98 protein-coding genes, 5 tRNA genes and 3 pseudogenes (1 of these 106 only partly in view) are annotated in these 113,625 nt (G+C 72.5%); 59 read left to right on the top strand and 47 right to left on the bottom strand.

Going from position 1 to position 113,625, the window contains the following annotated elements; genetic code table 11:
• The 3 genes from QNO07_RS16615 to QNO07_RS16605 form a co-directional block, all read left to right on the top strand.
• Positions 1-193 carry the 3' portion of a cupin domain-containing protein gene (locus QNO07_RS16615; RefSeq protein ID WP_283992805.1) on the top strand. 125 nt of this gene lie to the left of the window's left edge, so 193 of the gene's 318 nt are visible here — the last part of the coding sequence; the start codon falls outside the window, past its left edge; the stop codon is at positions 191-193.
• Between the two features lie 165 nt (positions 194-358).
• Positions 359-574 carry a DUF5326 family protein gene (locus tag QNO07_RS16610; protein ID WP_283992804.1) on the top strand — a complete coding sequence of 72 codons (216 nt, stop codon included), beginning with the start codon at positions 359-361 and terminating at the stop codon, positions 572-574.
• A gap of 173 nt (positions 575-747) precedes the next feature.
• On the top strand, positions 748-1,185 hold the full coding sequence (locus QNO07_RS16605; RefSeq protein WP_283992803.1) for an SsgA family sporulation/cell division regulator: 438 nt from the start codon (positions 748-750) through the stop codon (positions 1,183-1,185).
• A gap of 72 nt (positions 1,186-1,257) precedes the next feature.
• On the opposite strand, the gene QNO07_RS16600 is transcribed toward QNO07_RS16605, so the two are convergent.
• Positions 1,258-2,568: a YibE/F family protein gene (locus QNO07_RS16600; protein ID WP_283992802.1), complete on the bottom strand. Its 1,311-nt coding sequence runs from the start codon at positions 2,566-2,568 to the stop codon at positions 1,258-1,260.
• Between the two features lie 189 nt (positions 2,569-2,757).
• Here QNO07_RS16600 and thiC point away from each other — a divergent pair, with 189 nt between their 5' ends.
• The 3 genes from thiC to QNO07_RS16585 all read left to right on the top strand — a co-directional run bounded on the left by thiC (position 2,758) and on the right by QNO07_RS16585 (position 5,245).
• On the top strand, positions 2,758-4,527 hold the full coding sequence (gene thiC / locus QNO07_RS16595) for a phosphomethylpyrimidine synthase ThiC (protein ID WP_283992800.1): 1,770 nt from the start codon (positions 2,758-2,760) through the stop codon (positions 4,525-4,527).
• Positions 4,528-4,814: 287 nt separating this feature from the next.
• A complete protein-coding gene (locus QNO07_RS16590; RefSeq protein ID WP_283992798.1) occupies positions 4,815-4,940 on the top strand; it encodes a hypothetical protein in 126 nt (41 codons plus the stop codon).
• A 35-nt stretch (positions 4,941-4,975) separates the two neighbouring features.
• On the top strand, positions 4,976-5,245 hold the full coding sequence (locus tag QNO07_RS16585) for a hypothetical protein (RefSeq protein WP_283992797.1): 270 nt from the start codon (positions 4,976-4,978) through the stop codon (positions 5,243-5,245).
• Positions 5,246-5,579: 334 nt separating this feature from the next.
• Here the strand turns inward: QNO07_RS16585 and QNO07_RS16580 are convergent, their stop codons facing one another.
• From QNO07_RS16580 to QNO07_RS16560, 5 genes are all read right to left on the bottom strand, one after another.
• A complete protein-coding gene (locus QNO07_RS16580) occupies positions 5,580-5,990 on the bottom strand; it encodes a VOC family protein (RefSeq protein ID WP_283992796.1) in 411 nt (136 codons plus the stop codon).
• A 274-nt stretch (positions 5,991-6,264) separates the two neighbouring features.
• Complete coding sequence (locus tag QNO07_RS16575; RefSeq protein ID WP_283992795.1) at positions 6,265-6,429, bottom strand: hypothetical protein; 165 nt, start codon at positions 6,427-6,429, stop codon at positions 6,265-6,267.
• A gap of 73 nt (positions 6,430-6,502) precedes the next feature.
• Positions 6,503-7,402, bottom strand: a complete 900-nt coding sequence (locus QNO07_RS16570; RefSeq protein ID WP_283992794.1) for a hypothetical protein — start codon at positions 7,400-7,402, stop codon at positions 6,503-6,505.
• Positions 7,403-7,707: 305 nt separating this feature from the next.
• Complete coding sequence (locus QNO07_RS16565) at positions 7,708-8,709, bottom strand: metallophosphoesterase (protein ID WP_283992793.1); 1,002 nt, start codon at positions 8,707-8,709, stop codon at positions 7,708-7,710.
• Positions 8,710-8,947: 238 nt separating this feature from the next.
• Entirely contained in the window at positions 8,948-10,057 is a 1,110-nt protein-coding gene (locus QNO07_RS16560) for a LacI family DNA-binding transcriptional regulator (RefSeq protein WP_283992792.1), read from the bottom strand.
• 475 nt (positions 10,058-10,532) lie between these two features.
• On the opposite strand from QNO07_RS16560, the gene hisC reads away from it, so the two are divergent.
• The 4 genes from hisC to cydD all read left to right on the top strand — a co-directional run bounded on the left by hisC (position 10,533) and on the right by cydD (position 18,695).
• Entirely contained in the window at positions 10,533-11,612 is a 1,080-nt protein-coding gene (gene hisC, locus QNO07_RS16555) for a histidinol-phosphate transaminase (RefSeq protein ID WP_283992791.1), read from the top strand.
• 306 nt (positions 11,613-11,918) lie between these two features.
• The gene (locus tag QNO07_RS16550; RefSeq protein ID WP_283992790.1) at positions 11,919-13,448 is read left to right on the top strand and encodes a cytochrome ubiquinol oxidase subunit I; all 1,530 of its coding nucleotides are present in this window, start codon (positions 11,919-11,921) and stop codon (positions 13,446-13,448) included.
• A gap of 181 nt (positions 13,449-13,629) precedes the next feature.
• Positions 13,630-14,637, top strand: a complete 1,008-nt coding sequence (cydB, locus tag QNO07_RS16545; protein ID WP_283992789.1) for a cytochrome d ubiquinol oxidase subunit II — start codon at positions 13,630-13,632, stop codon at positions 14,635-14,637.
• Between the two features lie 116 nt (positions 14,638-14,753).
• A complete protein-coding gene (gene cydD / locus QNO07_RS16540) occupies positions 14,754-18,695 on the top strand; it encodes a thiol reductant ABC exporter subunit CydD (RefSeq protein ID WP_283992788.1) in 3,942 nt (1,313 codons plus the stop codon).
• Positions 18,696-18,861: 166 nt separating this feature from the next.
• On the opposite strand, the gene secD is transcribed toward cydD, so the two are convergent.
• From secD to QNO07_RS16525, 3 genes are all read right to left on the bottom strand, one after another.
• Positions 18,862-21,204 carry a protein translocase subunit SecD gene (gene secD, locus QNO07_RS16535; RefSeq protein WP_283992787.1) on the bottom strand — a complete coding sequence of 781 codons (2,343 nt, stop codon included), beginning with the start codon at positions 21,202-21,204 and terminating at the stop codon, positions 18,862-18,864.
• 128 nt (positions 21,205-21,332) lie between these two features.
• Positions 21,333-21,839, bottom strand: coding sequence for a flagellar biosynthesis protein FlhF (locus QNO07_RS16530; protein ID WP_283992786.1), 507 nt, complete (start codon positions 21,837-21,839; stop codon positions 21,333-21,335).
• Positions 21,840-22,042: 203 nt separating this feature from the next.
• Positions 22,043-22,915: an HAD hydrolase family protein gene (locus QNO07_RS16525; RefSeq protein WP_502961865.1), complete on the bottom strand. Its 873-nt coding sequence runs from the start codon at positions 22,913-22,915 to the stop codon at positions 22,043-22,045.
• Positions 22,916-23,242: 327 nt separating this feature from the next.
• Between QNO07_RS16525 and QNO07_RS16520 the strand changes: the two genes are divergently transcribed.
• From QNO07_RS16520 to htpX, 3 genes are all read left to right on the top strand, one after another.
• A complete protein-coding gene (locus QNO07_RS16520; protein WP_283992784.1) occupies positions 23,243-24,154 on the top strand; it encodes an LLM class flavin-dependent oxidoreductase in 912 nt (303 codons plus the stop codon).
• A gap of 2 nt (positions 24,155-24,156) precedes the next feature.
• A complete protein-coding gene (gene pspAB / locus QNO07_RS16515; RefSeq protein ID WP_283992783.1) occupies positions 24,157-24,717 on the top strand; it encodes a PspA-associated protein PspAB in 561 nt (186 codons plus the stop codon).
• A gap of 161 nt (positions 24,718-24,878) precedes the next feature.
• Positions 24,879-25,784 carry a zinc metalloprotease HtpX gene (htpX, locus tag QNO07_RS16510; protein ID WP_283992782.1) on the top strand — a complete coding sequence of 302 codons (906 nt, stop codon included), beginning with the start codon at positions 24,879-24,881 and terminating at the stop codon, positions 25,782-25,784.
• Positions 25,785-26,133: 349 nt separating this feature from the next.
• Here the strand turns inward: htpX and QNO07_RS16505 are convergent, their stop codons facing one another.
• The 4 genes from QNO07_RS16505 to QNO07_RS16490 all read right to left on the bottom strand — a co-directional run bounded on the left by QNO07_RS16505 (position 26,134) and on the right by QNO07_RS16490 (position 30,507).
• On the bottom strand, positions 26,134-26,598 hold the full coding sequence (locus QNO07_RS16505; RefSeq protein WP_283992781.1) for a hypothetical protein: 465 nt from the start codon (positions 26,596-26,598) through the stop codon (positions 26,134-26,136).
• 149 nt (positions 26,599-26,747) lie between these two features.
• Entirely contained in the window at positions 26,748-27,521 is a 774-nt protein-coding gene (locus QNO07_RS16500; RefSeq protein ID WP_283992780.1) for a hypothetical protein, read from the bottom strand.
• Positions 27,522-27,653: 132 nt separating this feature from the next.
• A complete protein-coding gene (locus QNO07_RS16495) occupies positions 27,654-28,673 on the bottom strand; it encodes a MerR family transcriptional regulator (RefSeq protein ID WP_283992779.1) in 1,020 nt (339 codons plus the stop codon).
• Positions 28,674-28,737: 64 nt separating this feature from the next.
• On the bottom strand, positions 28,738-30,507 hold the full coding sequence (locus QNO07_RS16490; RefSeq protein WP_283992778.1) for an SDR family oxidoreductase: 1,770 nt from the start codon (positions 30,505-30,507) through the stop codon (positions 28,738-28,740).
• A 410-nt stretch (positions 30,508-30,917) separates the two neighbouring features.
• Here QNO07_RS16490 and QNO07_RS16485 point away from each other — a divergent pair, with 410 nt between their 5' ends.
• The 8 genes from QNO07_RS16485 to QNO07_RS16450 all read left to right on the top strand — a co-directional run bounded on the left by QNO07_RS16485 (position 30,918) and on the right by QNO07_RS16450 (position 39,548).
• Complete coding sequence (locus QNO07_RS16485; RefSeq protein WP_283992849.1) at positions 30,918-31,967, top strand: ABC transporter ATP-binding protein; 1,050 nt, start codon at positions 30,918-30,920, stop codon at positions 31,965-31,967.
• Positions 31,957-32,919: an ABC transporter permease gene (locus QNO07_RS16480; protein WP_283992777.1), complete on the top strand. Its 963-nt coding sequence runs from the start codon at positions 31,957-31,959 to the stop codon at positions 32,917-32,919. The genes QNO07_RS16485 and QNO07_RS16480 overlap by 11 nt, the downstream gene beginning before the upstream one ends.
• 67 nt (positions 32,920-32,986) lie before the next feature.
• A complete protein-coding gene (locus tag QNO07_RS16475) occupies positions 32,987-33,904 on the top strand; it encodes an ABC transporter ATP-binding protein (RefSeq protein WP_283992776.1) in 918 nt (305 codons plus the stop codon).
• Positions 33,905-33,917: 13 nt separating this feature from the next.
• The gene (locus QNO07_RS16470) at positions 33,918-34,646 is read left to right on the top strand and encodes an ABC transporter permease subunit (protein ID WP_283992775.1); all 729 of its coding nucleotides are present in this window, start codon (positions 33,918-33,920) and stop codon (positions 34,644-34,646) included.
• A 118-nt stretch (positions 34,647-34,764) separates the two neighbouring features.
• Positions 34,765-35,595: an ATP nucleotide 3'-pyrophosphokinase gene (locus tag QNO07_RS16465; protein WP_283992774.1), complete on the top strand. Its 831-nt coding sequence runs from the start codon at positions 34,765-34,767 to the stop codon at positions 35,593-35,595.
• A gap of 78 nt (positions 35,596-35,673) precedes the next feature.
• Positions 35,674-37,101, top strand: coding sequence for a dihydrolipoyl dehydrogenase family protein (locus QNO07_RS16460; protein ID WP_283992773.1), 1,428 nt, complete (start codon positions 35,674-35,676; stop codon positions 37,099-37,101).
• A 76-nt stretch (positions 37,102-37,177) separates the two neighbouring features.
• Positions 37,178-37,903 (top strand): FadR/GntR family transcriptional regulator, encoded by a 726-nt coding sequence (locus QNO07_RS16455; RefSeq protein WP_283992772.1) that lies wholly within the window; start codon positions 37,178-37,180, stop codon positions 37,901-37,903.
• Positions 37,904-38,150: 247 nt separating this feature from the next.
• On the top strand, positions 38,151-39,548 hold the full coding sequence (locus QNO07_RS16450) for a CynX/NimT family MFS transporter (protein ID WP_283992771.1): 1,398 nt from the start codon (positions 38,151-38,153) through the stop codon (positions 39,546-39,548).
• A 46-nt stretch (positions 39,549-39,594) separates the two neighbouring features.
• On the opposite strand, the gene QNO07_RS16445 is transcribed toward QNO07_RS16450, so the two are convergent.
• The 3 genes from QNO07_RS16445 to serS form a co-directional block, all read right to left on the bottom strand.
• Positions 39,595-40,365, bottom strand: coding sequence for an SDR family NAD(P)-dependent oxidoreductase (locus QNO07_RS16445; protein WP_283992770.1), 771 nt, complete (start codon positions 40,363-40,365; stop codon positions 39,595-39,597).
• Between the two features lie 102 nt (positions 40,366-40,467).
• Positions 40,468-41,271: an HAD family hydrolase gene (locus QNO07_RS16440; RefSeq protein WP_283992769.1), complete on the bottom strand. Its 804-nt coding sequence runs from the start codon at positions 41,269-41,271 to the stop codon at positions 40,468-40,470.
• A complete protein-coding gene (serS, locus tag QNO07_RS16435) occupies positions 41,268-42,545 on the bottom strand; it encodes a serine--tRNA ligase (protein WP_283992768.1) in 1,278 nt (425 codons plus the stop codon). Before serS ends, QNO07_RS16440 begins: the two co-directional genes overlap by 4 nt.
• A gap of 135 nt (positions 42,546-42,680) precedes the next feature.
• Between serS and QNO07_RS16430 the strand changes: the two genes are divergently transcribed.
• Complete coding sequence (locus QNO07_RS16430) at positions 42,681-42,866, top strand: hypothetical protein (RefSeq protein ID WP_283992767.1); 186 nt, start codon at positions 42,681-42,683, stop codon at positions 42,864-42,866.
• Positions 42,867-43,324: 458 nt separating this feature from the next.
• On the opposite strand, the gene pheA is transcribed toward QNO07_RS16430, so the two are convergent.
• The 7 genes from pheA to QNO07_RS16395 all read right to left on the bottom strand — a co-directional run bounded on the left by pheA (position 43,325) and on the right by QNO07_RS16395 (position 50,849).
• A complete protein-coding gene (gene pheA / locus QNO07_RS16425) occupies positions 43,325-44,254 on the bottom strand; it encodes a prephenate dehydratase (protein WP_283992766.1) in 930 nt (309 codons plus the stop codon).
• Between the two features lie 97 nt (positions 44,255-44,351).
• On the bottom strand, positions 44,352-45,599 hold the full coding sequence (gene efeB, locus QNO07_RS16420) for an iron uptake transporter deferrochelatase/peroxidase subunit (RefSeq protein ID WP_283992765.1): 1,248 nt from the start codon (positions 45,597-45,599) through the stop codon (positions 44,352-44,354).
• Positions 45,600-45,607: 8 nt separating this feature from the next.
• Positions 45,608-47,719 (bottom strand): copper resistance CopC/CopD family protein, encoded by a 2,112-nt coding sequence (locus tag QNO07_RS16415; protein ID WP_283992764.1) that lies wholly within the window; start codon positions 47,717-47,719, stop codon positions 45,608-45,610.
• Positions 47,720-47,730: 11 nt separating this feature from the next.
• Positions 47,731-48,324 (bottom strand): copper chaperone PCu(A)C, encoded by a 594-nt coding sequence (locus tag QNO07_RS16410; RefSeq protein ID WP_283992763.1) that lies wholly within the window; start codon positions 48,322-48,324, stop codon positions 47,731-47,733.
• On the bottom strand, positions 48,321-49,016 hold the full coding sequence (locus QNO07_RS16405; RefSeq protein ID WP_283992762.1) for an SCO family protein: 696 nt from the start codon (positions 49,014-49,016) through the stop codon (positions 48,321-48,323). Before QNO07_RS16405 ends, QNO07_RS16410 begins: the two co-directional genes overlap by 4 nt.
• 157 nt (positions 49,017-49,173) lie before the next feature.
• Positions 49,174-49,941, bottom strand: a complete 768-nt coding sequence (locus QNO07_RS16400) for a YcnI family copper-binding membrane protein (RefSeq protein ID WP_283992761.1) — start codon at positions 49,939-49,941, stop codon at positions 49,174-49,176.
• Between the two features lie 95 nt (positions 49,942-50,036).
• The gene (locus QNO07_RS16395) at positions 50,037-50,849 is read right to left on the bottom strand and encodes a hypothetical protein (RefSeq protein ID WP_283992760.1); all 813 of its coding nucleotides are present in this window, start codon (positions 50,847-50,849) and stop codon (positions 50,037-50,039) included.
• A gap of 339 nt (positions 50,850-51,188) precedes the next feature.
• Between QNO07_RS16395 and QNO07_RS16390 the strand changes: the two genes are divergently transcribed.
• Positions 51,189-51,704, top strand: coding sequence for an ATP-binding protein (locus QNO07_RS16390; RefSeq protein WP_283992759.1), 516 nt, complete (start codon positions 51,189-51,191; stop codon positions 51,702-51,704).
• Between the two features lie 271 nt (positions 51,705-51,975).
• Here QNO07_RS16390 and QNO07_RS16385 read toward each other — a convergent pair whose 3' ends face one another.
• From QNO07_RS16385 to QNO07_RS16370, 4 genes are all read right to left on the bottom strand, one after another.
• Entirely contained in the window at positions 51,976-52,677 is a 702-nt protein-coding gene (locus tag QNO07_RS16385; RefSeq protein WP_283992758.1) for a GVDTG sorting domain-containing protein, read from the bottom strand.
• Between the two features lie 140 nt (positions 52,678-52,817).
• On the bottom strand, positions 52,818-53,678 hold the full coding sequence (locus QNO07_RS16380) for an endo alpha-1,4 polygalactosaminidase (protein ID WP_283992757.1): 861 nt from the start codon (positions 53,676-53,678) through the stop codon (positions 52,818-52,820).
• Positions 53,679-53,788: 110 nt separating this feature from the next.
• Positions 53,789-55,249 carry an aminopeptidase P family protein gene (locus tag QNO07_RS16375; protein WP_283992756.1) on the bottom strand — a complete coding sequence of 487 codons (1,461 nt, stop codon included), beginning with the start codon at positions 55,247-55,249 and terminating at the stop codon, positions 53,789-53,791.
• 174 nt (positions 55,250-55,423) lie between these two features.
• Positions 55,424-57,199, bottom strand: a complete 1,776-nt coding sequence (locus QNO07_RS16370) for a GAF domain-containing SpoIIE family protein phosphatase (protein ID WP_502961864.1) — start codon at positions 57,197-57,199, stop codon at positions 55,424-55,426.
• Between the two features lie 609 nt (positions 57,200-57,808).
• Between QNO07_RS16370 and QNO07_RS16365 the strand changes: the two genes are divergently transcribed.
• Together QNO07_RS16365 and QNO07_RS16360 are read left to right on the top strand one after the other, a co-directional pair.
• The gene (locus QNO07_RS16365; RefSeq protein WP_283992755.1) at positions 57,809-58,474 is read left to right on the top strand and encodes a bifunctional DNA primase/polymerase; all 666 of its coding nucleotides are present in this window, start codon (positions 57,809-57,811) and stop codon (positions 58,472-58,474) included.
• A gap of 233 nt (positions 58,475-58,707) precedes the next feature.
• Positions 58,708-59,469 carry a hypothetical protein gene (locus QNO07_RS16360; protein WP_283992754.1) on the top strand — a complete coding sequence of 254 codons (762 nt, stop codon included), beginning with the start codon at positions 58,708-58,710 and terminating at the stop codon, positions 59,467-59,469.
• Positions 59,470-59,833: 364 nt separating this feature from the next.
• On the opposite strand, the gene QNO07_RS16355 is transcribed toward QNO07_RS16360, so the two are convergent.
• From QNO07_RS16355 to QNO07_RS16345, 3 genes are all read right to left on the bottom strand, one after another.
• Positions 59,834-60,802 (bottom strand): DUF5926 family protein, encoded by a 969-nt coding sequence (locus QNO07_RS16355; RefSeq protein WP_283992753.1) that lies wholly within the window; start codon positions 60,800-60,802, stop codon positions 59,834-59,836.
• A 90-nt stretch (positions 60,803-60,892) separates the two neighbouring features.
• Positions 60,893-61,387 (bottom strand): ATP-binding protein, encoded by a 495-nt coding sequence (locus QNO07_RS16350; RefSeq protein ID WP_283992752.1) that lies wholly within the window; start codon positions 61,385-61,387, stop codon positions 60,893-60,895.
• A gap of 321 nt (positions 61,388-61,708) precedes the next feature.
• On the bottom strand, positions 61,709-62,482 hold the full coding sequence (locus tag QNO07_RS16345; RefSeq protein ID WP_283992847.1) for a glycerophosphodiester phosphodiesterase: 774 nt from the start codon (positions 62,480-62,482) through the stop codon (positions 61,709-61,711).
• 318 nt (positions 62,483-62,800) lie between these two features.
• On the opposite strand from QNO07_RS16345, the gene QNO07_RS16340 reads away from it, so the two are divergent.
• From QNO07_RS16340 to QNO07_RS16315, 6 genes are all read left to right on the top strand, one after another.
• On the top strand, positions 62,801-64,405 hold the full coding sequence (locus tag QNO07_RS16340) for a S1C family serine protease (protein ID WP_283992751.1): 1,605 nt from the start codon (positions 62,801-62,803) through the stop codon (positions 64,403-64,405).
• Positions 64,406-64,856: 451 nt separating this feature from the next.
• On the top strand, positions 64,857-65,312 hold the full coding sequence (locus QNO07_RS16335) for an STAS domain-containing protein (RefSeq protein WP_283992750.1): 456 nt from the start codon (positions 64,857-64,859) through the stop codon (positions 65,310-65,312).
• Between the two features lie 43 nt (positions 65,313-65,355).
• Positions 65,356-65,443: transfer RNA gene (locus QNO07_RS16330), tRNA-Ser, on the top strand.
• A 233-nt stretch (positions 65,444-65,676) separates the two neighbouring features.
• The gene (locus QNO07_RS16325) at positions 65,677-66,333 is read left to right on the top strand and encodes a YdcF family protein (protein ID WP_283992749.1); all 657 of its coding nucleotides are present in this window, start codon (positions 65,677-65,679) and stop codon (positions 66,331-66,333) included.
• A 1,060-nt stretch (positions 66,334-67,393) separates the two neighbouring features.
• Positions 67,394-68,359: an alpha/beta fold hydrolase gene (locus QNO07_RS16320; RefSeq protein WP_283992748.1), complete on the top strand. Its 966-nt coding sequence runs from the start codon at positions 67,394-67,396 to the stop codon at positions 68,357-68,359.
• A gap of 171 nt (positions 68,360-68,530) precedes the next feature.
• On the top strand, positions 68,531-69,124 hold the full coding sequence (locus QNO07_RS16315) for a TIGR03086 family metal-binding protein (protein WP_283992747.1): 594 nt from the start codon (positions 68,531-68,533) through the stop codon (positions 69,122-69,124).
• A gap of 106 nt (positions 69,125-69,230) precedes the next feature.
• Here QNO07_RS16315 and QNO07_RS16310 read toward each other — a convergent pair whose 3' ends face one another.
• Complete coding sequence (locus QNO07_RS16310) at positions 69,231-69,584, bottom strand: VOC family protein (protein ID WP_283992746.1); 354 nt, start codon at positions 69,582-69,584, stop codon at positions 69,231-69,233.
• Between the two features lie 216 nt (positions 69,585-69,800).
• Positions 69,801-70,631 carry a bifunctional DNA primase/polymerase gene (locus QNO07_RS16305; RefSeq protein WP_283992846.1) on the bottom strand — a complete coding sequence of 277 codons (831 nt, stop codon included), beginning with the start codon at positions 70,629-70,631 and terminating at the stop codon, positions 69,801-69,803.
• 466 nt (positions 70,632-71,097) lie between these two features.
• On the opposite strand from QNO07_RS16305, the gene QNO07_RS16300 reads away from it, so the two are divergent.
• The 3 genes from QNO07_RS16300 (at position 71,098) to QNO07_RS16290 (ending at position 74,015) form a co-directional block, all read left to right on the top strand.
• Positions 71,098-71,403 carry a hypothetical protein gene (locus QNO07_RS16300; protein ID WP_283992745.1) on the top strand — a complete coding sequence of 102 codons (306 nt, stop codon included), beginning with the start codon at positions 71,098-71,100 and terminating at the stop codon, positions 71,401-71,403.
• Positions 71,404-71,685: 282 nt separating this feature from the next.
• Complete coding sequence (locus QNO07_RS16295; protein ID WP_283992744.1) at positions 71,686-72,240, top strand: SigE family RNA polymerase sigma factor; 555 nt, start codon at positions 71,686-71,688, stop codon at positions 72,238-72,240.
• 122 nt (positions 72,241-72,362) lie between these two features.
• Complete coding sequence (locus QNO07_RS16290) at positions 72,363-74,015, top strand: long-chain fatty acid--CoA ligase (protein ID WP_283992743.1); 1,653 nt, start codon at positions 72,363-72,365, stop codon at positions 74,013-74,015.
• 145 nt (positions 74,016-74,160) lie between these two features.
• On the opposite strand, the gene QNO07_RS16285 is transcribed toward QNO07_RS16290, so the two are convergent.
• Both QNO07_RS16285 and QNO07_RS16280 read right to left on the bottom strand, forming a co-directional pair.
• On the bottom strand, positions 74,161-78,672 hold the full coding sequence (locus tag QNO07_RS16285; RefSeq protein ID WP_283992742.1) for a PAS domain-containing protein: 4,512 nt from the start codon (positions 78,670-78,672) through the stop codon (positions 74,161-74,163).
• 462 nt (positions 78,673-79,134) lie between these two features.
• The gene (locus QNO07_RS16280; RefSeq protein ID WP_283992741.1) at positions 79,135-79,545 is read right to left on the bottom strand and encodes an SSI family serine proteinase inhibitor; all 411 of its coding nucleotides are present in this window, start codon (positions 79,543-79,545) and stop codon (positions 79,135-79,137) included.
• 244 nt (positions 79,546-79,789) lie between these two features.
• Here QNO07_RS16280 and QNO07_RS16275 point away from each other — a divergent pair.
• A tRNA-Ser gene (locus tag QNO07_RS16275) sits at positions 79,790-79,879 on the top strand.
• A gap of 247 nt (positions 79,880-80,126) precedes the next feature.
• A tRNA-Arg gene (locus tag QNO07_RS16270) sits at positions 80,127-80,199 on the top strand.
• 158 nt (positions 80,200-80,357) lie between these two features.
• Here QNO07_RS16270 and QNO07_RS16265 read toward each other — a convergent pair.
• The 5 genes from QNO07_RS16265 to QNO07_RS16245 form a co-directional block, all read right to left on the bottom strand.
• Positions 80,358-80,975 carry a VanZ family protein gene (locus QNO07_RS16265; RefSeq protein ID WP_283992740.1) on the bottom strand — a complete coding sequence of 206 codons (618 nt, stop codon included), beginning with the start codon at positions 80,973-80,975 and terminating at the stop codon, positions 80,358-80,360.
• A 648-nt stretch (positions 80,976-81,623) separates the two neighbouring features.
• Positions 81,624-82,001 carry a YkvA family protein gene (locus QNO07_RS16260; protein ID WP_283992739.1) on the bottom strand — a complete coding sequence of 126 codons (378 nt, stop codon included), beginning with the start codon at positions 81,999-82,001 and terminating at the stop codon, positions 81,624-81,626.
• A gap of 710 nt (positions 82,002-82,711) precedes the next feature.
• On the bottom strand, positions 82,712-84,070 hold the full coding sequence (locus QNO07_RS16255; protein WP_283992738.1) for a carbohydrate-binding protein: 1,359 nt from the start codon (positions 84,068-84,070) through the stop codon (positions 82,712-82,714).
• Positions 84,071-84,277: 207 nt separating this feature from the next.
• A complete protein-coding gene (locus QNO07_RS16250) occupies positions 84,278-85,252 on the bottom strand; it encodes a LysR family transcriptional regulator (protein WP_283992737.1) in 975 nt (324 codons plus the stop codon).
• Positions 85,253-85,571: 319 nt separating this feature from the next.
• Positions 85,572-86,195, bottom strand: a complete 624-nt coding sequence (locus QNO07_RS16245; protein WP_283992736.1) for a hypothetical protein — start codon at positions 86,193-86,195, stop codon at positions 85,572-85,574.
• A gap of 324 nt (positions 86,196-86,519) precedes the next feature.
• On the opposite strand from QNO07_RS16245, the pseudogene QNO07_RS27570 reads away from it, so the two are divergent.
• From QNO07_RS27570 to QNO07_RS16235, 3 genes and pseudogenes are all read left to right on the top strand, one after another.
• A pseudogene (locus QNO07_RS27570) lies at positions 86,520-86,594 on the top strand (hypothetical protein); the annotation flags it as partial.
• 143 nt (positions 86,595-86,737) lie between these two features.
• A complete protein-coding gene (locus tag QNO07_RS27565) occupies positions 86,738-87,274 on the top strand; it encodes a hypothetical protein (protein ID WP_349636839.1) in 537 nt (178 codons plus the stop codon).
• A gap of 161 nt (positions 87,275-87,435) precedes the next feature.
• Positions 87,436-87,509 (top strand) — tRNA-Met (locus QNO07_RS16235).
• Between the two features lie 229 nt (positions 87,510-87,738).
• Here QNO07_RS16235 and QNO07_RS16230 read toward each other — a convergent pair.
• Positions 87,739-88,182 carry a subtilase-type protease inhibitor gene (locus QNO07_RS16230; protein ID WP_283992735.1) on the bottom strand — a complete coding sequence of 148 codons (444 nt, stop codon included), beginning with the start codon at positions 88,180-88,182 and terminating at the stop codon, positions 87,739-87,741.
• A 351-nt stretch (positions 88,183-88,533) separates the two neighbouring features.
• On the opposite strand from QNO07_RS16230, the gene QNO07_RS16225 reads away from it, so the two are divergent.
• The 7 genes from QNO07_RS16225 (at position 88,534) to QNO07_RS16200 (ending at position 98,293) form a co-directional block, all read left to right on the top strand.
• Positions 88,534-89,601: an amidohydrolase family protein gene (locus tag QNO07_RS16225; RefSeq protein WP_283992734.1), complete on the top strand. Its 1,068-nt coding sequence runs from the start codon at positions 88,534-88,536 to the stop codon at positions 89,599-89,601.
• A gap of 78 nt (positions 89,602-89,679) precedes the next feature.
• Positions 89,680-90,405, top strand: a complete 726-nt coding sequence (locus QNO07_RS16220) for a response regulator transcription factor (protein ID WP_283992733.1) — start codon at positions 89,680-89,682, stop codon at positions 90,403-90,405.
• A gap of 132 nt (positions 90,406-90,537) precedes the next feature.
• The gene (locus QNO07_RS16215; RefSeq protein ID WP_502961866.1) at positions 90,538-92,160 is read left to right on the top strand and encodes a HAMP domain-containing sensor histidine kinase; all 1,623 of its coding nucleotides are present in this window, start codon (positions 90,538-90,540) and stop codon (positions 92,158-92,160) included.
• A 26-nt stretch (positions 92,161-92,186) separates the two neighbouring features.
• On the top strand, positions 92,187-93,506 hold the full coding sequence (locus tag QNO07_RS27715) for a bifunctional glycosyltransferase family 2/GtrA family protein (RefSeq protein WP_502961863.1): 1,320 nt from the start codon (positions 92,187-92,189) through the stop codon (positions 93,504-93,506).
• Entirely contained in the window at positions 93,503-95,740 is a 2,238-nt protein-coding gene (locus tag QNO07_RS27710; protein WP_502961862.1) for an ArnT family glycosyltransferase, read from the top strand. Before QNO07_RS27715 ends, QNO07_RS27710 begins: the two co-directional genes overlap by 4 nt.
• Positions 95,741-95,924: 184 nt before the next feature.
• Positions 95,925-97,445: an MFS transporter gene (locus tag QNO07_RS16205; RefSeq protein ID WP_283992732.1), complete on the top strand. Its 1,521-nt coding sequence runs from the start codon at positions 95,925-95,927 to the stop codon at positions 97,443-97,445.
• 41 nt (positions 97,446-97,486) lie between these two features.
• Positions 97,487-98,293, top strand: coding sequence for a TetR/AcrR family transcriptional regulator (locus tag QNO07_RS16200; RefSeq protein WP_283992731.1), 807 nt, complete (start codon positions 97,487-97,489; stop codon positions 98,291-98,293).
• Positions 98,294-98,373: 80 nt separating this feature from the next.
• Here the strand turns inward: QNO07_RS16200 and QNO07_RS16195 are convergent.
• A pseudogene (locus QNO07_RS16195) lies at positions 98,374-99,861 on the bottom strand (MDR family MFS transporter); the annotation flags it as partial.
• 201 nt (positions 99,862-100,062) lie between these two features.
• Here QNO07_RS16195 and QNO07_RS16190 point away from each other — a divergent pair.
• Positions 100,063-100,275 carry a hypothetical protein gene (locus QNO07_RS16190; RefSeq protein ID WP_283992730.1) on the top strand — a complete coding sequence of 71 codons (213 nt, stop codon included), beginning with the start codon at positions 100,063-100,065 and terminating at the stop codon, positions 100,273-100,275.
• A 249-nt stretch (positions 100,276-100,524) separates the two neighbouring features.
• Here QNO07_RS16190 and QNO07_RS16185 read toward each other — a convergent pair whose 3' ends face one another.
• The 4 genes from QNO07_RS16185 to QNO07_RS16170 all read right to left on the bottom strand — a co-directional run bounded on the left by QNO07_RS16185 (position 100,525) and on the right by QNO07_RS16170 (position 103,089).
• Positions 100,525-101,427, bottom strand: a complete 903-nt coding sequence (locus QNO07_RS16185; RefSeq protein ID WP_283992729.1) for an RNA polymerase sigma factor SigF — start codon at positions 101,425-101,427, stop codon at positions 100,525-100,527.
• 200 nt (positions 101,428-101,627) lie between these two features.
• Complete coding sequence (locus tag QNO07_RS16180) at positions 101,628-102,413, bottom strand: RNA polymerase sigma factor SigF (protein WP_283992728.1); 786 nt, start codon at positions 102,411-102,413, stop codon at positions 101,628-101,630.
• A 196-nt stretch (positions 102,414-102,609) separates the two neighbouring features.
• Positions 102,610-102,771 carry a hypothetical protein gene (locus QNO07_RS16175; protein WP_283992727.1) on the bottom strand — a complete coding sequence of 54 codons (162 nt, stop codon included), beginning with the start codon at positions 102,769-102,771 and terminating at the stop codon, positions 102,610-102,612.
• 218 nt (positions 102,772-102,989) lie between these two features.
• Positions 102,990-103,089 (bottom strand) — tRNA-Ser (locus QNO07_RS16170).
• Positions 103,090-103,370: 281 nt separating this feature from the next.
• On the opposite strand from QNO07_RS16170, the gene QNO07_RS16165 reads away from it, so the two are divergent.
• A complete protein-coding gene (locus QNO07_RS16165; protein WP_283992726.1) occupies positions 103,371-105,161 on the top strand; it encodes a hypothetical protein in 1,791 nt (596 codons plus the stop codon).
• Positions 105,162-105,169: 8 nt separating this feature from the next.
• Here QNO07_RS16165 and QNO07_RS16160 read toward each other — a convergent pair whose 3' ends face one another.
• Together QNO07_RS16160 and QNO07_RS16155 are read right to left on the bottom strand one after the other, a co-directional pair.
• Positions 105,170-105,919: a glycosyltransferase family 2 protein gene (locus QNO07_RS16160; RefSeq protein WP_283992725.1), complete on the bottom strand. Its 750-nt coding sequence runs from the start codon at positions 105,917-105,919 to the stop codon at positions 105,170-105,172.
• A gap of 2 nt (positions 105,920-105,921) precedes the next feature.
• Complete coding sequence (locus tag QNO07_RS16155) at positions 105,922-106,710, bottom strand: GntR family transcriptional regulator (RefSeq protein ID WP_283992724.1); 789 nt, start codon at positions 106,708-106,710, stop codon at positions 105,922-105,924.
• A 433-nt stretch (positions 106,711-107,143) separates the two neighbouring features.
• On the opposite strand from QNO07_RS16155, the gene QNO07_RS16150 reads away from it, so the two are divergent.
• From QNO07_RS16150 to QNO07_RS16100, 11 genes and pseudogenes are all read left to right on the top strand, one after another.
• A complete protein-coding gene (locus QNO07_RS16150) occupies positions 107,144-107,401 on the top strand; it encodes a DUF6284 family protein (RefSeq protein ID WP_283992723.1) in 258 nt (85 codons plus the stop codon).
• Positions 107,398-108,030, top strand: a complete 633-nt coding sequence (locus tag QNO07_RS16145) for a GGDEF domain-containing protein (RefSeq protein WP_283992722.1) — start codon at positions 107,398-107,400, stop codon at positions 108,028-108,030. The genes QNO07_RS16150 and QNO07_RS16145 overlap by 4 nt, the downstream gene beginning before the upstream one ends.
• The gene (locus QNO07_RS16140; protein WP_283992721.1) at positions 108,027-108,233 is read left to right on the top strand and encodes a hypothetical protein; all 207 of its coding nucleotides are present in this window, start codon (positions 108,027-108,029) and stop codon (positions 108,231-108,233) included. Before QNO07_RS16145 ends, QNO07_RS16140 begins: the two co-directional genes overlap by 4 nt.
• Positions 108,230-108,688 (top strand): hypothetical protein, encoded by a 459-nt coding sequence (locus QNO07_RS16135; RefSeq protein WP_283992720.1) that lies wholly within the window; start codon positions 108,230-108,232, stop codon positions 108,686-108,688. The genes QNO07_RS16140 and QNO07_RS16135 overlap by 4 nt, the downstream gene beginning before the upstream one ends.
• Complete coding sequence (locus QNO07_RS16130; RefSeq protein WP_283992719.1) at positions 108,685-109,686, top strand: DUF2637 domain-containing protein; 1,002 nt, start codon at positions 108,685-108,687, stop codon at positions 109,684-109,686. The genes QNO07_RS16135 and QNO07_RS16130 overlap by 4 nt, the downstream gene beginning before the upstream one ends.
• On the top strand, positions 109,683-110,024 hold the full coding sequence (locus tag QNO07_RS16125) for an RRQRL motif-containing zinc-binding protein (RefSeq protein WP_283992718.1): 342 nt from the start codon (positions 109,683-109,685) through the stop codon (positions 110,022-110,024). Before QNO07_RS16130 ends, QNO07_RS16125 begins: the two co-directional genes overlap by 4 nt.
• A 132-nt stretch (positions 110,025-110,156) precedes the next feature.
• Positions 110,157-112,358, top strand: a complete 2,202-nt coding sequence (locus tag QNO07_RS16120; protein ID WP_283992717.1) for a cell division protein FtsK — start codon at positions 110,157-110,159, stop codon at positions 112,356-112,358.
• A 142-nt stretch (positions 112,359-112,500) separates the two neighbouring features.
• Positions 112,501-112,764, top strand: coding sequence for a hypothetical protein (locus QNO07_RS16115; protein WP_283992716.1), 264 nt, complete (start codon positions 112,501-112,503; stop codon positions 112,762-112,764).
• A 21-nt stretch (positions 112,765-112,785) separates the two neighbouring features.
• Complete coding sequence (locus QNO07_RS16110; protein ID WP_283992715.1) at positions 112,786-112,974, top strand: hypothetical protein; 189 nt, start codon at positions 112,786-112,788, stop codon at positions 112,972-112,974.
• Between the two features lie 11 nt (positions 112,975-112,985).
• Positions 112,986-113,192, top strand: coding sequence for a hypothetical protein (locus QNO07_RS16105; RefSeq protein ID WP_283992714.1), 207 nt, complete (start codon positions 112,986-112,988; stop codon positions 113,190-113,192).
• 82 nt (positions 113,193-113,274) lie between these two features.
• Positions 113,275-113,625: pseudogene (locus QNO07_RS16100) on the top strand (DNA methylase); the annotation flags it as partial.

The raw sequence follows: 113,625 nt of genomic DNA, 5'->3' as shown, positions 1-113,625 counted from the left end.
CCCGCAGTCGCCGCACGCGCAGGACGAGGTCTACTTCGTGGTCAGCGGCCGGGCCTCGCTCACGGTCGGTGAGGAGACCACGCTGGTCGGCCGGGGCAGCGTCGTCTACGTGCCCGCCGGAGTGCCGCACAGGTTCCACCACGTGACCGAGGACCTGCGCGTGATGGTGGTGTTCTCTCCCCCGGAGAGCTGAGACGCGCACCCGGGTCCCGTAGGGGTCCGCTCAGGGGCGGACCGGGGACGTCCGCCCTCCCGCCGTGCCCGGCCGCCGCATAGCATCGACTACAGATCGCGGCGGTACGTGTGCGGCACCTCCGCAGCCGCCGCGAACGCCTCAACGGGAAAGCAGGGAATGATCATGGGAACCAGGGAGACCGTTTCGGGAATGCCGTCCTGGGTGAAGTGGGTCGCGATCATCGTCGTCGCGCTGGTCGTCTTCAAGGCCCTCACGTGGATTCTGGCGACCGTCTTCACCGTGCTCTTCAACCTGCTGCTGTTCGCCGCCGTCGTCGCCGCGCTGGTGTTCGTGGTGCGCAAGTTCATGACCTCCTCCAACTCCTCCGGCGGCTGGTGAGGCGTCCGTGCGACGCCCGTTCGGTCCAGTGGGAGGCTCTGGCTGCGTCAACCCGTAGTCAATCGGGTGACTTTGAAGCAACCGGCATTGTGGTGGCAGGGGAGGTGGTGGACGATTCCCCCAGAGCTTCACAGCAGCCGATCAAGGTCGAACTCGAGAGCCGGGGGCAGCGGATGAGCGACAGGGTCGAGGCCAGCGACAGGGTCCAGGCGGACGTCATGATGAGCTTCCTGGCCTCGGAGGAACTCTCCTTCCGCATCCCGGTGGAGCTGTGTTACGAGGCACACGATCCGTACGCGGTCCGGTTCACCTTCAGCCTTCCCGGCGACGCCCCGGTCACCTGGGTCTTCGGACGGGAGCTGCTGATCGACGGCATCAGCCGGGCCGCAGGCGAAGGGGACGTGCGCATCAGGCCGTTGTCCGAGGAGCACCTCGCCGATCTGCTGATCATGCTGCAAGTCGGCTCCGAACAGGCCCTGTTCCGGGTCAGTGCCCCGCCGCTGGTGGCGTTCCTCGACCGCACCGACCGCATCGTGCCGCTGGGGCAGGAGATGTCAGGCGAGGGCATCGACGCGGAACTCGACAAGATCCTCGCCAGCCAGACCCCCTGAACCGGCCCTGACGAGCCGGCCGCCCGCACCGGTCCTGACGAGCCGGCCGCCCGCCGGACGGCCACCCGCAGCTCAGCCCTTGGCCCGGCGCCGTTTGCCCCGGCCGCCCTTCGCCGGCTGCCGCTCGCCCGGCCCCTCCCCGTCACCCTGACCTCCGCCCTGGCCCTCGCCCTTGTCGACGAGGCCCGCGGACACCACCAGGGCGGCCAGACCCGTCGTCACCGGCACCGAGGCGACCAGGCCGATCGAGCCGACCAGCGTGCGCACGATCTCCTCCGCGACCAGTTCGCTCGTGGCCACCGTGCCGCTACTGGCCTGCGCGATCGAGAACAGCAGCAGCAGCGGAAGCGCCGCGCCCGCGTAGGCCAGCACCAGCGTGTTCACCACCGACGCGATGTGGTCCCGCCCGATGCGCATCGCGGACAGGTACAGCTTGCGCCAGCTGGCCGTCGGGTCCGCCTGCCGCAGCTCCCAGACCGCCGACGTCTGCGTCACCGTCACGTCGTCGAGCACACCGAGCGAGCCGATCAGCACGCCCGCCAGCAGCAGACCGCGGATCTCGATGTCCGGGTAGAGGCTGTGCACCAGCGCCGTCTGGTCGTCGGTGTTGCCGGACAGCTTCGCCCAGGCGATGAACAGCGAGCCCAGCAACCCGATCAGGACCAGCGAGATCAGCGTGCCCAGCACGGCGACCGACGTTCTCGCGGTGAGGCCGTGACACAGGTACAGCGTGACGAGCATGATCGCGCTGCCGCCCACCACCGCCACCAGCAGCGGATTGGAGCCCTGCAGTATCGCGGGCAGGATGAACAGCGTCAGCACCGCGAAGGTGATCACCAGCCCGACCAGGGCCAGCACACCCCGCAGCCGTCCCACGGCGACCACCACCAGCGCGAAGAAGATCGCCAGCAGGATCATGGGGAACTTCCGGTCCACGTCGACCACGCTGTACTGCAGCTCCTCGGGCGCCTGCGGCGCGAACGCCACCACCACGCCCTGCCCGGTGTCCAGCCGGCGCGTCGCGTCCGGCGTCACCACCTCCTGGAACTGGCGCCCGGTGTGCGGACCGGTGGTCACCTCGACCGTCGCCACCTGGCACCTGCCACGCGACGAGGCGTCGTTGTCCTCCCGCTCCGCGTTGACGTCCTTGCAGTCCACCTCCTCGACCTTCGTCACGCGGGCCTGCTCCATCTGCCGGTCGAAACCGACACCGGTCTCCTCGTGCCGGCTGTCCGCACCGGCCGGCCACAGGAGGATCAACCCTGCGACGACCGCGGTCGCGAACGGGATCAGCACCGCCGCGATCACCTTGCGCAGGTGGGTGGACACCGGGGCCGCAGGGCCGTGGTGATGGCTGTGGGAGTGGCTGTGGGAGTCGTTCACGGACCGATCATCGCAAGACCCACTGGCGCCGCGCAGCGGCGAACCGCTAGCGTGGGCGTGCTTTTGCACATCGCGGGAGCTCCGAGCACGGGGCTGAGAGGGCGCTGACCTCCGTACACGCGTACGGAAACCGGCTGCGTCGACCGCCGAACCTGTTACCGGGTAATGCCGGCGTAGGGAGTGGGTCTCATGACCATGCAGGATGCACGCATGCCCGAAGGGGACGAGTCGCGCACGTTCGGCTCGCACAAGGGCTACGTGAGCGGTGACCGCCCGGATGTCCGGGTCCCGGTCCGCCGTGTGCACCTCACCAACGGACGGGACGTGACGCTGTACGACACGTCCGGCCCGTACACCGACCCGAACATCACCACCGACGTCCGCCGCGGCCTGGCCCCGCTGCGGGAGAACTGGATCATCAGCCGGGGCGACACCGAGGAGTACGCCGGGCGCGAGCTGCGCCCGGAGGACGACGGCCTCAAGCACACCTCGCCGCGCGGCGGCCTGCGCAACCTCGACGCGGTGTTCCCCGGCCGCCCCCGGCAGCCCCGCCGGGGCCGGGACGGCGCCGCCGTCACCCAGCTCGCCTACGCCCGGCGCGGCGAGATCACCCCCGAGATGGAGTACGTCGCCATCCGGGAGAACCGGGCGCCGGAATTCGTCCGCGACGAGATCGCCGCCGGGCGTGCCGTGCTGCCGGCGAACGTCAACCACCCGGAGATCGAGCCGATGATCATCGGCAAGAACTTCCTGGTGAAGGTCAACGCCAACATCGGCAACTCGGCCGTCACCTCCTCCATCGAGGAGGAGGTCGACAAGATGACCTGGGCCACCCGCTGGGGAGCCGACACCGTCATGGACCTCTCCACCGGCCGCAACATCCACACCACGCGCGAGTGGGTGCTGCGCAACTCCCCCGTGCCGATCGGGACCGTGCCGCTCTACCAGGCGCTGGAGAAGGTGGACGGCAAGGCCGAGGAACTGAGCTGGGACGTCTACCGCGACACCGTCATCGAGCAGGCCGAGCAGGGCGTCGACTACATGACCGTGCACGCCGGCGTGCTGCTGCGCTACGTGCCGCTCACCGCGCGCCGCAAGACCGGCATCGTCTCGCGCGGCGGCTCGATCATGGCCGCCTGGTGCCTGGCGCACCACCGGGAGAGCTTCCTCTACACGCACTTCGAGGAGCTGTGCGAGATCCTGCGGGCGTACGACATCACCTTCTCGCTCGGTGACGGCCTGCGCCCCGGATCGATCGCCGACGCCAACGACGAGGCCCAGTTCGCCGAGCTGAACACGCTCGGCGAACTGAACCGGATCGCCAAGTCGCACGACGTGCAGACGATGATCGAAGGCCCGGGACACGTCCCGATGCACAAGATCAAGGAGAACATCGACCTCCAGCAGGAGATCTGCGAGGAGGCGCCGTTCTACACGCTCGGCCCGCTCACCACCGACATCGCGCCCGCCTACGACCACATCACGTCCGGCATCGGCGCGGCGATGATCGGCTGGTGGGGCACCGCGATGCTCTGCTACGTCACGCCCAAGGAGCACCTGGGCCTGCCCAACCGGGACGACGTGAAGACCGGCGTCATCACCTACAAGATCGCCGCCCACGCCGCGGACCTGGCCAAGGGCCACCCCGGCGCCCAGGACTGGGACGACGCGCTCTCCGACGCCCGCTTCGAGTTCCGCTGGGAGGACCAGTTCAACCTCGCCCTCGACCCTGACACGGCGAGGGAGTTCCACGACGAGACCCTCCCGGCCGAACCCGCCAAGACCGCCCACTTCTGCTCCATGTGCGGACCGAAGTTCTGTTCGATGCGCATCTCACACGACATCCGCCGCGATCACGGCGGAGATCTGAGTGTCGAGCAGATCGAGTCGGGCATGGCGGAGAAGTCCAAGGAGTTCGCGGAGTCCGGCAACCGCGTCTACCTCCCGATGGCGGACTGATACCCCGAACCGACTCCGCGCCCCCGTCCTGTTCACGCAGTGGCGGGGGCGCGGTCGTACCCGCCCGCTACTGCGGCCGGGGCCTCGACGATCAGGGGTGTTGATTTACACCTAAACATAACTTTGAGCTACACCTGAGGCGGGATTGTGCCTTCCGTCACAGTCGCTCGTCTGGTGGCGTGATCAGGTTGACCAAGACGGACAACCGGGTCCGCCGTCCCCTTGACCACGGGATTCGCGGAACTCGGAGCTGAACTGATGATCCCGGGGGATACCTGAGCACGAGCGTGTCGGACCGTGGGTGTGCGCGCCGCGCCACCGTCCTGGTCGCGGGCCTGGCTGCGGCAGCGGAACGGGAGATGGTCAAGGCGCTCATCGGCATCACCGCCATCTCCAACGCGTGCAGCAAGTGAGGTGATCACCATGAACGCCGTGCAGAAGATGGCTGTTGGCCGTCGCCGTCGCCGTCGCCGTCGCCGTCGCCGTCGCCGTTGCCGTGGCCGTTGCCGTTGCCGCGCTGGCAGCGCCGGTGGAGATGAGCCTGTCCGCCATCGGAACGTTCGCCCTGTTCGGCGTGCTGCTTCCGGCGTTCGCCGGCAACGCGGTGACGGTCCTGGCCACACGCGGTCGGGCGCGGGAGCTCGCCAACCGGCAACGCGCGGTCGCCTGCACCGCGACTGCCGCCGGGGGGCTGCTGTCGGTCGGCTTCGTGGCCTGACGCCCCGCCCCGCCGGTCGCGGACTACCCGCTTCCCGTCCCTTCCCGACCCGCTTGCGGGCGGCCCCGGCGCGTCCGGGGCCGCCCGGCTGCGGCGCCGGGGTGCGGGGTGCGGTGGTGGTGCTCGCTGAGGTGCGCTGGGTCAGCACCGGGCGGGACCCGTCGCGGCCAGCGGTGACCCTCCAGGCCGTGGTCGTCGTGCCTCCGAGGTCGCTGGGGAGCCATAGACAAGAAGCACCACGGCCACCGACTTCAACCTCACGGTGCGGAGCGTTGCGCAGCGGGCCTGATGGGCAGGGCGAACAAGTGCTGGCCATCGGCCTGTGCAGAGGGTGTTACGCGGTGGACCAAGTGCGGGTGGAGAGCACGAGCAGATAGCCGTCCGGGTCTTGGAGCGTGACGCCCCACGTGTCCCAGTACGGGTTGTGGGCCGGAACCCGCTTCCCACCGTGCTGCTTGAGCCGTTCCACCAGGGAGTCGGGCACCGGTTCGCCGAGGTAGACGACCAGCAGGTCCTCCGGTGTCGGCCGTGGCTGCACGGGAGTGGCGGGGTCGTGCACGAGTTCCAGATGCCAGTGGGCATGTGGCCAGCCGACCATCAGGAGGGAACTCAGCCCCGAGGTGCCGTCCGACGCATGCCGGTACAGGACGTCGAGACCGAGGCCGGAGACCCAGAAACGCTCAGCGGCCCCCAGGTCGCGGGAGGGTCGGGCAACGCGTAGGTGAGCTGTGGCGTCTGCAGTCATTCCTGTGTCTCCTGTTCGGGCGCCCGGGACAGCAGTCCACGTCGGTGGACGGAGATCACAGTGAGCTTAGGAATCGAGCGCCCATCCGGCATCGGGCATCAGGTCTAGGTCCGAGTCCCGACGGAAGGCGAGGCTACAAGCCGTCTTCGGGTGTCGGCGCAGGCACCGACGTGCCGGATGTCACCCGACGTTGTGAAGTCCGGCGGCCGGTCGAAGGGGCCAGGCGGCCCCATGACCGAGTGCAGCCGATCCGCCTGTGCCCTGCGCCGTGGCGTCAGTCGGAGATGAGCGACAGCATGCCCGGCATCCCCCACAGGCTGAGGAGGACGACGATGGTGGCGCCGACAACGATCACGATGCACGTCACTGCGAACACCACCGACAGCCACGCGCAGCCGACTGCCGAGCGGTAGTCGCTGTCGTCGTCCCAGTCCTGCACGGTTCCCCCCTCGGCGACGCGCCCTACCGGGCAGCCGCCGCCCCTTCGACGGGGCCGCCCAGGCCCCCGCCCCCTACTCCGGCTTGTGGTCCGGGCCGCCGAAGTCGGGGCTGGAGAAGTCGGGGCTTGAGAAGCGGGGGCTGGAGGTGCCCTTCTGGGAAGCCTCGCCGGCCGGGCTGGTGAAGCCCGGGTGGGAGTAGCCCAGGCGCGGGGTGCGGCTGCCGCTCTGGTGGCCGGGGCCGGTGGGCGGGGCGGGGGTGGGTTCGGGCAGGCGGTCGGGCGGGTCGGTGAGGGCCTCGCGGAGGAACGGGACGATGCCGCGCTCGATCAGCGCCTGGCGCCAGACCGTGCGGGCGAGGGCCACTTCCTCGGCGAGCGGCCCTGTGTCCGTGCCGCTGTCCGGTTCCTGGGTGGCGCTGGCGGAGTTGCGCAGGGCGGTGAGCAGCAGCCCTATGGTGGCGATGAGGATGCCCCCGGCGGTGATGACGGCGAAGACCCAGCCGACGTTGCGCATCGGTTCGGCGAGCGCGGGTTCGGGCGAGAGCATGTGCAGGGCGTAGCCGACGGCGAGGAAGATGACGGCGGCCGCGCCGGCGAGTACCGGGGCCAGCACGGTGACGACGGCGAAGAGGCCTGCGCCGCCGGTGTCGGCGATGCCGCCGGCGATTCCGAGTGACACGCCGCCGCGCGGTGTGATGCCGTCCTCGCCGGTGCCGTCTGACGGGGTGGTGGACGGTGCCGGGTGCCGGAGTTTCTCCCTCAAACGGATGAACTCCTGGTACTCCGCTGCCGCGCAGGCGGTGATCGCGGCGGAGGCGCTGAGCGCCATGGTGCGCAACTGCTCGCTGTTGAGGTGCTGTTGCGCGTCGGCGAGTTCCGGGCGTTCGCGCGCGGAACGCAGCGCCTCGTCCAGAGCGCGCTCGAACTCGGGGCGGTCTTCGATTCGCAGATGCGGAGCGCTGTTCATGTACATCCCCCGATGCTCCTTAGGGCCGAGACGCGCCGGCCGTCTGCCGGCGATCGGTGGGGCCGAGGTGGAGTCCCTCCTGCGGGGATGGAGGCCGGGCGGCTGTGGAACGGGTCGGAGGAGAGGCTCGCTTGCGGCAGGAACGATGGTAGAGCGATTCCGGCACGTGGTGACAGGGGGTTTCCGAAATTGCTTCCGCAGGTGAGCACTGGGTTGACGGATCGAGGTCGAAGGCGGTGTGGATCTTTCCGCCTCCGATCGCAGGGACCGGCCGCCCGTCGGGCAGCGATGAGGCGGGTCGGCAAGCGGGCTCAGTCGGTCAGGGGGAGGCGGGCGACGAGCAGTCTGCCGTCCATCGTGACGCCGCCGTCCATGCCGACGGCGAGCCCCTCGGCGTACAGGTGCGGGCCCTCGATGTGCACGGTGCGTTCCCCGTCGGCGTCCGCGCCGTCCTTGGCGGGTGCCTCCCCGAGCAGGTACGGGATGGGGCTGTGGCCGTGCACGACCTGCCGTCCGCCGTAGGTTTCCAGCAGGTCGCGGGCGACCTGCGCGCCGTCGTCGTCGCGGAACGCGAACCGCTTGGTGAACTTGCGGAACATGTCCCAGGTCTCGTCCGGGTCGCGGCGCTCCAGCGCTTCGGTGACGGCGTCGTTGACGGTGGTGATGCTGCTGCCGTAGTCGCGGTAGGCGGTGGTGTCGGAGTGCAGCAGCAGGTGGCCGTCGGCGAGCGTCATGGCGTCCAGCCGGGACATCCACTGGAGGTGGTGCTCCTGGAGGCGTTCCATGTCGGTGCGCTGCCCGCCGTTGAGCAGCCAGGCCGCCTGGAAGGAGGCTGTTCCGGCACCGGAGTTGACGGCCGTGTCGGCGAACCGCTTCGCGCCGAGCAGCAGCAGCTCGTGGTTGCCCAGGAGTGCCTTGCAGTAGCCGCCGACGGCGGCGGCCTCGGCGGAGAGCTGCATGACGAGGTCGATGACGCCGATGCCGTCGGGGCCGCGGTCGGTGAAGTCGCCGAGGAACCACAGGCGGGCGTTGCCGGCGGCCCAGTGGTGCTCGGCGTCGATGAGGCCGACGTCGAGCAGGGCGGCGCGCAGCTCGTCGAGGTATCCGTGCACGTCGCCGACGACGTAGAGCGGGCCTGCGGCCTCCTCGCCGGCCGCCGGGACCGGGGCGTCCACCAGGGTGGGCGTGGCGTCCGGGCCGGGGTCCCGGGTGATCACCGGGAGGTCCCGCTGCGTCGGTGTGTAGTCGTCGTCGGGATGCGGCATGCCGACGGGAGCGTCCGTGTCACCTGCCACGCTCGCGTGCTGCCACATCTCGGGTCCTTGACCGGCCCCCTGAGTCATTGACCCCTCCACCAGTACGCGCAGCTGTGCACCTGCCGGATCGAGCCCTGGTCGCAGGGCGGTCCCGGTGCCGTTCGCCCATCATAGGAACGCTGGTCGGGCGTTGTGACGCACCTGGGGGGTGGCAATTGCCGCCGCGACCGGTCACTGCGGGAGTTTCTCCCGAATTTTCCGCTCAGAGCCGCCGGAGCGGCGCACTCGTGTGGCGTCAGTCGGCCGCCGGGGTGCGTGGTGCGCTGACGGTGGTGCGTGGGTGCCGCCGCTGGGAGGACGTGCGGACGATCAGGTCGGTGGGCATGACCTGCTGGATGACGCGGCCCTGGTCGAGTCCTTCGATCGCGTCGATCAGCAGTTGGATCACGGCGGTGCCGATGCGCCGGGGTTTGAGGGACAGCGTGGTGATGGGGGGCTCGGTCGCGGCGTAGACGGAGGACTCGCTGCAGCACACCAGCAGCAGGTCCTCGGGCACGCGCAGGCCGTAGCGGCGGGCGGCGGCCAGCAGGTCGGTGCCGTTGGGGTCGAAGAGTCCGTAGACGGCGTCGGGCCGGTCCGGGCGGGCGAGCAGCCGGTCGGCGGCGACGGCTCCGGCACACGGGTCGTGGGCGGGGTAGGCCTCGTAGACGGGTTCCTGCCCGACGCGCTCGCACCACTGGAGGTAGGCGGCGGTGGACAGCCGGGTGTACGTGTCGGTGCTGGTGCCGGTGAGCAGGCCGATGCGGCGGGCGCCGGACTCGGCGAGGTGGTCGAGCAGGCCGGTGACGGCGGCCTCGTGGTCGTTGTCCACCCAGGCGGTGACGGGCAGGCTGGCGGCGGGGCGGCCGTCGGAGACGACCGGGATGCCCTGGCGGACGAGTTCGGCGACGACCGGGTCGTGGTCGGAGGGGTCGATGACGACGGTGCCGTCGAGGGCGACGTTGGCCCACACGTCGATGGCGTTGTGCCGGGCCGGGGCGGGCAGGATCACCAGGGCGTAGCCGCGGGCCAGGGCGGCCGAGGTGGCGGCTCTGACCATTTCCGCGAAGTAGGCGAACTCCGTGAAGGTGAACGGTTCTTCGCCGTAGGTGGTGACCGTGAGCCCGATCAGTCCGGACTTGCCCGTGCGGAGGGTGCGGGCCGCCGCCGAGGGCCGGTATCCGAGCCGGTCGGCGACTTCGCGGACGTGGCGGCGTGTCGCATCGGGCAGCCGCCCCTTCCCGTTCAGTGCGTCGGAGACGGTCGTGATGGACACACCGGCGGCGGCGGCGACATCCCGGATGCCCGCCCGCCCCAACCGACGGCCGGCGGACCGGCTCACCTGGTGCTTCCCTGCTGCTGTCATGGCGAGCCGATAGTAGGGCTGAGAGCAGCCCCCTTCGTGGCCACTCCGGAACAGGTGAGAAGTCACGATTCTGCAAGGCTTTCTCTGGCTAAACACCTTTGAAGCCAAGGAAGTTGACAGTCAGTCAGTGTGGTGTGCCGGGTGATTCGGCCCTAGGTCCCGCACTCCTCCGCATGTCTCGAAGAGGTCTCAACTCACCTTCACGAGCGATGCGCGCCACGGCGCCCGCCACCAGCGTGCGCCGTGCCGAACGCGCTCCCTGGAAGTGCCGCCGACCTGTGCTGCGGGTCTGTGCCCGCGGCATGGTCCGCAGCTCCAGGGCGTGCCGGAGGCCCCGGTCCGGGGCGCCGGAGGACCGGGCGCTACTGCGCCGGGGGGATTCCTCTTAGGGTAAGGAGCAATGCCGAGCGGTACTGGTGAGCGGCGGGCGCCGATCGTGCGGGCCGCCGGAACCGGCCTGTCAAGGAGGACAGCGATGAGTGACGAGACCCCGAGGCTGCGTGCGGCGCTCGACGGAATCCCGACCTACAAGCCGGGGCGGCCCGCGGCGACCGGCGCCGCGCTCGCCTACAAGCTGTCCTCCAACGAGAACCCCTACCCGCCGCTGCCCGGCGTGCTGGAGTCGGCCGTCGCCGCGGCCGAGTCCTTCAACCGCTACCCCGACATGGCCTGCACCGGCCTGATGGCGGCGCTCGCGGACCGGTTCGGCGTGCCGCCCGAGCACCTGGCGACCGGCACCGGCTCGGTGGGGGTCGCCCAGCAGCTGCTCCAGGCCACGGCCGGTCCCGGCGACGAGGTGATCTACGCCTGGCGCTCCTTCGAGGCGTACCCGATCATCACGCAGATCTCGGGCGCCGACTCGGTACGGGTGCCGCTCACCGCCGGCGAGGAGCACGACCTGGACGCGATGGCCGACGCGGTCACCGACCGGACCCGGCTGATCTTCGTCTGCAATCCCAACAACCCCACGGGCGCGGCGATCCGCCGGGACGCCCTGGAGCGGTTCCTCGACCGGGTGCCGCGGGACGTGCTGGTGGTGCTGGACGAGGCGTACCGGGAGTTCGTCCGGGACGCGGACATCCCCGACGGCATCGAGCTGTACCGGGACCGGCCCAACGTCTGCGTGCTGCGGACCTTCTCCAAGGCGTACGGGCTGGCCGGGCTGCGGGTGGGCTTCGCGGTGGCGCACGAGCCGGTCGCGGCAGCCCTGCGCAAGACGGCGGTGCCGTTCGGCGTGAGCCAGGTCGCGCAGGACGCGGCGGTGGCCTCCCTCGGCAGCGAGCAGGCCCTGCTGGAGCGGGTGGACGCGCTGGTGGCCGAGCGCACCCGGGTTTCGGACGGGCTGCGGGCGCAGGGGTGGACCGTGCCCGACACGCAGGCCAACTTCGTCTGGCTGCGGCTGGGTGAGCGCACCGCGGACTTCGCCGCGGCGGCCGAGCAGGCGGGAGTGACGGTCCGGCCGTTCGCCGGTGAGGGCGTGCGGGTCACGATTGGCGAGACCGAGGCGAACGACCTCTTCCTGCGTGCCGCGGAGAGCTTCCGCAAGGAGCTGTAGACCAGCCGGGCAGAACGTCCGGCACGCGCCCCCGGCGCCGCGCGACGCGGTGGCCGGGGGCGCGTCGTGCGTTGCGGGGACGTACCTGTCCGCGCCCTGTGCAAGGGCAGTGCGGCCCGCTGCGGACGTGACGAGGACGACAGCACCCGTGTACGAGGACCGCTCAGGGGTACGGCATAATGGACTTGCTTGTGAATCCGTTCACAAAAGCTTGTGAACGGATTCACGAACCTGTCCTGCTCTGTCCCGGACGATCCGGGAGGAACAGGTCGAGTCGCACCACGGCGAGCCGAAGGAGAACACGACGTGGACCTCGCGCTGGCGCCGGAAACCCTGGCGCGGTGGCAGTTCGGCATCACGACCGTCTACCACTTCCTGTTCGTCCCCCTGACGATCTCGCTGGCCGCCTTCGTCGCCGGCCTCCAGACCGCCTGGGTGCGCACGGGCAAGGAGAAGTACCTCAGGGCCACCAAGTTCTGGGGCAAGCTCTTCCTGATCAACATAGCCATGGGTGTCGTCACCGGCATCGTCCAGGAGTTCCAGTTCGGCATGAACTGGTCCGACTACTCGCGCTTCGTCGGCGACATCTTCGGAGCGCCGCTGGCCTTCGAGGCGCTCATCGCCTTCTTCTTCGAGTCGACCTTCATCGGCCTGTGGATCTTCGGCTGGGACAAGCTGCCGCCGAAGATCCACCTCGCCTGCATCTGGATGGTCTCGATCGGCACGGTGCTGTCCGCGTACTTCATCCTCGCCGCCAACTCGTGGATGCAGCACCCGGTCGGCTACCGGATCAACGAGGAGGCCGGCCGCGCCGAGCTGACCGACTTCGTGCAGGTGCTGACCCAGAACACCGCCGTCGCCCAGTTCTTCCACACCATCACCGCTGCCTTCCTCACCGGCGCCGCCTTCATGGTCGGCATCGCCGCCTGGCACCTGATCCGGCGCCGACACGTGCCGGTGATGCGCGCGTCGCTGCGGCTCGGCCTGGTGACGATGGTCGTCGCCGGACTGCTGACGGCCGTCAGCGGCGACCGGCTCGCCAAGATCATGTACGAGCAGCAGCCGATGAAGATGGCCGCCGCGGAAGCCCTTTGGGACACCGAGGGGCCGGCGCCGTTCTCCCTGTTCGCCTGGGGCGACGTCGACAAGGGCCACAACCGGGTGGCCATCGAGATCCCCGGCCTGCTGTCCTTCCTCGCCCACGACAACCTGCACGAGCCGGTGCCCGGCATCAACGACACCAACGAGCAGATGAAGGAGCTGTACGGCGACCAGTTCGCGCTGGAGGACTACCGGCCCAACATCCCCGTCGCCTACTGGGCGTTCCGCTGGATGATCGGCTTCGGCATGACGTCCTTCGCGCTCGGCGCCGTCGGGCTCTGGCTCACCCGCCGCAAGCGGTGGCTCAGCCCGGAGCTGCGCCGGGACGCCGCCGACGAGGACCGGGTGCCGTCACTGTCCCTGGGCCGCAGCACGGTGCTCGGCCCGCGCCTGACCGGCTGGTACTGGAAGGCGGCGGTGCTCACGATGGGCTTCCCGCTCATCGCCAACGCGTGGGGCTGGATCTTCACCGAGATGGGCCGCCAGCCCTGGGTCGTCTACGGCGTGCTGCCCACCGCCTCGGCCGTCTCGCCCAGCGTGTCGCAGGCCGAGGTCATCGTCTCGATGACCGTCTTCACCCTGCTCTACGCGGTGCTCGCGGTGATCGAGGTGCGGCTGCTGCTGAAGTACGCCAAGGCCGGCCCGCCCGAACTCACCGAGGCCGACCTCAACCCGCCCAAGAAGATCGGCGGCGACCCGACCGATCCCGACCGGCCGATGGCCTTCTCCTACTGAGCGGCGGTGCGAACCCCATGACCCACCCCGTACCGGACCCGCCGCCGACCCGATCGGACGCGTCGTCCCAGCGTGAGCAGCCCGTGCGGCCCGCCCAGCCCGTGCAGTCGGCGCAGCCCGTGCAGTTGGCGCAGCCCTTGCAGCCGGCCGCCCAGTCGGCCCAGTCGCCGAGGAGAGTGTGATGGAACTTCCACAGATCTGGTTCGTCCTCATCGCGGTCCTGTGGACCGGCTACTTCTTCCTTGAGGGCTTCGACTTCGGCGTCGGCGTGCTCACCAAGCTGCTCGCCCGCGACCGCAGCGAGCGCCGGGTCCTCATCAACACCATCGGGCCCGTGTGGGACGGCAACGAGGTGTGGCTGCTCACGGCGGGCGGTGCGACCTTCGCCGCGTTCCCCGAGTGGTACGCCACCCTGTTCTCCGGGTTCTACCTGCCGCTGCTGCTCATCCTGGTCTGCCTGATCCTGCGCGGAGTGGCCTTCGAGTACCGGGTGAAGCGGCCGGAGGAGAAGTGGCAGCGCAACTGGGAGCACACCATCTTCTGGTGCTCGCTGCTGCCCGCCTTCCTGTGGGGTGTGGCGTTCGCCAACCTGGTGCACGGGGTGCGCATCGGCCCCGACAAGGAGTACGTCGGCAACGTGCTGGACCTGCTCGCCCCGCACGCCCTGCTCGGCGGCCTGGTCACGCTGGCGCTGTTCACCTTCCACGGTGCCGTCTTCACCGCACTGAAGACGGTCGGCGACATCCGGTCGCGGGCCCGTGCGCTCGCCGAGCGGATCGGTGTGGTCACAGCCGTACTGGCCGTGGTGTTCCTGGGCTGGACCCAGCTCGACCGCGGCGGCGTCGCCAGCTTCGTCGCGGCGGCCGTCGCGGTGGCCTCGCTGCTCGTCGCCCTGGAGGCCAACCGGCGGGGCCGCGAGGGCTGGTCGTTCAGCTGGTCGGGCCTGACCATCGTGGCCGTGGTCGCGATGCTCTTCCTCGCGCTCTTCCCGGACGTCATGCCGTCCTCGCTGACCCCCGAGTGGAGCCTGACCATCGACAACGCCTCGTCCAGCCCCTACACGCTGAAGATCATGACGTGGTGCGCGGGCATCGCCACTCCCGTGGTTCTGCTCTACCAGGGGTGGACGTACTGGGTGTTCCGCAAGCGCATCGGGACGCAGCACCTCGCCGAACCGGCACCCCACTGACCGCCGGTCGCCCGTACCGACCGCACCGACGACCCGACCGCACCGACCGCACGTACCGACCCGTCCGCACGTAACCGACCCGTACCGCACGTACCGCCCGAGTGAGGTGCTCCTCCATGCGACCCGTCGACCCGCGCCTGCTGCGGCACGCCCGTGCCACCCGGTTCTTCCTGGCCGCCGCGGTGCTGCTCGGGCTGGCCGGCGCGGGGCTGGTCGTCGGGCAGGCCATGCTGATCGCCGAGATCGTCGTACGGGCCTACCAGCAGGGCGCGGACGCCGCCGCGCTGCGCACGCCGCTGATGCTGCTGGTGGCGGTGTCGGTGGGCCGGGCGCTGGTCGCCTGGCTCACCGAGCTGGCGGCCCACCGCTCCAGCGCGGCGGTGAAGTCGCAGCTGCGGACCCGGCTGCTGCGGCACGCCACCGCGCTGGGCCCCGGCTGGCTCGGGGCGCGGCGCACGGGTGAGCTGACCGCGCTGGCCACCCGCGGCGTGGACGCGCTCGACGACTACTTCGCGCGCTACCTGCCGCAACTGGGCCTGGCGGCGGTGGTGCCCGCCGTGGTGCTGGCCCGCATCCTCTGGTCGGACTGGATCGCGGCCCTGACCATCGCGGTGACGCTGCCGCTCATCCCGGTCTTCATGGCGCTCATCGGGCTGGCCACGCAGTCCCACATGGACCGCCAGTGGCGCATGCTGTCCCGGTTGTCGCACCACTTCCTGGACGTGGTCGCCGGGCTGCCCACGCTGAAGGTGTTCGGCCGGGCCAAGGCGCAGGCGGAGAACATCCGGGCCATCACCGGCGACTACCGGCGGGCCACGCTGCGGACGCTGCGCATCGCGTTCCTCTCCTCCTTCGCGCTGGAACTGCTCGCCACCATCTCCGTCGCGCTGGTCGCCGTCGGCATCGGCATGCGACTGGTCCACGGCGAACTCGACCTGTACACCGGCCTGGTGGTGCTGATCCTCGCCCCCGAGGCGTACCTGCCGCTGCGGCAGGTCGGTGCGCAGTACCACGCGGCGGCGGAGGGACTCGCCGCCGCCGAGGAGGTCTTCGCCGTCCTCGACACCCCGCTGCCCGCCGCGGCCGGAACCGCCGCGGCCGGAACCGCTGCCGCCGGAACCGCCGCCGCCGGGGCGGCCGCCGTGGCGGCGAACCGCGGAGGTGACGCGCCGGGGATCGCCGTCGAGGGTCTGGTGGTCCGGCACGCCGGGCGCGCTGCGCCCTCGCTGCCGGCCACCAGCCTGACGGTGGCGCCGGGCGAGACGGTGGCGCTGGTCGGCCCGTCCGGCGCGGGCAAGTCCACGCTGCTGGCCGCCGTGCTCGGCTTCGTCCGGCCCGACGAGGGCCGGGTGCTCGTCGACGGCACCGATCTCGCCGCGCTGCCGCTGCCCGAGTGGCACCGCCGGGTCGCCTGGGTGCCGCAGAACCCGCACCTGTTCGCCGGCACGCTGGCCGACAACGTGCGGCTGGCCCGCCCGGACGCGTCGGAAGCCCAGGTGCGGGACGCGCTGCGGGACGCCGGGGCGGCCGAACTGCCGTTGGACGCGCCACTCGGTGAGGGTGGTGCGGGGCTGTCCGCCGGGCAGCGCCAACGCGTCGCGTTGGCACGGGCGTTCCTCGCCGACCGGCCGGTGCTGCTGCTCGACGAGCCGACCGCGGCGCTGGACGGCGGCACCGAGGCCGCCGTCGTCGAGGCGGTGGCCCGGCTGGCTGTCGGACGGACCGTGCTGCTGGTCGTGCACCGCCCCGCGCTGCTGGGCGTCGCCGACCGGGTGGTGCGCCTCGCCGCCCCCGCCCCCGCGCCCGCCCCTGGCCTTTCCGGCGCCGGACGCCTCCCCGGCTCCCCGGCCGCCGCGGTGGCCGGTGGCGGCGTGGTGGCCGATGACGCCGCGGCGGCCGATGAAGGTGCGGGCAGGGCAGGTGCGGGCAGGGGCGGCGTCGGCATGTCGGTGCTGCACGCCGAGGTGCCCGCGCAGCCGGGTGCTGACGCCGTCCCGGTTCAGGACCGGGAGGCCGCCGACCTCGCCGCCCGCGACCTGGCCCGCGCGTCCGCACCTGACCGGCCCTGGACCCCGGGCACCCCCGGCGGCCCGGCGGCCTCCGACTCCGGCGGTCGCGGCAGCCCCGGCACGGACGACGGCGACAGCCTCCTCGGCCCGGACGTCTTCAGCCTCACCGCCCCGGCCGCACAGCAGCCGGACGCCGGGCCCGGCCCGGCCGCACCCACGTCCGCGCCGCCCGGGCCTCCGGCCGGACCGGACGGGACCCGCGACGCCCGGCCGGACGCCACCGTGCGGACCCTGGCCCGGGTGCGGAACGCCGGACGGGCCCTGCGCGGCCGGTTCGTGCTGGCCACGGTGCTGGGCGCGCTTGCGCTGGCCAGCGCGGTCGGACTCATGGCGGTGTCCGGCTGGTTGATCTCCCGCGCGTCCGAACAGCCGCCGGTGCTCTACCTGATGGTGGCCGTCACCGCGACCCGCGCGTTCGGCATCGGCCGGGCCGTGTTCCGGTACGCGGAGCGGCTGGTCGCGCACGACGCGGTGCTGCGGGTACTCGCCGACCTGCGGGTCGGCGTCTACCGCCGCCTGGAACGGCTCGCCCCGGCCGGGCTGCGGCAGGCCCGGCGCGGTGACCTGCTGTCCCGGCTGGTCGGTGACGTGGACGTGCTCCAGGACTACTTCCTGCGGTGGCTGCTGCCGGTGTCGGCCGCGCTGCTCGTCGGCATGGTGTCCGTCGCCTTCACCGCGTGGCTGCTACCCGCCGCCGGGGCCGCGCTGGCCGCCGGGCTGCTCGCCGCGGGGCTCGGGGTGCCGCTGCTGACCGCCGCCGTCGCCCGGCGCACCGAGCGCCGGCTCGCTCCGGCCCGCGGCCTGCTGGCCACCCGCACGGTCGACCTGCTCACCGGCACGGGCGAGTTGACGGTGGCGGGCGCGCTGCCGGGACGGCTGGAGCGGGTCGGGGACGCCGACCGCGAGCTGACCCGGATCGCCGGTCGGTCCGCCGCCGCGACCGCGGCGGCCGGCGGCCTGACCGCGCTGCTGACGGGGCTGACGGTGGCCGCCGCGGCCGTCGCCGGTGTCCAGGCGGTGCACGACGGACTGCTGGCCGGCGTGTGGCTGGCGACGGTCGTGCTCGTGCCGCTGGCCGCGTTCGAAGCGGTGCTGACACTGCCGCAGGCCGTCCAGCACCGGCAGCGGGTGCGGCGCAGCGCCCAGCGGGTGCACGAGGTGCTGGACGCGCCGGACCCGGTCCGCGAGCCCGACGAGCCGGAGTCCGTCCCGGCGGAACCCTTCCCGATCCGGCTGCGGGACGTCACCGCACGGCACGCCGGGCAGGACCGCCCGGCGCTGCGCGGCGTGGACCTGGACCTCACGCCGGGGCGGCGGGTCGCCGTCGTCGGGCCGTCGGGGTCCGGGAAGACGACCCTGGCCCAGGTGCTGCTGCGCTTCCTCGACGCGGAGTCCGGCAGCGTCACGATGGGCGGCACCCGGACGGACCGGCTGCCGGGTGACGAGGTGCGTCGGGTGGTCGGCCTGTGCGCGCAGGACGCGCACCTCTTCGACAGCACGCTGCGGGAGAACCTGCGGCTGGCCAGGCCGGACGCCGACCCGGCGACAGAGGAGGAGGCGCTGCGCACCGCACTGGCCGGGGCCCGGCTGCTGGACTGGGTGGAGACGCTGCCCGACGGCCTCGACACCCCGGTGGGCGAGCACGGCGCCCGGCTGTCCGGCGGGCAGCGCCAGCGGCTGGCCCTGGCGCGGGCGCTGCTGGCGGACTTCCCCGTCCTGGTGCTGGACGAGCCCGCCGAGCACCTGGACCTGGAGACGGCGGACGCGCTCACCGCCGACCTGCTGGCGGCCACCGAAGGCCGCACCACGGTACTGATCACACACCGGATGGCCGGCCTGGACGAGGTGGACGAGGTGCTGGTGCTGGACGCCGGGCGGGTGGTGCAGCGCGGCCCGTACGCCCGGCTCGCGGCGGCCGAGGGGCCGCTGCGGGACATGGTCGAACGGGAGCGCCGCACCGAGCAGTTGGTGGGCGCGGGCCGCCCCTGACGCCGCCGGGCGGGCCCGTCGGCGCTGCGGGGGTGGGCGTGTCGGCGTTGCGGGGGGTGCGCCCGTTGGCGCTGCGGGGGTGCGCCCGTGGGCCCGACGGCGGGGAACAAGAGGCACGTTCCTCGCCGTCGGGCCCACCGCTCGCCTCCCATGCGGCCGGTGCGGACTACACCTGGGCGCCGGTCTCCAGATGGGCGGGCAGCGCGGTCCGGCCCCGGTTCCGGCCGCGTCGCCGGTCGACCTGGCGCGGCGGCGGCGAGCCGCGCCGCCGCTCCCACTCCACGGTCAGCGGCACCGCCGTGAACACCGACGACCAGGTGCCCACCACCAGCCCGACGAGCAGCGCCAGCGCGAAGTCCGCCAGCGACTCGCCGCCCAGCGCGAACAGCGCGGCGAGGATGAACACCGCACCCATGCCGGTGTTGACCGTGCGCGGCACGGTCTGGAGCACGGCCGTCTCGGCGACTTCGGCGAAGGGCGTGCGGCGGGCCCGGGCCCACAGCTCCCGCACCCGGTCGAACACCACCACCGAGTCGTTGACCGAGTAGCCGATGACGGTGAGCAGCGCGGCCAGGAACACGCCGTCCACCGGCTTGCCCAACCAGGCGAAGACGCCGAGCAGCACCAGTACGTCGTGTGCCATGGCCGTCACCGCCCCGGCCGCGTACGTCCAGCGGAACCGCACGGCCAGGTAGGTGAGTTGGGCGACGAGCGCGATGCCCAGCGCGATCAGGGCGTTGCGCCGCAACTCGTCGCCCAGGCTGGGCCCGATCATCTCGTCGCTGAGCTTGGTGACGGTGCCGCCGGGCCCGGCGAGGGCGTCGCGTACCCGGACCTCCTCGTCGTCGTCGAGCCCGGCGGCACGCACCGACAGGTCGCCGTCCCCCGACGTGGTCACCTCGGCCTCGGGGAATCCGGCCGCGGTGACGGCGCTTCGCGCGGCCTCCACGTCGACACTGCGTGCGGTGCCGTACTCGACGAGTCGGCCGCCGGTGAACTCGACGCCGAACTCCAGCCCCCGGACCAGCAGTCCGGTCCCGGCCAGCAGCACCACGACCGCGGACACCGCCAGCAGCCGGCGCGGCCTGCGCAGCAGGCGCGGGCGGCGGACGGTCAGCCAGGTCCGGACCCGGCCGGGCCGGGTGAGGCCGTTGAGCGCGGGCCGCCGCGCCAGCAGGGCGCTGCCCGCGGACAGTTCGGCCAGCGCCCTGGCCACCACCAGCGCCGACACCATCGACGCCAGCACGCCGATACCGAGCGTCACCCCGAAGCCCTTGACCGGTCCTGAGGCGAACACGAACAGCAGCGCGGCGGCCAGCAGGGTGGTGATGTTGGAGTCGGCGATCGCACTCCAGGCGTTCCGGAACCCGGCACCCAGGGCGCGCGGCAGGCCGCGTCGCGGTGCCGCCGCGAACTCCTCCCTGGCCCGTTCGAAGACCAGCACGTTGGCGTCCACCGCCATGCCGACGGCCAGCACGAAGCCGGCCAGGCCGGGCAGGGTCAGCGTCACGCCCAGGGCGAGCAGGGCCGCATAGGAGATCAGCCCGTAGCAGGCCAGGGCGAACGCGGCGAGCAGCCCGAACCAGCGGTAGACGGCGATGACGAACAAGGAGGTCAGCGTGATGCCGATGAGGGCAGCGGCGGTGCTGGCGCTCACCGCCTCCGCGCCGAGGGTCGGCCCGACGATGCGCTGCTCGACGGTCTCCACCGGCACGGGCAGCGCGCCGCCCTTGATGAGCAGGGCCAGGTCGGCGGCCTCCTGCTGGCTGAACGATCCGGTGATCTGGGTGGTGCCGCCGCGGATGCCGCCGCCGCAGCTGACCGCGCCGTCCACGGCAGGTGAGGAGATCACCTCGCCGTCCAGCACGATCGCCACCCGGCGCCGGTCGTCGCCCGCCGGATGGCAGGCGGCGTCACCGGTGAGCCGCGCCCAGCCGGCCCCGCCGCCGCGGAAGTCGACGGTGACGAACCAGCCGCCGCCGCGCTGCGGGTCGACCATGGCCGCCGCGTCCTCGACGTCGGCGCCGGACAGCGCGGACGGTCCGAGGCGGACGCGCTGCCCGCGCTCGTCGGGCAGCACCTCGCCCTTGCCTGCGGCGTCCCTCTGGCCCTTGCCTGCGGCGTCCCCCTGGTCGGCGTCCTCCTCGCGCGCGTCGGCGGGGCCTTCGACGGGGTGGAAGGACAGCTGGGCGGTTCGTCCGAGGACCTCCGCCGCCTCCCGGGGGTCCTGCACGTCGGGCAGTTCGACGATGATGCGGCGCTCGCCGGAGCGGGTGAGCGTGGGTTCGCTGACGCCGAGCGCGTCGACGCGTTGGCGCAGCACCTCCATGGTGCGGTCGGTGGTGTCCCGGTCGGCGGTGACGGACGCCGAGTCCCGGGTCTCCAGGACGATCCGGGTGCCTCCTTGCAGGTCGAGCCCCAGGCGGGGCGAGGTGTTCAGGACGACGATCGCGGAGACGAGCAGTACGGCGAACGCGAGTACCGCCCGTACCGCGGTGGCACGGGTCACGGGGTGGTCGACTCCCTCGGGGCAGCCCGCGCAGCGCTCAGCGCCCGGCCGGAGCCGGGCGGAGCCACGGGCAGGGTGCGGCCGGGCCGCGAAGCGGCGGCGGCACGCGTGGACGACGGGTACCGGTGTCAGGCACCGGCCGTCGTCGGCGGCCCCCGGACGTCGGGCAGCGCCGCGCCGCCCAGGGTGTGCGGACGCCTGGCCGTGTCCGGAGCGGTGTTGCCGCCGGGCAGCACCGGCGTGGTGGTGCGCAGACCGGGCAGCGCACCGCCGGTCTGCCCGGCGGAGGCGTGCTGTTCGCGCGGCTGCTGCTGCGGGGCGGCCTGCCCGGGGACGGCGGTCGCCGCGTGCCCCGGCACCGCGTCCGGCTGGTCGTCCGGCTCGGGCAGCCCGCCGGAGGCGGCGGACGGGGCGGGCGGCGGGAGCGTATGGGCGGCCGGGGCGGGTTGCGGGAGGGCGTCGGCGCCCGGCACGGTGAGCGTGCCGAGCAGGACGGCGACGAGGGAGAGCGCGCCGAGCACGGCGGTCGCGGCCCGCTGCCGCCAGTGGGAGGCGGGACGCGGGTGGACGGTGTCCCGGCGGGACGGGACGTCACGGCGGGCGTGCCGCTCGTCGTCCGTCCCGGTCGCTGTCACCTCGGAACCGTAGCCAACGCCCGTCACGGGCGGCAACACCGCACGCTCCCTCGCGCCGCCCGTCCCGGGCCGGCGGCGCCGACACAGGGGCGGGACGGGGGCGGCACAGGGGCGGGAGGGGGACGCGTCGGGGACGGCACGGGGGACGGTCCCGGCTGCGGACGGGCAGCGGTCCCGGCGGACGGGCAGCGGCCAGCGTTCGGTCAGCGTTCGGTCAGTATGCGCTCGATGACCGCCGCGACCCCGTCCTCGTTGTTGGACAGCGTGCGGTGCGGGGTGGACGCCAGCACCGCGGGGTGTGCGTTGGACATGGCGTAGGCGGTGCCCGCCCAGTTGAGCATCTCCAGGTCGTTGGGCATGTCGCCGAAGGCGACGACCTCCTCGGGCGCGATGCCGCGTTCCGCGCAGCAGTGGGCCAGCGTGCCGGCCTTGCTCACTCCGGGCCCGCTGATCTCCAGCAGCGCGGACGGGCTGGACCGGGTGAAGGAGGCGAACGTGCCGGCGGCCGTCCTGGCGTCGTCGAGGAAGACGTCCGGGTCGAACGTGCGGTGGTGGGCGAGCAGCTTCAGGACGGGCTGCTCGGCGAGCGGCGTGTCGGCCGCGAGCAGCTTGCCGACGGGCGCGATGAGCGCCCCGGGGTCCTCGAAGAACGGCGGGTAGTCCGGCTCGTAGTGGATGCCGCCGGTGCGTTCCACCGCGAAGCTCACCCCGGGGGCCGCCGCCCGCAGTGCGCCGACCACGGACAGCGCCGCCGGCACCGGGAGGTCCCGCACCGCCACGATGTGCCCGCCCCGGTGCAGGTCGACCACGGCGGCGCCGTTGGCGCAGATGGCGAGGCCGTGACCGTGCACGTGGTCGCTGACGACGTGCATCCAGCGGGCCGGACGGCCGGTGACGAAGAAGACCTCGATCCCGGCCTGCTCGGCGGCGGCCAGCGCGGCCACCGTGCGGAGCGAGACTGTGTGGTCGTCGTGCAGCAGAGTGCCGTCCAGATCGGTGGCGATCAGGCGGGGCGGCGGCCCGGAGTGGAGATGAGGGCGACGGTGAGTAGCGGCGGCGTCAGTCACGGGTGACATCCTCGCGCATATGCACGCACAGACGTGCGGGAGGGTGCCCGGATGAGCCATGCCCGTCGCCGCGAGGCCGCCCGGGCCCGCTCTCGTCGTTTCCCGCCTCCACCGCGGCGTTCCAGAAGATCGAAGCCCGACCGCGGGGCCGGCGGCGCTCAGCTCGGCGCGACGGCGGCGCGATGCCGCACAGCGACGGTGCACCGGCACCATGGAGTGCGCCGAGTGCGCGCCGGGTGCGGCCTCAGCGGCGTTCAGTACGTTCACACGGCTGAGGCCGGCCCATTCGCCGTCGGTGTGCCCGTGGCGGTGGGAAGCCCGCGTAGGGTCGGGGGCATGCGTCTGAGTACCGTGATCCTGCCCGTGCAGCGCTGGCACGAGGGCGGCCGGGCCCGCTGGCAGCGGGCCGAGGAGCTGGGGTTCCACACCGCCTACACCTACGACCACCTGTCGTGGCGGGTGCCGTTCCGCGACGGCCCCTGGTTCGGCGCGCTGCCGACCCTCACCGCCGCCGCCACGGCGACCGAGCGCCTGCGCCTGGGCACGCTCGTGACGTCGCCGAACTTCCGCCACCCGGTGACGCTGGCGAAGGAACTGATCTCGCTGGACGACGTCTCCGCCGGCCGGATCACGCTCGGCATCGGTGCCGGTGGCAACGGGTTCGACGCGTCGGCGCTGCTGGGCGCGGACGAGGAGCCGTGGACGCCCCGGCAGCGGGCGGACCGCTTCGCCGAGTTCGTGCCGCTGCTGGACCGGCTGCTGACCGAGGGCGCCACCACCCACCGGGGCGCCTTCTACTCGGCCCACGAGGTGCGCAACATCCCCGGCTGCGTGCAGCGGCCCCGGCTGCCGTTCGCCGTCGCGGCGACCGGACCGCGCGGCATGCGGCTGGCGGCCCGGCACGGGCAGGCGTGGGTCACCACCGGTGACCCGAAGGTCGGCCCGGACGGTACCGCAGCGCAGTCCCTGGCCGCGGTCGCCGCCCAGCTGGACCGGCTGGTCCAGGTGTGCCGCGAGGAGGGACGCGACCCGGCGGAGCTGCCCAAGGTGCTGCTCACCGGGTTCACCCCGGGCAGTCCGCTGGACTCGGTCGACGCCTTCGTCGACTTCGCCGGTGCGCACGCGGCGCTCGGCATCGACGAACTCGTGCTGCACTGGCCGCTGCCGGGCACCATGTTCGACGCGGACGAGAAGACCTTCGAGGCCATCGCGGTGGACGGCCTCGCCCAGCTGGGACGGGGGAACTGAGCATGGGCTTCCTGGACGCGCTCTTCGGGCGGCGCAAGCCGGCCCGGCCCGACCTGGACCAGCTGTTCGCGCTGCCGTCCGCCGCGATCACTCTGGAGACCGGTGGCGGGTTCCGTCCCACGGGCCTGGGCTCGGTGTGCTTCGCCGGCGTCGAGGGCGGCGCGTTCACCCGCCTACAGGAGGAGGTGCGGCAGCTGCTCGGCGCCGCCGAGTTCAGCCAGGACTCGTTCGGCTACACGTGGGTGCTGTGCCGCCACGAGCCCGAGGACACCGCGGCCCTCGTCAACGACCTGCACGCGGTCAACACCTACCTGCAGGACGCCGGCTTCGGCCCGCAGCTGCTGTGCTCGCTGGTCGGCTTCCGGGACGGGCAGGACCGGCCGCTGGCGCTGGTCTACCTCTACAAGCGCGGCACCTTCTACCCCTTCGCGCCGCTGCCCGGCACGGGCGAGAAGCGCGACGGCGCGCTGGAGCTCCAGACGAAGGCGCTGCTCGCCGACGACCTGACCGTGGAGGCCGACCTGGGCCGCTGGTTCCCGGTGTGGGGCGCCCCGGGCCTGTGACGTCCGGCGTCCGACGCCCCGGGCCTGTGGCGCACCTGCCGGGGCAGGAGATCAGCGGGGCGCATCACACGATGATCTTATTGACGTCACTCAAACCGGACAAGGCGTACAGTCCGGGGATAGGGCGTCAATGAACGCACGGCGTCAGGAGGCGACGGCAGATGGCACGGACGACACGCTACGCACCCGACCGGGGACTCACCCGCCGCATGGTGACCACGATGTTCCTCATCGGTCTGCTCTACGTGGTGTTCATGGGCGTGCTGATCGCGCTGTTCCAGAACGCCTGGCCGCTCGTGCTGATCTTCGCCGGCGGCATGTTCGTCGCCCAGTTCTGGTTCAGCGACAGGATCGCCGCCTACAGCATGGGGGCCCGCGAGGTCACGCCGCAGCAGGCCCCCGAGCTGCACGGCGTCATCGACCGGCTGTGCGCGCTCGCCGACATGCCCAAGCCGCGGGTCGCGATCGCCGACTCGGACGTGCCCAACGCCTTCGCCACCGGCCGCAGCCAGGACAAGGCGCTGGTGTGCGCCACCACCGGGCTGCTGCGCAGGCTGGAGCCCGAGGAGCTGGAAGGCGTGCTCGCGCACGAGCTGTCGCACGTCGCGCACCGCGACGTCGCGGTGATGACCTTCGCGTCCTTCCTGGGTGTGCTGGCCGGGACGATCACCCGTATGGCCCTGTGGAGCGGCATGATGCGGGGCGGCGGCCGGAACAACAACACCGCGATCATCGCGCTGATCGTCCCCCTGGTCAGTGTGGTCGTCTACGCGATCAGCTTCCTGCTGACCCGTCTGCTCTCCCGGTACCGGGAGCTGTCCGCCGACCGCGGGGCCGCGCTGCTCACCGGCAAGCCGTCGGCGCTCGCCTCGGCGCTGACCAAGGTGACCGGGCAGATGGCGCAGATCCCCACCCGGGACCTGCGCCGGGCCGAGCCGTTCAACGCGTTCTTCTTCGCCCCGGCGTTCTCCGGCCAGTCGTTGAGCAAGCTCCTGTCCTCGCACCCCACGCTTGAGCAGCGCCTCGACCAGCTGGGCCGCATCTCGCGCGAGCTGGGCCGGCCCTGACCGCCACGGCGTCGGGCGGCTCCGGACGGCTGGATTCCGCCGTCGTGCCGGGGCGGCGGGTGTAGTTATCCACAGGTTATCCACATCCTGGATGTGGGAGACGAGGGGCGTCCCGGTGCCCTTCTTGTGACGTTACCGAATACCTTGTCCCGTGCGGAATCGGTCATTCCGGCTGGTTCGGTGCCTGTCCACCGCGTGGTGGTCAACACGCTTTCCACAGCGCCAAGATGGCCAGGACGGCACCCATCGGTGCTGGTCGGAAGGCGGGGCGTGCACAAAGCGCACACCGGCCGACAGCCCGGGTTCACGCTGCGGACGGCTGCCGGTGGTAGCGGCGGGGGAGGACCGCTCAGCCGCGGTCCTCCCCCGCGCCGGTCGCCGTCCGCAGCGGGGAGTCGAGGAGGAAGGGCTCGGCTCCCGACGCCTCCAGCAGGCCGAGCAGGATCGCCTCCCGGTCGTCGTCCAGCCGGTGCCGGACCCGCACGCGTCGGCCGAAGGGACGTGCCTCGATGCGCAGCCGCCTGCCGCCGGTCCGGAACTCCACGAAGCGTCGCCGCGCACGCAGGGACCGCCGGGTGGCGACCGTCAGCTCCTCACCCCGCAGGTCGCCGTGGAGCACGTGGACGGCCGTTCTCCGGTCCGGCGGGCAGACGTCCCACAGTTCGGCGACCACCTCGTCGCCCTCGAACAGCTTCCAGTCCTGCCGGCCGTTCACCAGGGCGGCCGGGGTGAACGGGTCGCTGGCGACCCGTCGCAGGGTGAAGGTGCGTCCGCCGACGGTCGCGGTGGTCGGTTCGGGTGGCAGGTCGGTCATCACGGCGGAGAAGAGGGAAGCCGGCGGCGCGGCGTTCCACCGAACCGCCGCCCTTCGCCGAGCGCCCTTCGCCGAGGCCGCCCACCGCCGTGAGTGCCCACCGCCGGAGCGTGCCGGTGTTCTGGTGGGGCGCCTGCCCGGCGGGAGGGTCAGTCCCCCGCCGGCGCCTTGCCGGCCTTCTCGACCTTCTCCGCGGCCTTCGTCAGAGCCTGGTCGAAGCTGGCGCTCTCGGACTTCTCGAAGCTGAGCAGAGTCACGTTGGCGATCGTGCCGCCGACCCGGGTCCAGCCGATGTCCCACTGCATCGACCCCAGGCCGTCCGTGTCCGCGGTGCGGAGGCGCACGCCACCGGACTGCTCGCCCACCTCCGGCACGGACAACTGGCTCTGGACGAAGGTGATCTTCTCGCCCTCGAAGTCGGCGGTGAAGCGCTGGCAGGCCTTGGCCAGGGGCTTCTCCTTCGTCATCCGCACGGCTTCCGCCTCCTTGTAGGCGGTCACGCCGCTGAGCAGCATCGGCCCGTCGTCCCCGCCCTTGAGGAACGCGGCTATCGCAGCCTGCTGCGGCAGCGGTGCGGAGTCCGAGGCCACGACGGAGTCGAGCAGCGGCTGGCAGGCGGGCTTGTCGGCCGTCGCCATCCGGAACTCGGCCTGTGCCAACTCGCTGTCGGACACCTCCCGGTCGGCCTTCCATCCCTCGGGCAGGTCGGAGGTCTTCAGCACGGCGGCCTTCACCTGCTCCTCGGTGAGTTCGGCGGCGCTCTTCTCCGGCGTGGGGGACGAGGACACCTCGCTCTTCGCCTTGTCCTGCTTCTCGCCCGGCGCGTCGTCCGAGCCCGAGCCCGAGCCGGAGCAGGCGGTGACGAGCAGGAGTGCGGAGACGGCAAGCGCGGCGGAGGCGCTGCGACGCGGAGTGAAACGCACGGGATTCCCTTTTCAGATACGGCGGTCAGGTGTGAAGGTCCTGGCGGTCAGGTGTGACGGTCGGACACGGCCGCGGTCCCGGCACGCCGGGAGGGCGGGCCCGCACCGGGCGGGCAAAGCCTATGTCCCTGGTCAGGTGGGCGGTGTGGCGAGTCGGTCCATCTTCCGGGACAGCACCTCCCGTTCGGTGGCCGCGGTGACGAAGGCGGCCACGTTCTCCTCACCGACCAGGTCGGCGACCGCGTGCGCCGCGGTGCCGGGCAGCGGCACCAGCCGGTCACCGCGTGGCCGCCGTGCAGACAGGGGTCCCGCTTCCGTGCCCGGTGCTGCTCCTGTGCCCGGTCCTGCTCCTGTGCCCGGTGCTGCTTCCGTCCCTGGCGCTGCTTCAGCCGCCGGGCCCGGGCCCGCTGCGGTCCCCAGGGCCGCTTCGAGCCGGGTGCGCAGGTCGCGGGCGGCCAGTGTGCGCATGGCGCGGGCCAGTTCCGCGTCGACGGTCTGCTGAGCGAGCGGCCGGAGTCGGCGGACCAGGCCGGCCGCCTCGGCGGCGTCGGCCTCCGTCGGGGTGCGGGCCAGGAAGCGGGCGAAGACGTGCTCACCGGTGAAGTCCAGGAACCGGGCGGCCATCTGCTCCACCTGCCCGCGCAGCTCCCGCAGATGGCCGGTGATGGCGGCCAGCGGAACCCCGGCTGCGTGCAGTTCGACGGCCACGTCCAGTTCCTGGGGGCTGGGCACCAGGAACTCACCGGGCCGGTCGGGGACCGGCTCGATCACGCCGAGCGCGACGGCCTCCGCGACGGCGGTGTCGTCGGCCTGCCCGCCGAAGCGCGCGTCCAGCTCGGCCCGGGTCAGCCGGTCCGGCGCCTCGTCCGTCCACGGGCCGTCGACCTCGGCGACCAGGCCGAGCACCCCGCTCAGGCCGCGGCCCGCGTCCCACGCCTCCAGCAGCTCCTTGATGCTGGCCAGGGTGTAGCCGCGGTCGAGCAGGTCCGCTATCTGCCGCAGCCGTGTCAGGTGGGCGCCGCCGTAGACGTTGGCCCGCCCGCGCCGCTCCGGCTTGGGCAGCAGCCCGCGGTCCTGGTAGGCCCGGATGGTCCGGACGGTGGAGCCGCTGTGCCGGGCGAGGTCCTCGATGCGGTACACGCCGGTGGACATGCTCAGCCCCTCCGCCCGTTCACAGCCTGCCCGTTCACAGCCTGCCCGTTCACAGCCTGCCCGTTCACAGCCGGGGCCGGATTCTGGACAGGCCGCACAGGGCACGCGGCGACAGCCTGCCGAGCAGGCGTGCGCCGGCCGCCTCGGGCGTGACGGTGACCACCGCCCTGTCGTGCGTGACGGCGCGCAGCACCGCGGCGGCCACCTTCTCCGGCGGGTAGTCGCGTCTGCGGTACAGCCGGGCGGCCCGCTGCCGGCGGCGTTCCTGCTCCTTGTCGTCCACGCCGACGAAGCGGCTGCTGGTGGTGATGGCCGTGTCGACGATGCCGGGGCAGATCGCGGTCACCCCGATGCCCTGGCCGGCGAGTTCGGCCCGCAGGCACTCGCTGAGCATCAGCACCGCCGCCTTGGAGGTGCTGTAGGCGGGGAGCGCCCTGGACGGCACGAAGGCGGCTGCCGAGGCGGTGTTGACGATGTGCCCGCCCTGGCCGCGCTCCGCCATCCGGCTGCCGAACAGTCGGCAGCCGTGGATGACACCCCACAGGTTGACGTCCAGCAGGGAACGCCAGTCGTCGGTGGTGGTGTCGAGGAAGGTGCCCGACAGGCCGATGCCGGCGTTGTTGACCAGCACGTCCACCACGCCGTGCTCGGCGGTGACCCGTTCGGCGAGCGCGCTCATGGCGGCCTCGTCGGAGACGTCGACCACTTCCGGCCAGGCGCCGGCCGCGCCGGCCAGCCGGGCCTGCTCCGCGGTGCGGGCGGCACCCCCGCCGTCGACGTCGACGGCGACGACCCGGGCCCCGGCCGCGGCGAAGGCCAGCGCCACGGCCCGTCCGATACCGCTCGCCGCACCGGTGACGAGGACGAGCCGGCCACCGAACCGGTCGGCGTAGGGACCGCGTGCCAGCACCTCGTGCCCCGGGCCGTCCCCGTCGTGGGCCCGTACGAACTCGCCGATCCAGCGGGCCAGGAGGTCGGGCCTGGTGCGCGGCGCCCAGTGCCGGGCCGCCAGGGTCCGGCGGGTGAGCCGGGGCACCCACCGCTCCAGGCCGTCGTGCAGGCGGGGCGAGAGGAAGGCGTCGCCGGTGGGCGTGATCAGCTGCACGGGGGCGTGCGCGTGGGCGTCGGTGCGCGGCCTGGTCAGCCGGGCGCGCACGTTGTCGCGGTAGAGCCAGGCGCCGTGGGCGGCGTCGTCCGGCAGGGAGGCGGTGGGGTAGCCGTCGTGCGGGACCTTCTCGGCCCGGCGCAGGAAGGCCGGCCAGAGGCGGCCGAGCGGTCCGCGCCAGGCCAGTTCGGGCACCTTCGGGGTGTGCAGCAGGTAGACGTACCAGGACTTCGCGCCCTGCCCGAGCAGCTGCCCGACGCGGCGCGGCGTGGGCCGGACCGCGCGCTCCCTGAACCAGTGCCCGAGGTGGTCGAGTGAGGGACCGGAGAGCGAGGTGAAGGAGGCGATCCGCCCCTCGGTGCGGGGCACGGTGACGAACTCCCAGCCCTGCACCGACCCCCAGTCGTGCCCGACCAGGTGCACGGGGCGGCCTCGGCTCACCGCGTCGGCCACCGCGAGGAAGTCGTCGGTCAGCTTCTCCAGGGTGAACCCGCCGCGCAGCGGTCTCGGCGCGGACGACCGGCCGCAGCCGCGCACGTCGTACAGCACGACGTGGAAGTCGTCGCGCAGCCGGGCGGCGACGCGCGACCACACCTCCTTGGAGTCGGGGTAGCCGTGCAGCAGCACGACGGTCGGCCGGTCGGGCGCGCCCCACTCGGCCACGCACAGCCGTACGCCCTCGGCCGTCGTGACCCACCGCTCGCGCGGGCCGTCCGGTGCGGTGCTCATGGGCCTGCCCTTCCTGTCGTAGAAGCCGGCCGAGTCCGGTCCGGTCCGTTCGGGTGCGGGCGCGTCGCAACGTGCGCTCGGGCAGCCGATGTTGCGCCCGTGCCGATGCCGCGTCAGCGCCGTCCGGCGGTGCCTGCCGCACCCTGACACCGATCAATGTGACAACAGCCGCTGGCTGCGTCAAGAGTCCCGCCCGGCCTGTGGATACCGTCGGTAACAACGTAGGTGCCTGCCCGGCTCGCCTCGCCCGCTCAAGCGGACAGACCGCGGACAGACCGCGCAACGGACCGCGGCATCCCCTACCAGCGGCCCCCGCCCGTACGGGTGTCTACGACCTGAGGGGGAGGGCGATCCAGCCGTCCGGGTTGACGTGCGCTGTGCGCTGCGCCACTACCGTCAGGGACGTGACTGTGATCGCGACCGAAAGCCTCAGCAAGCGGTACCCCCGGGTGACCGCGCTCGACCGGCTGACCGTGGACATCACACCGGGCGTAACCGGCCTGGTGGGCGCCAACGGGGCCGGTAAATCCACTCTTATCAAGATCCTCCTCGGTCTGGCCCCGGCCACCGAGGGCACCGCCAGCGTGCTCGGCATGGACGTGCGCAGCCACGGGTCGGCCATCCGGGAGCGGGTCGGGTACATGCCCGAGCACGACTGCCTGCCGCCGGACGTCTCGGCGACGGAGTTCGTGGTGCACATGGCCCGCATGTCCGGCCTGCCGGCCACCGCCGCGCGTGAGCGCACCGCGGACACGCTGCGCCACGTCGGCCTGTACGAGGAGCGGTACCGTCCGATGGGCGGCTACTCCACCGGCATGAAGCAGCGAGTGAAGCTGGCCCAGGCGCTTGTCCACGACCCGCAGCTGGTGATGCTCGACGAGCCCACCAACGGCCTCGACCCGGTCGGCCGGGACGACATGCTGGGCCTCATCCGCCGCATCCACACCGACTTCGGCATCTCGGTGCTGGTCACCTCGCACCTGCTGGGCGAGTTGGAGCGCACCTGCGACCACGTCGTGGTCATCGACGGCGGCGCGCTGCTGCGCTCCTCCGCGACGGCGGACTTCACGCAGGCCACCACGGCACTCGCCGTGGAGGTGACGGACTCCGACACGCACCCCGACGGCAGCACCGCCCTGCGGGACGCGCTGAGGGCGGCCGGACTGCTGGTGGAGCCGGCGCCCACCGAGGAGGGCCTGCCCGGTGCCGGGCACCTGGTCCTCGTCGACGTGCGGGACGAGAGCGCCCACGACATCGTGCGGGACACGATCGCCGACCTCGGCCTCGGCCTGGTGCGGATGGAGCAGCGCCGCCACCGCATCGCCGAGGTGTTCCAGTCCGACCCGTCGCAGCACGCAGCCGGTACGGAGCCGCAGCACGCGGGCACCGAGCCGCAGCACGCCGGCACCGAGCCGCAGCACACCGCGGGCACAGAAGGAGGCGGCAGCGATGCGGTCTGAGTCCTCGTCACCCCGATCCGCCCAGGACGGCCCGCCCCCGGGCGCCGCCCCCGGGCTGCCGACCGCCCCCGGGCAGCCGGCCGGTGCCAGCATCCACAACATCGGCTACCGCTCCTACGACGGCGCTCGGCTGGGCCGCTCCTACGCGCGGCTGTCGCTGTTCGCGCAGTCGCTGCGCGGAGCGTACGGGCTTGGCCGCTCGGGCAAGTCCAAGGTCCTGCCGATGATCCTGTTCGGCGTCATGTGCGTGCCGGCGCTCATCATGGTGGCCGTGGCGATCTTCACCGACGCCAAGCAGCTGCCACTGAAGTACACCGACTACCCGCTGTACATGATGCCGCTGATCGGCCTGTTCATCGCCTCGACGGCCCCCCAGCTGATCTCCCGCGACCTGCGGTTCCACACCGTGCCGCTGTACTTCTCGCGGCCCATCGAACGCGCCGACTACGTGCTGGCGAAGTACGGGGCGATGACCGGCGCGCTGCTGGTGTTCCTCGGCGTGCCGCTGGTGGTGCTGTACGCGGGCGGCCTGCTGGCGGAGCTGGGCTTCGCCGAGCAGACGAAGCAGTTCGCGCTCGGCCTCGTCCTGGCGGTCGTCTTCGCCGTGGTGCACGCCGGCCTCGGCCTGCTCGTCGCCGCGCTCACCCCGCGCCGCGGCTTCGGAGTGGCGGCCATCATCGCGGTGCTGACCATTCCCTACTTCGCCGTCACCACCGTGCAGTTCATCGCCTACCAGCAGAACGCCCTGGAGGCCGTCGGCTGGCTGGGCCTCGCCTCGCCCGGCACGCTGATGTCCGGTCTGCAGTCGAAGTTCCTGGACGGCACGTCCGACTTCCCCGACGCGCTGGTGCCCGGCGACGCGGCGGGAGTCTGCTACCTGCTCGTCACCGCCGTGCTGATCGCGGGCAGCTACTTCCTGCTGCTGCGGCGCTTCCGGAAGGCGGGACTGTGAGCAGGCAGCCCAGTGACGCGGCCGGACGGCCGCAGCCGAGCCGCACGTCCGTGAACGAGGAGACGCCGTGACCACCATCCGCATCGACCACGCGTCCCGCTGGTTCGGGAACGTCGTCGCCGTGAACGACGTGACCGTGGAGATCGCCCCCGGCGTGACGGGGCTGCTCGGCCCCAACGGCGCAGGCAAGTCCACGCTCATCCACATGATGGGCGGGTTCCTCGCGCCCTCGGTCGGCACCGTCACCCTCGACGGCGCGGCGATCTGGCGCAACGAGTCCGTCTACCGGCAGATCGGCCTCGTGCCCGAGCGTGAGGGCATGTACGACTTCCTCACCGGTGAGGAGTTCGTGCTGGCCAACGCCGAACTGCACGGCCTGGACGACCCAGGGGCCGCCACCCGGCGCGCCCTGGGCACCGTCGAGATGGAGTACGCCGCCGACCGCCGCATCTCCACCTACAGCAAGGGCATGCGGCAGCGCGTCAAGATGGCCTCCGCCCTGGTGCACGACCCGTCCGTGCTGCTGCTGGACGAGCCGTTCAACGGCATGGACCCCCGGCAGCGCATGCACCTGATGGAACTGCTGCGCCAGATGGGCGCGCAGGGCCGCACGGTGCTGTTCTCCTCGCACATCCTGGAGGAGGTCGAGCAGCTCGCCTCCCACATCGAGGTGATCGTCGCGGGGCGGCACGCCGCCAGCGGGGACTTCCGCAAGATCCGCCGCCTGATGACCGACCGCCCGCACCGCTACCTGGTGCGCTCCAGCGACGACCGGGCGCTCGCCGCCGCGCTGATCGCCGACCCGTCCACGGCCGGCATCCAGCTGGACGCCGACGAGCACGCCCTGCGCGTCCAGGCGGTCGACTTCGGCCGGTTCACCACCGAACTCCCCCGGATCGCACGGTCCCACGGCATCCGGCTGCTGACCGTCTCCCCGTCGGACGAGTCCCTGGAATCCGTCTTCTCCTACCTCGTCACGGCCTAGCAAGGAGCCCGCGATGCCCACGTACGACCCCACCGTCGCCCGGCTCACGTACCGGGCGCTGCTCGGCCGCCGCCGGGCGCTCATCCTCTGCGCGCTGCCCGCGCTCCTGCTGCTGATCGCCGTCGCCGTGCGCGGGTTCGGTGCCGCCGACGACGACGTCGCGGTGAACCTGCTCAGCGGGTTCGCGCTGGCAACGATGGTCCCGCTGATCGGTGTCATCGCCTGCACCGGAGCGATCGGCCCGGAGATCGACGACGGCTCGATCGTCTACCTGCTCGCCAAGCCGCTGAAGCGGTCCACGATCATCTTCACCAAGCTCGTCGTCGCCATCGGCATCACGATCGCCTTCTCCGCGCTGCCGGTGCTGGTCGCCGGGCTGGTGCTGGTCGGCGGCAGCCAGCAGATCGCCGCGGGCTTCGCGATCGCCGCCGTCGTGGCGTCCATCGCCTACAGCGCCCTGTTCCTGCTGCTGGGCACGATCAGCCGGCACGCGGTGGTCTTCGGCCTGGTGTACGCGCTGATCTGGGAGGCGCTGATCGGTTCGCTGGTGCCGGGCGCCCGCACACTCAGCATCCAGCAGTGGGCCCTCGCCGTCGCCGACAAGGTGGTGGGCAGCGGTGTCACCATCAACACCGAGGTGGCGCTGCCGACGGCCGCGGTGCTGCTCGCGGCCGTGACGGTCGCCGGCACCTGGTTCGCCTCGCACAAGCTGCGCGGCCTCACCCTCGCCGGCGAGGAGTGAGCCGCGGGGCGGCGGGCCCGCCCTGAGAAGACGCTCGTCGGGAGCAGTTCCCGTGACCGGCCGCCGATGGCCGCGTTGAACCCCGCGCACTGCTGGTTCAGCGATGGGAACTGCTCCGATGACGTTCAACCGCCTCCCCGCCCGCGCCCTGACCGGCGCCGCCTTCGCCCTGGTGCTCGGCGCCGCGCCCGCCCAGGGCGCCGCGGCCCTCGCCGGACCGGAGCTGCCACTGCCGGTCGAGGAGCCGCAGTTCCACCAGCCGCCCGGTGGCGGCGGCTGGGAGAAGGGCGGGCTGCGGCTCGACGCCGAGGACAACCGGGCGGTGGACGCCTTCCTCGACGAGGCCGAGCAGGCCGAGAAGCACCTCAGCCCGCAGCTGCGGACCGTCGCGTCCTGGAGCGGCGCGGAACTCGTCGGCTTCGACCAGCGGCTGAAGACCCCCGACTCGCTGAAGCGCAAGGTCGCCACCTGGCTGGAGGAGGACCCCTCGCAGAGCGTGCACCAGGCGCTCGGCGACATCAACGACTCGGTGCGCTACACCCTGCGGTGGTCCGACGGGGAGTACACCGAGGGCGTGCGGACGGCCTCCGTGATGCTCGCCGACTTCGGCCACGAGTCGGTGCGGTGGAGCAACACCTGGAAGAACCGCGACAGTTACAAGGCGGTCAACTCGGCCTGGCGGGAGCCCATGGCGGGCCACCGCTTCGAGGTGCAGTTCCACACCGAGGCCGGCCACCGGGCGGCGGTGGAGACCCACCCGCTGTACGAGGAGCAGCGGCTGCCCGGCACCTCTCCGGAGCGGGTGGCGGAGCTGAGGGAGCAGCAGGGCCGGATCTTCGCGGCGGTCCCGGTGCCGGACGGCGCGGAACGCCTCACCGCACCGCGCTCCCGGCCCGCCGTGCCCGCCCCGGCACCGCTCCCGGCTCCCGTCCCGGCCCGCGCCGGCTGACGGCGGGGGCGCGCCCGGCCGTGACCGGTCCGGCGCGCTCACCCGGCAGCGCCCGCCGTGCAGGGCCATGATGGGCGGATGGACCTCTTCGACGTGATCGTGCTGGGTGCCGGACCGGTGGGGGAGAACCTCGTCGACCGGGCCCGGGCAAACGGACTGTCCACCGCGCTGGTGGAGAGCGAACTGGCCGGGGGTGAGTGCTCCTACTGGGCGTGCGTGCCGAGCAAGGCGCTGCTGCGCCCGGCCTCGGCCCTCGCCGGCGCCCGGGGCGTCGCCGGGTCCCGGGAGGCGGTGAGCGGGCGCCTGGACGCGGCGGCCGTGCTGGCACGCCGGGACGCGTTCACCTCGCACTGGGACGACTCCGGCCAGGTGGAGTGGATCGACTCCACCGGCGCGGAGTTCGTCCGCGGCCACGGCCGCATCGACGGGCCCCGCCGGGTCGTGGTGGAGACGCCGGAGGGCGTGCAGCGGATGCTGACCGCCCGGCACGCCGTGGTCGTCGCCACCGGCACCCGGGCGGCGGTCCCCGACCTGCCCGGGCTCGGCGGCGCCGCCCCGTGGACGAACCGGCAGGGCACCGGCAGCCAGACCGTGCCGGCCCGCCTCGCGGTGGTCGGCGGGGGCCCGGTCGGGGTCGAACTGGCCGCCGCCTGGAACGCCCTGGGCTCGGTGGTGACGCTGCTGCTGCGCGGCGACCGGCCGCTGCCGCGCATGGAGCCGTTCGCCGGTGACCTGCTCGCGGAGGCGCTGGCCGCCGACGGGGTGACGGTGCGGACCGGTACGTCCGTCGCCGCGGTGGACCGCCCGTCAGCGCAGGGACCGGTGACGCTGAAGCTGGACGACGGCTCGGAACTGGTCGCCGACGAGGTGCTGTTCGCCACCGGGCGCACCCCGCGCACCGACCGCCTCGGGCTGGAGACGGTCGGCCTGGAACCGGGCGGCTGGCTCGACGTGGACGACAGCTGCCGGGTGAACGGTGTCAGGGGCGGCTGGCTGTACGCCGTCGGCGACGTCAACCACCGCGCCCTCCTCACCCACCAGGGCAAGTACCAGGCGCGGATCGCCGCCGCCGCCATCACGGCCCGCGCGCAGGGCGTGCCGCTGCTGGAGACCGACCGCTGGGGCGCGCACGCCGCCACGGCCGACCGGGAGGCCGTGCCGCAGGTCGTCTTCGGCCCGGTGGAGGCCGCCGCGGTCGGGCTGACGGCGGCGGAGGCCGATGCGCGCGGCGGCCGGGTGCGCGCGGTCGACTACGAGCTGGGCGACGTCGCCGGTGCCTCGCTGCACGGTGACGACTACCGCGGCCGGGCCCGCATGGTCGTCGACGAGGAGCGGCAGGTGCTGCTCGGGGTGACGTTCGTTGGCCCCGGGGTGAGCGAGCTGCTGCACGCCGCCACCGTCGCCGTGGCGGGCGAGGTGCCGATCGAGCGACTGTGGCACGCGGTGCCCGCCTTTCCCACGATGAGCGAGATCTGGTTGCGGCTGCTGGAGACCTACCGCGGCTGACCGCCGCCGACCCCCGTCACACCCTTCGGTCATCCGGTTGTAGGATGACCGGGCAACCGAAGGGGAGGAGTGGGGCATGAAGGCGCTGGAGACCGCAGGACGCCGTTCACTGGTGGACACCGTCGTCGAACAGCTCCGCACCCAGCTCACCGACGGCCACTGGCAGGTCGGCACGCGCATCCCCACCGAGCACGCACTCGCCGAGCAGCTCGGCGTCGGCCGCAACACCGTGCGGGAGGCCGTGCGGGTGCTCGTCCACGCCGGGCTGCTGCGCTCCCGGCAGGGCGAGGGCACCTTCGTGGTGTCCTGCGCCGACCCCGGCGACATCATGCGCGCGGTCCGCCGCGCAGGCATCCGCGACGTGCTGGACGTGCGCATCGCGCTGGAGGCCGAGGGCGCCCGCCTGGCCGCGCTCCGGCACGACCAGGCCGACCTGGACCGGATGCGGGCCGCGCTGGCCGCCCAGGCCGCCTGCGAGGACGACGCCGGGCAGCCCGTCGGCGGACAGCACGAGCTGTACGCGGAGCACGACACCGCCTTCCACGTCGCGGTCGTCGAAGCCGCCCACAATCCGGCGCTCACCGCCACCTACCGCTGGTTCAGCAGCTCCGTCCGCGAAGCGCTGCTGGACGCGCTCCGCGACGATCAACTGCCCGGCATCATCGCCGGGGACCACCGCGCGGTGGTCGACGCCATCGCCTCCCGGGACCCGGACGCCGCCGAACAGGCCGTCCGCGCCCTGCTCGACGTGCCGCGCGCGGCCGTCGACGCGCTGCTGGTCAACATCCCCGACGCGCCCTGACCCCGCGCCGCACGCGGCACACCGCCACGCACCCCGGCCACGCACTCCGGCCAGGCACTCCGGCACCCTGCCGACCCGCCCTGCCGACCCGCCCTCCCGGCTGCCCTCCGACGGCCGCCCGCCCAGCGTGGCGCCGCCGACCGTGCCCCCGCGCGCCCGTTCGCGCGTGCCTCCGTCCCGCCTCCCACCTGCCTGAGCACCACCCGTACGCGGGCACCTGCCTGAGCACCACCCCGAAAGGCCCCTCGTGTCCACGGCCCGTCCCGACAGCCTCGACAGCCTCACCGCACCGCAGCCACCCGCCGACGGACCTGCCTCCGGACCCGCCGCGCTGACGGCCCCGGCGCTCGTGTCCGCCGCACCCGCATCCGTTTCTGCACCCTCGCCGCCCGCCTCGCCTCGCGGCGGTGTCGGTGCCGTCGGTGCCGGTGTCGGTGCCGGTGCCGTCCGCGCCCTCCGCCGCGGACCGCGCGGCAACCACCCCGCGTTGCTGCTCGCGGCCCTCGTACTGGCCGCGCTCAACATGCGGGCCGCGCTCGCCGGGGTGTCCCCGCTGCTCGGCGGCATCAGCGCCCACTTCGGCCTCACCGCCACCGGCAGTAGCCTCATCACCACCATCCCGCTGGTGTTCATGGGCCTCGTGTCGCCGCTCGCCCCGCGCCTCGCCCGCCGTTACGGCACCGAGACCGTGCTGCTCGGCGCGCTGGTGCTGCTCGCCGCCGGCAACCTGCTGCGCATCGCACCTCCCGCCCTCGCGCTGTTCGGCGGCTGCGCGGTGGTCGGCGGCGCCATCGCGCTGCTCAACGTGCTGATGCCGGGACTGGTCAAGCGGGACTTTCCCGACCACGCCGCGGGCATGACCGCGCTCTACACGACCGCGATGATCGCCGGAGCCACCGTCTCCGCCGCCGTCGCCGTGCCGCTGGAGGACCTCCTCGGCGGCTGGCAGGGCTCCCTGGTGTCGTGGTCGCTGCCCGCCCTCGTCGCCGCGCTGGCGTGGCTGCCGCACGCCGCGCTCGCCCGCCGGACCCGGCGTGCCGCCCCCGCCGCCGCGCCGCCGGCGCCCGGCCCCCGGCTCACCCGGTCGGGCCTGGCCTGGCAGGTGACGCTGTTCATGGGCCTCCAGTCGACCGTCGCCTACGTCACGATCGCCTGGCTGCCGACCATCTACATCGACCACGGCATGGCCAGGGGCGCCGCCGGGCTCATGCTCGCCTTCAGCACCCTGGTGCAGATGGCCGGCTCGTTCCTGGTGCCGCTGATCGCCGGCCGGCTCAGCAGCCAGCGGCTGCTGGCGGTGGCCGTGGTGGCGCTGATGGCGTCCGGCGTGACCGGGCTGCTCGTCTCACCCGTCGAGGCGGCGTGGCTGTGGGCGGCGCTGCTCGGCGTCGGCCAGGGCGGCACCGTCGGGCTGGCCCTCACCATGATCGTGCTGCGCTCCGGCGACGCGCACACCGCCGCCCGGCTGTCCGGCATGGCGCAGACCTGGGGTTATCTGCTGGCCGCGGCGGGACCGCTGGCGCTCGGCGCGCTGCACCAGCTCACCGGCGGCTGGACGCTGCCGCTGGCCCTGCTGCTCGCCCTGTGCGCGGTGCTCGGCCTGCTCGGGATGGGCGCGGGCCGCAACCGCCGCATCGGCCACTGACCCGGGCGGACGGGGGATCGGGACGGCCGGACGAGGGGCCCGGTGGTCAGCGGCCCAGTGCCGCGCCGCCGTTGACGTGCACGACCTGGCCGGTGATGTGCCCGGCGGCGTGCGAGGCGAGCCAGTGCAGCGTCTCCGCGACGTCCCCCGGCTCGCCCGGACGGCCGGTCAGCGTCTCCGCGACGAGTTCCTCCCGCCGCTCCTCGGGCAGTCCCGCACCGAAGAACCCGGTGCCCTCGACGTAGCCGGGCGCCACCAGGTTGACGGTGACGCCCCGGCCGCCCACCCGTCGGGCCAGGTCGAAGGCGTACGGGTGCAGGGCCGCCTTGCCGGCCGCGTAGGCGGTGGTGCCGGAGCCGCGGTGCGCGGCGATCGAGCTGACGAACAGCACCCGGCCGCCCGGCGAGGCGAGCCGCGCCTCAAGCGCCTCGGTCAGCAGCACGGCGGTCAGCGTGTTCAGCCGGAAGTTCAGCTCCCAGTGCCGCGCAAGCGGCAGCAGCGGGTCCGGAGCCGCCACCGCCGGGCGGTCCGACGGCTCGGGCTCCTCCTCCAGGGCGCCGTTGCCGCCCGCGTTGTGCACCAGCACGTCCACCGCGCCGCACTCGTCGGCGACGAACCGCTCGACCGCGCGGGCCCCTTCGGGTGTCGTCAGGTCGGCGGCCACCCGCAGGGCGCCCGGCACGGAGTCCGCCGCCCGGTCCAGCACCTCGGTGCGCCGGCCGACCAGCACCACGCGGTCGCCGCCCGCGGCGAAGCACCGGGCCGTCGCCAGTCCGATGCCGGTGCCGCCGCCGCTGATCACCACTGTGCGCGTCATAGCGGGAGCGTAACCCCGCGGCGACGGACGCGCCCGCGTGCGGACGCGCGCCCGCGGACCCCCCGCGGCAGCACCGCGCCGCGGGGCCGGCGGCAGCGGCGGTCAGGCCGCGAGCAGGCGTTCCAGGACCTCGGCGATGCCGTCCTGGTCGTGCGAGGCGGTCGTCTCGTCGGCGACCGCGAGCAGTTCCGGGTGCGCGTTGGCCATGGCCACGCCGTACGCCGCCCACCCGAACATCGGCAGGTCGTTGGGCATGTCGCCGAAGGCGATGGTCTCGGCCGCGGTGACGCCCAGCCGCCGTGCCGCGAGGGACAGGCCGGTCGCCTTCGACAGGCCCAGCGGCAGCAGTTCCACTATGCCGGGGCCGGCCATGGTGATGCCGACCAGGTCGCCGACGAGGCGCCGCGCCGCCTCGGCCAGGGCGTCGTCGCCCAGCTCCCGGTGCTGGAGGTACAGCTTGTTCAGCGGCTCGGCCCACAGCTCGGCGGGGTCGTCGTAGGACCGGGCCGGCAGCGGGCCCTCCTGCACCCGGTACCCCGGGCCGACCAGCACCTCGCCGTCGATGCCGTCCCGGGACGCGGCGAGCGCCAGCGGGCCGATCTCCGCCTCGATCTTGGCGACCGCGGTGGCCGCCAGCCGGCGGTCGAGCGTCACCGACGTCAGCAGCCTGTGCTCCCCGGCGTGGTAGACCTGCGCGCCCTGGCCGCACACCGCGAGCCCCCGGTAGCCGAGGTCGTCCAGGATGTGCCGCGTCCACGGCACCGACCGGCCGGTGACGACCAGGTGCGCGGCACCGGCGGCCGTCGCCCGGTCGAGCGACTCGCGGGTGCGGGCCGAGACGGTGTCGTCGCTGCGCAGCAGCGTGCCGTCCAGGTCGGTGGCGACCAGGCGGTAGGGGAAACTCATGCGCCGACCGGCTTCAGCAGCTCACGGCCGCCCAGGTAGGGGCGGAGCAGCTCCGGGACGCGCACCGAGCCGTCGCTGCGCTGGTGGTTCTCCAGCAGCGCCACGATGGTCCGCGGCACCGCGCAGAGCGTGCCGTTGAGGGTGGCGAGCGGCTTGACGTGCTTGCCGTCGCGCATCCGGATCGACAGGCGGCGGGCCTGGAACTCGTTGCAGTTGGACGCCGACGTCAGCTCGCGGTACTTGCCCTGGGTGGGGATCCACGCCTCGCAGTCGAACTTGCGGGAGGCGGACGCGCCCAGGTCGCCGGTGGCCACGTCGATCACCTGGAACGGCAGTTCCAGGCCGGTCAGCCACTGCTTCTCCCACTCCAGCAGCCGCAGGTGCTCGGCCTCGGAGTCCGCCGGGTCGACGTAGGAGAACATCTCCACCTTGTCGAACTGGTGGACCCGGAAGATGCCCCGGGTGTCCTTGCCGTAGGTGCCCGCCTCGCGGCGGAAGCAGGGCGAGAACCCGGCGTAGCGCAGCGGCAGCTGGGACGCCTCGACGATCTCGTCCATGTGGTACGCGGCGAGCGGGACCTCGGAGGTGCCGACCAGGTAGTAGTCGTCCTTCTCCAGGTGGTAGACGTTCTCCGCGGCCTGGCCGAGGAAGCCGGTGCCCTCCATGGCCCGTGGCTTGACCAGCGCGGGCGTCAGCATCGGCACGAACCCGGCCTCGGTGGCCTGCGCGATGGCCGCGTTGACCAGGGCCAGCTCCAGCAGGGCGCCGACACCCGTCAGGTAGTAGAAGCGCGACCCGGAGACCTTCGCGCCGCGCTCGACGTCGATGGCGCCGAGCAGCTGGCCCAGCTCCAGGTGGTCCTTGGGCTCGAAGCCCTCGGCGGCGAAGTCGCGGCGGGTGCCGATCGTCTCCCGGACGGTGAAGTCCTCCTCGCCGCCCACCGGCACCTCGGGGTGCACCAGGTTGCCGAGCTGGCGCAGCAGGCGCTGCGCCTCGGCAGCGGCCTCGTCCTGCTCGGCGTCGGCGGCCTTCACCGCGGCGGACAGCTCGGCGGCCTGCTTGAGCAGGTCCGCCTTCTCGTCGCCGGCGGCCTTGGGGATGAGCTTGCCGAGCTGCTTCTGCCGGGAGCGCAGCTCGTCGAAACTGACACCGGACGACCTGCGCCGCTCGTCTGCCAGGAGGAGCGCGTCGACCAGGCCGACGTCCTCTCCTCGGGCGCGCTGGGAGGCGCGCACACGGTCGGGGTCCTCACGAAGCAGGCGAAGGTCAATCACCCCCTCAGGTTACCGGGGCCGCCGGGCGGCTCTCGAACCGATATCCCGCTTGGTGGGTTTTGATCCCTTTTGTTAAGTGGGGAAGTGCGCGGAAGCGCGGGAAAAGCCTTCTCCGCGCGTTGCTCGGAGAGCGTCGTGACCAACGGATCGATCAACGCGCTGATCGACGTTCTGATCGACGTTCTGATCAACGCGCTGATCGACGTTCTGATCGACGGCGAACGGGCGGCGGGGGAGCGGGGGAGCGGGGAAGTGGCGATGTGGTCACCGGGGACGGCGGGCCCGACGGCGCCTGTCGGGCCGGTTCCCGGGCGGGGCTGAGGCCCCTGGGGGCGGCTGTGGTTAACCGTCGTTATCCACAGTGAGATCCGTGGCCTGTCAAGTTATCCACAGGGTGGGGGGTGATTCTGTGGAAAGCGGTGAAGATCGCTTGTGCCGTTTCGTGAAGGCGTATGAATTCCCCGAGTAAACCGCCGTTACACACTCGTTCGAGGGGAATTGCCTTACCCGGAAGGGTGGGTCGGGCCGCGAGGGGTGACGCGCCCGGGACCGTCCTGCTGTGCGGAGTCTGTGTACTGCGTACCGCTTTGTCGACAGTGTCGGGTTCTGGTGTCGACTTATGCACAGAACCCCCAGGTGCCTGTGGATAACTTTTCGATACCCCCGCAGGCGTGTCACGCACAGGGCGTCCCGCCTTCGGGTATGGGCAGGCGGCCATCCGGCCCAGCCCGCGCCTCCCCAGCCCACCGCCCCTGGTCGGGCCCGAGCGCCGCTGGTGGTCAGCCGCGGCCGTCCATGCAGCGCTGCACCCAGTCGGCGGCGGCTGTGAAGTCCGCGTCCGAGGTGCCGGGGCGCAGCTCGGGGCGGACCGCGTCGGCACGCGGGTAGGAGCCGAGGAACCGCACCTTCTGGCAGGCCCGCTTCAGGCCCATCATCACGTCGCCCACCCGGCGGTCCTGGAGATGGCCCTCGCAGTCCACCGAGAAGCAGTACCGGCCGATGCCCTCGCCCGTGGGCCGCGACTCGATCCGCATCATGTTCACCCCGCGCGAGGCGTACTCCTGGAGCAGCTCCAGCAGGGCGCCGGGGTGGTCCTCCCGCAACCACATCACCACCGAGGTCTTGTCCGCACCGGTGGGCGCCGCCGGCCGGGCCGGCCGGCCGACCAGGACGAAGCGCGTGGTGGCGTTCTGCGCGTCGTGGATGTCGGTGACCAGCGCCTCCAGACCGTAGGTCGGCGCGGCGAACTCCCCGGCGAACGCCGCGTCGAAGCGGCCCTCCTGCACCAGCCGGGCGCCGTCCGCGTTGGAGGCCGCCGACTCCCACACCGCGTTGGGCAGGTGCGCGGCCAGCCAGTTGCGCACCTGCGGCTGGGCGACCGGATGCCCGGTGACCGTCTTGACCGAGTCCATCGGAGTGCCCGGCCGCACCAGCAGCGCGAACGCGATCGGCAGCAGCACCTCGCGGTAGATCATCAACGGTTCGCCGGACGCCAGTTCGTCCAGTGTGGCGGTGACCCCGCCCTCCACCGAGTTCTCGATCGGGACCAGCGCGGCAGCCGCCTCACCGGCGCGTACCGCGTCCAGCGCGGCCGGCACCGAGACCATCGGCACCAGTTCGCGGGTGGCGGCCTCCGGCAGCGTGCGCAACGCGGCCTCGGTGAACGTGCCCTCAGGTCCCAGATACGTGTAGCGGCTCGCGGGTGACATGCGGCCACAGTAGCCAGCCGGGACGCGCCCCGCCGCCGGGTCTCAACCTTCGGGCGACCCCCGGGGCGGCCGGCGGGGACGGGCGGGCCGCCGCCCCTCAGCCCTCCAGCAGCCGCTGCCCCACGTACTCGCCCTCCCGGGCGCCGCCCGGAACGGCGAACAGCGCGCTCGCCTCGTGGCGGAGGAACTTCGACAGCGCGTCACCGCGGTCGAGCTTGCGCTGCACCGTGACGAAGGCCCGCCGCGGGTCGGCCTGCCAGGCGACGAAGAGCAGCCCGGCGTCCGGGGCGCCGTCCGACCGGAAACCGTCGTGGTAGGAGAACGGCCGCCGCAGCATGGCCGCTCCCCCGTTGGACTCCGGCGCGGTCACCCGCACATGCGCGTCGGCGGCGATCACCGGCAGGCCGTCGCTGCCGCGCTTGTCCAGGTCCACCGGTGTCGCCTCGACGCCGCCGGTCAGCGGCGCGCCGTCCGACTTCCGCCGGCCGATGACCTTCTCCTGCGCGGCGAGCGGCTGCTCCTCCCAGTCGTCCAGCAGCATCCGGATGCGCCGCACCACGGCGTAACTGCCGTCGCGCATCCACCCGGGCGAGCCGTCCGACGGCACGAACACCCGGTCGGCGAAGTCCGGATCGGTCAGCTTCGGGTTGTTGGTGCCGTCCACCTGCCCCATCAGGTTGCGGGTGGTGCGGGGGTCGGCGGTGGCGCCCGGCGAGCGGTTGAAGCCCGTCATCTGCCAGCGCAGCCGGGCCGCGTCGCCGCTCTCGCGCTGGAGTGCGCGCAGCGCGTGGAAGGCGACCAGCGAGTCGTCGGCGCCGATCTGCACCCACAGGTCGCCGTCGGACCGCTTGCGGTCGAGCGCGTCCGCGGAGAACTCCGGCAGCGGCGCCAGCTCCTTCGGCCGCCGCGCGGCCAGGCCGGTGCGGTCGAAGAAGGTCCGGCCGAACCCGAAGGTGACGGTCAGCGACGACGGCCCGGCGTCCAGGGCGACTCCGGTGTCCGGCGCCCCGCCGGTGGGGGCCTCGCCGGCCGCCAGCCGGGCGGCGATCGCCGACCAGCGCCGCAGCAGCGCGGTGGCCTCCCGGCGCCCGGCGCCCGGTGACAGGTCGAAGGCGGCGAGATGGCTGTGGGCCTGCGCCGGCTGGGTGATGCCGGCCTGGTGCCTGCCGTGGAAGGGCACCGCCGAGGAACCGACGCTGGCGAGCGCGGTCGGCGCGTCGCGCAGCGCGGTGTGCCCGACCGCGCCGCCGGCCGTGCCGAGCACCAGCCCGGCGGCGCCGGCAGCGCCGGCCGTGCCCAGCAGGCGGCGGCGGGACAGGGAACTGTTGTTGTCGTCGTCGTGCATGCGAACGGTCAGCCGATCCTGGTCTTCTTGGTCGCGGTCGCCTGGTCGACATCCGAGGTGCGGACGGTCACGGCGACCTCCCATTCTCCCGCGAGAGGGATCTGCAGCTTGGTCTGGACCCAGTGGGTCTTGTCACCCATCACCGATTCGGGGGTCACGGGCAGCGGGCCGAGATCCTTCTCCGGCAGGCTGAAGGCGACGCGGACCTCCTCGGCGTCCACGTCGGTCTTCACGTACAGGGTGTAGTCGCTGGTCGTGGTCGGGACGAGGCGGACCTCGGCGGTGCCCTTGCCGTCCTTGCCGCCGGTGTCGAACGGCATGCGCAGGGACACCGACTCCCTCGGGGCGTCGACCGGAGTGGCGTGCCCGGCCGACCTGGCGTTCTCCACGGTGCGGGCCGGTTCGGTGTTGGTCAGCAGCGTGGTGACCGCGAGCAGCACGGCGGCCACGGCCGCCTCGGCCAGCACCGACCGGCGCAGCCCGCGCCGCACGGGGTCCGCGTCCCGCTCCCGCTGCCGCTGTGCGGCGGCCACCGCCGCCTCCTGCCGCGCGAGCTGCGCCGCCCGTGCCGGGTCGCCGGGGACGGGAGCGGCGTCGGAGGTGTCGGACGTGGCGGGGGTGTCGGACGTGGCGGGGGTGGCGGGCGTGGGGGAGGTGTCGGTGGGCGTCGGGTCGGTGTCGGTCTGCGCGGCGGAGTCGGAAAGAGCGGACGCCTCGGCGCTCGGCTCGGTGGTCCCCTCGGCGGCGGTCCCGGTGGTGGTCTCGCGTGCGCCGACCGAGGCGGTGACCCGTTCCCCGGCGCGTTCCCCCGCGTCCGCGTCTGCGGCGTCGTCTCCCGCCGGGGCCGACGCCGACGCCTGCGCTTCTGCCCCGGCCGGGGTGGAGGCGAGGCGGCCGGTCCAGCGGCGGGAGAAGTAGGCGATGCCGGTGAGCACCACCATCAGGCCGACCTTGATGATGAGCAGCCGCCCGTACTCGGTGGTCGTCAGCGCCGTCCAGGTGCCGACCTGCCGCCAGGACTGGTAGACGCCGGTGGCGACGAGCACGACCACGGCCACGAAGGCCATACGGGAGAACCGGCGCACGACCTCGGTGGGCACGGCCGGGCCTTGGTGCAGGGCCGTGAGCAGCATCGCCAGCCCGCCGAACCAGACCGCCACCGCCAGCAGGTGCAGCACGGCGACCGGCATGGCCACCTGCGGCTGGAGGCCGGTGGAGGCGTGCTCGGACATGGCCCAGGTCGCGGCGATGCCCGCGGTGACCACCGTCCAGCCGACGACCATGCCGAAGCGCAGGTCGCGCACCTCCTTGTCGGGGCGTTCCCTGCGGTAGGCGCCGAACAGCACCGAGAGGAACAGGGCCGCGGTGGCGAGCAGCAGCAGGCGGGAGACGAGGGCCGAACCCGAGTTGGTCTCCAGCACGGCCCGCAGCCCGCTCAGGCTGAGCGCGTCGGAGAGTCCTCCGGCGTTGGTGAGCGGGTGCCGCAGCAGGAGCAGCAGCGCGGTGGATGCGGTGATCAGCAGCCAGCCGGCGACGGTCAGCCGCTGCACAGAGCGGTTCGAGGCGCCCTCGCGCCAGCAGCCGAGCACGAACACCGCTCCGCCGGCGAGCAGTACGAAGCCGGTGTAGGCGGCGTAGCGGCCGAAGGTGTACAGGTTCTCGACGGAGGCGCTGGCGGTCGGCGGTTCGATGGTGCCGACGGAGGTCTTGGAGGGGGCGCCGATGGAGAAGGTGTACGCGCCGGAGATGGGGTGGGTGTCGGCGGATATCGCCTTCCAGGCGACGGTGTAGGTGCCGTCGGGCACGTCGGGCTTCAGCGCGACGCCGTAGGTGATGGTGTCGCCGCTGCGCTGGTCCTTCAGCTCGCCGGTGTCCGCCCGCTCGCCGCTGGGGTCGAGGACCCGGATCGACCCGTCGGACATGCCGACCCGCTCCGAGAAGGTGAGCGAGACCAGCGCGGGCGTGGAGCCCACCACCGACTCCCGCGCCGGGCTGGTGGTGCTCAGCGAGGCGTGCGCGCTGGCCGGCGGGGCGCCGGCCAGCACACCGGCGACTGCACCGAGCAGGACGGCCGCCGCCAGCAGCAGCCGACAGGCGAGGCGCGGGACGGTGGTGGGCATCGGTCAGCTCCTCAGCTGTGGGAGTGCGGGGCGTGGTTCTTCGCCTCGACCGGCACGTCCAGCGTGATGGGGTCGGACTTCTCGAAGCGCAGTTCCAGCGACACCCGGTCCCCCTCGGCGGGGGTGCGGGTGAGGCCCATGAACATCAGGTGGTTGCCGCCGCGGGTGAGCGCGAGTTCGCCGCCGGCGGGGACCTTCATCGAGTCGACCTGCTCCATCCGGTTGTCGACCGTGCGGTGCAGCTGCACGTCGTCGGACAGGTCGCTGGTGACGGAGACCAGCCTGTCGTCCTCGTCGCCCGCGTTGACCAGCACGAGGAAGCCGCCGGCCATCTTGGAGGTCACCGGCTCGGGCACGTAGGCCGTTCCCGGCTTCACCTGCGGTGCCGGTCCTGACCGCTTCGACGCCGACTGCCCGGCGTCGCGTCCGCCGTCCTGCCCGCCGTCCGCTTCAGGCGACGCCGCGCAGCCGCCGAGCGCCAGCGCCGCCGCCACGGCCAGGGCGGCGACCGGCCGGAGGCGCCGGGACGGGCCGACGTTCCGGGACGGGGAGACGTGCGGGGACGGGAGGACGTGCCGGGACGGGGGGACGTGCCGGGCGGTCACGGGTTCTCCCCCTTGACCAGCTTGGGGAAGTCCGCCTCGAAGGTCTCGGCGGTGACGCCCTCGGTGTACAGCACGTGCGCCTTGTCGTCCTCGGGGGAGAAGAACAGCACCTGCGAGCCGTGGGTGGAGACCACGTCGCCGTTGTCCTTGACCTCGGACGGTTCGATGGCGACGCCCAGGGTGCGGGCGCCCGCCTGGATGGTGGCGAAGTCGCCGGTGAGGCCGACGCTGCCGGGCGCGGCGCCCTTGAGCCACGCGCCGAGTTCCTCCGGGGTGTCGCGCTCGGGGTCGCTGGTGACGAAGACGACCGTCAGCTTCTCCTGGTCCGCCTCGGGCAGTTCGGCCTTGGCGAGGGCGATGTTGCTCATCGTCAGCGGGCAGACGTCGGGGCAGTTGGTGTAGCCGAAGTAGAGCAGCGTCGGCTTGCCCTTGGTCTCCTCCAGGAAGTCGTACTCCTTGCCCTCGGTGTCGGTGAGGACCAGGTCGGGCTTGTCGAACGGCCGGTCGAGCAGGGTGGCCTGCTTGGTGTCCGCGGTGCCCGACACCTCGGCGACGCCTTCACGTTCGCCGGTGCCGTCGTCGCCGCTGCCGCAGGCGGTCGCGCCCGTGGCGAGCAGGGCCGCAGCGGCGAGGGCCGCGAGGGCACGCCGCCGCCGTGCGGCCGGGGTCCGGTGGGTGCTGCTGTGCTGCATGGAGCTGTTCCTTGCTGAGTGAGGCGGAGGGGCGGGCCGCGCGCGGGTGTTCCCGGGCCGGTTCCGGGTCGGTTCCGGGACCGGGGTCGTGCGGGCGCGGGCCGCCGGTCCGTGCGCCCCGCCGCCGGGGCGGGGGCGGGGCGCACGGACCGTGGCGTCAGGCCGGGTTGCGGCGGCGCCCGGCGAGCACGCCGTAGGCGATGCCGCCGACCCCGGCGGCGAGGCCGAGGCCGCCGAGCACGCGGGCGGTGGTGTCGGTGCCGCCGCCGGAGTGGCTGCCGGCCGCGGTCTTCTCGGTGTCGTCGTCGGACGCCTTGTCCGTGTCGTTGCCGTCGGCCTTGCCGTCGTCGTCGCCGTGCCCGTGGTGGTCGTCGCCGCCCTCACCCAGGCTGAGCACCGGGGCGGGGAAGTCCGGCTCCTCGCCGCCGTCCTCAGCCACCTCGATCCAGCGCACGACCTCCTTGTTGTCGTACGTCTGCACGGCCTTGAAGACGAGCTGGTCGGCGTCCTCGGTGAGGCGGCCCACCGACACGGGGAAGCGCTGGAAGGTGCCCGGTTCGATCGTGCCGCCGGACCAGGTGATCTTGACGGGGGCCTCGTCGATCTTCTCGCCGTGCACCTCCAGCGGCTTCTCCAGCTTGCCGCTCTCCACCTTGACGTCCCAGCCCGGCACCGGTTCCGGCATCGCCGTGGCCAGCGGGTGGTCGGTGGGGAGCGTGATCTCCAGCTTGGTCGTGGAGGCGTCGTCCCGCTCGTTGGGCACCTTGAAGTTGAGCGTGGCGTAGCCGCCGCCGGGCGCCTCGCTCGGGTCGACGGTGACGTGGGCGAAGGCGGGGCCGCTCAGGGCGAGCACCGAGGCGGCGGCCAGGGCGGTGGTGGCGGCGGCGCGGCGGACGGGACGGGAGGAGGGCATTGACGGGGTCATGTGAGACGACACTCCACGGACAGCAGGTACCGGACAGGGGGGAGTACGGCGCGTCGCCCGCCCCCTGTTCAGGTGGAAACCCCGGGTGGCGTGCGTCAGGCCGTCAACACGAACGAGCCGGGCGCCGCCGGCGGGCCGCGCCGGCTGACGCTGGACGGCGGGGCGCCCGTCGTCGGCAGGGCGACGCGGTCGGTGCCGACGCCGCCGCGCACGGTCGGCAGGTCGGCGGCGGACGTGCCGCGGTGCAGCGCGCACGCCAAGGCCAGGGCCGTGCGCAGCGCCGCCGGCAGGAGTTCGCCGCAGGCCGCGGCGGACAGCCGGACCAGCCGCCACAGCGCGGCCTCGCCGCGTCGCAGCAGCCAGCCCGCGCCGAGGGCGGCGAGCACGTGGCCGAGCAGCATCGGGCCGGACGCCATGGCCAGCGCCGTGCGGACCACGGCCTCCAGACAGGCGGCGGCGGACGTCCCGTCACCCGCCGGAAGGGTGTGGCCGCCGTGGACGACGGAACCGCTGAGTCCGGCGTCCGTCACCACGCGGTGCGCTTCCGCCTCGGTCATGGTGGCGGCCCGGTCGTTGCAGACGAGGCTGCGGGCGAGGGCCAGCAGGCCGCCGCGGTCCTCCGCGGGGGCCGGGGCGGGGCCGGTCTGGGCGGTGGCGAAGAGGAAGTGCAGGGCCGTCTGCCCGGCCGCGAGAGCGGCGGCGATGCCCGGGAGCGTGCGCTCCCGTCCGGCGAGCGGCGCGGCGACGGCGAAGACCACCGCGACGGCTGCGGCCACCGACCACCACGGCACCGTCGCGCCCGCCGCAAGCACGTGCCCGGCCGCGGACAGCGCGACGCAGACCGCGGTGAACACCGCGGCCCTCAGCATTCGCAGGTCGGCGCCGGCACGCGCGACGGGGGCAGTCATGGCGGCCACATCATCTCACCACCCTCCGGACGCGCACGCGGGGAGGTCCCGGGAGGAAGCGCCCACACGTACCGGCAACGCCGACGGCCACCGCCCCTGTCCGGTCACTGTCGGTGACGGTCGATGCCGGGTCCCCAGCGGACTCGGGGGCGCGGGACGGGGTGGTGCGGACGCCCCGGCGGCGGTACACCGCCCCCTTTCCGGGAGTTCCGCCGGGGGGCGCCGGATGAGCCGAATGAGGGGCGTCACGTCAACTTCATGCTTACTGTCCGCTGTGAGGGGCAATACGTATCGGTATGTCGAGCCTCGGTATGTCGACCGCAGCCAGGAGGCTGGAGTATGAGCATCTGGTGGACTCTGCAACTGCGGCGTGACGCTGCGAGCGTCCCGCTCGCCCGTCGCCTGCTGCTCGGCACGATGGAGACGGCCGGGGTCGAGTCCGACATCGCGTACGAGTTGTCCGTCGCCCTGTCGGAGGCCTGCGCCAACGCGGTGGAACACGGCGGCGGCGCCGAGCACGACGAGGACTACCGGGTGACCGCGTACCTCAACGGCGACATGTGCCGCATCGAAGTCACCGACCACGGACCGGGGTTCCCCGTGGAGAGCCCCGTTCCCGCCGTCGCCGGCAGCCGCGCCCGGACTGCGTCCGGCGCGTCCGAGACGGGCCTCGCAGGGACCGGCGGAGCCCTCGCCGGTGAAGCGGTCGGTGAACAGGAGAGCGGACGCGGCCTGTTCCTGATCCGGGCCCTCGCCGACCATGTGCGGTTCCGCAGCCAGCCCGGCAGCGGCGCCTGCGTCAGCTTCGACAAGATCCTCAAGTGGCGTGAGGACGCCCTGCTGAAAGCGGTCTGACGTTCTCCCCGCCGTGCGCTGAAGCGCTCTTGCACGTGCGCCCCCTGCCACCCGACGGGCGTGCCGTCGGCCCGACAGGCCTGCCGTCAGAGGCGGTTCCTGCGGCTGCTCCTGCGGCGGCCGGGGGCGGCGGCGACGCCGCCCCCGCGACGGTGGGACGCGTCGCGGGGGCGGCGGGCAGCCGGTGGACCACTGCGGCCGAACGACCGGGGGCCGTTGGGCTGGACCCGTCGGGCCGGGGGCCGTTGGGCTGGACCCGTCGGACCGGGGGTCAGACCTGGCCGCGGCGGCGGTACCACAGGGCGCCGCCGACGAGGGCGACGGCAAGCGCGCCGCCCGCGGTCCACGCGGCCGTGTTCGCCGACTGGTTGCTGCCGCCGACGCCGGTCTCCACACCGCCCTTGGGCACCGCGGTGTGCTCCGTGTTCGCCGGCGGTTCGGCGGGCGGCGCCACCGGGGCCGGGCTGTGCTCCTCGGCCGGGGCCGTGGAGTGCTGCTTGCCCGGGTCCGCGGACGGCTCGGCCGGCGGCTCGGTGGGTGTGGTCGGAGGTGCGGTCGGGGTGGTCGGCTTCGAGGCGGTGGGGTCGTCGGTCGGAGCGGCGGTGCTGCTCGTGTCCGCCACCTTCAGCGTGCCGAAGTACGTCTCGCCGTCGCACAGGACGGTCACCCGGTACGAACCGGGCGGGGCGCCGGCCGGCACGGTGCCGGTGCCGCCGAGCGCGTTGCTCAGCATGCCGAGGTCGATGTCCGGCAGTTCGGCGCCCCCTTCGGGCGCCTTGAACCGGGCCATGCCGTTGTCGCCGGCGCACTGTGTGCCGTAGACGGAGAAGCCGCTGCCCGGCGCCACCGGGTCGGGCTGCACGTTGACGTCGTCGGACGGGCCGGCCGTCGCCGGACAGGCAGCGCCCACCACCGCGACGGCGGACAGCGCTCCGGCCGCTGCCAGCCGGGAGACGAGGATCGGTATGCGCATGATGCACTCCCTGGACGCGCGGGAGACAAGTACGCGCCCACCAGCCATACGACAGCCGTCCGCCCCGGCCGACCACCGGGGACGGCCGAACGGGGGACCCCCGCCGCTTGTTTCGGCGCGGGCAGGCGGGTCCCGCCCGGTCAGCAGGCGTCGCGCCAGGCGTCCAGGTGCAGGCGCTTGGCCATCGAGCTGAGCCCCAGCTCGCGTGACCGGTCGCAGAACTCGGCCGCCGGCAGCGCGTACTCGACGTGCAGCACGGCCTTGCCGGCTCTGACGAACGGGGTCAGCCGCTCGCACTCGCCGTAGGCGGCGCACTCCTCGTTGACGGCGAAGTCGAAGTCGCCGACCAGCTCGGGGATCTGGTCCAGGTCGTTCTTCAATCCCACCGACAGGCCGCGTTCGTGGGCCAGCGAGGCGACCATGCGGTTGAAGGCCAGCTGGTGCCCGGCGGTGAGCGGGAAGCCCGTGCGGTTGCGGTAACCGTCCTGCAGGTCGGGTTCCACCGCGTCGAAGCCCTTGTCACGGCACATGTCGAACCGGGAGGCGATCAGCGGGCGGAGCGTGTCCAGGGCCCGGATGTCGAGCCAGCGCTCCCCCTCCCAGCCGTTGCCCCGGCCGCGCACCCGCTCGGGGAAGCGGGCGGCGTCGGGCCGCCAGTCCTCCCAGGCGCCGACGTTGACGTAGCAGATGACCTTGACGCCGCGTGCGTGCAGCCGGCGGACCACCGAGGCGTCGTGGCGGAAGCCGTCGATGTCGTACACGGGCACGTCGACGTCCATGTCGAGGGTGCCGGTCAGCTGCCAGTGCCAGTCCGTGCCCGGCTCGGGCTGCCAACGCGCCGCGTGCGTCGTCCCGCCGGACGGCGCCGTGCCGTCCTTCCCGTCCGCACCCTGCTCGCCGCCTGCGCCGCCCGTGCAGGCGGCGAGCAGGGAGAGCAGCAGCAGGACGGCAAGTGGGGCGGCGAGTGCGGCCGGGACGGGCGACGGCAGCGGCGGACGCACGGGTGCTCCTCGGTCGGGTGGTGGTCCGCGCACCCCGGGCAGGCACACGGCGGGCCCGCACGCCCGGTGGACGTGCGGGCCCGGTGGACGTCAGCCCTCGCGGGCCGGGGTCAGGCCTGGAGGGAGGCCATCCACGCCTCGATCTCCTCGGAGCGCCTGGGCAGTGCCGCCGAGAGGTTGCGGTTGCCGTCCTCGGTCACCACGACGTCGTCCTCGATGCGGACCCCGATGCCCCGGTACTCCTCGGGCACCGTCAGGTCGTCCGCCTGGAAGTACAGGCCCGGCTCGACCGTCAGGCACATGCCCGGCTCCAGCGTGCCGTCGGCGTACGCCTCGCGGCGCGCGGCGGCGCAGTCGTGCACGTCCAGGCCCAGCATGTGGCCGGTGCCGTGCAGCGTCCATCGCCGGTGCAGGCCCAGCTCCAGCACCTTCTCCACCGGCCCCTCCAGCAGGCCCCACTCGACCAGCCTCCCGGCGAGCACCCGCTGCGCGGCGTGGTGGAAGTCGAGGTACTTGCCGCCCGGCTTGACGGCGGCGATGCCCGCCTCCTGCGCCTCGTAGACGGCGTCGTAGATCTTGCGCTGCACGTCGGTGAAGCGGCCGTCGACCGGCATCGTGCGGGTCACGTCGGCCGTGTACAGGGTGTGCGTCTCCACACCCGCGTCCAGCAGCAGCAGGTCGCCGGCGCGCACCGGGCCGTCGTTGCGGACCCAGTGCAGCGTGGTCGCGTGCGGGCCCGAGGCGCAGATCGAGCCGTAGCCGACGTCGTTGCCCTCCACCCGCGCCCGCAGGAAGAAGGTGCCCTCGACGTACCGCTCGGACGTGGCCTGCGCCTTGTCCAGGACGCGCACCACGTCCTCGAAGCCGCGGACGGTGGAGTCCACCGCCTTCTGCAGCTCGCCGATCTCGAAGGCGTCCTTGACCAGCCGCATCTCCGACAGGAAGACCCGCAGCTGCTCGTCGCGCTCGGCGGTGACCTTGTCGGTCAGGGCCTCCCGCAGCGCCGCGTCGTGGCCGCGGACCAGGCGCACCGGCCCGGCCGCCTCGTGCAGGGCCGCCGCGACGGTCCGCACGTCCGCGCACGGGATGCCGTACAGCTGCTCGGCCTCGGTGAGGCTGTGCCGCCGGCCCACCCACAGCTCACCCTGGCCGTCCAGCCAGAACTCGCCGTTCTCCCGGTCCGAGCGCGGCAGCAGGTAGAGCGTCGCGTCGTGGCCGTCGCCGCCCGGCCGCGGTTCCATGACGAGGACGCCGTCCTCGCTCTGGTCGCCGGTCAGGTAGGCGTACTCGACGGACGCGCGGAAGCGGTACTCGGTGTCGTTGGAGCGCGTCTTCAGGTTGCCGGCCGGGACGACCAGCCGCTCCCCGGGGAAGCGGGCTGACAGCGCGGCGCGGCGGCGCGCGGTGTGCTCGGCCTGCTCGATCGGCTGCAGATCGCGCAGCTCGGTGTCGGCCCACCCGCTCTTCATGTTCTCGGCGAGCTCTTCGGACAGGTCCGGGTACAGACCGTTCTTCCGCTGCTTGATGGGCTGCTCGTCAGCCGGGGTCTCCGGCGACTGCTGCTCGGCCACGTCGCTGCCTCCTTGCGTACGGACTGGGACCGCCTTCCATCGTATGTCCGAACGTCTGGGCGCATGTCCGAACCGGCCGGGTCGGGGCCGGGTCCGGTCCGGGCCTGTGCCGGTCCGAGCCTGTGCCGGTGGGGGCGGGGCCGGGCCGGCGGTGCTGGTTGCCGGCCCGGCCGGTCAGAAGCGGGCGGCGAGGAGGACGACGTCCTCCTCGCTGTCCGCGTCGGCGAGGCCGTCCGGCAGCACCGTGCGCAGCACGTGCTCGACCAGCGCCTCGGGGTCGTCGCGCACCGACGGCGCGGCCGACTTCGCGGCTGCCTGCAGCCGGATGAACGCCTGGTCCAACGGCTCGCCGGTGCGCTGCACCAGCCCGTCGCTGTACAGCAAAAGCGTTTCCCCGGGCTCCAGGTAGAGGTCGACGCTGGGTGCCTCCCAGCAGGTCAGCATGCCCAGCGGCGCGGAGAGCGTCGTCTCGGCGAACTCGCAGCGGCGCGGCCCGACGATCAGCGGCGGGCAGTGTCCGGCGCCCGCCACGACGATCTTGCGCAGGGCCGGCTCGGCGAAGCCGAACAGCGCCGTCGCGGTGCGTGCCGGTTCGGTCAGCCGCATCAGCAGCTCCAGGTCCGACAGCACCGCCACCGGGTCCTCGCCCTCCATGACGGCGTAGGCCCGCAGCGAGGCCCGCAGTCGGCCGCTCGCCGCGACCGCGGTGGGCCCGCTGCCGGTGACCCCGCCGACGGAGAGGCCCAGCGCGCCCTCGGGCAGCGGCAGCACGTCGTACCAGTCGCCGCCGCCGCGCGGCCCGGTGCGGTGCCGCACGGCGAACTGCACGCCGGGGACGCGCGGCAGCCGGCTGGGCATCAGCTCCTCGCGGACGGCGGTCACCGCGGCCCTGGCCCGGGTGAGGGTGAGCTGCCGGGCGATGTGCTCGGTCGCTACGGCGAGGTACAGGCCGAGCAGGTGGCGCTGCCGCTCGGTGGGCTCGGCCGGCTCGTCGTACAGCCAGACGGCGGCCCCCATGCGGTGCGCGGCGCCCGACGGGTCCGTGCCGCGGGTGCCGGCGGCGGGGTCAGCGCTGGATTCCGGGACTGCGGGGTCTGCGGACGGCGGCCGGGTGGACCCGGTGCCTTCGGGGCGGGCGGCCGTCCCCTCCGGGGCGGGGACGTCGGTGCGGGGGTGCGTGCCCGTGGGGTGCGTGCCGCGGGGGTGCGTTTCGGTGTCGCCGGTGCCGTGGGGGTGTGCGGCGCCCGGGTCCGGTTCGGTCCCGGTGGTGAGCGGCACGGCGTAGCTGGCGGCGTAACCGAGCCGGGCGGCCACCTCGCGGTGCCGCGGGTCGAGGTCGTCCTCGCCGAGGATGTCCGGCTGGCTGACCGCGTCGCGGGGGCCCGACTCTGGAAGCCCGTCCAGCAGCCTGCCGTAGAAGCCCGAACCGCGAGGGATGGTCTCGATCTGGCCGAGATCCGCCCGTCCCAGACCCAGACCGACGGTGCGCTCCGGCCCGAGGCCGTCCGCCGGCTCCAGCGCGACCAGTCCGCGTCGCGCACCGACCAGCGACGCGCCGGCGCGCAGCACCTCGTCCAGCGCGGACTCCAGGGAGGTGGTGCGGGCCAGGCGTTCGGTGAGGTCGTGCACCGTGGTCAGGTCCGAGATCCAGCCGGCCAGCCGGTCCTGCGCTGCGGCCAGCTGGTCGACCGTGCGGACCAGCTCACCGCCGGGCCGCGGCAGGGCGAGGGCCCCGGTGAGCACATCGGGCGCGGGGGGCCGGGGGGCGGTGCCGGTGTCGCCGGCGGACTGCCGTTCCGAGCCGCGGCCCGTGCCGTCCGCGGCGGTCGTCCGTCCGGCGGGCTGCGGCGTGCGTTCGCTGCCCGCTTCCGCGGCGGGCGCGGTAGTGTGCTCCGCCAACGAGGGGGGCGGGTTGATTCCAGCCACTTTTGAGGTGCGGGGCGTACTCATGAGCAGCGGCTTTCACTGGAGATCTTTTTTCTCAATTGCATCGCAAACCCCCATGTCATGCTGCTCTGCCAGCAATGCGTCCACATCTACACGCACCGGTGACAGGATGTCCAGCATTGTCCTTGTGCGGGCGATGGTGTCCAGGCGGCACCTGAGCCTGGGGGGCGACAAGCCGAGTGTCCCGCAGGTTGGCGCGAAAAGTCCCCTGCTTGCGCCAATTCGCGGTCGACTGGGGTCATTCGGCAGCGGCCCTGGCGCAGACCCGGGGCCGCTTCTGGGTACGGATGGAAAGAGCGCAGGCTGGTGGGGCCGGGTCGGAACCCGACGGAACCCGACGGAGGGCCTCTGCGTCTCAACCGGCAGCAGCCGGGCTCCGCGTTCGGCGAGCAGTGAACAGGTTCAGGGCACTCGGCACCACGGACAGCACGGAGCGCAAGCGCCATGCGCGCGCCACCCCCCGCCAGGTTCCACGCTCGACCCGCGGCATGATGCGCTGCTTTGTACCCCGCAGTGACGTGAAATCCACGTATGTGATGGTTCTCGATGGTCGTTGTCGGTCTTGGTAGATCCTTGTCGATCTTCGGCGTTAACGGAAAGGAACGAGCGCTCATGCGCGAGATCCTCGGAAGGCGACGCGTGACCCGCTGGGCTCGGCGGACAGCCGCGCTCACCTGTGCCACCGAGTGGAACTGGCCGGTGGTGCCGGGGGCGGCCCTGCAGATTTCGGTACGCCCGTCGAAACGGCTGTGCGCCTGCCCGCAGCCCGACTGCGCGGTACCGGGCGCCCACCCGCTCGACCCCGATCTGCTGGCCGCCACCACCGACGCCCGCATGGTGCGCTGGTGGTGGACACAGCGGCCCACCGCCTCGGTGCTGCTGGCGACCGGCGGCAGCGCGCCCTGCGCGCTGAGCCTGCCGGCCGCCGCCGGGGAGCTGGCGCTGCGCGAGCTCGACCGCCGCGGCGTGCGGCTCGGCCCCGTGGTGGCCACGCCCACCCGGTTCCTGCTGCTGGTCGCCCCCTACGACCTGGAGGAGTTGGGCGAACTGCTCTACGCCCAGGACTGGGTGCCCAGTTCGCTGCGGTTCCACGGCGAGGGCGGATACGTGCCGCTTCCGCCGACGGAGACCGCCGGCGGAGCGGTGGCCTGGCAGCGGAAGCCGACGCCGGCGCAGCGCGGCGGCACCCCCTACCTGCCCCGTCTGGAGGAGTTGCTGGACGTCCTCGTCGAGGCCAGCACCACGGCACCCGACGGCGGCAGCCGCCTCGCCTACTGACACCTCCGGCCGGATCCGGCACCCGGCGCAACCGGCCCGCTCTCCCCTGCACGCCCTGCACGCCCTGCACGCGCCCCGCGACCAGCGGGGCGCGTGCCGTCGTGTGGGGGCGGCGTGCCCGTCGGGTGGCAGGCGGTGTCCGCTTCACTCATACGGGTTGGCCGTGGACGCAGACAGCGGGAAAACGGCGCACAGGCCGGTAACGGCACGGTGAATGCCCGTATGTTCACCGCATGTCACAGCACCGGCGCGCCTCGCGTACCCGGGTGGGTGTGCTCGCGGGCGCGGTTGCGCTCGCCGCCGCGCTGCCCCTGGCCATCGCGATGGCGGGCACCTCCGAGCACCGGACCGCATCACCCGTCCCCCGTACGGGAGTCGACGACGTCCGGGCGGCCGACGACCTCTTCGACGACTTCGGCGGCACCGTCGGCGGACTCGGTGACAGCGCCGGCGGCGTGCCGCAACTGGACACCTCCGGCGGCGAGGACACCTCCGGCGCTGCGGACGGGGGCGCGGACGACGCTGCCGAGGGTGCCGCGCAGGGCGGCACGGAGGGCGGGGCGGACCTGCCGGCCGCGGGCGGACCGCAGCGGCCCGGCGGCACCGGACTGTCCGGTTCCGGTGCGCACATCCGGGCGCGTGGCCCCGCCGCCACGTGCGGGCCCGAGGTCACCGCGCCCGGCGCGGTGACGGCGCAGACCTGCGTGCTGACCGAGGAGGGCCAGACCTGGGGGCGCACGTACCACCGCGTGCTCGGCGGCGAGGCGCTGCGTGCCGTGCTGACGCTGATGCGGCCGGACGGCCGCACGGTGCAGGTGCACTGCGCCCTTTCCGGGCAGGGCCGTCCCGGTCTGTGCGAGACGCCCCGGCAGCGCACGGTGCATCCGGTGGACGACGAGCCGCCGTACCGGGCCGTCGCGGAGTTCGCGCCGCCAGGAGAGGACCGGCTGCTGCTCCGCGCGGGGAGCAACTCACCCGGCGCGCTGGCGGACTGAGCCCGAGCGCCACCCGCGCGGGCCTCCGGGCGCCGGGGCCCGTCTTCGGGCATGGAAACGCCCGGTCGCTGGCGACGGGGGATGCACCAGCGACCGGGCTTTAATAACCGTAACAAGAGATTGGCCGTTCGCAAATTCCGGCGTTCCTTTTCAGACGCGGATTTGCCTGCTCGGGTGGGGAGTTGTGACCCGAATCACGATGCTTGAGCGTTCAATTACCTGGTGGTTGAGCCGCGTCACCGAGTGTCATCGGAAACGCGGCGCGCAGCCCCCGCCACCCGTGTGAGTCCGCGACTCCGGACCGTGCGGCTTCAGACGCGCCGTCGGCAGACTCCGCGGGTCCGGAGCCTGCCGGCGGTCGCGGTCAGCTCAGAGTGATCTGGCGGTTGGCCAGACCGCTGCGGGCCCGGCGCTCCTCGGACGTGAGCGGCGCGCTCTCCGCCAGCGCGTCGCCGAGCCGTTCGGCGAACGCCTCGGCGGGCCTCTCGCACTCGTCGGCGGTCATCTCCGTCGGCAGGTCCCACACCGGCACCACCAGTCCGTGCGCCCGGAACGAACCGACCAGCCGGGTGTGCTCGCCCAACGACGAGGCACCGGCGGCGTGCAGTCGGGCCAGGGCGTCAAGCAGGCCCTCCTCGGCGTGGGACATCACCCAGCGCAGGTGGTTCTTCTCCGGGGTCCGGCACCAGTAGGCCGCCTCCACCGAGGTCAGCCGCGCGGTGGGCAGCGCCGCCGAGTTGGCCCGCTCCAGCGAGGCGGCGACCTCGGGGGCGGCGTTCTCCGCGTCGGTGAGCCAGAACTCGAAACCGCTGTGCACCTCCGGCATCAGCGGCGTCGCGGGGTCGAGCAGGTCCTGCAGGCGCGGCGCGTCGCCGCCGGTGCGCTCGGCGGCCACCGGGTTGCCCGGCTCCGCGGTCAGGGCCCTGCGCAGCACGTCGGCCAGGTCCCGGCTGATGTCGCCGGAGGCGGTGTCGTTCTGCAGGCCCAGCATCACGGTGCCGTCGTCGCGCCGCAGCGCCGGCCACGCCATGGGCAGCACGGTGGCCAGGGTCACCGCGGGGACGCCGTCCGGCAGTCCGCCGGCGAGCGTCAGCGGAGCCGTCGCGGCCGGCACCAGCTCCCGCATGGCGACCCAGTCGCACTCACCGGGCAGGCCCTCGAACGGGCGGCGGACCAGCTCCGTCACCGCCTGCGCCGCGGCGCGGCCGTGGCAGCCCTTGTAGCGGCGGCCCGACCCGCAGGGGCAGGGTTCCCGACCGCCGACGACCGGCACCTCCCGGTCCTTGAGCTGCGACGAGGAAGCCTGGGGCTGGGGGCGGCGCTTCTTGGCCATGCGCGGGTCTCCGAAACGTGACAAACCGGGGTGACAAACCTGGCAACGGGAAGAACTGTTGCGCGCGAGCCTAGCCCGTCTGCCGCCCGGTCAGGTCAGTTCGTCGATGCCCTCGAGGTCGATCAGGCCGAAGCCGCCGGACGAGCCGAAGCCGTCACCGGGCGCCACCACGGCCCACACCGTCACGCCGCCCTCGCAGCCGTCCTCCTCGCGCACGCCCCAGTCGCGGGCCAGCGAGGTGATGATCGACAGCCCCCGGCCGCCGTGCGCGGTGACCGAGGGAGTGGCCGGAAGCGGACGGGTCGGGCCGCCGCCGTCGGTGACCGAGATCGTCAGGTCGCCGCTCGCGGCCCGCCGCCAGTCCGCGCGGACGCAGTCGTCCGGGGGAAGTGGCCGGGCGTGCCGGCAGGAGTTGCTGAGCAGTTCCGACAGGATCAGGGCGGCGTCGTCCACCACCGACTCGGGCGCTCCACTGGAGCGCAGATCGTCACGCAACCGCCGCCGCGCCAGGCCCACACCCGCAGGACCATGGGGCACGGCCATGGTCGACGAAGTCGGCACCTCGTGTGCCACCACCCACGCCACCCCCGAAACCTCCTTCGTCGCCCCACGCCAGGGGATGAATGCCCCGGCCCGGGTGTCCGGAAACCGGCCCGTGCCGCCCGGTTGACGCACTCGTCACGTCTCCGCACGCACCGGATGCGCCGGAGTACCCCGGGAGGCCGATGCCCGAGTGGCGGCGGATCGTGCCCGCGTATGCCCGGTTCCCCCGCGCCCGGCACGTGCCGCCCGCACGCCCGCACACCGGCGGGCGTCAGGGGGCGCCTCCCGGCATGACCCGGACGCGGGATCGGACGGGTGGCGGGATCGGCGGGAGCGGCCCGCCGCGGGTCGGGTGGCGGGGCGTCAGCGCAGGCCGAACGAGGTGAGCTGCTCGACGACCTGCCGGGGCCGGTTGGTGATCACGGCGTCCACGCCCAGGCGGGCGCACAGTTCCACGTCCAGCGGATCGTCCACCGTCCACACGTGCACCCGGTGGCCCGCCCGCTGAGCCCGGATCACGTACTCCGGGTTGTTGCGGATGATGCGCATGCTCGGGCCGGTGATGCGTACACCCGGCGGCAGCCTGCCCTCACGGTGGCGGGGCAGCAGGAACTGCATCAGGTAGACCGTCGGCAGATGCGGCGCTGCGGCCCGGATCCGGTGCAGCGAGCGGGCGGAGAAACTCATCACCCGCACGGGGGAGTCGAGTTCGTACTCCTTCAGCAGGCCGAGCAGTTTCTCCTCGACCTGGCCCGCCCAACGGGTGGGGTGCTTGGTCTCGATGGCCAGCTCCACCGGCCGCCCGGCGGCCGAGGACTCCTTCACCAACTGGAGCAGCCGCTCCAGTGTGAGTACCGACGTGCGGTCCCGGTCCTCGGTGTCCGGCTGCTCGAAGTCGTCCCTCCAGGACCCGAAGTCGAGCGCGGCCAGAGCGGAGAGCTCCATCGCCGACACCGCGCCCCGGCCGTTGGAGACCCGGTTGACGCGGCGGTCGTGCACACACACCAGATGCCCGTCGGCGGTAAGGCGCACGTCGCACTCCAGCGCGTCGGCACCGTGCTCGATCGCCTTGCGGTAGGCGGTCAGGGTGTGTTCCGGCGCGTCCTCGGAGGCACCGCGGTGCGCGATGACGGCGATCCCTGGGGAGCCGGAGGGACCCGCAGGACCGGAGAAGGGTGTCCCGGCGCTGCCGGAGTGAGGTCGCACAGGATCATCGTGCCATCGCAGGCGCCCACTCCGGGACCGGGGTGGCAGGTTCGGGGCAATCGCGAGGTGCGGACGGTCCCCGCGTGCAGGGACAGGATGACGGTCCCGCGTGCAGGGACAGGATAAGGAAAGCGGCGCGGGGTAACCGGATGGCTTACGCCGCCCTGACACACGATGGGAAAAGCTGACTGCACACTGGGCTACAGCACCACCGCCCACCATGTCTGTCGTGTACCTGAGGAGATTGCTGTGAGCACCGAGCACGAGGGCGCCGACCGGTCGCCGCAGGCGGGTCGAGCCGACGAGCCGGCGCCCGCCGACCGCGTGCAGCCGGTCGCGTCGCAGAACGAACCCCGCGACGGGGCACCGCCGTCCGACTCCACCGCCCAGTTGCGGAAGATCGACGCGGAGCCGCCCCGTCCCGCGGCCCCCCAGGAGCCGCCCGTCCCGCCCGCCGCCCACCCCACCGGCGCCTACGGCTCCGCGTCCCCCTACGGCCCGGGCGCCCACCCCGGCGGCCCCACGCCGCCCGCGCACCCGCCGGCCGCCGCGTCAGCCGACGCCCCCACCACCCAGCAGCCCGCCTACCCGGGCGCCGGCGGCTACGGCGCGCCCGCAGCAGGCAGCGGCGGCGGCAGCGGTGGCGGTGGCGGCGGCGGTGGCGGTGGCGCCTACGGCGGCGGCCCGGCGCAGCCCTGGGGCGCGCCCGTCCCGCCACCCCAGCGGCGCAACGGACGCGGCGGAATGATCGCCGCGCTGCTCGTCGCCGCGCTCGTCGCCGGCGGCATCGGCGGCGGAGTGGGCTTCTGGGCCGCCGAACGCAGCAACGCCCCGGCGTCCGAGACGGTGTCGGCGCCCAACGACCCCGACAAGACCGTGGACCGCGCACCGGAGTCCGTCGCCGGCATCGCCTCCAAGGCGCTGCCCAGCGTCGCCACCATCCAGGCGAACGGCGGCAGCGGTCGCTCCGGCGGCGGCACCGGCACCGGCTTCGTCTTCGACAAGCAGGGCCACATCCTCACCAACAACCACGTCGTGGCGGACGCCGCCGACGGAGGTGAACTGACGGTCGTCTTCTCCGACGGCAAGAAGTACACCGCGGAGGTCGTGGGCCGGGCACAGGGCTACGACGTCGCGGTACTCCGGCTGAAGGACGCCGGCGACGCCGACCTGCCCCCGCTGCCGCTCGGTTCGTCCGACGACGTCGCGGTGGGCGACTCGACCATCGCCATCGGCGCCCCGTTCGGCCTCTCCGGCACGGTCACCACCGGCATCGTCAGCGCGCTCAACCGCCCCGTCGCCTCCAGCGACGGCGAGGGGTCCAAGGCCTCCTACATGAGCGCGCTGCAGACGGACGCGTCCATCAACCCGGGCAACTCCGGCGGTCCCCTGCTCAACTCCGACGGCGCGGTCATCGGCGTCAACTCGGCGATCCAGTCGGCCAGCGACGGCGGGTTCGGCGGCGGTTCGGCAGGCAGCATCGGGCTCGGCTTCGCCATCCCGATCGACCAGGCCAAGCGGGTCGCCGAGACGCTCATCAAGACGGGTCAGCCGGTCTACCCGATCATCGGCGCGACGGTCGACATGAAGCGGCAGGGAGACGGCGCGCTCATCTCGGAGGAGGCCGCGGACGGCACCCGGGCCGTCGTGCCCGGCGGGCCGGCCGACGACGCAGGGCTGCAGCCGGGTGACGTCATCACCAGGCTCGGCGGCACCTCCATCGACAGCGGACCCACGCTGATCAGCGAGATCTGGACGCACGAGCCGGGCGAGAAGGTCGAGGTGACGTACCGGCGCGACGGCAAGCAGCAGACGACGGAGGTCACCCTCGGCGAACGCAAGGGCGACGGCTGACCGGTCGGCGGGCACACCCGCGGCGTCCCCGGCATCCGCGCCGGGGGCGCCGCGCGGGCGCGAGCGGCACCGCGTCACCTCGCGCCGCGCGGTCCGCGAGCGCGGCACGAAGTGACGCGGGTGGCCTGCCGCCCGGCCGTCGACCACCCGCCACGGGCAGCCCGTCGCTTGCCGTACGCGGTGCGGAACGGCCCCCGGCCGTCCGGGCAAAACCCGCCGGAAACGTCCCGGCACCCCAGTTTCTTTGCTCATCGCAAGCGCAATGCGTGTGTCGCCGCCGCGAATGTGATCGACGCACGATTACCTCATACGTGGGAAAAGACCGGTCCACGAACCGTTTTTCCGTTCGCCCGGAGGGCGTGCGGACGCCTACCCTCAAGGAGTGTCACTGTCACGCCAACACCGGACCGTCGCCTTAGCGCAGCCGCTGCCCGCCTCCCGCAGGCGGGGCATGCCGCCCGCTCGGAGCGCTGCCGACCCGCCCCGGGGCGCCACCTCGCGCAGCCCCGGCTCCGCCCTCCGCATCCACCGCCCGGACGGCGCGACCGTCCTCGAACTGCACGGTGAGATCGACATCGCCGCGGCCAACCGCTGCCTCCCGGAGTTCGACGCGGCCACCGGGACCCCCGGCGCACGCGTCGTCGTGGACCTCACCCACGTCACCTTCTTCGACTGCTCCGGCCTGCGCCTGCTCTGCCGCGCGCACCGCCGCCTGCTCGACCTCGACGGTCGCCTGACGGTGGTCTGCGCCCAGCCCCTCACCCTGCGCGTACTGCGCGCCGCACGCCTGATGGCCGTGCTGCGCCCCGTCGCCACCCTGGAGCAGGCCCTCGCCCCGGCCACCGGCCCGGCCTCCGGGCCGCCGCCCGCACCCAGCCGAACCGGGGCAGCGCGCGGCCGCCCGTAACGGCTACCCTGTCCCGGTGCCGGCGCTTCACGCGCCGACACCAGGAGGCGTGCCCGAGCGGCCGAAGGGAACGGTCTTGAAAACCGTCGTGAGGTAACCCCTCACCGTGGGTTCAAATCCCACCGCCTCCGCAGAGCGCAGCGAATGCGCAGCACCGCGAAGGGGTGTCTCCGTGCCGGAGACGCCCCTTCGCGGTGCCAGACGCCCGCAGGTCGGAGTTGCCCATCGGGATCTCCTCAGATTCGTGCGGGACGGGTAGGCCGCTACGGTGTGCGGCATGGGTGGGGAGTCCGCGATGCGTACGCGGCCGTGCAAGCTACGACTTCAAGCTGCCGGACTCCGCCCGCGACCGTGAGGGGTTGCCGTGACCGCCACCGCCGAGCTGGCCGACGCACAGCTCATCTGGGACTACCACCAGATGCACCACCCGGCGCAACCCGCCTCCCTCGCCATCGGGTTGGGCAGCCACGACCTGGGCGTGGCTGCCGTCGCCGCCGACCGCTACCTGTCCGGCCTCGCGCCCCTGCTCCTGTTCACCGGCGGCAACAGCCCCACAACCCGGGAGCGCATGCCCCGCGGTGAAGCCGTCCACTACAAGGAGCACGCCATGGAACTCGGCGTGCCCGAAACCGCCATCCTGGTCGAACCCGAAGCCACCAACACCGGCGAGAACATCACCCTGTCCCGCAAGTTGTCGGAGCGTGTGGGAGTCGACGTCTCATCGGCCACCCTCGTCTGCAAGCCCTACGAGGAACGCCGCGCCTACGCCACCGCCCGCAAGCTGTGGCCCGGCGTCGACTTCACCTGCGCGTCGTCCCCCATGACGCTCGCGCAGTACGTCAACAGCATCGGTGACGAACGGCTGGTCATCGACATGCTCGTCGGCGCCCTCCAGCGCCTCACGGTCTACCCGGCTCAGGGCTTCATGATTGAGCAACCCGTGCCGACGAACGTGAACGCCGCCTACACCCGCCTGGTGGCAGCCGGCCACACCAGCCGTCTCCTCCGCCGAGCCGGCTGAACTCGCAGAGCAGGACGCTCCTTCCCGAATGCCCACCGCTCGGCGTGTGTGAGATGGACAGCCCTCAGCTTGGTTTGTGCTGGCTGCGGGCCGTCGGTGCCCGCTGCGGTCTGTTGAAGCGTTGGCCTGCGGGTCAGCGCGGTCCAACCCATCGCTGTCGGTGCCCAGCGGCGGCCACAAGAATGGTGAACGAAGCGTCAGGTGACGTGCCGGGCCTCACGGTGAAGGACGGGTCCGGCAAGCGCTGGTCTCGCAAGGACATGATTCCTTTCTCCGGACTCCCGCTCTTTCTTTCCCTGGTCGACTGCCATGTGCCTCGCCGAGTGATTTCGTTACCGAAGGCCTCTCTCCGTCGGGCATTCGGTGCGCGCGAGTAGAGAGGCCGGCTTGCCGAGCGGCAGGGAACCGTATGCCCTGAACGGACGGGAGGCCGTCGCGTCCGCTGCCTGTGTCAGCGCTTCTTGCGTCGCCTGGTCTGCGGCGGGGTCCATGCGCCGCGGTGGTCCTGGCACCGCGAGTAGCCGATCATCGCAGGTCGGCGGCATGGCTTGCCGGTCGTAGTCTGTGTGGAGCCACACTTCATCTGCTTGCCCATCCCGCACCCCCGGGTTCTCGGAACAGTCGGAACACCCTCACAGCTTCCCGGTGCCGCTGCGCCCCTCGCCGGGTTTCGTGCCGTGGTGTCCGGATAGCATTCACAGGCGACCGGAAAGTGATTGCATTCAGTCGCATGATTCCCACGGTCACCGGTGGCTTTCTGCTGCCACGCCACGTTGCAGTACGTTTCCCGGTTATCCGCTACCCGCGTACGTCGCAGGGGCACGCCTCCCGTCGCCCCTGCCGAACGGAGAACTGCTTCAACATGTGTTCGATCCTGTCACCGTGAGGGTGATCCCCCGGATTCACCCAGCCGGGTCATGCCGGTTGCCGCTTTGATCGTGGCATGACGTTCAGCGAGCCCGCCGGGACCGCGGGACCGGCCGTCGGCCGGGTCGGGACCGGCGTGAACTCCGACGCGCCCCGCTCCCCACGCCCGACCGGGCAGACAGGACGCCTGACCGTGCCACGAACCTCCGTGCGGCGCTGCCGCTTCCACACACCGTCCGGACGGCTGGCCGGGCTGCACGCAGCCCCCGCTCCGTCCCTCGACCGCGGGACGTCCGTTGTCCTGGTGCCCGGGCTGCTCGGGTCGAAGGAGGACTTCGCCTTCCTGCTGCCGCTGCTGGCGCAGGCGGGCTTCGATGCCTACGCCTACGACCAACGCGGTCAGTACGAGTCCGACGGCCCGCACGATCCGGAGGCCTACACCGTCGCTGCGCTGGCAGCCGACCTCGACCTCGTCCTCGACCAGGTGCGGCACCCGCACCGGGTCCAGGTGCTCGGCGCGGGGTTCGGCGGCCTGGTGGCCGCGTCGGCCACCGGTGTGCGCGACGGCCGGGTCGACGGCCTCACGCTGCTCGGCTGCCCGGCCGGGCTGCTGCCTGAGCAGCGGCTGCGGATGCGGGTGACCGCCGGGGCGGTCCAGACGCTCGGCGCTGTCCGCACGGTCCGGTTGATGCTCGCCCACCGCGAGCGGCCACGCTCGGGGGACCACCCGCATCCGGCGCTGCACCGGGTGGCGCGGGAACGGCTGACGGCCACCCGGCCGGCCCATTACCTGGGCGTCGTCCGGTCCTGGGCGGCGGCGGAACCGCTCGCGCCGCTGGGCGGTCCGGCCGTCGACCTTCCGGTGCTGGTGCTGCACGGGACGAGGGACGCGGTCTTCGGCGCCGACGACTACGCCCGCACGGCCCGGCAGCTTGGTGCCGCGCTCACAGCCGTGCCCCGGGCCGGGCACAGTGCGCAGGTCCACCGGCCGCAGGCCGTGGCTCGTGCCCTACAGGGTTTCTGGTCGCGCGCCGCAGGTGGTAACGCCTGCCCGGCGGTACCGCACCCGGCAGCGTGCCCGGATCTGACGAGGAGCGCGACGGCCTCCGGTCTCTCCGGTCCGGGACAGCCGGGGGCTGCGCGGGGCCCAGCCGCATAGGGCACGACACGTCAGACCTGAGCCGTTGGCGGCTCTGGCATCTCTGGCGGCTCCGGCGGCGCGAGGGGAGGTGAGGAGTCCGGGTTCAGTGAGGCCACCGGCTTCGGGGCGATGAGTTTCGGGGACGAGTGGGGTCCGTACCGGGAGAGCGCCGAACCAGGAGGATGCGCCATGCCCGTACTGCTTGATCTCCGTCCGTCAGCCCAGCAGGTCACCGTACTGCTCGCCGGGGTGACCGACGACCGGTTGCGGGACCCGACGCCCTGCCCCGACTACACGGTCGCCGATCTGCTGGCGCACCTGATGGGGCTGTGCGTCGCCTTCCGGGAAGCCGGCCGCAAACAGCTCGGGCCGGAGACCGCCGTCGATCCCGGCAGTACCCGGCCGGACCTTGACCCGCTGTGGCGTTCGCGGCTGCCGCAGCGGCTGGACGAACTTGTGGCGGTCTGGCAGCGTCCTGCGGCCTGGCAGGGGGAGACCCAGGCGGGAGGCGTGACCCTGAGCGGCGAGACGGCCGGGCTGGTGGCCGGGAACGAACTGCTGCTGCACGGTTGGGACCTGGCCCGCGCCACCGGGCAGGACTACCTTCCCGACGTGGCGTCGCTGCACGCCTCTCACGGGCTGCTGTCCCAGTCCACCGATCCGGCCGACCGGGAGGGCCTCTTCGGGCCGGTCGTTCCGGTACCGCAGGGTGCGTCGCTGTTGAGCAGGGTGGTCGGATTGGCGGGGCGGACCCCCGGGTGGACGCCGACTGACACCTGCTAGTTGTGCTGTCGCATGAGGTTGGTACCGCCTCAGCGGCGGGCGGCAGCCCGTTCTGTCCGTGTTGCTGCGTGGGACGTCGAGGCCCGCACAACTGCCTGGTCCCCGCTCAGCTCTTCCGCTCACTCAGGACGCAGAACTCGTTGCCCTCCGGGTCGAGGAGGGTCACCCAGTGCTTCCCGTCCTGCACGGGGTCGACGCGCCGGGCACCGAGGGAGAGCAGCCGCACAACCTCGGCCTCCTGGTCGTCAGGGCGGAAGTCGGGGTGGAGCCGGTTCTTCGACGTCTTGCCCTCGGGGACAGGTACGAAGAGCAGGCCCGGCAGCTGGTCCGGCTCAGGCCGGATCTCGATGATCTCCTCGGATTCGTCCACCACAACCCAGCCGAGAGCCTCGGCCCACCAGCGCCCGAGAGCGACGGGGTCGGCGGCGTCGACGATGATCTGTTCCCATTCCAGCGCCATGGGCCTGAGCATAGGCAGACCGGTGGCCCACCCCGCAAAGCCTCCACTCTTCCCGATCCACCAAGTCCTCCGCGGTCGCCTCAGGCACCAACCTCGTGGGACATCACGCTAGGAGCGGGGCCGTTCCGGGGCGCTGGGCAGCTCGGCGAGGCAGGGCGGCCAAAGGCAGTACGGGGCAGTTCCGCAGCACGAGGCGGCTCAGCCGGGCAGGGCGGCTCAGCCGGGCAGGGCGGCGGTTCGGCGCGCGGCTGACGCGAGCGTGGTGCGGGCCTCGCGTTCGGGCAGGCCGGTGGCGCGGGCCGCGTCGACCAGTGGTTCGGCCAGTTCCGCGCCCTGCCCCGACTCCCACGCGCGGCACGCCGCCCAGAAGAGGCGGGCGTTGCGCTGACCGACGGGCGCGGCCTGTACGAAGCGGACGAGTGCGGCGCCCCTGGCTCCGGTCGGTGGGCGGCCGACTGCCGTCGGGCGTGGCGGTGGCGGCGGTATGAGGAGCCGGAGCAGGGCCTCCGGTACGGGAGCCGGGGAGCGGCACGCGCTGCCGGGGGCGAGCCGGTAGCTGCCGTGGACGCTGACCGAGCCGGGGCCGACGAGGTAGCCGCCGGCTCCGCGTATGTCGATGCCCGGGCCGAGCCTGCCCACGGAGTTGGCCACCCGGACGTCGGCCGGCCCGCGCAGCCACAGGTGACGGCCACCGCTGGGCGTGAGCACGGTGACGGTGTCCGGGAGCGTGCAGTGCGCGGCCTCGGCGAGCAGGTCGAGCGAGCGCCGACTGTCGGCGCCGTGGCTGACGTCGAGGTCGATGCCGACGAGCCAGTGCGGGGCACGTCCGCAGGCGATTCCGTAGCCGGTGGCGCGGGGAGCGCAGGCGAACAGCGCCCGGACCCTGCCGGGGTCGCAGCTGGCGTCGTGCACGCCGTGGCCGGGTCGGCCGCAGCCGCCGCGGCAGGCAGCGCCGGCGCCGTGCGGTGAACGGATGGCAGGCACCTTGCCGCGGGACAGCGGGAACACGGCCAGCCCGCGGGAGGCGGCGGCCAGGGCGTGGTGCAGCGCAGGGAAGGCGGCGGGGGTGCCGGGAGCGTCGGGCGTGAGGGGAACGACGGGATCATCGGGGGCGGCGGGAGCATCGGGAACGGCGGGGGTGCGGGGAGCGGGTTGCTCGGCCGGTCTGCTGAGGCGGTCCACGACTCCAGAATCGTACGTACTTTCGGGTCAGGGAAGGGCGCGCCGGAGTGGAGTGGAGTGCGCCGGGGCGCGCGGGGTGGGCGAGGAATCGGTTCTCCGCCGATCTGGTGGGGCTTCGGGGCCGCGCGCCGGCGGAGAGGAGGGTGCCGCGAGGAAAGGTGACGAAAGAGGTTTATCGACACGTCGTCATACGTGCGAGGGAATCGAGTGGAAAAGGGTGGTCTGCTGGGGTTTTTGGGGGCAGCTTTGGACCCGCGACGTCGAGTGCAGCACCCGGGCGGCAAGGCCAACCGCCCAGCACAGCAAACGAGTTCCACTCCTGGAGGAATTGATGGCAAGTACCCGCACCGCCCGCGTCATCGCGGCTGCCGCAGCCGTGCCGCTGGCTGCGGTGTTGCTCGGCGGGGTGGCTCACGCCGACAACGGCGCGTTCGCCAACGACGGCTCGAACGCCTCAGTGGTGAGCAGTGTGGGCAGTGGCGTCGCCGGCAGCAACAACGGCAACTCCACCACCAACCAGCAGGCCGCCACAGGTGCCGGAGCCTCCAACCAGGCGAACAACGCGAGCGTGAACGGCTCCGGCCTCACCTCGATCAGCCAGTACAACACCGCCCTGACCATGGGAAACCTGTGGTGATCCGATAGGCGACGGGCCTTCGGGAGGGCCTTCGCCCAGGGGATGGGTCAGGCTGTGCGACCGCACCGATCGGTGCGGTCGCACAGTCGCGTCCCGGCCGGTGCGGGCAACCCCGGCGCCCCTCGCCGCGTCCTCACCCGGAAGGCGCGTCCCTGACCCGGGTCGGGTGCCGTCTCCACCCCTGGGAGGTGGGGAGGGCCCCAGTAGTACAACCTGAGGCGGAGAACGCTCGGCACCTCCGGCCGATCCCCGCGGGGCCTGCTCGCTTCTAGCGTGAGTGCCATGACCACGCCTGGGACCACCGCCACCGTGACGCCGCTCGTGACGCCGTTGACGTTCACGTCGTACGTGCAGGCCCGCGGCCCGGTGCTGCTGCGCACCGCGCGCTCCCTCACCTCCGACCCGTGCGACGCCGAGGACCTGCTGCAGACGGCGCTCACCAAGACCTACCTGGCCTGGGAGCGCATCGAGGACCACCGCGCGCTGGACGGCTACGTGCGCCGAGCGCTGGTCAACACCCGCACCTCGCAGTGGCGCAAGCGCAAGGTCGACGAGTACGCCTGCGAGGAGCTGCCCGAGCCGGAGCCCGTGCCCGGCCCCGATCCCGCCGAGCAGCAGGCCGTGCGGGACGCCATGTGGCGGGCGATACTCAAGCTCCCCGCCCGCCAGCGGGCCATGGTCGTCCTGCGCTACTACGAGGACCTGAGCGAGGCGCAGACCGCCGAGGTGCTCGGCGTCTCGGTCGGCACGGTCAAGAGCGCCGTCTCCCGCGCGCTCGCCAAACTGCGCGCCGACCCGCAGCTCGCCGCCGACACCGTGGGCCCCGCCGCCGCCTGAGCCCGGCCACAAATCGTCCGTCCTGACCCGTGACATACCGACCGGTCGGTGGCAGGCTGCCGAGTCAGCCACGCGTTGCGCCCGCGTAACGCTTCCGCATTCCTTACCTCGGGAGGCCACCGGTGCTGAGCACGATGCAGGACGTACCGCTCACCGTCAGCCGCATCCTCACCCACGGCGCCACGGTGCACGGCGCGGCACAGGTCATCACCTGGACCGGGGAGGAGGAGCCGCACCGGCGGTCCTTCGCCGAGGTCGGGGCCCGTGCCGCCCAGCTGGCGCACGCCCTGCGCGACGAACTCGGCGTCACCGGCGACCAGCGCGTCGGCACCCTGATGTGGAACAACGCCGAGCACGTCGAGGCCTACCTCGCCATCCCGTCGATGGGCGCGGTGCTGCACACCCTCAACCTGCGGCTGCCTCCCGCCCAGCTCGCCTGGGTGGTCGAGCACGCCGCGGACCGGGTCGTGGTCGTCAACGCGACGCTGCTGCCGCTGCTGGTGCCCCTGCTCCCCAAACTGTCCTCGGTCGAGCACGTGGTGGTGGCGGGCGTCGGCGACCGGTCGGCGCTCGCCGACGCGGGGGTGCGGGTCCACGACTACGAGGAGCTGATCGCCGGCCGTCCCACCACCTACGACTGGCCCGAGCTGGACGAGCGCACCGCCGCGTCCCTCTGCTACACCTCCGGCACCACCGGGGACCCCAAGGGCGTGCTGTTCAGCCACCGCTCGGTCTACCTGCACGCCATGCAGGTCAACTCCTCCGAGGCGTTCGGCATGACCGGTGACGACATCGCCATGCCGGTGGTGCCGATGTTCCACGTCAACGCCTGGGGCCTGCCGCACGCCGCGTACATGGCCGGCACGTCCATGCTGATGACGGACCGCTTCCTCCAACCCGCGCCGATCGCCGACATGATCGCCAAGGTGCGTCCCACGCTCGGCGCCGCGGTCCCCACCATCTGGCAGGGGCTGCTGGCCGAACTGGACGCCAACCCGCGCGACACCTCCTCCCTGGACCGGGTCGTCATCGGCGGCTCGGCCTGTCCGCCCGCCCTGATGCGCGCCTTCGAGGAGCGCCACCAGATCACCCTGGTGCACGCCTGGGGCATGACGGAGACGTCACCGCTGGGCACCGTCGGCAACCCGCCCGCCGGCGTCACGGGGGAGGCGGCCTGGCCGTACCGGCTCAGCCAGGGCCGGCTGCCCGCGTCCGTCGAGGCCCGGCTCGCCGCCCCGGACGGCACCTTCGCCCCCTGGGACGGCGAGACCACCGGTGAGCTGGAGGTCCGCGGCCCCTGGATCGCCGGCGCCTACTACGGCGGCGCCGGCTCCACCGAACCCCTGCGCCCCGAGGACAAGTTCAGCCCAGACGGCTGGCTGCGCACCGGCGACGTCGGCAAGATCTCGCCCGAGGGGTACCTGACGCTCACCGACCGGGCGAAGGACGTCATCAAGTCCGGCGGCGAGTGGATCTCCTCGGTCGAGCTGGAGGGCCACCTGATGGCCCACCCCGACGTCGTCGAGGCCGCGGTGGTCGCCGTACCGGACGAGAAGTGGGGGGAGCGCCCCCTGGCCACAGTCGTCCTGAAGGAAGGCGCGAAGGCCGACTTCGCCGCACTGCGCGAGTTCCTCGGACAGCACGTCGCGGCGTGGCAGCTCCCGGAGCGCTGGACCGTCATCGAGGAGGTCCCGAAGACCTCCGTCGGCAAGTTCGACAAGAAGGTGCTGCGCCGCCGCCACGCCGACGGCGAACTCCCCGTCACTCACATCTGAGGCGTCGCCCGCCCAAGTGGCGGGCCCCGAGCCGTGCCGCCCGCCGTGCCGCCCGCGTGCCACACACCGGGCGGCACGGCCGCGAGGCCGCCCGGTGCCCAGAGCGGTGGAGGCCGCCCGGGGTCCGACGGGAGCGGGCGGCAGGTCAGGCGGCGCCGATCTTCGCGAGCAGGTCGACGATGCGGCCCTGTACCTCGTCGCTGGTGGAGCGCTCCGCGAGGAACAGCACCGTCTCCCCGGAAGCGAGCCGGGGCAGCTCCGCCGGGTCCAGGCCGGCGGACGTGTAGACGACGAACGGCGTCCGGTTCAGCAGGCCGTTGACCCGCAGCCAGTCGATGACCCCGGCCCTGCGGCGACGCACCTGGCACAGGTCCATCACCACCAGGTTCGGCCGGATCCGCGCCGCGACGCCCGCCGCCTCCGCGTCCGTCGGCGCGTGCGCCACCTGCATGCCCCGGCGTTCCAACGTGGCCGCGAACGCCTGGGCGATGGCCGGCTGCTCCTCCACCAGCAGGACCCGCGGCGGGTGCTGCTCGCTGTCGCGCGGCGCCAGCGCCTTCAGCAGCACGGCGGGGTCGGCGCCGTACGCCGCTTCTCGTGTCGTCTGGCCAAGACCGGCCGTGACCAGCACCGGGACCTCCGCCGCGACGGCGGCCTGGCGCAGCGACTGGAGGGCGGTCCGGGTGATCGGACCGGTCAGCGGGTCGACGAACAGCGCCGCCGGGTAGGCCGCGATCTGCGCGTCGACCTCCTCACGGGAGTGCACCAGGACCGGCCGGTAGCCGCGCTGGGTCAGCGCCTGCTGGGTGGAGACGTCCGGTTCCGGCCACACCAGCAGCCGCCGCGGGTTGTCCAGCGGCTCGGGCGGCAACTCGTCGTCGCGTTCCTCGTACTGCGGGGCGGGAGCGGACTCCGTCACCTCGACGGCACCGTTGGGGCCGTCCAGCGGCTCCGGGCCCTCGGCCGATCCCGCCTCGGGCGCGCCGATGGCGAACTCGCGCGGCGGCGCGGGCACACCGTTCGGCAGCATCGGTTGCGGCCGGGGCTCCGGCGGGGCCTCGGCGGGCGGGGGCGAGACGGGCGGGGGCGTCGGCGGGACAGCCTCCCGCTGCGGCGCACCGGCACGCGCTTCCGCGGACTCCCCCTCCGCCGCGGCGGACGGGGCGGCCAGTCTGCGCCGCCGGCCGGTACCGGCTGGCGGCGTCTGCTGGGGTGCCGCGCCGTTCGCCGCGGGCAGCGGGTGCGGGCCCGGCTGCTCCTCGTGCCGCCCGGTGTGCTGCTCCGGGCCGTGAGTGAACGGCACACCCTGGCCGAGTGTGCGCACGCTGATGCCCGAAGGGTGCTCGGCGGCCTGCTCGGACCCCGGCATCGGCAGCGGCTGCGGTCGCGGCGCCGCCGCCGGGGGCGGCACGGTGCCGCCCAGGATCGGGCTCGCCGCCACCCGCAGATGCGCGGCGGCACGCGCCTCCGCCTCCTCCGCCGTCGGCTGCGGCGCGGACTCCGGCAGTTGCGGCGGCGCTGCGTGCTGGGGGTGCGGGTCCGGCTGCGGCGGCACGGCCTGGAACGCGTGCTGCTCGGCCTGCGGTTGTTCAGGGGCAGGGGCAGGGGCAGGGGCAGGGGCAGGGGCAGGGGCAGGCTGGGGGTGGGCCTGCGGCTGGGCGGTCGGCGCGGGTTCCGGAGCGGGCGCGACGGCCTGCGGCAGTGGCTGCTCCGGCGCGGGCTGCGGAGTCGCGGGCTGAGGTGCCGCCGCCTGCGGGGTGGGGACGGGGGCCGGGACGGGCTGCGCGGCGGCAGGCTGGGCGACCGGTGGCGACGTGGACGGGAGCGGGACCTGTGCGGCAGGCACTTCCTGCGGCAGCGGCTGGGCGTCCGGCAGGGGTTGCGCCTGCGGCGGTATCGGCACGGCCGCAGGCTGCGGCGCCGCCTGCGGGGCGGGCTGCGGTGCGGGGGCGGGAGCGGGCTGCGGTGCGGCGACCGGCTGCGGGGGCGTGGGGGCCGGGGCCGGCGCGGACGGCTGTTCGGCGGGCGCCTGCGGCACGGGCGCCTGCGGCACGGGCGCCGCCTGTGGCACGAGGGGTGCCTGCTCGGGCTGCGCCGCCGGCTTGCGTCGCCGTCCGGTCGGCCGCTGAGGCGCGGGCGCCGCACCCGCTTCGCCCCCCTGTCCGGGCGCGCCGAGTGACTGCGCAGATGCAAACGATTCAGGAGGGGTGCCGCCCGTCGGTGCCGCGTCCGAAGGCTGCCCGGTCTGCGGGGCAGGCGACTGAGTCGCCTGCCCCTGGGCGACCGCCCCCGGGGGCTGCGGGGCTTCCTGCACGGGCGCCGGCGCCGGCGCCAGGACGGGGACCTGCGGAGGAGGTACCGGTGACGGTTCTGCCGCCGCTGCCGGGACGGGTGGCGGGGGCTCGGGAGCGCTGTGCGCCGCCGCCGGGTCGCGGTCCGCCGCTGCCGGGGGCAGCGCGAACGCTGCCCGGGGCTGGCCTTCGGGGCGCGCGCCGGCGTCGGCCGCCCCGTCCGCCTGCGGAGCCTTGGCGCGTCGGCCGCGCCGGCCGGTGCCGGGCTGTGCCTGCTGCGGGATCTGGCTGGCCGCGGCCTGCTCGCCGGTGCCGTCGGACCGCTCCTCCACCGGCTTCAGGGCCCGGCGTGCGCGGCGGCCGGTGGGCGTCGCCGGAACCGCCTCGATCTCGGCGCGGGGCGCCGGCACGGACTCATGCGGTGGGGCGGGCTGCGGCGCGAACGCCTGCGGCAGCGCGGGCTGCGGCGCCAGCGACTGCGGAACGTGCTGCTGCGGCGCGAGGGACTGCGGGGGCGCCGGCTGCGGTGCGAGGGACTGCGGGATCGGCTGCTGCGGCGCGGCGTACGCCTGCGGCGGCTGCGGACGCGGGGTCTGCGCAGGTCCTGCGGGCCCCAGCTCCGGCCGGCCCGAATGCGCCCGCCGACCGTCCCTGGCCTGCTGCGCGGGAACCGCGACGGCACCGACCTGCTGGACGGGAGCCGGGACGGCACCGCCCGAGTGGGCGCGGACCGCCGCCGCGGCTTGCCGTTCCTGCTCTGCCGCCGCCAATGCGGCTTGCCGTTCCTGTTCGGCCGCCGCCAATGCGGCCTGACGTTCCTGTTCGGCCGCCGCCGCTGCGGCCTTGCGCCGCCGTGCCACGTTCTCGTCGACCGTGCCGACAGGCACCTCCAGCACGAACGCACTGCCGCCACCCGACCCGGGCACCTCGTGCGTCTGCAGCACCCCGCCGTGCTGTTCGACGATGCCGCGCACCAGCGGTGCGTGCACCGCGCTGCCGCCGGGGTGCGGTCCGCGCACCTCGATGCGCACGACGGCGCCGTCCTGTGTGTCGCCTCCACCGCGCTTTGCGGCTGCGACGACGATCGTCGAATCACCCGACCCGGCCACCGGCGCATTGCCGGTGGCGTCCACTCCGGCGACGTCCGCGATGAGGTGCGACACCGCCAGCGCGAGCCGTTCGGCGTCCACCTCCGCCTCGATCGGCGGCGCGTGCACCGCGAACTGGGCGCGGCCCGGGCCGATCAGCTCCACCGCGCCCTCGACGCCGGCGGTGATCACCGCGTCCATGGGGGCCTGCTTGCGGTCGAGCTTCTCCAGACCCGTGTCCAGCCGCTGGTAGCTGAGGATGTTGTCGACCAGGCGCGTCATCCGGGCGTGCCCGGCCGCCAGGTGGTGCAGGATCTGGTTGGCCTCCGGCCACAGCTGTCCCGCCGGGTCGGCCGCCAGGCCGGCCAACTCGCGGTGCAGCTGCTCGAGCGGGCTGCGCAGTGCGTCCTCGACCACGGCGAGCAGTTGGGTCTGCCGGGCTTCGAGCGCGTCCTGGGAGCGGCGGTCGGTGAAGGTCAGGACCGCGCCGACCAACTGGTCGCCGTCCCTGACCGGGGCGGTGGTCATGTCGACCGGTATCGGGTGGCCGTCCTTCGCCCACAGCACCTGGCCCCTGACCCGGTGCTTGCGCCCGGAGCGCAGGGTGTCGGCGAGCGGCGTCTCCTCGTACGGCAGCGGTGAGCCGTCCGCCCGCGAGTGGTGGACCAGCGGGTGCAGCTTCTTGCCGCCCAGGTCACTGGCCCGGTAGCCGAGTATCGTCGCCGCGGCCGGGTTCACCAGGACCACGCGGCCGTCGGTGTCGGTGCCGACGACCCCCTCGGCGGCGGCCCGGAGGATCATCTCCGTCTGCCGCTGCTGGCGGGCGAGTTCGGCCTCGGTGTCCATCGTCCCGGTGAGGTCGCGGACGACGAGCATGAGCAGCTCGTTGCCGGTGTAGTGGTTGCCGTGGTCGGCGTAGGCGGCCTCGAACGACGATTCGTACGGGGTGCGGCCGTCCTCCAGGTTCGCGCTCGTCACCTCGACGGGCAGCTCGCTGCCGTCGGTGCGGCGCGCGACCATGCGGGTCGGTGGCTGCCGCGCCTCGATCTGGTCCTCGTGACGGCGCATCGAACCGGGGATGCGCTTGGAGTCGAAAGCGGGCAGCAGGTCCAGCAGACCCCGCCCGATCAGTGCGGTGCCCGGCGTCTCAAAGACCTCGAGTGCGATGCTGTTCGCGTTCACCACGGTGCCGTTGGCGTTGACCAGCAGGAGAGCATCGGGCAGCGCGTCGAGTATCGCGGCGAGGCGAGCAGCGCCTCGTGATGGCCGGCTGCTCACGACGACGTTCCTCCCTGCTGACCACGTGGTGCCCGGTCAGTGTGCCTTCCCGGCCGGGGTGTGTCACCACAGGGAGTCTACGGGCACCGGATGCCCGCGCGGTGGCGGATGCGAAGCGACGGCGCGGAGGGAGTCGCCGCACCGGCTCAGGCTGGGACATTTACCAGGGGGATATCCCTGACCTGGAGCGGACGATCATGTCAACACCCCGCCGGGCAGGGCGCCGTCGGCCCGCCCGGGCCTTGGAACGGCCCGATGATCCGGTGGGCAGGTGGCGGACGGACCCCCCTCGCCGGCCCGCCCGCCACCTGCCATCACCCGCCCCCACCACTCGCCCCCACCACTCGCGCCCGCTGCCCGCCGCCGAGTGGCCGCCCGGAGGCGGGCAGCGGGGGCGGCGGGACGGCTTGCAGGTGCGCGCGGGGGCTTGCGGGTCACTGCCCGCGCCCTTGACGTGCGGCGTCAGACGGCGGGCAGGGCGGGCGTGACGCTGTCCCAGCGGGCGACCTCGCAGCCGTTGGTGCGGCTGAAGTCGGCCTTCACCGGACGGCCCGACCAGGTGCCGGTGACGCGGGCGGTCTGCGGCCCGCCGTACGCCTGCGTGCACATGGCGTCCTTCGACACCGGCTGCCACGGGTTCCGCACGCCCCGGACGGCGTTGTCGAGGGCGTCGCACGCCTCCTGCGCGGCCGGGTGGGTGCCGCCGGCGGGGTGGCACTCCAGGGTGTGCACCCGCTCGGCGGCGTCCTGGTGCTCGCGGTAGGTGATGGTCAGCTTGTCCTCACCGCCGGGCGGCGGGCAGGCGAGCGCGGGTGAGGCGATCCCGGACACGGCGGCGGTCACGGCGAGAGTGGTGGCGAGGCGGCGGAGCATGACGTTCTCCTATGGGGGTGGAGGACCGGTCGCCGTCCGCGTCTGAGGTCTCACGCCGACGGCCACCTCTTCTAACGCTCCACCCGCCGGACCGTTGCGCAACTCCGCGCGATCGAGTGGCGGAGCGCCGAACCGGGATGCGCTTTGCTCACGGGCGTGCCTGCCGGGTACTGTGGGCGGCGGTTGGTGACAGCGCCCGGCGCTGTGCAATCATCTGCACGCGTTCCGCTCAGCGGACGTGTGGGGAGGCTTCGCCTAGTCTGGTCTATGGCGCCGCACTGCTAATGCGGTTTGGGGTAACCCCCCATCCCGGGTTCAAATCCCGGAGCCTCCGCTCGATCTTCACGATCACCGAAGCCCCGGTCTGTTGAGACCGGGGCTTTCGCGTGCGGGCCCGCAGCCCTGCTGGACGTGTCCACGACCCGGTCCCGGTCGGGTCCGCCGGTACCTCCTGGAACGCCGCCGAAACCGCGTTTCCCCAGCTCGGCAGGGGTTGCGTTAACGGATTTCACCTCTGGGCACGGGTCATGTAATGTTGTTCCCGCAACGCCGACCGGCCAGCAGGACCGCCGGAAAGCCAAGCGCTCGTAGCTTAACGGATAGAGCATCTGACTACGGATCAGAAGGTTGCAGGTTCGAATCCTGCCGAGCGCGCAGTAGCCACCAGCGTGTAAGTGTGGCAAGCCCCCTCCGGGTCACCCGGGAGGGGGCTTCTTCATGTCCGCACGCAGCGAAGTGCGGCGGCCGTTCCTGGGGCTGTCGTTCCTGGGGCTGCCGCGCTCCGCGTGCCGCTCGGCGAGGCAGGCCGGAGGTCAGGGGCGGGGGTCAGGGCGGGGGTGCGGGGGCTGGGCCGGGATGGTGGCCCGGGGCGCCGGCGGAGCGGGGACGCTGGGTGCGGGGCGCAGGTGGCGCGTCCACGGCTGTGCGGACAGCGCGCGATAGGTGAGGTAGCCGAGCACGGCACCGAGGGTGTTGGCCAGGAGGTCGTTCACGTCGATGCTGCGGGCGCTGCCGAGAGTCGCGGTGACCAGGGTCTGCAGCGCTTCGATGCTCAGGCTGACGGCCAGGCCGCCCAGCATCGCCGACTTCACCGACCGGACGCGGGGGGTGAGCAGCGGGAGCAGCGCGCCCAGCGGCATCAGCATGATCGTGTTCAGGACGAAGGACGGCGCGTCCGCGGTGAGGACCGGTATCAGGTTGAGGCTGTTGAGCACCGCGTTCTCGGCGGCGTGCGGGCCGGTGCTGACGTCGACGGGGAAGAACGTGAAGTGCAGGACACCTGCGAGATAGACGCCGAAGACGCCGAGCACGGCCGCCCGCCGGATGCCGGCCGGCTGTGATCGGCGCCTGGACGCGGTGAGGGCGACGGCGGACAGCCAGACCGCAAGGGCGGGCAGCAGCACCATCGATGAGGTGATCGTGAACTCCATGCGAGGGACTATACGCTACGTGTATACACCTCATGTATAGCTCCGTGCGGGCGTCTGCGAGTCGCGCGGGTGCGTGCGGGTGGGGTGAGCGAGCGAGGGGTGGAAGGGGGTTGCTCGCGAACGACGGAAGCCTCCGGGGGTGGTCCCCGGAGGCTTCCTTGATCGGCCGTGAACGGCGGCCGACTTCACCGATGCTTGCTTTTCACCGCACTGCCCGCCCCTCCTGGCCGGAGGGCTGGTGGCCGTGCGAGGTGCCCCCAGACGCTACGGGACGGGGTCGCGTGTGGAGGCGACCGATGGTGAGCCCGGCGGTCTCGTCGTCTGCCCGCTGCCTGTCGAGGGCGGCGGGGGACGGCGGTTGCCGCTCGGCTCAGCGGCGGCGCAGTCGACGGGCGATGCCGCTGACCACGGCTCCCACGCCGGCGCCCTGAGGGCCTCCGCGACGGGTGCGAGCGGACGTGCCGGACCGGCGGCGACGGCCTCCGGTGAGGGGGCTCGTGCCGGATCGCAGCTGGCGGGTGAATCGTGAAATCGAGGAAGCCATGACTCTCCCTTCGGCCGGAACATCCTTCCGGCGGTGGATCGTTCGGTCCTGACTTCCGTCTTCCCGGTCGACGCGTAGGCATTCCGGGGGATTTCACCGGGCGTTCAGGACTGCTCGACACTGGCCGCTTTCTGGCTGGGCCGGAGGCGGGGAGTCTTCGGCTCGTGGTCGGCGATGAGGTCTGCGGAGTCCTTGCTGCTGCGGCTGATGCCGGCGGAGTCCGCCGCCTTGTGCAGAGAGCGCAGGGCCAGCAGGAGCACGCCGATGTCGTCGAGCAGTATGGGATCGGGCATCAGGTCGACCGGTGAGATGACGTAGAGGATCGCTCCCCAGAAGGCGAGCTTGTTGTTCACCGGCACGCCCGCGCTGCTCAGCAGCGTGCGCGTCTTCACCACCTTCACCAAAAGCACCGCGGTCACCACCGCGGTCGCGACCACCAGGATCACCGCCACCACCAGGACCGCTTGCAGTTCACCACTCATGCCTGAGCTCCTCGTGTCGTACGGCTTCCGGGACGCTTCACAAGCCGTCTTCCCGGTGGAGGGCGGTCGCAGTCCGCCGCCGGGCCTGGCGCGGAGTGCAGAAGCTCCTGGAGGTCAGAGTGTCCGGGAGAGCGGTGCCCGAACCACTTCTCCGCGCTCGTTCACCCGTTCGAGTGGGTGTGCGGAAGAACGCGTGACCTGCGGTGATGCACCCGCTATACCTGTGAGGGAAGAGACGCGAGGGTGGGGGACGGGGACGCCGGACGAGTGGGCGGCGGAAGCGGGACGATGAGGAGAGGGGGCGCTGTGGAGCAACGGGGGCACCGGCAGGGCGGGTAGCCCATGGTGAGCGGGAGCCGGTCCGGTGCGACGGGGCGGATTCTGCGGATGCCGCTCACCGGGCTGCGCGTACCGTCCGGGCTCAGGCGGTACACCTTGATCGTCATCATCGGTCTCTCCCCGTGATCATGCGACGTCGTCGTGGTGCGGACCGCGGAAAGCGGACCGCTGGAACGCGGGCGCCGGCCTGCGGAGCGCGTAGGCACGCGGGTGCGGGTGCGGGTGCGGGTGCGGAGGCGAGTAGGCGCGGAGGTGAGGGGGCGGAACGCAGGGGAGGGGGTGCCTGGTTCGTGAGGTCGGGGTGCGCATGCCGCGAGGGCGGGCCGGAATCCCCCAGTGGTTCCGGCCCGCCCCTGCCCCTGTGACGTCGGTCAGACGCGCTGCCAGAGTGCGGGGACCGCCGGCGGGGTCCAGCCGGCCTGGGCCTGGTGGGCCTGGAGGCAGCGGTAGGTGGCGCCGCCGTAGGTGACGCGGTCGCCCACCTTGTAGACGGTTCCGACGGCCCAGGTGCCGCCCGGCTCGCCGGGGTCACCCGGGCCGGGGTCGCCGGGGCCGGTGGTGGTCTTCAGGGTCAGGCCGTAGACCTGAAGGATCGGGTTGACGGGCTGGTGGTACGTCGTGCCACCGGTACGGCAGTTGCCGGATCCGCCAGAGGTGACGCCCTGCGCCTGGCTGCCGGAGATGTAGGCGCCGCCGGAGTCACCGGGCTCGGCGCACACCGACGTCCGGGTCACTCCGGTGATCGTGCCCTCGGGGTAGGTGACGCTGGTGTTGTGCTGCTGGATGGTTCCGCAGTGCCAGCCCGTGGTCGAGCCGGAACGGCAGATCGAGGCTCCCACCGCCTGCTGGGTGGAGCCCGCGACCTGGACGTTCTGCCCACCGGCGCCCTTCACGTACGGGGTCGCCGTCCAGTTCGAGTTGGTGGCGACCCACGCGTAGTCGTTGCCGGGGAAGGAGGAACCCTGGAAGGTGCCCTGGGCGACGCGGTTGAAGCCCGAGGTGCTGGTACCGGTCCGGCCGCAGTGGCCGGCCGTGGCGAAGCCCTGCTGGGTTCCGCGGGTGACCGGGAACCCGACGGAGCAACGCCCGCCGCTGCCCATGTAGTAGGCGTCCCCGCCGCGCAGGTCGTAGAGGGCCCGCGGCTGCTCGTCGGACTTCACCACCCGTACCAGCTCGCGGTCGACGCCGCCGGCGGCCACGAAGGCGTCGGCCGCTGCGGGCTTCGCCGTGCGCACGACGACGCTGTTGGTCCTGACGTCGACGTACCAGACAGGCGCGGCGAAGGCGCTGTTGCGGGCGGCGGCCTTGTCCAGCGCCTTCTTGGCGGCGTCCAGGTCGGCGAGGGAGTGCTCCACGACCTCGGCCTTCGCGCCCTTGGCGGTGATCGTCCGCACGTCGGAGGCGTCGGTGGTCGCCACGGTCAGGGTCGAGGAGTCCGCACCCTGCACCCAGGCACCGGCGAAGTCATCGGCCAGCGCGTTCTGGAGGGCACCGGCGACGGCACCCGCATCGGCCTCGTTGACCAGCCTCCGCTCCGCCTGTGCCTTCGTCAGGTCCAGGTCGCGCTGCATGGCGCGGAGCAGCTCGGGCGGGGCCTCGGAGGCGGGCTGGAACGCGGACCCGGGGGCGGCGGCCGGTTGGGCGGCGGCTGTGCCCGGCAGCCCGGTCAGAGTGAGCGCGCCGACCGCGATGACGGCGGCACACGCACCTGTGACGTGTCTGTGGAGCATGGGGTGTCTCCTCGGTTCGGTGGGAGGTGCCGAAACCGTAGCCACGGCCATGCAGGGGCCGTCAGCTCTCAGTTGCCCCCCTGCCTCGGCGTTATGGACGCGGGGGCAGGGTGCGGCCCGGGGTACGGGAGCCGGAGGAGTCGGAGGAACAGGAGCCGGAGGAACCGGAGCCGGGAGTGTGGCCCGGAGAGGCGGGGGCGGGCGGACTCAGACGGCGGTGGGGTAGATGGCCGTCACATGGTCGGCGTGGCGGTCCAGCCAGGCGCGGTAGGTGGCGCTGCGGGCCACGGCGTCCGCGTGGGCGGCGCGGGTGTGCGTGATCACGGCTCCCGCGGCGTCGGCGGCCGGCTCGCCGGGGTGCCAGCCCAGCAGGTGCCGCCAGGAGAGCGGGCTGCCGGCCAGCGGTCTGGTGACCAGCCCGGGCGTGGGCGGGAACGTGGCGCGGCACAGACCGACGGCCCGTCCGACCTGGACGAGGTGCACGCAGGACGCGGTGTCGGTCTCGTAGACGGAGGCGGGTGTGAAGCCGGCGCGGGCGCAGGCCGCAGCGAAGCAGTCGGCGAAGCAGCCGTCCCCGGGCACGTCGGCCCACGACTCGTCGGCGAGACAGCCGAGTTCGATCTCGGTGCGTCCGGTGAGCGGGTGGTCGGCGGCGAGCATGACGAAGACCGGGTCGGCGGCGACCTCCCGCCAGCTCAGGCGCTCCGGCTCCGGTGGCGGGCTCTGGCCGCACGTGCCGATGAGGGCGAAGTCCAGCCGTCCTTCGGCGACGCCCGCGGCGATCTCCCGTTCCGACCAGGAGGTCTGCGTGGTCACGGGCACTCCCGGGTGCGCGGTGGCCAGCCGGTCCACCAGCCCGCCGAGCAGCGGTCCGTGGGTGCCGCCGAGGCGGAAGCGCGGCATGCCGTCCCAGGCATGGGCCAGCCGCACCGCCTCCTCCTGGAGTTCGCGGACCGCCGGCAGCACCACCCGGGCCCGGTCCAGGACGAGTTCTCCAAGGGGGGTGGGCCGCACGCCGAGGCGTCCGCGCTCGAACAGCCGGCCGCCGAGGGTGCGCTCGATCCGTTTCAGCTGCGCACTGAGGGCGGGCTGGGCCAGGCCCAGCGCGGAGGCGGCCTTCGTCAGGCTGCCCGCGTCGGCGATCGCCCGGACCGTCTTCAGATGCCGCAGCTCCAGATCCATGGGCAGAAGCTTGCTGCGCCGATCCGGCTCCGGCAATACACCGCACCATCCCCGTCCGTTCCCGTGGTGGACAACCGAGGGCCCGGGCGCGGCCCCCGGAAGGCGCCCGCCCTGCTCGGGGACGGTTCCACGGAGGTCCCGCCCGTGTGGACCACTGCATCGACCACACCGCCGGCACCCGGCGCAGTCCGCGAGGGCCGGCATTCGCGAGGGCCGCCGGTCGCGAGGGCCGGCATTCGTGACGGCCGGTCCTCGTGACCGCCGGCGCCGCGACGGTGGGGCGCCGGACCGTCCCCTGCGCGGTCCGGCGCCCGCCGTCTCAGCCGTCCAGCTTGTTGAGGGCCGTGGCGACTGTCGTCCTGAAGGCATTGACGGGCGCGGTCTTCAACGTCCCGATCTGTCCCCAGACGACAACCGTGACGCGGTTGCCGCTCCGGCCGACCCCGTACAGGTGCACGTCGTAGGAGGACTCGGGGACGGACGTGGCGGTGCCGTAGAGGTGTCCGCCGTCGCCCGCGTCGACCGTGCCCAGCCGGTGGAACGTCGCGGTGCTGCCCGGGTGCTCCTGCTCGAACTTGTCCGTGCAGCGGGCGAGTGCGGCCCGGAGGGCGCTCACGGTGCGCTGGGCGTCGAGCTCGTGGCGCGCCCGGAACACCACCTGTGTGGCGCCGGTGTCCAGTTCGGTGCGGAAGGTGCGGTGCACGGAGCGGGAGTCCGGCAGCAGACCGGTCAGGCACACCGGCTGCCCGGCGCCCTCGCTGACCGGGTCTGCGATCCACGGGGTGGAGCTGGGCGGCATCTCGTGTGCGTCGAGCAGGACCGGCGCTGCGGCCTGGGCGGCGGTCGGCGCGCCCAGGGCCACGGCCGCCGCGGCGGCGGCCACGGCTGTGGCGGTCCGGCGGCTGCGGCGCGGAACGGTGGTCGAGGTGGATGGTGTCTTCACGCGAATCTCCGTCGTCGTGAGCGGGGTCCGGACCTCTGGTCACCGGCCCGGATCGGTTCCCCCGTCAGCAGTGTCGACCGGCCTGCGCCGAATGCTCCCCCTGCCGTGGGACATTCGGGACGCCGGAACGCCGGGAGGTACCCTGGCCTGCGGGAACGGTGCCGCCCTGGGACGACCTGCCGGGACGGCGCGGACGCCGGACCGCAGCGGCCCGGTCGGACTGCGGGGGGAAACCGGTGGCTCACAGACCCGTGGAGACAGCGGAGTTCGCAGCAGCGCTGCGGCGGCTGAAGGAGCGTTCGGGGCGCAGCTACGGGCTACGGGCTGCTGGCCAGGCGACTGCATCTGAGCACGTCCACTCTGCACCGCTACTGCCACGGTGAGGCGCTGCCCGCGGAGTACGGAACGGTGGAGCGCATCGCACGGAGCTGCGGTGCCACGCGGGACGAGCTGATGGAGCTGCACAGGCGCTGGCTGCTCGCCGACGTCCGCCGCCACGAGCCTCCGGCCCAGACTCCGGAGGCAGCCCAGCCCCCGCCTCGGTGCCTCCGCCGCCCGTCGAGCAGGACGCGCCAACGTGGGCAGCCGCGCTGGACGCGGTGCACGGTGGCTCCACGACCGTGCAGGGCACCACGCCGGAGGCGGTGGTGCTGCGGGCGTTGCGTGTCCGAGTGGTGGAGCGCCGGACCCCGCTGCCGTGGAACGCCTATGCCATGGACGCGGGTTGCGGGGGTGCGCTGACTCCTGCGGTACTGGCACTAAACCTGGACGTGCCGCGCCCGCGCGTCCGTCCGGTGGGCGGCTACGACGCGTCGGGTGAGGGCAGGGAGCTGCCGGCCCGGGAGTTCCCCCTGCGGGTGTCGCGCACGGACCCCGAGGTGCTGCGGGTGGAGGCGGTGGCCGAGGACTGTGACTGCGACTGGTACCTGGAGCTGGACTGGACGAGCCAGGGCCGCAGCGGCACGTACCGGATCGACGACGACGGACGGCCGTTCCGGACCAGCGGCACCGAAGGTCGTCCCGCGTACGTGCACCGGGACGGTGGCGGCTGGGCGCCAAATCCGGACGCCGGGGGCTGAGGGGCGATGTCGGGCGCTCCGGAAGGCCCGGCCCCCCGCCCGGGTGCACGCACCGCCGAGGTGGCCGACGACCTGATGGCAGGCCCCTGGCCTGGTCTTTCGCCCCGGAAGGTAGTGGATTTCCGTGTGGGGCGATCCTCGCGTAAGGTGGTGTTCACCGACGCGGGGTGGAGCAGCTCGGTAGCTCGCTGGGCTCATAACCCAGAGGTCGCAGGTTCAAATCCTGTCCCCGCTACTGTCACCTGGGGCCCGGCACTGAGAAGTGCCGGGCCCCAGGTTTCTTGCCGTCCGCTTCCACGCGTTGACCGCGCCCGCCCGTTCGGTTCCCCGTGCTCACCCGCGCTCATCCGTCTGCGCCGACTGTGGTGCGGGGGCGCCGGTCCGGCGAGGCGGGGGCGCCGCCGGGCCGGAGCCCCCGCCAGGTCCCGCTGCGGGGAGGCAGGGCGGGACGGCTGGGGGACGGCTCAGAAGCGGAAGACGGCCATGCCCTCGACGTCCTTGACGCACGCGTTGCCGAAGGTCCGCTCGTAGGAGACCCGCCGTCCGTCCCAGACACCCTGGGCGGTGACGACGACGGGGTCGTACTCCATCGTGCAGTAGCGGTTCCTGTCGCCGGGCAGGCTGTCGAAGTCCCCGTCCACGCCGCGGAGTTGCGCACAGGCGCGGGCGGCGGCGGGGTGGTTGCCCCCGGGGTTCGGTGAGCAGGTCAGCGTGACGGCCCGTTCGGGCGTGCTGGCGGCTGCGCTCTCGCCGCGGGCGAACGTCAGGGTCAGCGCCGAGGGGGCGTAGAGCGAGGGTGACGAGGGCGAGGAGGGCGACGAGTCCGCGAGGGCGGTGCCACTCAGGGGGGCGAGCATCGCTGCTGTCAGCAGAGTGCCTGCCGCTGCCCATCGCGCGGTGTTCCGCATTGTGTGCATCCTTCCGCTTCTGTGTGTGCCGGTTGGCGATCGGGAGTCTGCCGAGAACCTTCACGGAAAGCACATCGACCGCACAGATTCGGTAACGTGCCGTATTGAACCAGTGGCCGGAAGTGACGCAGGGTCCGCCTGATGGCGCTTGTGGTGTGCATGGCGGGGGTCCCGACGGGTGGCGTGATCCGGGGGGCTCCCGTGGTCGTGTAATCGGCTGGAAACATGTCCGTACGGCGGCCGGTACGTCCCGGGGCGGCGGCCGTCAGGCTCAGTGCACACCGCCACTGCACACCGCCCCGGGACCGGCCCGCACTCCCGAGCACCACCCACCGGTCGTACGCTCCTGCCATGCCCGCTGCCCGGACCCCCTCGCCCGGCGACCCCGACCCGTTCGCGGAAGCCCCCCACGCCCCTCACGTGTCCCACGCCCCTCAGAACAGCCCGGAATCCGGTCCCGGTCCCGGTCCCGGTCCCGAACCCCGCCCCGAATCCGAACCGGGCTCCGCGACCGAACGCCGCTCCGGGGACGGGACGGACCTTGACGAGCGCGAGGCCGTCATCGGGTTCTGGCGGGCGCTGGAGCTGCCCGGACTGGTGGACGTGCACACGCACTTCATGCCGAAGCGGGTCCTGGACAAGGTGTGGGCGTACTTCGACCAGGTGGGTCCGCTGACCGGCACCGGCTGGCCGATCAGGTACCGCGAGGCGGAGGACGAACGCCTCGCCGTGCTACGGGGGTTCGGCGTCCGGGCTTTCACCTCGATGCTCTACCCGCACAAGCCCGGCATGGCGGCCTGGCTGAACAGCTGGAGTGCCGACTTCGCCGCCCGCACGCCCGACTGCCTGCACACCGCGACCTTCTATCCCGAGCCGGAGGCCGCCGGTTACGTGCGCCAGGCGGTTGCCGGTGGCGCTCGCGTCTTCAAGTCGCACGTCCAGGTGGGTGGTTACGACCCGGCTGACGCGCTGCTCGACCCGGTGTGGGGGCTGCTGGCGGAGGAGGGAGTGCCGACCGTGATCCACTGCGGTTCCGGTCCGGCGCCCGGCAAGCACACCGGCCCGGGCCCGGTGGCGGCGGTGCTGGCCCGGCACCCGCGGCTGAGGCTGATCGTCGCGCACATGGGCATGCCGGAATACGCCGAGTTCCTCGACCTCGCCGAGCGCTACCCGGGTGTGCACCTGGACACCACGATGGCGTTCACCGACTTCTCCGAGCGCATGATGCCCTTCCCCCGCGCGGAGCGGGCAAGGCTGGCGGCGCTGGGCGACCGCGTTCTCTTCGGCAGCGACTTCCCCAACATCCCGTACGGCTACCTGCACGCCCTGGAGGCGCTGACCCGCCTCGACCAGGACGACGACTGGCTGCGCGCGGTGTGCCACCACAACGCCGCCCGCCTGCTGCCCCTGCCGCGCTGACCCGGGTCAGAAGCAGTTCTCAGCGAATTCACAGCCGGTGGACAGGAGCGTCTCAGAGCCGGCGCACAGCCTGCGCACATGAACACCTCCCCCGAAACCCTCACCCGTCCGGACGGCAGTCCGCCGCGGGTGCTCGTCGTGGACGACGAGGCTGCTCTCGCCGACCTGCTCACCATGGCCCTGCGCTACGAGGGCTGGGACCCGCGGGCCGTCGGCGACGGCACCGAGGCGCTGCGTGCGGCCCGGCAGTGGCGGCCGGACGCGGTGCTGCTGGACGTCATGCTGCCCGACACCGACGGGCTGACCCTGCTGGGCGGGCTGCGCCGGGAACTGCCCGGGGTGCCGGTGCTGTTCCTCACCGCGCGGGACGCGGTCGAGGACCGCATCGCCGGGCTCACCGCCGGCGGCGACGACTACGTCACCAAGCCGTTCAGCCTGGAGGAGGTCGTCGCCCGGCTGCGGGGGCTGCTGCGCCGCAGCGGCGCCGCGTCGGCGAGGGACGCCTCGGTGCTGGCCGTCGGTGACCTGATGCTGGACGAGGACAGCCACGAGGTCAGCCGGGGCGGCACCCCCATCCATCTGACCGCGACCGAGTTCGAGCTGCTGCGCTACCTGATGCGCAACCCGCGGCGGGTGCTGAGCAAGGCGCAGATCCTGGACCGCGTGTGGTCCTACGACTTCGGCGGGCAGGCCAACGTGGTGGAGCTGTACATCTCCTACCTGCGGCGCAAGATCGACGCCGGCCGCTCCCCGATGATCCACACCCGCCGCGGCGCGGGCTACCTGCTCAAGGCGGGGGAGTAGCGACCCGTGCAACCCACCCCGCCCCCGCTGCCGAACCCGTCCCGTTCCCCCCACCAGACCCTGCCCCCGCTCCCACCCGCGCACGCCCCCCGGGCAGGTCGCATCAGGACCTCCCGCATCGGGACCTCCCGCATCCGGGGCGGGCGCCGCAGCTGGTCGCTGCGGACCCGGCTCGCGGTGTCCGCGGTGACGCTGGTGGCCGTGGTGGCCGCGGTGATCGGCACGGTCACGGCGCTGGCCCTGCACTCGTACCTGGAGAACCAGCTGGACGGCCGTCTCACCGACCTGGCCCGGCGGGCGGCCGGTCCTCCGGGCGGGGTGCTGCCGCCCGGCGTGCCGGGCGGCGCGGACCCGCTGGGGTTCGTGACGGCGGGCGGCCAGCGGGTCGGCACACTGGGCGCGGAGACGTCCGGCGGGGACGTGGCCGAGGGCGTGGTGAGCCAGGAGGCGGACGGCACGGCAGCCGGAACCGGGACCACCGCCGTGCCGCTGGACAGCGCACAACTGCGGGCGCTGGACGCGGTGGCCAACGACGGGCAGCCGCACACGGCGTCCCTGCCCGAGCTGGGCGACTACCGGGTGGTGACCGTGCAGACCGACGACGGCGGCACGGTCCTCGTCGGCCTGCCGCTGGCCGAGGTGCAGGACATCGTCGGCACACTGGTCGTCGCCGAACTCTGCGTGGCCGGTGCGGGGTTGCTCGCGGCGGGCATCGCGGCGGCGGCCATCGTGCGGATCGCGCTGCGGCCTCTGCACCGGGTGGCGGCCACCGCCACCCGGGTCTCGGAACTGCCCCTGCACCAGGGGGAGGTGAGCCTTCGGGACCGGGTGCCGGAGGAGGACACCGATCCGCGCACCGAGGTCGGGCAGGTGGGCGCGGCCCTCAACCGGATGCTGGGGCACGTGGAGTCGGCGCTGGCGGCCCGCCAGCAGAGCGAGACCCGGGTACGCCAGTTCGTCGCTGACGCCGGCCACGAACTGCGCACACCGCTGGCGTCCATCCGCGGCTACGCCGAACTGACCCGCCGCGGCCCGGAGGACACCGGGCCCGACACCCGCTACGCGCTGGGCCGCATCGAGTCGGAGTCGGTGCGCATGACCGGCCTGGTCGAGGACCTGCTGCTGCTTGCCCGGCTGGACACCGGGCGCCCGCTGGAACGCACCGCCACCGACCTGGTGCCACTGGTGGTGGACGCCGTCAGCGACGCCCGTGCGGCCGGTGGTGACCACGGCTGGCGGCTGGCGTTGCCCGACGCCCCGGTGCGGGTGGTCGGCGACCCGGACCGGCTGCGGCAGGTCCTCGTCAACCTGCTCGCCAACGCCCGCACCCACACCCCGCCGGACACCACCGTCACCGTCCGGGTGGACGCGGACACCGACGGGTGGGTGCTGATGGAGGTGGCGGACGACGGTCCGGGCATCCCGCCCGACCTGCTGCCGCACGTCTTCGAGCGCTTCGCCCGCGGCGACGCCTCCCGCACCCGCGCCACCCGCCCCACCGCCGGCACGCACAGGACCGGCAGCACCGGCAGCACCGGCACCAGCTCAGGCAGCTCAGGCAGCTCAGGCAGCACCGGCAGCACCGGCAGCTCAGGCAGCACCGGTCTGGGACTGGCCATCGTGCAGGCCGTGGTGACCGCCCACGGCGGGGCGGCGCGGGTGCGCAGCGTCCCCGGCCGGACCGTCTTCACGGTGCAACTCCCCGCCGGCGGCCCGGGTTCACAGGTAGGCCACAGGCCGCTCCCACAGGAGTGACAGGGCGGCCGACGAGTGTCGTCGGCATGCAGACGGAAACCACTCCGGGCACCCTGCCCGCACGCGACCAGCTCCGCTGGGACCGGGACGGCACCCCGGTCCTCGACGTCGTCATTCCCGTGTACAACGAGGAGGCGAACCTGGAGGAGTCCGTACGGCGGCTGCGCCGGCACCTGGACGAGTCCTTCCCCTACCCGTTCCGCATCACGATCGCGGACAACGCCAGCACCGACCGCACCCCGGAGGTCGCCGCCCTCCTGGACGACGCGCTGGAGGAGGTCGTCGCGGTCCGGCTGGAGGAGAAGGGCCGCGGCCTGGCCCTGCGCACGGTGTGGCGCGGCTCGGACGCACCGGTGCTCGCCTACATGGACGTGGACCTGTCCACCGACCTCAACGCCCTGCTGCCGCTGGTGGCACCGCTGATCTCCGGGCACTCCGACCTGGCCATCGGCACCCGCCTGGCCCGCAGTTCGCGGGTGGTGCGCGGACCGAAGCGCGAAGTGCTCTCCCGTGGGTACAACCTGCTGCTGCGCGGCTCGCTGGCCGCCCGCTTCTCCGACGCCCAGTGCGGGTTCAAGGCGATCCGGGCGGACGTCGCCCAACGGCTGCTGCCGCTGGTGGAGGACACCGGCTGGTTCTTCGACACCGAGATGCTGGTGCTCGCCGAACGTGCCGGGCTGCGCATCCACGAGGTACCCGTCGACTGGGTGGACGACCCCGACAGCCGGGTCGACATCCGCCGCACGGTGGCCGACGACCTGAAGGGCGTGTGGCGGGTCGGCCGCGCGCTGGCCTCCGGCGCGCTGCCGGTGGACCGGCTGCGCCGCCCGTTCGGCGACGACCCGCGGGACCGGGCGCTGCCGGGTGTGCCACGCGGGCTGGCCCGGCAACTCCTGGGCTTCTGCGTCGTGGGTGCGCTCAGCACGCTCGCCTATCTGCTGCTGTACTCGCTGCTGCGCCCGGCGGTCGGTCCGCTGACCGCCAACGCGGCGGCGCTGCTGCTCACCGCACTGGGCAACACGGCCGCCAACCGGCGCCTGACCTTCCACGTCCGCGGCCGACGCGGACTTGTCCGGCACCAGGCCCAGGGCCTGCTGGTGTTCGCCATCGGCCTGGCCCTGACCAGCGGCTCGCTGGCGGCCCTGCACTCGGCCGCCCCCGACCCCGGACGGGACACCGAGCTGGCCGTCCTGGTCGCGGCGAACCTCGCCGCGACGGTCCTGCGCTTCCTGCTGCTGCGCGGCTGGGTCTTCCCGTCCGCAGCCCCCGCAGCCCCCGCAGCCCCCGCAGCACCCGCAGCCTCCGCCGGTCCGGTCCGCGCCTCCGACGTGGAGGTGCGGTCATGAGCGAGACGAGGAACTCCCCGGCCGTCCGCCCGCCCCACCCCACCGGCGCTACGACCGACGACGGCACGACCCTCGGCGCACCCGTCAGCACGGACGGCGGCACCCCGGACGCCTCCGCCACCGCCCGCACCCGCTGGGAACGGCCCGCGCTGCTGGCCCTGCTCGCCGTCACCGCCGTGCTCTACCTGTGGAACCTCCAGGCCAGCGGGTACGCCAACTCCTTCTACTCGGCGGCGGCCCAGGCCGGCGGGGCGAGCTGGAAGGCGTTCCTGTTCGGGTCCTCCGACGCGGCGAACGCCATCACCGTGGACAAGCCGCCGGCCGCACTGTGGCCGATGGCGCTGTCGGTGCGGCTGTTCGGGCTGGGCTCCTGGCAGATCCTCGTGCCCCAGGCACTGATGGGTGTGGCCACCGTCGGCGTTCTCCACGCCGGGGTGCGCCGCAGGTTCGGTCCCGGTGCCGGTCTGCTGGCCGGCGCGGTGCTCGCCCTGACGCCGGTCGCCGCGCTGATGTTCCGGTTCAACAACCCGGACGCGCTGCTGTGCCTGCTCATGGTCGGCGCGGTGGTCTGCGTGCTGCGCGCGCTGGAGCACGCCTCGACCCGATGGCTGCTGCTCGCCGGAGCCTGCTTCGGACTCGGCTTCCTCACCAAGACGTTCCAGGCCTGGCTGATCCTGCCGGTGCTCGCCGCCGTGTACGCCGTGTGCGCCCCGACCGGGCTGCTGCGCCGGCTGCGCCAACTGCTCCTCGCAGGGCTGGTGACGGTCCTCACGGCCGGCTGGTGGGTGGCGCTGGTCGAGCTGTGGCCCGCCGACTCCCGTCCCTATGTGGGCGGATCGCAGACCAACAGCTTCCTTGAGCTGACCTTCGGCTACAACGGGCTCGGCCGCCTCAACGGCAACGAGACCGGCAGCGTCGGCGGCGGCCGGGGCGGCGGCTGGGGCGAGACCGGCATCGGCAGGCTGTTCAACGACTCGATGGGCGGCCAGATCTCCTGGCTGCTGCCCGCGGCACTGCTGCTGTTCGTTGCGGGCCTGGTCCTGACGCGTCGCGCGCCGCGCACCGACACCACCCGGACGCACCTGCTGGCCTGGGGCGGATCGCTGCTGATCACTGCGGTGATCTTCAGCTTCATGGCCGGGATCTTCCACGAGTACTACAACGTGGCGCTGGCGCCCTACGTGGCCGCGCTGGTCGGAGCGGGCGGCACGATGCTGTGGCGGATTCGCAGGCAGCCGTGGGCGGCTGCCGCACTGGCGGCGGCGGTGGCGCTGACGGCGGCGTGGAGCTTCGTGCTGCTGGGCCGGACGCCGGACTGGCTGCCGTGGCTGCGCTGGACGGTGCTCGTCACCGGGCTGCTGGCCGCGCTCGCGCTGGCCGCGCTGCCGATGCTGCGGCTGCGGCGCCTCCCGGTGCTGGCCGCAGGGCTGGCGCTCGCCGCCTCGCTGGCGGGGCCGACGGCCTACGCCCTGGACACCGTCACCACCGCGCACACCGGGTCCATCGTCACCGCCGGCCCCTCGGTGGCCGGAGCCCGCGGTGGCCCCGGCGGAGGAGGCATGCCCGGCGGCGGTCCGGGCGGGGACGGCATGCCCGGCGCGGTCGGCGGCATGCCCCCGCAGGGCGTTCCCGGTGGCGGTCAGGCCCCGCCGCAGGGAGCGGACGGGCAGGCCGGCGCCGACGGGCAGGCCGGGACGGACGGGCAGCCTGACGGCGGTCCGACCGGGCAGGCGGGCCGGGGCGGAACCGGCGTCGGCGACGCACCGCCGGGTGGCGGCCGGGGCGGGCCCGGTGGCCTGCTGGACAGCGCCGAGGTCTCCGACACCCTGCGGGCCGCGCTGGTGAAGGACGCGGACGACTACACCTGGGTGGCGGCCGCGGTCGGTTCGCAGAGCGCTGCGGGATACCAACTGGCCACGGAGGAGCCGGTGATGGCCATCGGCGGCTTCAACGGCAGTGACCCTTCGCCGACCCTGGCGGAGTTCCGCGCCCTGGTCGAGCAGGGCCGCGTGCACTGGTTCGTGGGCGGCGCCTCCACCACGTCCACCACAGAGGACGGCCAGGGCTCCCAGAACGGCCAGGGCGGCCGAGATGCTCAGGGCGGCCCGGGGGGCGGCGCCGGCGGGCCCGGCGGCAGCGGCACCAGCGCCGAGATCGCCGCCTGGGTGCAGGAGAACTTCACCGCGGTCACCGTGGACGGCACCACGCTCTACGACCTGACCGACCCCGCCTGACCGACCCCCGACCCACCCGACACCCAACCGCCCCGACGGGGCCCGACGGGGTCCGGCCGCGACGCACTCGCCGCGGCCGGACCCCGTCGGCACGTCCGCACGGCCGCCGCCTCCGGTGGACTGCTACGGTCTTCTACGGTGTACAGTAAGGTGCGCCTAACCATACGCCGTACAAGGAGCCCGCATGACGGCGACCAACGCCGCGGAAACCACCGTGAAAGCACCCGGCGGCCACCCGCGCCGTTGGCTGATCCTCGCGGTGATCTGCCTCGCCGAGTTCACCGTCCTGCTCGACAACACCATCCTCAACATCGCGATCCCCTCGCTGAGTCGGGACCTGTCGGCGTCCACCTCCGACATCCAGTGGATGATCAACGCCTACGCCCTCGTGCAGGCCGGTCTGCTGCTGACGGCCGGCAACGCGGCGGACCGCTTCGGCCGCAAGCGCATGCTGCTGGCCGGGCTGGCCCTGTTCGGGCTCGGCTCGCTCGCCGCGGCCCTCTCCACCACCTCCGCCCAACTCATCGCCGCACGGGCCGGGATGGGGATCGGCGGCGCGCTGCTGCTCACCTGCACGCTCGCCGTGGTGATGCAGATATTCGACGCCTCGGAACGCCCGCGGGCGATCGGCATCTGGAGTTCGGTGCTCTCGCTGGGCTTCGCGCTCGGTCCCCTCGTCGGCGGCTTCCTGCTCAACCATTTCTGGTGGGGTTCGCTGTTCCTCATCAACCTGCCGGTGGTGGCGTTGGGCCTGGTCGCCGTCGTCGTGCTCGTTCCCGAGTCCCGCAACCCCAGCGGCGACCCGCTGGACCTGCTGGGCGCGCTGCTGTCCGTCACCGGCATGACCGCGCTGGTCTTCGCGATCATCTCCGGCCCGGACCACGGCTGGAACTCGCCGCGGGTGGTGCTCACCGCGCTGGTCGGTGCGGCGGCCCTGGCGGCGTTCGTCTGGTGGGAGCTGCGCATCCCGCACCCCATGCTCGACATGCAGTTCTTCCGCGACCAGCGCTTCGTCGGCGCGGTCGCGGGCGGCCTGCTGGTGGCGTTCGGCATGGCCGGCTCGCTCTACCTGCTCACCCAGCACCTCCAGTTCGTGCTGGGCCACCAGCCGCTCGACGCCGGGCTGCGCATGGCGCCGCTCGCCCTGACGGTGATCGCCGTCAACTTCACCGGCGGCGGCGCCCGCACGGCGCTGCGGCTCGGCACGCCGGTCACGATCCTGGTGGGCATGAGCCTGCTCGCCGCGGGCCTGGTCTGCGTGGCGCTGCTGGGCAGCGCGTCCTACTCCGGCATGCTGCTGGGCCTGGTGGTCATGGGCGTCGGCGTGGCGCTCGCCATGCCGACCATGGCCAACGCGCTGATGTCCGCGATCCCGCCCGCCAAGGCCGGTGTCGGCGCGGGAGTGAACGGCACTCTTGCCGAGTTCGGGCACGGACTGGGCGTCGCCGTGCTCGGTGCGGTGCTCAGCTCGCGGTTCGCCGCACTGCTGCCGGGGACCGCGGCGGGCGCCGGGTCGCTGCCGGCGGCCCTGGAGAAGGTCACCACGCCCGGCGAGCGGGAGGCGGTGGCGGACGCCTTCGCTCGGGGTGTGGAGACCAGCCAGCTGGTCGGCGCGGTGGCGGTGTTCGCCGGTGGCGCGCTGGCCTTCGTACTGCTGCGCCGGGCGGAACGCGCGGTGCCGGTGGTGCCCGCGCCCGGCGCATAGCATCGACGCACGTGCCGCACGACCCGTACCGAGGAGTCCCCATGCCACCCGGCAGCCGTGCCCGCCCCGCGCCCCGGACCAGCGTCTGGCTCGCCGGCGGACCTTCCCGGCACCGTGCGGCGGACGCCGCCCCGGACCATCCCGGCGCGCTGGACCGGGCGAGGATCACCACGGTGACCGTGCGCCTGCTCGACGAGGAAGGGCTGGCCAAGTTCTCCATGCGGCGGCTCGCGTCCGAGCTGGGCGTCACCGCGATGTCGCTGTACTGGTACGTCGACTCCCGGGACGACCTGCTGGAGCTGGCGCTGGACGCCGTCCAGGGGGAGATCGCCCTGCCCCGCTTCGACGACGGCCCGCAGCCGGACGCCGCCCCCGCCGACCGGGACGACGCCTGGCGGGAGCAGTTGCGCGACCTTGCCTCCGAGTACCGGCGCATGCTGGTCGGCCACCCGTGGGTGTCGCCGATGATCGGTCAGTACCTCAACGTGGGGCCGCAGGCGATGGAGTTCGCGGCCGCCGCCCAGCAGGTGATGCTGCGGGCCGGGCTGCCCCCGGGCCGCCTCACCGGCGCGCTGTCGGCGGTCTTCCAGTTCGTCTACGGGTTCGGTGCCGTCGAGGCGAACTGGAACGCCCGCTGCCGGTCGTCGGGCATGGACAAGGACGCGTACTACGCGTACATCCACCGGCAGGTCGAGGGCCGGCCCGAGTACGCCCAGTCGCTGGAGCTGCGGGAGGTCGGCGGGTCCGGGACCGTCGACGGCATGCGCCAGCAGGACTTCGACACCGCCGTGGAACTGCTCGTCGCGGGCATCGAGGCCCTGCGCTCCGGTCCGGCCGCCCGAAGCTGAGCCCCGCCCCGCTCCCACCGCGTCCCCGCCCCCCGGGCACGGCTTTCCGCCCCAGGAGGTCAGCGCGGAGCGTGCGAGGTGGTCCGGAGCGGGACCTCCTTGACGCACACCACCAGCAGCAGCGCCAGCAGGGCGGCGGGCGCGGCGTAGAGGTAGATGTCCGCGATGCCGTGCCCGTAGGCGCTCTCGACGACCGTCCGGACCGGACCGGGCAGCGCGTCCATGTCGGGGATGGCTCCGCTGCCCGGGGCGCCGGACCCGGCCGGGACTCCGGCCTTCGCCATGCCGTCCTGCACGTAGGTGGAGATGCGGGTGGCCAGGACCGCGCCCAGCGCGGAGACGCCGACCGCGCCGCCCAGTGAGCGGAAGAAGGTGATCGCCGAACTGGCCGAGCCGAGGTCGGCGGCCGACACCTGGTTCTGGGTGGCGAGCACCAGGTTCTGCATCAGCATGCCGAGGCCCAGGCCCAGCAGCGCCATGGAGATCGCGATGTGCCAGTAAGGGGTGTCGTGGCGCATGGTGCCCAGCAGGCCCAGGCCTGCCGTCATGCCGACGCCGCCGGCGACCAGCCAGCCCTTCCACCGCCCGGTGCGGGTGATGATCACGCCGGAGAGCGTGGACGAGAGGAAGATGCCGGCGATCATGGGGATGGTCAGCACGCCTGACATGGTCGGCGACTGGCCGCGGGCCAGCTGGAAGTACTGGCTGAGGAAGACGGTCGCGCCGAACATCGCGACACCGACGAAGAGCGAGGCCAGGGCGGTCAGGGTGATGGTGCGGTTGCGGAACAGCCGCAGCGGCATGATGGGTTCGCTCGCCCGCCGCTCGACGGCGACGAACAGCAGGCCCAGCAGCAGCGAGCCGCCCACCATGGCCACCGTCTGCCAGGACGCCCAGGCGTAGCTGTCGCCCGCCAGCGTCACCCATATGAGCAGCAGGGAGACGGCGGCGCTGACGACCAGGGCGCCCAGCCAGTCGATGCGGACGCCGGCGCGGCGCACCACGGGGAGCTTCAGCGTCTTCTGCAGGACGACCAGGGCCACGATGGCGAACGGCACGCCCACGTAGAAGCACCAGCGCCAGCCCAGCCAGGAGGTGTCGGTGATCACTCCGCCCAGCAGCGGGCCGCCGACCGTGGCGGTGGCGAAGGTGGCGCCGAAGTAGCCGCTGTAGCGGCCTCGTTCACGCGGCGAGATCATCGCCGCGAGGATCACCTGGGCCAGCGCGACCAGTCCGCCGACGCCGAGGCCCTGCACGGCGCGGAAGGCGATGAGCGTGCCGGTGCTCTGGGCCAGCCCGGCACCGGCGGAGGCGAGCACGAAGATGACGATCGCGAGCTGGACCAGCAGCTTCTTGCTGTAGAGGTCGGCCAGCTTGCCCCACAGCGGGGTGGAGGCGGTCATGGTGAGCAGGGAGGCCGTCACGACCCAGGTGTAGGCGCTCTGGCCGCCGCCGAGGTCCGAGATGATCTCCGGCAGCGCGTTGGAGACGACCGTGGACGACAGGATCGCCACGAACATCCCCAGTAGCAGCCCCGACAGGGCCTCCATGATCTGCCGATGGCTCATCGGCGCGGTCTCGGTCTCGTGCGCGGTGCCGACTGTCTCCGTCGTCGTGGTGCTCACCCTTCGCCCTCCGTAGTTTGTTGCTCTAAGCAACTATAAGGAGGGAGGGTACTCCGGCCAAGCGGAATCGGGGCAGGTGCAGGCAAACAATCCTTAAAGCAGCCGGGGATGCCGTGGCGGCCCGGCGTTCGCTAAGGTCCGCCTATGGCTCACAACCCCCAAGCACCGCAGGGCCCCGAGGGCAACCCGGACCCGGCCGGCAGTACCCAGATGTTCCGCGCCTTCGTCGACGAGGGCGGCGTGCCGCAGAGCCCGGCGGCCCCGGCTCCCGCCGCGGGTCCCCGGGTCGGGCTGATCGTCGGCGTGATCGTCGGCCTGGTGGCCGTCGCCGCCGTCGTCTGGCTCGCCCTGTCCTGACCCGTCGCACTCCATCGGGCCTCACCCGGCGCCACCACCGGTGACCGGGTGGGCGCTCGCACGCCCTCTCCGCCCGCGTGCGTCCCGCCGCGTGCGCGGAGGTGGTGCCGCTGTGTCTTCTGCCGCGCCCGCATGGGGGGCCGACGCGGCGTCCGGTCCGTCGGCGGCGGAGCCCTGCGCGCTGCTCCGCCCTTGTCTGCTCCGGCTTTGTCTGCTCCGGCTTTGTCTGCTCCGGCGTGGAGCTGCCGGTCACTCCTCCGTGATCAGGCCCTCGCGCAGCTGGGCGAGCGTGCGGGTCAGCAGCCGTGAGACGTGCATCTGCGAGATGCCGACCTCCTCGCCGATCTGCGACTGGGTCATGTTGCCGAAGAACCGCAGCATGATGATCTGCCGCTCCCGGGACGGGAGTCGGGCCAGCAGCGGCTTCAGGGACTCGCGGTACTCCACGCCCTCCAGCGCGGCGTCCTCGTAGCCCAGGCGGTCCGCCAGCGAGCCCTCGCTGCCGTCCTCCTCCAGTGAGGGGGAGTCCAGCGAGCTGGCGGTGTAGGCGTTGCCCACCGCCAGGCCGTCCACCACGTCCTCCTCCGACACGCCCAGGCACGCGGCCAGTTCGGGCACCGTGGGGGAGCGGTCGAGCTGCTGCGACAGGTCGTCGCTGGCCTTCGTCAGCGCGAGCCGCAGCTCCTGGAGGCGCCGGGGCACGCGCACCGACCAGGACGTGTCCCGGAAGAAGCGCTTGATCTCCCCGACGACCGTCGGCATCGCGAACGTGGGGAACTCCACGCCGCGTTCGCAGTCGAAGCGGTCAATCGCCTTGATCAGGCCGATCGTTCCGACCTGGACAATGTCCTCCATCGGCTCGTTGCGGCTGCGGAACCGGGCCGCGGCGTAACGCACCAGGGGGAGGTTGAGTTCGATGAGGGTGTCGCGCACGTACGCACGCTCACCGCTGTCCGCCTCGAGTGCGGCGAGCCGCAGGAAGAGGGAGCGGGAGAGGGTGCGCGTGTCGATGGCGTCGGACTCCGCGGCACGCGCCGCGACGGGCGGGGGGCCCGGCACGCCGGGCGCCTCGGATGTCCCGGAAGCACCGTGCGGTGCGTCGGTGTTGATCGCTTCGGTGAGTACCTTCGAGCTGCCCAGATCTACGGACATGCCACCCCCTTGAGGTCGCGGACGGGTCGCAGCGGCTGCCTTCCGGATGAGGGCAGTCCTCCACCTGAATACCGGCGGTGCAGCCGCGGCAAACGCAGCTCTTGCAGAATGTCACAAGTCAGCAACGCGATGTAGCGTCATGTCGATAAAACTGCACAGCTGGGAGCGGGTGTACTCCGAAGGAGTGTCACCCGAACTGGCTACGCTTCGATGGTGTTTGCGGCTCGCAGCCTGGCGAAGCTGCGGGAGAGCAGCCGGGAGACGTGCATCTGCGAGACGCCGAGTTCCGCACTGATCTGGGACTGCGTCAGGTTGCCGTAGTAGCGCAGCATCAGGATTCGCTGCTCGCGCTCCGGGAGTTGCACCAGGAGGTGCCGGACGAGGTCGCGGTGCTCCACGCCGTCCAGTGCCGGGTCGTCGTAGCCGAGCCGGTCGATGAGCCCGGGCCGGCCGTCCTCACGCTCCTGCGCGGCCTCCAGGGAGGTGGCCCGGTAGGCCCGCCCGGCCTCCATGCAGGCCAGCACCTCGTCCTCGCCGATCTCCAGCCGCTGGGCGATCTCCGCCGTGGTCGGCGAGCGCCCGTGCTGCACGGTGAGGTCCTCGGTCGCCGTGCTCACCTGCGTCCACATCTCGTGCAGGCGGCGGGGGACGTGCACGGTCCGCACGTTGTCGCGGAAGTACCGGCGGATCTCGCCGATGATCGTCGGCATCGCGAAGGTGGGGAACTGCACGCCCCGCGCCGGGTCGAACCGGTCGATGGCGTTGATCAGCCCGATCGTGCCGACCTGGACGACGTCCTCCATCGGCTCGTTGCGGCTGCGGAACCTGGCGGCGACGTAGCGCACCAGCGGGATGTTCGCCTCGATGAGCGCGTCCCGGACCCGGTGGTGCTCGGGAGTGCCCGGTTCCCGCTGCGCCAACTGCTCGAAGAGCGCCTGGGTCAGCGCCCTCGTCCGGGCGCTGCGGCTTTCGCGGGTCTGAGTCACCGCCACCCTTGCACCACCCCTTTCACGGTCTACTCATCCGGCAAAAGCGGTCATAGCATCACAATTCATAGCCATCGTGTGCAAGCACCTTATACGTCCGTGTTGGTGATGCGGAGGTACGAAGAACGGCCCCCCATGGGCACTGGGGGGCCGTTCGGCGGAGGCTTCGATCGGGTGTGCTGATCCGGGGCGGGTCTCAGTTGACCAGCTGGGTCATGAAGTCGCCGACGCCCTGCGCCGCGGTGGAGATCCCCTCGAACCCGACCTGGACCAGCTCGGCCGAGCGGGCGGGTGAGGTGATGATCGTGTACAGCACGAAGACAACGACGATGTAGAGCGCGATCTTCTTGATGTCCACCGTCGCCGCCTCCTGTGGCTGGCCGCTGTCCCCTGTGCAGTCGCGAGAGTCTATCCGGCCAGGTCGTCGGCTTGATCGTCCCTTATCCGGCCAAAACCCCAGCAACCAGGGCTCTTTGCCGCCGAACTCACCACTCCGCGCTCGGCCGACCTGTCCAGGGCGCACGACGAAGGGCCGGACCCCTGCCGGGTCCGGCCCTTCGTTCGTCCTGCTCAGAGCGGTAGCGGTGGGATTTGAACCCACGGTGGAGTTGCCCCCACACTCGCTTTCGAGGTCTGCTCGTGCTGGTCAGAGGGGTGTCCGGGGTCGTTCACTACCGTTCGGAACGGCCCGCCACCAGGACGTGAGGGGCGGTGTGCAGCGTGGTCTGAACGCCGCTGGACGTAGGTGAATGAGACGGAAACTGAGACGGTCGGCGGGGTTCATCTCCGAGGCCGCCTCGGGCGCTCCCTACCCCGCGTATCTTGTCTGGCGTTCAGTGCCCTGCCGTTCGAGAGCCGGCCTCTGCGACCCTTGGCCTTCACAAGTTCGGCGACCATTTCATGGAATCTCCATCAAGTGAGTGTGCAAATATGCGAAATTGGCGCCGAAATCACAAGATGATTATCGGGGAATCGAAAGCCTACTACATTTTCACTTTTGGCGGTGAAGCCCCAATGGATATCCATAAGGTCGCTAGACGGCTACTGAAGCAGGGGGTGGCCTATGCTGCGATTTCTCCAGCAAGTGGAGACGTTTTCATGTCGCCGCAGTATAGAGAGCTTGCGGACCTATTGCGAGATGGGGAGAAGATCTCTTCTTTCAAGTCGGCAACTGGAAAACGCGAACGCCTGAAATGGCTATTGTGCAATCCTGGTATTGGGCTAAAGATGGCGGCAAGGCTTCGAATTCGAATTTCATCAGGAGTGCATGATGGGGATAGCGAGAGTGGGGGTGCGGATTCGGAATCAGGTATTGAGGTGATTGATGAATGGAGGCGCCATCGAGAGGCGCTTGACAGGGTGGTTATGGGTCGGCAATTTTCGGTAGCGGTTCAGCATGAGGTGGAGCGGGGCCTATTGCGCCCCTCCTATCTGGAGCGTGAGCCTTATATCCGGTTGAAATTGAGAGCGGGACGCGTGTGGCTTTCTGGAGGGGTTCCTAGTGGTAGATCTCAAGGCCATGAATCGACTCTTGAAGCCCATCTGATGCTCCATCGGTCGGGCGTCATGCAATTGGTTCTGTCCTATGCATTGCCGCAGAATATCGATGCAGATACCTACGGTATGTTCTCGTTCGGAGGTTCTCCAGCGATCGACGCTGTGAGCCTCCCAGAGGCGGTAATTGATACGGATGCCGGGGCTTTGGGTGGGGCCGTGAGTAGAGGAGTAGAAGGAAAAGACGAGTCGGGGTCTCGTCTTATCAAGATCGAATTTAGTAGCAGTACTAGTGCTGCCGTAGTCTTCGTGGCTTATGCGAATTCTGTCACAGCTGTAGGCAAGGTGAGCTGGGAAGGTGAATGGTTCTGCTACCCGGCCATGTTCCTCGCAGGGATTGCATGCTGTGAGTCCGAGAATAAGTTCAGTCGTTCTCATGCTGAAGAACTTGCGCTGCTCTTCTTGAGGCTCGATCCGCGTCAGGGTATTAGGGCCGAGCAGCTTCGGACTCTGATGCCGGAAAATGCCGCACTGGACTCAAACTCCTCATTCTATTTCAACGCCTCGTCAATGCTTGAAATTGAATGGAAGGGGCCACCAGGTGAATTTGCCGACCATCTGAATAGGTTGATCATTATGGAAAGCGCCCTGCTGCAATACTGGCAGATCCGAATGCTGGATCAACGGATCAGCGCAACGCAGGACAAGCTTTCCAGGGTCCGTGAGGTTCAAAAGGAGGCAATCTTTGGGTTGAGGGAATACAGGGAAGCTGCAATTAGCTATGGCACCGCGAAAGAGATTACCGAAAAGCTTCTTTCGGAGTGGCGTGCTGATAGGTTCTATGCCCGTATTCTGGAAGGCTTGTCCCAGCTCCAGCAGCTTGCAGCTACTGAGGAATCACGTCTGGGCGCTAAGCGAGCGAATACTCTGGCGGCTCTTGTGCTAATCGCCACTCTCTTCTTTGGGATTCCGGCTGTCGGTCAGACGTTGCAAGCGATCGACGAGATCCCCGATGGCGGATTTCTCGGGTTTCTCTCCGCGCCCCTTCGCTTCCTCGCCGGCATGGGTCCTCAAGGAGTGTGGATCGGCTATCTCACGATGGCTACGGCCACCGTCATCTGCTTTGTGTATTTCGCCGTGTCGGGTAAAATCGGGAGATCAAGAGGGCGGCGGTTCAGGCCTATCGGAATGCGTTGGCCTGGTGGGGATCTGCGCACTGTTAGGGTTTCTGAAATTGGTGACACAGGTGACTAGATGCGCTGCTAATTGCCTACTCTCCAGTCCATAGCCATCAACGCCTCTGCTCTTGCTGTGATCACTGAAATGCGAGCATCACGTTCGCCAGAGTGGGTGTGTGCCAGATCGTTAGTGACCTGCCCCGACCACTTGCGGTAGAGCAAGCCCGTTTCAACGGTGAACCATCCCGTGCTGACGGCGTTGAGCGCCATGAGAAGACCGGTGTCTTCGGAGGCTGGTAGTGCCATCCAGCCCCCAAGGGCCAAGACCAACTCCCGCGAGGCAGCAAGAGTGGCAGGGTGAACCGGGGCCCGGTAGGCGTGCGCTCGCCAGTGCTCTAGTACCTCGCCTCTCTGGATTGGCCCCTCCGGCGGGTCTTGGTCGAAGCCGACGGTGGAGCCATCCGGCAGGAGGTCCAGCACTCGTGACGTTGACCAACTCACCCCGGGCTGTGTGAGGGCCACAAGGTCACGAGCAAGCGCGCCGGGAGTGAGTTGGTCGTCTGCGTCCAGCACCTTGACGTATTTGCCAGCAGCGCGGGACAGCGCCAGCGTCCGAGCGACACCCGCACGGCCGTGTCTCCCCTGCCCGAAACTCAACCGGGGATCGTCGGGGAGGTGCGGAACCACGGCATCGGTCTCACCGTCTTCCTGTACGACCCACTGCCAGTCCCAACCGTCCGGGAGCTTCTGGGCTGCCAACGACCGGTAGGCGTCTCCAAGGTGGTGTGCGGCAGGTGCATGTACGGCGGTGATGATCGAAATAAAGTTGGTCATCCTCACCACCTCTTGAGGGGGGTTGTGAACACCATCTCCGTGCGGTCGCCCGGCAACGTCACATCGGATACCTCTACTGTCCGTCCGGTGGTGTCGATGGAGATCTTGCGCAGAACGAGTACGGAGACGCCCGCCGACAGTCCAAGTTCCTCTGCCTCTTCGGCCGTTGGCGGCCGGGCGCTGACGTGTTCAACGATGCGGTCGAGTTCGATACCGACCGTGTGCAACTGGTTCTGTGTTCCTCCGGGCCACGGCTCGTTCGCCTGGTCAAGCAGGGCAGGGTTGGCCCCGATCAACCCGCGAAGCAGATAGGAGTGGGCCAGATTGAACGGCGCCTCTTCCTCGCGGTACCACGTGCGGTAGACGCGTTCGAGCAGAGGTGTGCCGACGGCTACGTCGAAGACGGACGCAAGGTCATCATCGGCTGTCGCGTCTTGGTACTCCGCGCGGAAGACCAGATCGGGTAGCTCCAGGCCGGTGTCATGTTCGGTCGCACCCGTCTTGCGGCGTTCGGCTTCCGGCTGGCGTGCTCGATCCTTCTCCCACTGGTGTCGCCCGTTGCGGCGCTCCACCAAGCGGCGCGGCTTGCGGACGATGTTGCCCCGTCCGTGCTGCTTCTCGATCAACCCTTCCGCCTGGAGGGTGCCTAGTGCTTGCCGCACCGTCGGCAAGCTGCGGCGGTAGCGCTCTACCAGCGCCGTTTCCGCTGGCAGTCGTTCACCTGGCTTCAACTCGCCGCTGCGGATCTGCTGCCGCAGATCGTCAGCGATCCGCTCGTACGCCTTGGCCATCTGGCATCCACCGTCCTGGGTTGGTCGAGCTGACCAAGCATAAGTCCTCATGAGGTGTTGACGATTGCTGTGAGGGCCGTCATAGTCATGGCTAGTCCTAAAGAGGAGTTGAGGACAGCACCTCTTGGAGCTCTAGTTTGCTGCGCCCGGACGGCCTCGTGAAACGGGTCGAAAGGCAGCGCTGGTCCTTTGACAACTGCATGAGGTTCCGCTGACGCCCCTCGAACGGAGGTGTGCGGGGTTGTCGGCGGGAGCGAACCGAGGGCGGGGCCGGAGAGGGCCCCTGCGGGGGTGAGGGTGCAACTCCCTTCCCGCCCACGCCAGCGGCATACGCCGCTGTGCACTGCCTGATTCTTCCCCGACGGCGTGCGGCTCCGGTGCTCGAACACCGGAGCCGCTGTCTGGGCCGTCTGCCTGAGAGGACCTACGACCCATGAGGAACATCGTCGCACTGGCGGCGGTCGGTGCGCTGGATGCGGAGCCGACCGCTGCTGAGCTGGACGCCATCGAGCGTGAGATGCCGCTGATTCGGGCGGACGTCGAGCTGCTGGATGTGCGGATCGCGCTGCTGGACCGGCCGGTGTCGGAGTTGGACGCGCGGCGGCTGCGCCGGGCCCGGCGCCGGGTGCTGGACGCTCGCCGCGACCTGTCCAACCGCGCCGCCACCACGTCGGGCGAGGTGATCGCATGAGCGCTCTGCTTCCTGCGGCTGCAGCTGCGGTGCCGCTGGCCGGGTGGGGGGTGCACGGCCTGTGGCTGCGCCGCCAGCTCCACAACGCGCGGCGTGACCCGCTGACCGGGCTGCGCACCCGCGCCGCGTTCGAGAGGACCGCCGGCCGGATGCTCCGGCGCGGCCCCCACGCCGTCATCGTCATCGACCTGGACGGGTTCAAGGCCGTCAATGACACCTTCGGCCACCCGGCTGGCGACCACGCCCTGACCACCGCCGCCACCGCGCTCACCGAGGCGATGGAGCGTGAGGGTCGGGGCGGGATCGCCGCGCGGTTGGGCGGGGACGAGTTCGCCGCCGTGGTGCCGGTGGCCGATCCGGTGTCGGTGCCGTTGCTGCTGCGCGAGCTGCACGCCCGCCTGTGCGAGCCGCTGGCCTACCGGGGCCGCCGGTTCGCTCTGGGTGCCTCCCTGGGTGCCTGCCTGACCGGTGAACTCCCGGCCCCTGACCTCTCCCTTGCGCTGCGGCGGGCGGATGAGGCCATGTACGTCGCCAAGCGCGGCGGGGGCGGCTGGCTGGTGGCCGACGGCCCCACCCTGTCTCACCCGACCAGCAACGGCCGCCGGGCCGGACGGCGAGGTACGGCATGAGCACTGACCCCCGGCCCCGGGCGTATCCGATCCGGCCGTTGCCGGACGACGACGCCCGGTTCACGTTCGGCCTGATCCGCGACGTGGCCGAAGTTCTGGCCGCCCATGGCTTCCCGCCGGTCACCAGCGGCCTGGACCACGTCGATCTCCAGCAGGCCCTGTTCCGGTTCCTCTACAGCGACCGTCCCGGAGGCGCATCATGATCCGCTTCATCACCGACGCTCGCCTGCGCGAGCTGATCCAGGACACCGGGCAGGCACATGCGTCCGCTCAGGAGGCTCAGGGCCATGCGGCTGAGGTGTGGCGCTGCCACATCCAGCGCGTACGGCACCTCACCCAGCGGGCGGAGTCGGCGGAGGGTGACGCGGCGATCCTGCGCGAGGACGTGTCCTTCCTGCGCGCCGCGTTGAAGGAGGCCACCGCTGCGGTTGACGGCCTGGAGGCGGAGGTGTCGGCGGCGCGTCGTGCGGCGGCGGAGCCGGTGGCGCTGCTGCTGCGTTCAGGGGTGCCGCACAGTGTTCATGGCAGTGTTCACGCTGCCAAGGAACACGCTGCGCTCCACGGTGCCAGCCCGTCGGGCTGGGCGCCGCAGACCGACCCGAGCACCGTTTCCGACTGGCTGGTCATGCCGGTCCGCCGGAGTGGGGGCGGGTCGTGAACGCTGTTCAAATCCGTTCAGCAGACCGCGCCCTCTCCGTCGGCACCTGGCTCATCGTCGGCGGCGCCATGCTGTTCTCGATCCTCACCGTCACCCCGCTGATGGCCAAGCACACCCCCGACGGCTGGCGCTGGACCGCCCCCATCCTCCCTCTCGTCGTGGATGCCGCCGTGGTCATCGTGGTCCGCCTGGACGCCGTTCTCGCCCGTCTGGGTGGGCACGGGGGCCGGTGGCCGGTAGTGCTGCGGTGGATGACCGGCTGCATGACTCTGGCCCTCAACGTCGCCGACTCCGCACTCAAGAAGGACCTGGTAGGGGTGGCTGTTCATGCGGTCGCGCCGCTGCTGCTGATCGTCACCGCAGAGACCGGACTCGCCTACCGCCGCGCCATCGCCGCCGCCCTGACCGCCCACGAAGCCCAGCAGCGCGCCGAACGCGAAGCACGCGAGCAGGCCGAGACAGCGCGGCGAGAGGCGGCGGAGCGGCGGGTGCGCGAGGAGCGCGAGCACGCCGCGATGCTGGCGCGTGAACAGCGTGAACACGAGGCCCGTCTTGCCCGTGAGCAGACCGAACGTGAGGAAGCCGCCCGCCGGGCGGAGCGGGCTGAGCAGGAGGCGCGGGAGCGGGCGGAGCGGGAGGCTCGTGAACGCCGTGAACGCGAGCGTGAACAACACCAGCGCGAGCGTGAACGCCTCGAACGCGAAGCCGCACAGCGCGCCGAGACCGAGCGGCTGGAGCGCGAGCAGGCAGCGCGCCGGCAGGAGCAGGAACGAGCTGAGCGTGAACGCCGTGAACGCGCCGCCCTCCTGTCCGGCGGACCGGTGAACACCAAGCTGCCCGAGGCCGAGGCGCGCCGGATCGTGCACGCCGCGTTCGGCGAAGGGCTGCCGGTGCGGTCGGCCGCGGAGTTGTGCGGCTGGTCCATCGGCTGGGTCTCCACCCGCTACCAGGAACACCGCGACGGCGCCGGACTCGTCCTTGAAGGCGCCACCTCATGAGCACCCTGCCCGTCTACCGGTGGCGGCTCGCCCCCGACGGCTACGCCACCCGCCGCCAGCTGCGCGCCCTCGGGTTGCGGCCTGGCGGTCAGGACGTGGCCGCGCAGCTCGAACGGCCCCGCCGCCGGGGCCGCCCACCGCTGGTGGCCTACCTCTACCGCATCGACGCCGCGAAGCCGGTTCGGCCGATGACGCCGGGCCGGTGGGCCGCGCTCGACCGTGCCAACACCGCCCGACGTACCTGCCCCGAGTGCGGGCGGGATGCGGGCTACACGATCCCTGCCTCGCTGGGCGCCTGTGTGCCCTGCGCCTACCCCGAGGCACAGCGCGCTGCCTGACGGCAAAGGGTGACGAACTGTGTCCCTTTGGCCGCTCTGGCGGCCTTACGTTCTGCTGCAACACGGGCCCGGCCGCCTACCTCTCACAGCATCGGCCGGGCCCGCCAACCCCTCCCGTAGGAAGGAACGTCAGTGAACCACGACGATGAACACGAGCTGTTCCGACGGCTCGAAGCCGACCTGAACACCCCGGCCGGGGCTGAGGTCGTTGACCTGGACAAGGCCCGAGCCGCCCGCGAAGACGCCACCGCAGTCGCGCCCACTCCCGACGCTGACGCCGATCGGGATGAGACGGCGGAACCGGTGCTGGTGGACGGTCCGGCACCGACGGGCCCGGGACTGATGGAGCGGGTCCGGGGTGCCCAGCGCGCCCCGATCCTCCCGGCCTGGGTGTGTTCGAAGCCGGAGTTCATGAACGCGGCGGGGTGGCTGGCCGGGTACGCCGGGCACACCGCCGCCTTCCACACCGTCCGCGCCCCCTACTACGCGGCGGCGCTGGCGGTGCGCGCACCGGCCGGTGCCGCGCGGTTCGTGGGCGGCAGTCTGCGGTGGCTGCGGGACGCGGAGGGCGAGCACCTGCGGCAGGCCGCCGCGAGGCGGGAGCACCCGGAGGACTACCTGAAGCTGTCGCGGCAGCGGGACAACCGGGTGCGGCTGCGGGGTCTACTGTTCACGCTGGCCTGCCTCGTCGGCCCGATCGTCGCCCTGTCCCTGTGGGTGCTGGCCCCTGCGTGGTTGCTGGCGGCCAGCGCGGCGGCGGTGACGCTGGCGCTGGGCTGGTACGGCGCACCGGCGGATAGGCCGGTTGTCTCCCGCGCCGTCGTCGCCACCGAGGTCGAACGCCTCACCTCCAGCATTGTCGAGCGCGCTTTGGGGGCGCTGGGGATCGCTGAGGTGAACAAGGCGCTGGGCAAGGGCGGGGAGGGCATCAAGTTCCCCGCGCCGATCACCCGCGATGGCCCCGGCTGGCGCGCCGACGTCGATCTGCCGTACGGGGTGACGGTGACGGACATCCTCGACCGCCGTGACCGGCTTGCGTCCGGGCTGCGGCGCCCGTTGGGGTGTGTGTGGCCGGAGCCGGTGCCGGACGAGCACGCCGGCCGGATGATGCTCTGGGTCGGGGACCGGGCCCTGTCGAAGGTGCCGCCGCCCGCATGGCCGCTGGCCAAGAGCGGTTCGGCGTCGCTGTTCGAGGCGCTGCCGTTCGGCACCGACCAGCGCGGACGTCCCGTCGCGCTGACGCTGATGTACGACAACCTCCTCATCGGCGCGATGCCTGGCATGGGCAAGACGTTCTCCCTGCGCACCCCGCTGCTGGCCGCCGCCCTCGACCCCCGGGCCGAACTGCTGGTGTGGGAGCTGAAGGGCACCGGCGACCTGGACGCGCTGAGCAAGGTCGCCGCCGACTACGGCTCCGGCCCCGACGACGAGACGTGTGCGGCGGCGCTGGACTCGATCCGCTATGTCTACGGCGACCTGGAGCGCCGGGCGAAGGTCATCGCGGGGCTGCCGAAGGACAAGTGCCCGGAGAACAAGGTCACCCCCGACCTGGCCAAGGTGCCCTCCCTCGGGCTGCACCCGCTGGTGCTCTCCATTGACGAGTGTCAGGAGCTGTTCATGCACCCGGAGTTGGGCAAGGAGGCCGGGGCGCTGTGCACGTCCATCATCAAGCGCGGCCGGGCCCTGGGCGTGATCCTGCTGCTCGCCACCCAGCGCCCGGACAAGGACTCCCTGCCCACCGGGATCTCCGCGAACGTGGGCTCCCGGTTCTGTCTGCGGGTGATGGGCCAGACGGAGAACGACATGGTGCTGGGCACCTCCGCCTACAAGAGCGGCACCCGGGCGACGACGTTCACCAAGTCCGACAAGGGCATCGGCTACCTCGTCGGAGCCACCGACGAGCCGCAGATCGTGCGCACCTACTACCTGGACAACCTCGACGCTGAGCGGATCGCGCAGCGGGCCCGTGCGGCGCGCATCGCGGCCGGGACGCTCAGCGGCGCGGCGGCGGGTGAGGCGCCGGAGCGCTCTGTCGGTGTGGACACGCTGTTGGATGACCTGCTGGCCGTGGTGCCCGCCAGCGAGGCGAAGTGCTGGAACGAAACCGCCGTCGATCGCCTCGCCCAGCTCCGGCCCGAGCTGTACGAGACGTGGGCCGCGCTGGACCCCGGCGACAAGGCGGCCCAGCTCACCAACGCGCTCAAACGGCACGGGATCAAGACGGGTCAGGTCGGGCGTCGGGTGGACGGCAAGACCGTCAACCGGCGCGGCTTCGAACGCCACCACCTCACCACGGCGGTTGCGGAGCGTGACCGAAAGCGGCCCGCCGGATGATTCCCCGGGGCCGCTAACGCTAGCGGCACAGCCCGCTAACGTTAGCGGCCCCGCTAGCGGCCCACACCCCCAGTGATCAGCACGCTAGCGGTTAGCGGCCTGACCTGGGCAACCCCTGGAAACCCCGGTCAGGAGACGCTTCGTGCCCCCTGCTCTCACCGCTATCACCCTCCTCACGCTGGTCACGTTCGGTTACGTCGGTGTGTGTGCGGCGGTGCCGTTCCGCAACTGCCGCCGCTGCCGCGGACTCGGCTTCGCCCTTACCCACACCCGCACGGGCAAGCCCAAGCGCGGCCGGGCCTGCCGCCGCTGCCGCGCCACCGGCAAACGCCTACGCGCCGGCCGCTGGCTCTACAACCGCTGGCACCGCATCCACCACCACGGCACCCGCCAACCCCGCACCTGACCCGGAAGGGACACACCCGCCATGGCCGTGACCATCTCCCTCGCGCTCCTCTTCGGAGCACTCCTCGCGATGCTGCTCAAGACCCGCAGCCTCAGCGCCGGTTCCGCCTTCATCGCCGTCGGCTTCGGCTACTTCCTCGCCGCCACCGGCGCGGCCGGACCCATCAACGACTTCACCGCCGCCGTCATCACCGCCATCCCCGACCTGTGAGGAGCACACCCGTGCCCGACCACATCACCCTGATGGCCGCCGGAGAGCTGCGCGACGCCATCGACGCCGCACGACGCGGCGACCCGGCCGCCGCCGCCCACGCACTCGCCTCCATCGACCCCCAGTCGTGGCGAGCGATCGAGCATCGGATGGCCACGCTCGGCGGCACCCTCGCCGGCCTGCTGGCCCCCGACCGCGACGACCGCACCGGCCTCTGACACAGCACGGGGCGGCCCACCTCTCGCCAAAGAATCCGGGCCGCCCCACCACCTCCCACCCGAAGGACAGGAGAACACCAGCATGACTCACCCGTTCCCCATCCGGCGAGGGCCCGGCCACCGGCCGCGTCTGCTTGATCTGTTCTGCTGCGCCGGCGGCGCAGCCATGGGCTACCACCGCGCCGGGTTCGACGTCACCGGCGTCGACATCGCCCCCCGCCCGAACTACCCCTTCCTCCACCACCAGGGCGACGCCCTGGAACACCTCGCCCACCTGACCGCGTCCGGGGAGATCCGCCGGTACGCGTTCGTCCACGCCTCCCCGCCCTGCCAGCACGGATGCGCGCTCGCCGTCGGTACGAACGCCTCGCAAGGGTGGGGCCGCACACACGTGGACCTGGTGGCCCCGACCCGTGAACTGCTGGATGCGTCG

The sequence above is a fragment of the Streptomyces sp. 549 genome (genome assembly GCF_030124175.1).
In the GTDB taxonomy this organism is placed as follows: Bacteria; Actinomycetota; Actinomycetes; order Streptomycetales; family Streptomycetaceae; genus Streptomyces.
Note: the sequence above shows the minus strand (reverse complement) of the source record. Positions and strands in the feature narration are given on the sequence as shown.

Excerpts from the sequence above, each read along its gene's own strand:
- QNO07_RS16610 (WP_283992804.1), top strand. The coding sequence starts at position 359 with ATGGGAACCAGGGAGACCGTTTCGGGAATGCCGTCCTGGGTGAAGTGG.
- QNO07_RS16605 (WP_283992803.1), top strand. The coding sequence starts at position 748 with ATGAGCGACAGGGTCGAGGCCAGCGACAGGGTCCAGGCGGACGTCATG.
- thiC (WP_283992800.1), top strand. The coding sequence starts at position 2,758 with ATGACCATGCAGGATGCACGCATGCCCGAAGGGGACGAGTCGCGCACG.
- QNO07_RS16580 (WP_283992796.1), bottom strand. The coding sequence starts at position 5,990 with ATGACTGCAGACGCCACAGCTCACCTACGCGTTGCCCGACCCTCCCGC.
- QNO07_RS16570 (WP_283992794.1), bottom strand. The coding sequence starts at position 7,402 with ATGTACATGAACAGCGCTCCGCATCTGCGAATCGAAGACCGCCCCGAG.
- QNO07_RS16565 (WP_283992793.1), bottom strand. The coding sequence starts at position 8,709 with ATGTGGCAGCACGCGAGCGTGGCAGGTGACACGGACGCTCCCGTCGGC.
- QNO07_RS16560 (WP_283992792.1), bottom strand. The coding sequence starts at position 10,057 with ATGACAGCAGCAGGGAAGCACCAGGTGAGCCGGTCCGCCGGCCGTCGG.
- hisC (WP_283992791.1), top strand. The coding sequence starts at position 10,533 with ATGAGTGACGAGACCCCGAGGCTGCGTGCGGCGCTCGACGGAATCCCG.
- cydB (WP_283992789.1), top strand. The coding sequence starts at position 13,630 with ATGGAACTTCCACAGATCTGGTTCGTCCTCATCGCGGTCCTGTGGACC.
- cydD (WP_283992788.1), top strand. The coding sequence starts at position 14,754 with ATGCGACCCGTCGACCCGCGCCTGCTGCGGCACGCCCGTGCCACCCGG.
- QNO07_RS16525 (WP_502961865.1), bottom strand. The coding sequence starts at position 22,915 with ATGTCACCCGTGACTGACGCCGCCGCTACTCACCGTCGCCCTCATCTC.
- QNO07_RS16520 (WP_283992784.1), top strand. The coding sequence starts at position 23,243 with ATGCGTCTGAGTACCGTGATCCTGCCCGTGCAGCGCTGGCACGAGGGC.
- pspAB (WP_283992783.1), top strand. The coding sequence starts at position 24,157 with ATGGGCTTCCTGGACGCGCTCTTCGGGCGGCGCAAGCCGGCCCGGCCC.
- htpX (WP_283992782.1), top strand. The coding sequence starts at position 24,879 with ATGGCACGGACGACACGCTACGCACCCGACCGGGGACTCACCCGCCGC.
- QNO07_RS16505 (WP_283992781.1), bottom strand. The coding sequence starts at position 26,598 with ATGACCGACCTGCCACCCGAACCGACCACCGCGACCGTCGGCGGACGC.
- QNO07_RS16495 (WP_283992779.1), bottom strand. The coding sequence starts at position 28,673 with ATGTCCACCGGCGTGTACCGCATCGAGGACCTCGCCCGGCACAGCGGC.
- QNO07_RS16490 (WP_283992778.1), bottom strand. The coding sequence starts at position 30,507 with ATGAGCACCGCACCGGACGGCCCGCGCGAGCGGTGGGTCACGACGGCC.
- QNO07_RS16480 (WP_283992777.1), top strand. The coding sequence starts at position 31,957 with ATGCGGTCTGAGTCCTCGTCACCCCGATCCGCCCAGGACGGCCCGCCC.
- QNO07_RS16470 (WP_283992775.1), top strand. The coding sequence starts at position 33,918 with ATGCCCACGTACGACCCCACCGTCGCCCGGCTCACGTACCGGGCGCTG.
- QNO07_RS16465 (WP_283992774.1), top strand. The coding sequence starts at position 34,765 with ATGACGTTCAACCGCCTCCCCGCCCGCGCCCTGACCGGCGCCGCCTTC.
- QNO07_RS16460 (WP_283992773.1), top strand. The coding sequence starts at position 35,674 with ATGGACCTCTTCGACGTGATCGTGCTGGGTGCCGGACCGGTGGGGGAG.
- QNO07_RS16455 (WP_283992772.1), top strand. The coding sequence starts at position 37,178 with ATGAAGGCGCTGGAGACCGCAGGACGCCGTTCACTGGTGGACACCGTC.
- QNO07_RS16445 (WP_283992770.1), bottom strand. The coding sequence starts at position 40,365 with ATGACGCGCACAGTGGTGATCAGCGGCGGCGGCACCGGCATCGGACTG.
- QNO07_RS16440 (WP_283992769.1), bottom strand. The coding sequence starts at position 41,271 with ATGAGTTTCCCCTACCGCCTGGTCGCCACCGACCTGGACGGCACGCTG.
- pheA (WP_283992766.1), bottom strand. The coding sequence starts at position 44,254 with ATGTCACCCGCGAGCCGCTACACGTATCTGGGACCTGAGGGCACGTTC.
- efeB (WP_283992765.1), bottom strand. The coding sequence starts at position 45,599 with ATGCACGACGACGACAACAACAGTTCCCTGTCCCGCCGCCGCCTGCTG.
- QNO07_RS16415 (WP_283992764.1), bottom strand. The coding sequence starts at position 47,719 with ATGCCCACCACCGTCCCGCGCCTCGCCTGTCGGCTGCTGCTGGCGGCG.
- QNO07_RS16405 (WP_283992762.1), bottom strand. The coding sequence starts at position 49,016 with ATGCAGCACAGCAGCACCCACCGGACCCCGGCCGCACGGCGGCGGCGT.
- QNO07_RS16400 (WP_283992761.1), bottom strand. The coding sequence starts at position 49,941 with ATGACCCCGTCAATGCCCTCCTCCCGTCCCGTCCGCCGCGCCGCCGCC.
- QNO07_RS16395 (WP_283992760.1), bottom strand. The coding sequence starts at position 50,849 with ATGACTGCCCCCGTCGCGCGTGCCGGCGCCGACCTGCGAATGCTGAGG.
- QNO07_RS16390 (WP_283992759.1), top strand. The coding sequence starts at position 51,189 with ATGAGCATCTGGTGGACTCTGCAACTGCGGCGTGACGCTGCGAGCGTC.
- QNO07_RS16385 (WP_283992758.1), bottom strand. The coding sequence starts at position 52,677 with ATGCGCATACCGATCCTCGTCTCCCGGCTGGCAGCGGCCGGAGCGCTG.
- QNO07_RS16370 (WP_502961864.1), bottom strand. The coding sequence starts at position 57,199 with ATGAGTACGCCCCGCACCTCAAAAGTGGCTGGAATCAACCCGCCCCCC.
- QNO07_RS16365 (WP_283992755.1), top strand. The coding sequence starts at position 57,809 with ATGCGCGAGATCCTCGGAAGGCGACGCGTGACCCGCTGGGCTCGGCGG.
- QNO07_RS16360 (WP_283992754.1), top strand. The coding sequence starts at position 58,708 with ATGTCACAGCACCGGCGCGCCTCGCGTACCCGGGTGGGTGTGCTCGCG.
- QNO07_RS16355 (WP_283992753.1), bottom strand. The coding sequence starts at position 60,802 with ATGGCCAAGAAGCGCCGCCCCCAGCCCCAGGCTTCCTCGTCGCAGCTC.
- QNO07_RS16335 (WP_283992750.1), top strand. The coding sequence starts at position 64,857 with ATGCCGCCCGCTCGGAGCGCTGCCGACCCGCCCCGGGGCGCCACCTCG.
- QNO07_RS16315 (WP_283992747.1), top strand. The coding sequence starts at position 68,531 with ATGCCCGTACTGCTTGATCTCCGTCCGTCAGCCCAGCAGGTCACCGTA.
- QNO07_RS16310 (WP_283992746.1), bottom strand. The coding sequence starts at position 69,584 with ATGGCGCTGGAATGGGAACAGATCATCGTCGACGCCGCCGACCCCGTC.
- QNO07_RS16300 (WP_283992745.1), top strand. The coding sequence starts at position 71,098 with ATGGCAAGTACCCGCACCGCCCGCGTCATCGCGGCTGCCGCAGCCGTG.
- QNO07_RS16295 (WP_283992744.1), top strand. The coding sequence starts at position 71,686 with ATGACCACGCCTGGGACCACCGCCACCGTGACGCCGCTCGTGACGCCG.
- QNO07_RS16280 (WP_283992741.1), bottom strand. The coding sequence starts at position 79,545 with ATGCTCCGCCGCCTCGCCACCACTCTCGCCGTGACCGCCGCCGTGTCC.
- QNO07_RS16265 (WP_283992740.1), bottom strand. The coding sequence starts at position 80,975 with ATGGAGTTCACGATCACCTCATCGATGGTGCTGCTGCCCGCCCTTGCG.
- QNO07_RS16260 (WP_283992739.1), bottom strand. The coding sequence starts at position 82,001 with ATGAGTGGTGAACTGCAAGCGGTCCTGGTGGTGGCGGTGATCCTGGTG.
- QNO07_RS16255 (WP_283992738.1), bottom strand. The coding sequence starts at position 84,070 with ATGCTCCACAGACACGTCACAGGTGCGTGTGCCGCCGTCATCGCGGTC.
- QNO07_RS16250 (WP_283992737.1), bottom strand. The coding sequence starts at position 85,252 with ATGGATCTGGAGCTGCGGCATCTGAAGACGGTCCGGGCGATCGCCGAC.
- QNO07_RS16230 (WP_283992735.1), bottom strand. The coding sequence starts at position 88,182 with ATGCGGAACACCGCGCGATGGGCAGCGGCAGGCACTCTGCTGACAGCA.
- QNO07_RS16225 (WP_283992734.1), top strand. The coding sequence starts at position 88,534 with ATGCCCGCTGCCCGGACCCCCTCGCCCGGCGACCCCGACCCGTTCGCG.
- QNO07_RS16220 (WP_283992733.1), top strand. The coding sequence starts at position 89,680 with ATGAACACCTCCCCCGAAACCCTCACCCGTCCGGACGGCAGTCCGCCG.
- QNO07_RS27715 (WP_502961863.1), top strand. The coding sequence starts at position 92,187 with ATGCAGACGGAAACCACTCCGGGCACCCTGCCCGCACGCGACCAGCTC.
- QNO07_RS27710 (WP_502961862.1), top strand. The coding sequence starts at position 93,503 with ATGAGCGAGACGAGGAACTCCCCGGCCGTCCGCCCGCCCCACCCCACC.
- QNO07_RS16205 (WP_283992732.1), top strand. The coding sequence starts at position 95,925 with ATGACGGCGACCAACGCCGCGGAAACCACCGTGAAAGCACCCGGCGGC.
- QNO07_RS16200 (WP_283992731.1), top strand. The coding sequence starts at position 97,487 with ATGCCACCCGGCAGCCGTGCCCGCCCCGCGCCCCGGACCAGCGTCTGG.
- QNO07_RS16190 (WP_283992730.1), top strand. The coding sequence starts at position 100,063 with ATGGCTCACAACCCCCAAGCACCGCAGGGCCCCGAGGGCAACCCGGAC.
- QNO07_RS16185 (WP_283992729.1), bottom strand. The coding sequence starts at position 101,427 with ATGTCCGTAGATCTGGGCAGCTCGAAGGTACTCACCGAAGCGATCAAC.
- QNO07_RS16165 (WP_283992726.1), top strand. The coding sequence starts at position 103,371 with ATGATTATCGGGGAATCGAAAGCCTACTACATTTTCACTTTTGGCGGT.
- QNO07_RS16160 (WP_283992725.1), bottom strand. The coding sequence starts at position 105,919 with ATGACCAACTTTATTTCGATCATCACCGCCGTACATGCACCTGCCGCA.
- QNO07_RS16155 (WP_283992724.1), bottom strand. The coding sequence starts at position 106,710 with ATGGCCAAGGCGTACGAGCGGATCGCTGACGATCTGCGGCAGCAGATC.
- QNO07_RS16150 (WP_283992723.1), top strand. The coding sequence starts at position 107,144 with ATGAGGAACATCGTCGCACTGGCGGCGGTCGGTGCGCTGGATGCGGAG.
- QNO07_RS16145 (WP_283992722.1), top strand. The coding sequence starts at position 107,398 with ATGAGCGCTCTGCTTCCTGCGGCTGCAGCTGCGGTGCCGCTGGCCGGG.
- QNO07_RS16140 (WP_283992721.1), top strand. The coding sequence starts at position 108,027 with ATGAGCACTGACCCCCGGCCCCGGGCGTATCCGATCCGGCCGTTGCCG.
- QNO07_RS16135 (WP_283992720.1), top strand. The coding sequence starts at position 108,230 with ATGATCCGCTTCATCACCGACGCTCGCCTGCGCGAGCTGATCCAGGAC.
- QNO07_RS16125 (WP_283992718.1), top strand. The coding sequence starts at position 109,683 with ATGAGCACCCTGCCCGTCTACCGGTGGCGGCTCGCCCCCGACGGCTAC.
- QNO07_RS16110 (WP_283992715.1), top strand. The coding sequence starts at position 112,786 with ATGGCCGTGACCATCTCCCTCGCGCTCCTCTTCGGAGCACTCCTCGCG.